Here is a 112,103-nt window from a genome sequence, read left to right as displayed (position 1 = left end):
GGAAGTATTCGAGGACCAGCTCGCTTGCGCCGACCTGATCATCCTCTCGAAGAGCGACCTGATGGACGCAGCCGGCTCGGCCCGTGCCAATGCCGTCATCGGCAAGCATGTTGCGCGGGCGGTGAAGATCGTGCCGACTTCGCAAGGCAAGGTCGATCCGTCGGTGCTGCTCGGCCTCGGCCTCGCCGTCGAGGACGACATAGAGAACCGCAAAACCCATCACGACGACGAGCTCGACCACGAACATGACGATTTTGACTCGTTCGTCATCGACATCGCGTCCGTGTCTAACCCGGACGAGCTCGCACAACGCGTCGCCACGGCGGCGGAGGAAGAAAACGTGTTGCGCGTCAAGGGCTTCGTCGAGGTTGGCGGCAAGCCGATGCGGCTCCTGCTGCAGGCCGTCGGCCCGCGCGTCAACCATTATTACGACCGGGCCTGGACCGCTGAAGACGATCGCCGCTCGCGCCTTGTCGTCATCGGTCTGAAAGGGCTGAACCGCCCGGCGATAGAGCGTATCCTCGCCGGCTGACCCCAGGTACAAGCCGCGATGCACATCCTCACCACCACATCCGCCTCGCTCGACGATCTCGCCGAGCCTGTCGATCTCAGGCAAACGCCTGCGGATGTCGTGGCCCTGTCCTTCACCGACAGCGACCTGGCCGGGCTGGCGGCGGCGTGGAAGGCGGATGCGGACCGCCTGCCCTCGATGCGGCTCGCCGCCTTGCGCGACCTGCGCCATCCGATGTCCGTCGACCTCTGGACCGAGAGCGTCGCCCGCCACGCCAAGGTCATTCTGGTCCGCATTCTCGGCGGCTACGAGTGGTGGCGCTATGGCTGCGACCAGCTCGCCGTTATCGCGCGAAATCGCGGTATCAAGCTGGCGCTCCTACCGGGCGAGAGCCACGACGAGGATTTGCGACTGATCGAAGGCTCGACGCTGCCGCGCGAGGATTTGGACGCCCTGCTTGGCTATTTTCGCGAGGGCGGGCCGGCAAATATGACGGCGCTGGTGCAGAGGCTGGCAAGTCTCGCTGGATCTGGTGCGGCGGTAGCCGAACCCGTTAGCGTGCCAAAGGCTGGATTTTACGAGCCGGGACTGGGGGTCGTAGAACGCGGCGTCCCCCTCCCCCTCGAGGGGAGGGTCCGGCCGCAGGCCGGGGATGGGGTCCTCTCCGAAGCGCGCCAACTCAAAGAGGCGTCGAGCACTGCCGCAATGACCCCACCCGGCCCTTCGGGCCACCCTCCCCTCGAGAGGGAGGGGGACGTCGTGCCAATCCTCTTCTACCGTTCGATGCTGCTCGCGGCCGACGTCGCGCCCATCGACGCGCTTTTCGAAGCGCTGAGCGCGCGCGGCATGGCTCCCGTGCCTATCTTCGTCTCCAGCCTCAAGGACCCGGCCTCACTCGCCTTTGTTGAAACCGCGCTTGCAACGCTGAAGCCTGCCGCCATCATCACCGCCACAGCTTTCGCCTCTGGGGCCGAGCCGGGCGTTGAAACCCTGTTCGACCGCGCCGGCGTGCCGGTGTTCCAGGTCATCGTCGCAACCACCCGCCGCGACATCTGGCAAACCAATCAGCGCGGCCTGGCGCCCGCCGACCTTGCCATGCATGTCGTCCTGCCCGAGCTCGACGGCCGCATCCTGGCCGGCGCCATTTCCTTCAAGGGCGAAAGCGAAACCGATCCCGCATTGGCCTTCCGCGCCTTCGCCAACCGGCCAGAGCCCGACCGCGTCGCGCAAGTGGCGAACCGTATCGAGGCATTCGTGCGCCTGCGGCGGACGCCGCGCGCGGAACGCAAGCTCGCCATCCTGATCCCCGACTATCCGAGCGCCCCCGGTCGCACCGGCTACGCCGTCGGCCTCGACGTGCCGTCCAGCGTGCTGGCAATGCTGCACGACCTGAGCGAACAGGGCTACGCCGTTGAAAGGATTCCGCAAACGCCAAGGGAGTTGTTGGATTTGCTGGAACGGGGCAATGGTGGGCTGAGACTGGACGATTATCTCGCTCTTTCTGCAGAGTTACCGACTGCGGCACTCGCTGCCGTGGAGGCGGCATGGGGTAAGGCGGAAGATGAGACAGGTTCGCGCGAGGCGCCCCCCTCTGTCCTACCGGACATCTCCCCCTCAAGTGGGGAGATTGGCCGTTTCGCCGACGGTTCTACCTTAATACCGTCGGTAGTTGGCGAAAGCAGAAGTCACGGAGCAATCTCCTCCCTTGAGGGGGAGATGTCCGGCAGGACAGAGGGGGGTGTTCAAGCGCCTGCTGTCGCCAAATTCCGCTTCCGCACGGCCACGTTCGGCAACATCACCGTGGCGCTCGCCCCCGATCGCGGGCGCTCGGTCGACCGCCGCGCCGACTATCACGACCCGACATTGCCGCCGCGCCATGCGCTGGTCGCCTTTGGCCTCTGGCTGCACCAGTCGCTCGGCATCCATGCAATTGTCCATGTCGGCGCCCACGGCACGCTGGAATGGCTGCCCGGCAAGACCGTTGCGCTCAGCGAAAACTGCTTTCCCGAAATCGTCACCGGCGCCCTGCCCGTCATTTATCCGTTCATCGTCTCCAACCCCGGCGAGGCAGCGCAGGCCAAGCGGCGCGTTGCCGCCGTCACGCTTGGCCATCTGCCGCCGCCGCTGACCGGCGCCGGGCTGGACGAAAACCAGCACAGGCTCGAACGACTGGTCGACGAATATGCCCAGGCCGACGGGCTCGACCGCCGCCGCCGCGACCGCCTGGCGAAGCTGATAGTCGAAACGGCGGAAAAGACCGGCCTCGCCTCAGAGGCTGGTGTCGCCAGGACCGACGCAGCCGACGAGGCTTTGCGCCGCATCGACGCCTGGCTCTGCGATCTCAAGGATTTCGCCATCAAGGACGGCCTGCACATTTACGGCCGCTCGCCGGAAGGCGAAGCTGATCCGGTACGGCGGCAAAGTGCGGCAGCTGAAAAAACCGCGCTGCTTGCCGCCCTCGACGGCCGCCACGTCGCTGCCGGTCCGGCCGGCGCGCCGGCGCGTGGCCGGAGCGATGTGCTGCCCACCGGCCGCAATTTGTTTACCGCCGACCCGCGCACCATGCCGACGCCGACCGCCTATGATCTGGGTAAGGCGGCAGCGGAAGAAGTCGTCCGCAACTACATGCAATCGCATGGCGACTGGCCGCGCTCGCTGGTCATCGACCTCTGGGGGTCGGCCTCGCTGCGCACCGGCGGCGAGGAGATCGCGCAAGGCCTGGCGCTGATGGGCTGCCGGCCGCAATGGGATTCAGCCACCGGCCGCATCACCGGCATCGAGGTGCTGCCGCCGGCAACGCTCGGCCGCCCGCGCGTCGACGTCACCTGGCGCATATCGGGCCTGTTCCGCGATATGTTCCCGACCCAGATCGCGCTGATCGACGCCGCGGCCAACGCCGTGGCGACCCGCGACGAGCACGATTCGGAAAACCCGCTGGCGGCCAGGACCCGCATCGACGGCAAGATCAGCCCGCGCATTTTCGGCACTTCGCCGGGCACTTACGGCGCCGGCGTCGAGGACATGTTGTCGAGCGGCGACTGGTCGGCGCGCGAAGAGATCGGCCGCGCCTATCTCGACGCCACTTCGCATGCCTATGGCGGCGCCGAGGGCGAAGGCATTTCGGCGCCTGGCGCGTTTGAGGGTCGCATCGCTGAGGCCGACCTTCTGGTTCATACCGGCGACGACCCCGGCCGCGACATCCTCGAAGGCTCGGCCGACGTCGCCTTTATCGGCGGCTTTTCGGCAGCGCTTGCCGCGCTCGGCAAGAACGCCGACGTGATCGTGCTCGACACCACGGACCCGCAAAAGCCCAAGCCGCGCTCGGTTGGTGAGGCCGTATCCCGGGTAGTTCGCGCCCGCGCGGTCAACCCGCGCTTCATCGCCGGCCAGATGCGGCACGGGCCGCGCGGCGCCTCGGAATTCGCCGAGACGGTCGACCGGCTGGTCGGCTTTGCCGAGACTACCCATGCCATATCAGGCACGCTGATCGAGGCCGTGCACGACGCCTATCTCGGCGACCCCGTGGTGCGCGCCTTCATCCTGCGCGAGAACCCGGCGGCGGCGAAGGTGATTGCCGAGCGTTTGCTGTCAGCACGGCGGCGCGGGCTCTGGCATCCGCTGCGCAACTCGATCGATAACGATCTCGCCGCACTGATTGCCGAAGCGCAAGCTCTGGGAGTGGCGGCATGAACGCTTTCTCGCGCCGTGGCGCCTGCCCTGCCTTGTCCGCGCCGATGCAAACCGGCGACGGGCTGCTGGTGCGGCTCAATCCGGTCGCTGGAGGACTGTTGCCGAAGTCGTTGATCGGACTCTGCGAATCCGCCTTGCGCCATGGCAACGGCATCATGGAAGTGACCGCCCGCGGCGGCCTGCAGATACGCGGCCTGACGCACGAAAGCGCCCGGCTACTGGCGATGGAGGTCGATGCGCTCGGCATCGCCGTGCGCACCGGCGTGCCGGTCGAGACCGGCCCACTGGCCGGGCTCGACCCGGAGGAGATAGCCGACCCGCGCCCGATGGCGGAGCGGATTCGGGTGGCGATTGAAGAGGCTGGTCTGACGGCAAGGCTCGGTCCGAAGGTTTCAGTCGTCATCGACGGCGGCGGGCAACTGACGATGGATGCGGTAGTGGCCGATGTACGACTGGCTGCGATCAGAACCGACGCGGGCGTCGGCTGGCGGATAGCTGTTGCTGGTGACGGGCAGAATGTCAGGCCTCTCGCCATGATCGAGAAAGATGCTGCCCGTGATATCGCCGTCGCGATTCTCAGGATGGTCGCCGAAAAAGGCCGCGAAGCTCATGCAAGGGATTTGACGGAACGGCAGCGTAGATCACTCGCAAGCTGGCATTCCTTCGCGCCCCCCTCTGTCCTGCCGGACATCTCCCCCTCTAGGGGGGAGATCGGCAGTTCCGCCGACGGCCGTACTTCTGCTGCCTCGGTATTCGGCGCGACTTCGGCGATTAGCGAAGGCGGAGACCAAGGCGCAATCTCCCCCCTAGAGGGGGAGATGTCCGGCAGGACAGAGGGGGGCGCCGCCGAACGCTTTCGCCCGCCCATTGGTATCTTCAACCTGAGCAACGGCCGTGCCCTCGGCATCGGCCTGCCCTTCGGCAGCATGCCCGCGCAAAAACTCATCGGCCTCACGCAAGAAGCCATCGCCCTGGGCGTCACCGAAATCCGCCTCGCTCCAAGCCGCGCGCTGCTTTTCATCGGCCTGCCACCGGCCGCCTGCCCCCAGCTGCACCAAGCCGCCGCAACCCTCGGCTTTGTCACCGACGCAGCCGATCCGCGCACGAAAATCGCCGCCTGCCCTGGCGCACCCGCCTGTGCCTCCGGCCGCATCGCTACCCGCGACATCGCCGAGATCATCGCTACAGAAAACCGCGACATCCTCGATTCCTCGCTGACGCTGCACATCTCCGGCTGCGCCAAGGGCTGCGCCCATCCCGGTCCGGCGAAGCTGACCCTGGTCGGTGGCGAAAACGGAGCCGGGCTTGTCGTGGACGGGACGGCAAAGGCATTGCCCGCCGGATACAGGCCGGGCTACGACGCCGCGCACGGCATCGGCCGCGTTGCAGCGGCGATCCGCAGCGCAAGACATCCCGGCGAAACCGCTGCCGCCTGCCTAGCGAGGCTCGGCACGGCGGGCGTCGTCAAAGCTTACCGACAGGAATGAACATGACCGCCTACGACTACATCCATGACGGCACGGCGATCTATGAGCGCTCCTTCGCCATCATCCGCGCCGAGGCCGACCTGTCGCGCTTTTCCGAAGCCGAGGCCGACGTCGCTATCCGCATGATCCATGCATGCGGCCAGGTCGAGGCCGCGCGGCACTTCGTTTTCTCGACCGATTTCGTCGCCGCCGCGCGCACAGCGTTGGGCGCCGGCGCGCCGATCTTCTGCGACGCGCAGATGGTCTCGCACGGCGTCACGCGCGCCCGGCTGCCTGCCGGCAACGAGGTAATCTGCACGCTGCGCGATCCGCGGACCGCCGACATCGCGAAAAAGATCGGCAACACCCGCTCGGCCGCGGCGATCGACCTGTGGGGCGAGCGCATGGCCGGTTCGGTCGTCGCCATCGGCAATGCGCCGACCGCCCTGTTTTATCTGCTGGAAAAGCTGCGCGACGGCGCGCCGAAGCCGGCGGCGATTATCGGCATGCCGGTCGGGTTTGTCGGTGCCGCCGAATCGAAAGATGCGCTGGCCGAAAATTGCTATGGCGTGCCTTACGCCATCGTGCGCGGCCGGCTGGGCGGCAGCGCCATGACCGCCGCCGCCCTCAATGCATTGGCGAGGCCGGGCCTATGAACGTGATCGCAAAAGGTCGACTGGTCGGCGTCGGCACCGGTCCCGGCGACCCCGACCTGCTGACGCTGAAGGCGGTGCGTGCGCTGGCCGAGGCCGATGTCGTTGCGCATTTCGCCAAGCGCGGCAACAACAGCAATGCGCGCGCCATCGTCGGTGCCCATTTTCGCCCCGATTTGATTGAACTGCCGCTGCTCTATCCGGTGACAACCGAAATCGACAAGGATCACAGCGATTACCGCTCGCAGATCACCGATTTCTATGAGCAATCGGCCGAAAAGGTCGCCGAGCACCTCAGCGCCGGCAGGATGGTCGCGGTGCTCTCGGAGGGCGACCCGCTTTTCTACGGCTCCTACATGCATCTTCATGTCCGGCTGGCGCACCGCTTTCCGACCGAAGTCATCCCGGGCGTCACCGCCATGTCCGGCTGCTGGTCGGCGACCGGCCTGCCGATCGTCCAGGGCGACGACGTGCTGACGGTGCTGCCGGGCACGATGAGCGAATTCGAGCTGACGCGTCGCCTCGCCGACACCGACGCTGCGGTGATCATGAAGGTCGGCCGCAACCTGCCCAAGATCAGGCGCGCGCTGGAGGCAACCGACAAACTGGCGCGGGCCGTCTACGTCGAGCGCGGCACCATGCCGGGCGGCGTCTCGATGCGGCTGGCCGATAAAAAGGACGACCAGGCGCCCTATTTCGCCATCGTTCTGGTGGCCGGCTGGTCGGGCCGGCCAAGCGCATTGAGAGCCGAAGCATGAGCGGCCGCCTCACCGTCATCGGCCTCGGGCCCGGCAACGCCGACCAGGTGACGCCGGAAGCCAGCCGCGCCGTTGGCGAGGCAAAATTCTTCTATGGCTACAAGCCTTATCTCGACCGGCTAGATCTGCGCCCCGAGCAGACCCGCGTCGCTTCCGATAATCGCGAGGAACTCGCGCGCGCCAGGGACGCGCTGCTGAAGGCTGCGGAAGGCCACGATGTCGCCGTCGTGTCGGGCGGCGATCCCGGCGTCTTCGCCATGGCGGCGGCCGTCTGCGAGGCGATCGAGGCGGGCCCACCCGAATGGCGCACGGTCGACATCGCTATCGTGCCCGGCATTACCGCCATGCTCGCCGTCGCCGCCCGCATCGGCGCGCCGCTCGGCCATGATTTCTGTGCCATCTCGTTGTCCGACAATCTGAAGCCGTGGGATTTGATCGAGCTGCGCCTACTTGCGGCGGCGGGCGCCGGCTTCGTCATCGCGCTCTACAATCCGATCAGCAAGGCACGCCCCTGGCAGCTTGGCCGCGCGTTCGAATGCCTGACGGCGATCCTGCCCGGCACCACGCCGGTGATCTTTGGCCGTGCCGCCGGCCGTCCCGACGAGCGCATCGAGGTTTTTCTGCTGGCCGACGCCGATGCCGCGAAGGCTGACATGGCGACCTGCATCATCATCGGCTCGCCGGAAACCAGGATCATCAAGCGGCGTGACAAGGCCGCGCTGGTCTACACGCCGCGTTCGGCAGCGGGCCCAAGAACATGACCGACCAGAAAATGATCGACCATAGCGGCAAGCGATTCGATGGTTTCGGCCGACGTAACGTCCGGCAACGCCGGCCTACGGATCATGATCACCTCGACACCGAGCGCCCGCGCCGCCGCGATCTTGCCGTAGGTCGCCTCGCCGCCGCTGTTTTTGGAAACAACGACTTCGATGCCACGGCTTTCGAGCAGCGCGCGCTCATCGACCTCATGAAACGGCCCGCGCGCCAAGAGATAGGCCGCGTCGGGCACAGCGAGCCTGGGCTCGACCGGGTCGACACTGCGAATGAGATAATGATGCCGGGGAGCTGCCTCGAAGGCAGCGACCTCCTGCCGCCCGAGCGCCAGGAACACACGGCGCGGCACCGATCCCAAAGCCGTCACCGCGCTGGCAACGGTGTCGACCAACGTCCAGCGATCACCTTCGACCGCCTCCCATCCGGGACGCCTGAGCGCAACGATAGGCACGCCGGTCATGCGCGCTGCTTCCGCCGCATTGGCGGAGATTTGCGCCGCATAGGGATGCGTGGCGTCAATCAGCAGGTCGATCTTGTTCTGGCGGAGATACGCCGCCAGCCCGCCGGCACCGCCGAAGCCGCCGACCCGCACCGGCACCCCCTGCGCGGCCGGGTTTTCGGTACGACCGGCCAGCGACAGCATGACCGAAATATCCGCGCGCGCGGCAAGCTTGCCGGCCAGTTGCCGTGCTTCGGTGGTTCCGCCGAGGATCAGAATGCGGTGGGTCATTATGCCTGCTGAAGCTCCGCGCGGCGCCAAGCTCACCTCAAAGTGGCTTACGATCGTCGGCATCGGCGAGGACGGTGTAGCGGGTCTCGGCGACGAGGCCAAGCGGTTGATCGCTGAGGCCGAGTTCGTCTTCGGCGGCAAGCGCCACCTCGCCCTTGTCGCATCACTGATCAAAGGTGAAGCGCGCGCCTGGCCGACGCCCTTCGATGCCGAGATGCGCGACGTGCTGGCGCTCTCCGGCAGACGCGTCTGCGTGCTGGCCTCCGGCGATCCCTTCTACCACGGTGTCGGCGTCACCCTCGCCCGCAAGGTCGCGGCAGAGGATATGCGGGTGATCCCCGCGCCCTCGGCCTTTTCGCTGGCCGCCTCACGCCTGGGCTGGGCGCTGCAGGACGTCGAGACCATTTCGCTGCATGGCCGCTCGCTCGACCTGATCCGGCCGTTGCTGCATCCTTGCACCCGCATTCTCGCGCTGACCTCGGACAGCGATGCACCGGGAGCGATTGCCCGTCTCATTATCGAACTTGGCTTCGGCGCTTCGCGGTTGACGGTGCTGGAGGCGCTGGGTGGGCCGAACGAAAGGCTGCGCTCGGCGAGCGCCGGCACCTTCGACCTCGCAAAGATCAATCCGCTCAACGTGCTCGCGATCGAAGTTGAATCGACTCCGCAAGCACCCATCCTGCCGCTGACAGCGGGACTTGCCGATCGTTTGTTCGAGCATGACGGCCAGATCACCAAGCGCGAAGTGCGCGCCGTCACCCTGTCCGCTCTCGCGCCAAGGCGCGGCGAACTGCTGTGGGACATCGGCGCCGGATCGGGCTCCATCGGCATCGAATGGATGCTGGCCCATCCTTCCATGCGTGCCATCGCCGTTGAGGCCGATCCGGCCCGCGCCGTCCGCATCCGACGTAACGCCGCGGCCTGCGGCGTTCCCGGTCTCGCCGTCGTTGAAGGTTCCGCACCGCAAGCTCTTGCTGGGCTGGAAACGCCGGCAGCGATCTTCATCGGCGGCGGCGGCAGCGATGCCGGCGTGCTGGAAAGAGCCATCGATGCCTTACCTGCCGGCGGCCGCCTAGTCGCCAACGCAGTGACCCTGGAGATGGAGGCACTGCTGCTTTCCCGTCACGCTGCGCTCGGAGGCGAGCTTACCCGGATCGCTATATCCCGTGCTTCGCCGGTTGGTTCGATGCAGGCCTGGCGGCCGGCTATGCCGGTCACCCAATGGAGTTGGGCCAAGCCATGATGGTCGCGGGCATCGGCAGCCGCAAAGGTGTCAGCGCACGCGACGTGCTTGCTGCGGTAGAAACCGCACTGGAGGCGCACGGGCTTGCCCTGCCCGCGCTTTCAGCCCTCGCGACCGCGTCTCTCAAGCAGGATGAAGCGGCAATCTTCGCCGCCGGACGTGAACTCCGCCTCCCGGTGATCGTTGTCGAGCAGGACGAACTCAAAGCTGCATCTACGACCAGCCACTCCGACCTATCACAGGAGCATGCCGGCACGCCGTCTGTTTCCGAAGCCTCGGCGCTTGCCGCCGCCGGCAAAGGCGCAAAGCTGCTCGGGCCGCGCACGGTGCTCGGTGCTGTCACCTGCGCCATCGCCATCAGCGGAGATGCGGCATGACCGTTCACTTCATCGGTGCCGGCCCGGGTGCTGCCGATCTCATCACCTTGCGCGGCAGCCGCCTGCTCGGCAGTTGTCCCGTCTGCCTCTATGCCGGATCGATCGTCGCGCCGGAGCTGTTGCAGCACTGCGCGCCCGGAACGAGGTTGATCGACACCGCGCCGATGTCACTCGACGAGATCGAGGCCGAATATTTGGCCGCCCACGCGGCCGGCCATGATGTCGCCCGCCTGCATTCCGGTGATCTGTCGGTCTGGAGCGCAGTTGCCGAGCAGATCCGCCGGCTGGAGAAGCATGGTATCCCTTATACGCTGACGCCCGGTGTGCCGTCCTTCGCCGCTGCGGCGGCAGCGCTGCGCCGCGAGCTGACCATTCCAGAAGTCGCGCAAAGCCTGGTGTTGACCCGAATCTCCGGCCGCGCCTCGAAAATGCCGCCCGGCGAAACGCTGGCCGGCTTCGGCCGCACCGGCGCCACGCTGGCCATCCACCTTGCCATCCACGCCATCGACCGCGTCGTCGCCGAGCTGACGCCGCATTACGGCGCCGACTGCCCGGTCGCGGTCGTCTTCCGTGCCTCCTGGCCGGACGAGCGCGTGCTGACCGGCACGCTGGCCACCATCGAGGCGCAATTGGCCGCCAATCCGATGGAGCGCACGGCAATCATCTTCGTCGGCCGCTCGCTGGCGGCGGAAGGCTTTGGCGAAAGTTCACTGTATGACGCGCACTACCAGCGGCGCTTTCGCGGACGGGACGGATTGTGAGCGGCAGCAATAGAAACACTACGGTCGAGCAGGCGCTCACCCGGCTGAACTTCAAGCCGCGCCAGCTGGAGCCCGGTCATGTCTGGCTGGCCGGTGCCGGCCCTGGCGATCCCGGCTGCCTGACGCTGGAAGTGCTGGCCGCCCTCGGACAGTGCGACGCGCTGGTTTATGACGCGCTGGTCTCGCCCGCGGTCGTCGCCGTCGCCGAGGGCGCGGAACTGTTCTATGCCGGCAAGCGCGGTGGCAAACCATCGATGAAGCAGGACGACATTACCGCTCTGCTGGTTCGGCTGGCGCGCGCGGGCCGGCGCGTCGTCAGGCTGAAGGGGGGCGACCCCTATATTTTCGGGCGTGGCGGCGAAGAGGCGCTGGCGCTGGCCGGGAAAACCATCCCGTTCCGCATCCTGCCTGGCCTGACGTCCGGCCTCAGCGCGCTGGCCGCCACCGGCATTCCCGGCACCATGCGCGGCATCAACAAGGCGCTGATCCTGGCGACCGGTCACGCCGCCGGCACCGATGACGATCTCGACTGGGCGGCCATCGCCCGTACCGGCCAGCCGGTGGTCATCTATATGGGCATGGCCAATCTGCCGCTGATCGCCGCCTCGCTGCTCGAGGGCGGGCTGGCGCCTTCGACGCCCACCGCGGTGATTGTCGCTGCGACGACACCGCAGGAACGGATCGTCGTCGCCACGCTCGCCACCATTGCGGAAGAGACAGCGGCCGCCGGTCTAACCTCGCCGGCGCTGATCGTCGTCGGCGGTATTGTCGCTATGCGTGCGGCACTGGCGGGCGAGCCATGACCCGCGCCATCATCATCGGCGCGCCGCGCTCGGGCTCGGGCAAGACCAGCGTCACCATCGGCATTCTGCGCGCGCTCGCCCGGCGCGGCCTGAAGGTGCGCGGCGCCAAGTCCGGCCCGGACTATATCGATCCCGGCTTCCACACCGCCGCCACAGGCTTGTCCGGCATCAACCTCGACAGCTGGGCAATGCCGCCCGCCCTGCTTAACGCACTGGCCGGCGAAGCGACCGAAGATGCCGATTTTATCTTCCTCGAAAGCGCCATGGGCCTGTTCGACGGAATTCCCGCTGCTCCGGGCCGCACCGGCTCGGCCGCCGACCTTGCCCGGCTTTATGGCCTGCCGGTGCTGCTGGTGCTCGACGTTTCCGGCCAGTCGACCACGGCGGCGGCCGTTGCCAAGGGCTTTGCTACTTATGACTCCGATGTGCGCATGGCCGGTGTCGTGCTCAACCGATTGGGCAGTGAACGCCACCGCCAACTGTGCGGCGACGCCATCGAAGCGCTCGGCTTGCCTGTCGTCGGCGCTATCCTGCGCGATCCCTCGCTCAACCTGCCCGAGCGTCATCTCGGCCTCGTTCAGGCCGGCGAATATGAGAACCTGATGGCGCATCTCGACCGGCTGGCCGATATGGTCGAGCGCTCGCTCGACCTCGTCGCCATCATGGCTCTGGCGGCGCCATTCACGCCCGCGCCTGGCAATTTCGGCGACGCGCTGCCGCCCCCCGGCCAGCGCATTGCACTCGCCGAGGACGCCGCCTTTACCTTCCTCTATCCGCACGTTGCCGCGCATTGGCGCAAGGCCGGCGCCGAGATCGTCCCATTCTCGCCGCTCGCCGATGAAGCGCCCGGCGACAATTGCCATGTCTGCTGGCTGCCCGGCGGCTATCCCGAGCTCCACGCCGGCCGCCTCGCCGCCGCTGCGAATTTCAGGGCCGGCATGGCGAGGTTCGCCGCCACGCGGCCGGTGCATGGTGAGTGCGGCGGCTTCATGGTGCTGGGCGAAGCGCTCGAGGATGCATCGGGCGAGACGCATCGGATGCTTGGCCTGCTCGGCCATTCGACCAGCTTCGCCAAGCGCAAGATGAATCTCGGCTACCGCGAGGCGCGGCTGCGGTCCGGCTGTCCGCTCGGCAGACAAGGCACGCTGATCCGCGGCCATGAGTTCCACTACGCGCAGATGGTTGCGACCGGCAATGACGGGCCGCTGGCCGATCTCGCCGACGGGCAAGGCAACCCGCTCGGCGCCTCCGGCTACCGGCGCGGCAATGTCAGCGGCACGTTCTTCCATGCCATTGCGAGGGCCGGATGAAGGCCTCGCAACAGCAAATTCTCGATGATATCGCGCTTTGCCTCGTCTTCTTTACCCGGCTGCCGCTGCCGCGAGCCGACTTCCGTGGCCGAAGCCTTGCCGCTGCGATCTGGGCTGCACCGGTCGCCGGTCTCGCCGTCGCTATGGCCGGTGCGCTGGCCTGCGCCGTCGGCACGACGCTGGGCCTAGCCGGAGGTCCTGCTGCAGCGTTCGCCCTTGCCGCGATCTTGCTTGTCACCGGCTGCCTGCATGAGGACGCGCTGTCGGATGTTGCTGATGGTTTTGGCGGCGGCAAGACCCGCGACAGGAAACTGGAGATCATGCGTGACAGCCGCATCGGTGCCTACGGCGCCTGCGCGCTCGGCATCTCGCTGTTGATCCGCTGGAGCGCGCTCTCAGAACTCGCCGGCCCGGCTCATGTCTTCTGGGCCCTCATTGCCGCGCATGCCGCCTCGCGCGGCCTGCTCGGCGCCTTCATGCACCTGCTGCAGCCGGCCCGCAGCGACGGCCTTTCGGCCGAAGCGGGGACCGTCTCGGCTAAAACAGCTGGCATCGGTGCCGTACTCGGTGCGGTCGCACTGCTGACGCTTGGGTTCGGCGCTGCCGTTTTCGCGATCATCCTGCTCGGTCTGTCATTCGCCGCCTTCCGCGCGCTTTGCCTCAACCAGATCGGCGGCCAGACCGGCGACACCGTCGGCGCCCTTCAGCAGCTGGGCGAGATCGCAATCCTGCTCGTCGCTTCCATTTCCCTTTCCTGACTCTGTTTCGGAGATTTTGCCCCCATGCCTTTCAAATCGCTCGATGAACTGCGCGCCGCCTGCCTCGGCCTGCCCATTGGCAGCGACGCCGCGGCCAATGCCGTCGCCCGCCGCCAGGACACGCTGACCAAGCCGCAAGGCAGCCTTGGCCGGCTGGAGACAATAGTCGCCTGGCTGGCGCGCTGGCAGGGCCGCGACATGCCAAAGCTCGACCGTGTCAAGGTCTTCGTCTTCGCCGGCAATCACGGCGTCACCGCGCAAGGCGTGTCGGCCTTCCCGTCGGAGGTCACCGTGCAGATGGTGGCGAATTTCGCCGGCGGCGGCGCCGCCATCAACCAGCTTGCCCGCATCGCCGGCGCGGAGCTAGACGTCATCCCGCTTGATCTGGATCATCCGACCGGCGATATCACGCAAGAGCCGGCGATGGACGACGAGGCCTTCCTCGCCGCTGTCTCGGCCGGCTACGACGCGGTCAGCAAGGACCTCGACCTCGTCTGCTTCGGCGAAATGGGCATCGGCAACACCACGCCGGCGGCGGCCATCTCAACCGCGCTGTTCGGCGGCGGCGCCGAACGATGGACTGGGCGCGGCACCGGCGTCGACGATGCCGGCCTCGTGCGCAAGATCGTCGCCATCGAGGCCGGCCTGAAGCGCCACGCCCCGGCGCTGGCCGATCCGCTGAAGGTAGCGGCGGCCCTCGGCGGCCGCGAGCTTGCGGCGATCTTGGGCGCAACGCTGGCTGCGCGTCATCTCGGCGTGCCGGTATTGCTCGACGGCTTCGTCTGCACCGCCGCAGCGGCACCTTTGGCAGCGCTGCACCCTGCTGGCCTCGCCCACACGCTGGCAGCCCATGTCTCGGCCGAATCCGGCCACCGTCGTCTATTGGAGGCGCTCGGCCTGCCGCCCTTGCTCGACCTCGGCATGCGGCTCGGCGAAGGCTCCGGCGCCTGCCTCGCCGTCAACGTCGTCCGCTCGGCACTCGAATGCCATGCCAGGATGGCAAGTTTTGCGGAGGCTGGTGTTTCGGAGAAGTAATCGGATACGGCCTATGAACTCGATCCACTAAGTATGAACTCGATCCACTAAGGCAGCAGCTTCCGTTCGCGATGATTCTCAGATAATCTGGTGGGATGAAAAAGTTTCACCCCGCCTACTCTGCTGCGTTTCTCATTGTCGGTAGCGGTGCGCTGATTTCGCGCGGCAGATATTCCAGCTACGGTCCGATCGACACCGCGATTCTCGTCCTTTTCTTGATCTTCTTCTGGTGCTTATCAGCGACTTTTCAGGGGGAAAAGCCGATGTTGATGCTGACAGACGTCAGAGTGCTGACAATGGCATCGCTTTTCGGTTCGGCAAGTTTCTGAGCCGCGTTTTCGGGCGCGGCAATCGCAGCGTTTGATCCAGTCGGCTGCGAGCGCTGCGAGCTAAGAGCACGCCTCGCCAAAGACTATCGGACTCCAAAGGCAGCCCAAAGTTGATGAAACGAGCGCGGTGAATGAAACCGGCTCGTTCTAAGGTCTTTCCACCAAATCCTGGAGATTTTTGGTGGGTGCGCACAGGATTGAACTGTGGACCCGCTGATTAAGAGTCAGCTGCTCTACCAACTGAGCTACGCACCCACTCGGCCGGTAAAAAACCGGCGTTGGCGGGCATATAGCCGCCGCCATCCGCCATGTCCAGCCCCGTGGGATTCATTTCCCGACAAATCGCCGAAGTGCCGAGGTCGTCAAACAAAAAGCCTGCCTTCAGCCACCTTCACCGCATGGCCGCCGATGCGGGCGGCGGCCAGTTTGCCGCCGTCGACATTCAGTTCGAGGCGAATGCGCGAAGGCCGGCCCATCTCCAGCCCCTGCTCGATCCACAGTTGTGAAACGCCGTCTGTCGGGCCGTCGAAATGCATGATCGCGCCGGCGAACGCGGCCGCCGCTGATCCGGTCGCCGGGTCTTCGTAGGACGGATTGCCGGGCACCATCATGCGGACGTGGAAGGCACTGTCATGGTGCACCGTCTCGCGGCAATAGACATAGGGGCTGGCGAAGGCCCATTCGCTCTTGCGTGGTGCCAACTCCGACCACGCCTGGTTGTCCAGCCTGATCCGGGCGGCCGCCTCCAGATTGGCGACGGGGATGGTCACGTAGGGCACTCCAGCCGACCAGAACGAAACGCGGTGGTTCTCGAAGCCGATCTCGTGCGGCCCAAGGCCAAGGGCCGCGCCGATCGCCTCGGGAGCGGCCGACAATTCCAGCTGCGCCGGCAGTTTCGCCAGGTCGAACTCGGCAAAGGTCGAACCATCGTGCTTGCTGACAGCGCAGCGCACCGGGCCGATATTCTCCTCGAGCACGAAGATGCCGGCGGCCTCTCCCGCCATTTCGGCGAGCGCTATCGCCGAGCCGACGGTCGGGTGGCCGGCGAACGGCATTTCATAGTCGGGTGTGAAGATACGGATGCGGGCCCGATGCTTGGGATTATCAGGCGGCAGCACGAAGACGGTTTCGGACAGGTTGAACTCGCGCGCCACCGCCTGCATCGCAGCAAGGTCCAGCCCGTCGCTGTCGAGCACCACGGCCAGCGGATTGCCCGCCAGCCGGTTGGTGGTGAATACGTCGTAAAGTAAGTAATTCCGCGGCTGCATCTCAGTAAGTCCTCTGCCTCATTCCCAACATGGGCGAAATTTAATTTGAATTTCGAACCATAAGGCCTGATTTGTGCACTGATGGGAAATCACTGAACATAGGGGGCCGGCGTGGACCAGATTGTCAATCTGCCAAAGACGGAATCCGCTTCCGCCATCGAGACGGCGCTCGGGCTCGACCACCAGGGCCTGAAGACAAAACGCCGTCGCGGTTGGTTTTACGCGCTGCTTGCGCTACTCGCAGTGGCCGCGGGTGTCGTCGGCTACCCCTGGTATGCGGGCTCGCCCGCCAAGATCGAGTATACCACGACACTGGCCGCCATGACCGACCTTACCGTCGCGGTTTCGGCTACCGGCACGCTGCAGCCCCTCACCCAGGTCGATATTTCCAGCGAACTCTCCGGCGTCGTCCGCTCGGTTTCGGTCAACGAGAACCAGCTGGTGAAGAAGGGCGATGTGCTGGCTGCGCTCGACACCGCAAAGCTGGAGGTGCAGATCGAGCGCGCCCAGGCCTCCGCCAAGGCAGCGGCGGCGAGCGTCGAGGACGCCACTGTGACCCTGGCCGAAAACGAAAAGGCGCTGGTGCGCGCGGCACAACTGACCAAGCGCGGCATGGCGACGGACCAGTCGCTCGAAGCGGCAACCGCCACGCGCGACCGCTCGAAGGCGGCGCTCGATATTGCCAAAGCCAACCTCGCCATGGCCAGTGCCGATCTCAAGGCGCAGCAGACGGATCTTGCCAAGAGCACCATCTACGCTCCGATCGACGGCATCATACTGACGCGCTCGGTCGATCCCGGCCAGACGGTCGCCTCTTCGCTGCAGGCGCCAGTCCTGTTCGTCATCGCCGCCGATCTGAAGAACATGGAGTTGAAGGCGGCGGTCGACGAGGCCGATATCGGCGCCGTCAAACCCGGCCAGCATGCGCGCTTCACCGTCGATGCCTTTCCGGAACGGCCGTTCGACGCCGAAATCCGCGACATCTCCTATGCCTCGGTCACCACCGACGGCGTCGTCACTTACGATGCAAGGCTGGATGTCGACAACAGCGAACTTCTGTTGCGGCCCGGCATGACAGCCACCGTCTCGGTCGTCACCAAGCAGGCCAGGAACGTGCTCACCGTGCCGTCGATCGCCTTCCGCTACCGGCCGGCCCAGACGGCGGAGCGCGGCTGGAGCCTCACCGACCTGTTCACCGGCCGCATGGGACGTCCCGGCGGCAACCGCCAGCACCCGGCGGCGACGAAGCCCACCGACGGCTCGCGCACGCTCTACGTGCTGGAGAATGGGCGGCCGCATCCGGTCAACGTCAGGGTCGGCTCGACAGACGGCGAACTGACCGAGATCGTCTCCGGCCTGGAGGAAGGCGCACAAGTCATTACCGCCTCGCAGCAGCGGAGTTGATCGTGGCATCGGTCGCGACCACGCTCATAGGCTTCGACAAGGTCTGGAAAAGCTATGGCCAGGGCGAAGCCCGGGTGCATGCGCTGGCCGGCGTCGACCTCGCAATCAGACGCGGCGAATTCGTCGCCATCATGGGCCCATCCGGTTCCGGCAAATCGACGGCCATGAACATCATTGGCTGCCTCGACACGCCGACCGCTGGGACTTACAGCTTCGAAGGCATCGACGCCGGCCGTCTCGACCGCAACCGCCGTGCTCAGCTGCGCAATCTCTATGTGGGCTTCGTCTTCCAGGGCTATAATCTCTTGCCGCGCACTACGGCGGCGGAGAATGTCGAACTGCCGCTGATCTACCGCGGCGTAGGTGCCCGCGAGCGCCGCGGCCTTGCCATGCAGGCACTTGCCGAGGTCGGCCTTGTCGGCCGCGAGCATCATACGCCAGCCGAGCTGTCCGGCGGCCAGCAGCAGCGCGTGGCGATCGCCCGCGCCATCGTCACCAGGCCGACGCTGCTCGTTGCCGACGAGCCGACCGGCAATCTCGACACCGCCCGCACGCACGAGATCATGGAGCTCCTGACGCAGCTGAACAGCGAGCTCGGCCTGACCATCGCCATGGTCACGCACGAAGCCGATGTTGCCGGCTATGCCCAGCGCACGATCCGTTTCCTCGATGGCCATGTCGCCTCGGATACCGCCAATCTCGAGATGGCCTAGCCATGATCTGGGAAACCGTCCGCCTCTCGCTCCGCTCCATCCGCCGCAACGTGCTGCGCTCGTTCTTGACGCTGCTCGGCATCGTCATCGGCGTTGCCGCCGTCATCGCCATGCTGACCATCGGCTCGGGCACCACCGAGAAGGTCAAGTCCGATATTTCCAAGCTTGGTAGCAACCTGCTCGTCATTCGTTCCGGCCGTCCGGCGGGGCCTGGCGGACCTGGAGGGCTCGATCAGGTCGTCCGACCGCTGAGCGACAGAGATCTTGCAGCGCTTGTCGCGCACCTGGACGGCGCGCGCGCCATCTCACCGGCGTCGCAAAAGCAGGTGCGCGTCATTTTCGGCACCGAAAGCCTGACCTCGGGCGTTACCGGCACCGACAGCGCCTATCTCGAGGCTCGCGACTGGAAGCTGGTTTCGGGCCGCCCGTTCAGCGATTCGGAAACCCGCTCGGGGACCGGCGTCTGCCTCATCGGCGAGACGGTGCGCCAGCAGTTCTTCGGCGCCGGTGACCCCGAAGGCGAGATCATCCGCGTCAACCGCACCTCCTGCAAGATCATCGGCTTGCTCGAACCGAAGGGCTATACCGGCTTCGGCCAGGACCAGGACAATGTCGTGCTGATGCCGCTCGCCGCCTATCAGCGTCGCATTGCCGGCAATCGCGACATCGAATCGGTCTATGTCGCCGCCGACGACCGTACGCCAACCACGGTGCTGCAGCAGAGGTCGAGGACATCTTGCGCGACACACGCCGCATCACGCCCGACCGAGACGATGATTTCTCGATCCGCGACATGACCCAGATCGCCGATGCCATGGCCAGCGCCACCACCACCATGACTGGCATGCTCGGCGCCGTCGCCGGCGTCAGCCTGCTCGTCGGCGGCATCGGCATTATGAATATCATGCTGGTGTCGGTAACCGAGCGCACGCGCGAGATCGGCATCAGGCTCGCCATCGGCGCCCACGAAAAGCACATCCTCATCCAGTTCCTGGTCGAGGCGACGGTGCTGTCGCTGCTTGGCGGCATCATCGGCATCCTGATCGGCCTGGCATTGGCCGGCCTCGCCTCGCTGACGCTGACGATCCCGTTTGCGCCAAGCCCGGCGGTCATCCTGCTTGCGGTCGGCTTTTCCGCGCTGATCGGCATGGTGTTCGGCTTCTTCCCGGCGCTGCGCGGCGCACGGCTCAACCCCATCGACGCGCTGAGGCATGAATAGAGCGTTGCAGCAAATGTCGCCTCGCGACGCTGCCAATTTTATAAGCAACCTGCCCTTGTCGCAGCACAATCTGCAATGATAACAATGCTGTTGGGGACTAAGGGGGAACAATGGATGAGCAAGAGAGGGCGACTGGCTCTGGCGATGGTGATCGTCGAAGCCGCATTGGCAGGGCTTTGGTGGAATTTGATCCGTTATGGAATGGATAATCCCGATCGCGTCACAGCTGACTTCCAGCAGGTAATTGGGCAGACGATGGGAACGGCCATGGGGGCACTCCTGGGTCTCGGCGTGCTGCTGTATTTTGTCGCTGCCCGCAGCGACCGCAAGGCTATTGAAGGCAGGTCGCGACGTTAGAGTCGGAATCCTTGCGCGAAGTGCCATTCGATCAGCGGTCTCATATGCGGCATCAATCCGTCCGGCAGGTCGGCTGCATTGCGGATGATCACAGGACCTTCGATTTCAGGCTCTGACTCGGCCGCGACGAAAGCGCGGATCCGCTGTGCCAGGTCGTCGGCGGAGGCCGTCTCGCGGTAGCGGCGAAAGATCACCGTGCCGCTTGCCGTCGACAGGGCGTAGTGGCGCCTGCCGCGTGTCGCGCCTGATAGGTCGAGGCCGGTTTCCTCCCGTACCTCGCGGATCATGTTGAATTCGACGTCGACAAGGCCGTCGCGGAAATCGGTTGGCTCGAACGAGCCGGCGGCGAAGTAGATGCGCCCGGCATTGACCGTATGCGGCGCCATGCGGATCGCCACCAGCGCATTGTCGCCAGCGACCAGCAAGGCGTGCGCGTAGGCATGTTCAGCGCCAGGCACCTGTCTATTGCTGCGCCAAAGCATGAAGGTCGAATACCGCACCGCATGGCAGCGGCCGACGAGGCGATTGTCGCGGTAGCTGAGTGCGGAAAGCAGCACAACAGTGCCGTCGAAAAGCGCCGGCTTGGATGCGGTCTCACGCCGCCAGTTCGCCGCGATCGCCTCGGCATTATCGCGCTCGAACGGATGCAGGCCAGGATCGAGCCTGACGTCGATGGCATCGACCGGCAGGATGATATTGCGCGGCAGGTCGAAACTCACGCCTGTCTCACGCCATGTCGAGGGCAATTGCTACCGGGCAATGGTCGGATGCCTTCGGCCGGTCCCACCCGGCGCGTGGGAAGCGCTCGACCTCCTGGCCTGCCGGAAATATGGTGCGCCAAGGCTGCCCGTTACGGATGATATCGGGAACGGCGGTGGCGTTCTGCCTGGCTAGCGCCCTCGACAAAAGGATGTAGTCGAGTTGGCAGAGATGCCGCTCTTCCGGTCCGCGCGTGTGATAGAAAGTCCAGCGGTCCATTTCCGGCCGCCGCTCGACCGCGTTTTCGCAAAAACCGCCGGCAGTGAGCACGTCGATGCAGGACCGGGTCTCGTCGATCACCTCGAAGCGATAGCCGTCGAAAACATCGCCAGTGATCTTCACGCGCTGCCGGTAGTCGTTCATGTCGCCGCAGATTGCCCAGCGCTTGTCGGCGGCATGGTCCTTGCCGAAGCGCTCCTCGATGATCCGGCGCACCGCCTGCGCCTCGGCGATGCGCAGCGGCATTGTCGCCTCGCGGCCGTCGAGGCCGTTACGGGGCGAGCCCATCGACTTGAAATGCACGAGATAGAGCGTCAACGGCGCGCCAGCCACGGTCAGATCGATTTCCAGGCAGTCGCGCCGGAAGATGCGCTCATTGGCCTGATGTCCAAGTGCTGCCAATTCCGCCGTGTGCAGCCCGAATTGCTCGAACGTGACATAGGCGTAGCTGGTCATGCGCACGAATTCGATCGGCTGGCCCTGCGCGGTCTCGTTGCGCATCATCACGGCGACGTCGATGCCGCGCGAATCATTGCCGGCGGTGGTGTATTTCTGCCGGTAGCCTTGCCCCACCATCTTGAACAGATAGCCATATTCGAATGCCCTCAGCGCCTCGATATTGTCGACCTCCTGCATGCAGATGATGTCGGCGCGGGTGGCCGCGATCGCCAGCGCCGTCAACTGCCGCGTGTCGTCGGACTGCGCGATGGCCCGCGCCTGCTCGAGCATCTTGTATTCGGCCTCGCTCTGAATGTCGAAAAGCGCCAGCGTGCGATCTTCGTTGAGCTGATTGCGGTATCCGGAATAATCAAACCTGTTCATCAGGTTTTCGACGTTGAAAGTGGCAAGGCGCAGCGACATGGCTTTGACCTTTGCCCGCAAGCGCGCCCGAAAACAAGGGCGCAGAAATCAGGCGGCTCTGCTTGATCGCGCGCTCGCTATGGCTGACGGAACCTTTTTGTTCATCTTCCGTTCAGATGGAAAGTTCCATCAATAGGCCCTTCCCCGGGGTATTCTGGGCGTGGGGCCTGAATCTTCGGAGAGTGCGATGAAACCGCTCTTTTTATCTTCTGTCAGATCCGGGCTGATGGCCCTCGGTCTGATCACCGGCCTCTCGTCCCCCTCGCTTGCCGGGCCAATACCCAAACCTCTGCTGCCGGTGGCGGGCAATGCTGCCGACATCGTGCAAATTCGTGAAGATTGGGCAGGCGGCAATGACAGGCAGATCTGGCGTTGGCGCAATCGCGGCTTTCGGCAATGGCACGGCGGCGACGATTGGAGATGGCGGTCCCACAATTTCCGCGGCCGTCATTTTTCGAGACACTGGGATAATGGCGGCTGGGACGACAGCTGGCGCTGGCGCCACCATCGCCGCCATTACCGCGGCGGCTACTATGATGATGGTGCGGGTGCCGCGATTCTTGGCTTGGGCCTGGGGCTCGGCCTTGGCAGCCTGTACAACAGCTACAACTACTACGACGCGCCGCCACCGCGCCGCTATTATCGCGCAGGGCGGCTTTCCAGTGCACATGTCCAATGGTGTTACAATCGCTACCGGTCGTACCGCGCCTGGGACAATACCTTCCAGCCCTATTACGGGCCGCGCCAGCAATGCTACTCGCCCTATAGGTAAGCAGGCCGACAACAAGCATCGTTCGGCGCCGTGCTTCGCGGCGCCTTTTTCTTCCAGCCAGGAACCGCGAACATCTCCCAGTCCCGACTGCTGATAACGCTATTTTTATCAGGCAGGTCTAATAATCCTCCCGATCAGAACGCCCGAGACGCGAAAAATGGCTGGATTGCGTGCGATGGCCGAGGACGAACAGAGGGACAAACGCCGGCAGCGCGTCTTGAAGGGCGCAACGATCCTGACCGGCATGACCAATTCCGAGGTCACATGCACGCTGCGCAACATGCATGCCGGCGGCGCCGAATTGAAGGTCTCGATCGACGCGCGCGTGCCCGATGAGTTCCTGCTCTATGTTCCGACCGACGGCATCGCCTACAAGGCCGTGGTCCGCTGGCGCCGCGAGGACCGCATCGGCGTGATGTTCACCGGCACCCAGCCAAAGCCCAGTTGGCATTACGGCTGATATCTACCGGCGCTATCCGGGTGGCAGGACTTGCAGTGTCTGCTCGTCAAACAGCGGCTCATCCTGGCCGACGCGAACGAATAGCAGCTTTCGCAGTTCGGGTGATTGCACCTCGAAATACTGAATGCCGTCCGGGGCTTCGCCCCATTCGCCGCAAGGCGGTTCGCCGACCTCGTCAGGGTTGGCGACGGTCTTCAATTCCTCACGATAGGCGGCATCGGGACTGAAAACATACCGGAGGATGCGCGCGGGCGTCGCCCCTTCGGTGTAAGGCATGAGCACGCAACGTGTGCTGATGGCTTTCTCGGTCTTCTGCGTAAAAATGCGCCGCAACGCAGCATCGGCGGCCTCGCCAGGCAGCATATCGAAGACTTCGACGACGGGATCGGCCGAACCGCCATCGCTGTATTTGATGGCAAGAGCATTGCCGCCAAGCTCGAAATGAATCCGGCGAAAACCGAAATCGCAGCGCTGTACCCAGGCAGCCAGCCCGACATCCCTGTCCGCCAACCGTTCCCAACTGCATTTGTCGACGGGCGGACGCGACGGCGTGCTTTGGTCGGCACGAGCCCCCGGGGCCATGGCCACAAGGACCGACAGGGTGCAGATGCAGGCCGGCAGTCTCTTGTTATTCATCGCTGCAACCCGTCAAGCTAAAGGCGTCCCAGGCCGAACCGTCGGGATTGGCTTTGGCGAAATCGGACCATTCGGTAAAAATCGCGCCGAAGTCAGGCAACAGCAACCCTGCCGGTGCCGGCGAAGTTTCGCGGGAACTCAGCTGCTCGGCACCGCCTGCACTGAACGCATAGACCTGCCCGTCCCACACTCTGCACAGTCCGGTGCCGTCCTCAAGACCCGCCTCGCGATCGTTGTCGGTGCAGGTGTGCCGGATCGTACCCACAGGAAACGAGTACTTGCCATTGGTCCAGGTGATGTCCGACGGCAGACGAAGGTCGGTGTTGGGCACGATCAGCGAAAAGACCTCGGTCGTCAGCGCAGCCGGCTCGTTGTCTGTGGGCCGGAACTGTATCGTCGCTCCCGAACGCGGCTCGCGATAGGTCGCATGGCTGAGCGAACATTCTGTTGCGTTCGCTGTTTGCGACAGGCTCAGCATGCTCAGAAAAACAGCTGCTGCCTTGCGGATGATCATTTAAGTCCCTGGAGCAGCATCATTGTGAAGTCTAAGCATCAATGCTTTAGCATGGCCCGATGTCATGGTCGAAAGAAAGAATCGATGATCCGAAATCTCTTGATGCTCATTTCGATCTCAACATTTTCGTGCGGCAGCGCCTTTGCCACGGAACCCTATGTCGGCACATGGTCCCGGGACAGATCGAACTGCACCGCCGTTGCGGATGTTCAACGCCAGACTGTCTACACATTGTACCGCGACGCGCTGTCGGTCCCTGCTCTCGGCTGTGAACACGCAATGTTTCTCAAGACACCCACGGGTTGGGTGGCGCGGGCCAGCCAATGCTACGGATCCGACCCGTCGGCGGAAGAGCCGTTCTCCCGTGTCATCCATATTGTGGTCGACGGGGCGACGGTGAGATTGACATGGCCTGGCTTCGACAGCGGAGTTCTTGTCAGGTGCTGAAGGCAAGTGCCCTTCCTCTGGATCTACAGCGTCGAGGACGGCAGCTTCAGCCTTAGATCACCCCCACAAGCAGCGCGGCTCCACCTATGAAGCCAACTGCGCAGACCCACAGAAGCCAAAGCCCACTCACCCTGCATTCGAGAACCGCGGCAGCCGGATTGGCGGGATCGTAGTGGACCTTGACCTTGTCGCCCTCGAGGTAGCGCCGTGATTGACCGCTGACGAGGCTCGGCAGCGAAGCCGTCACGTTTGCGCCGAAAGCGATGCGATCGGCGGCGTAGCGCTGGCCGGCGACGCTATAGCTGTAGACGATGCGGGATTTGAAGACTGTTCGCCAGGGCCGATAGCCGCCTCCGGACCTGTCGCGGGTCTCAAATTTCTGCAGGCCCGAGGCGTCGATGCGTCCTGCCGTGATGGGCCATTTCGCCGCCTGTTCCGCTAGTGACTTCTGGGCGAAGCCCATGCGCAGGACAAACAATCCCATGAACAGCAGCAGGGCCGCGGCGCCGAGGTTCTGCGGCTTGGGCAAAAACGGCCGGATCGCTTCCAGGGCGCCGCCGACGGAGAAGACCAATACCAGCGCGCCAACCACCAGCCCAGCCGAAAGCTGGACCATGAATTTGAAGGAACCTTCGGGCATGGTGCGTTCGATCACGGCCTTGGCTGGATCGGCCGGGTTGTAGAAGACGGTTACGCCAGCCCCGTTTGGAAATTTCGCAAGGGTTTCCGTCACGGCAAAGTTTCCAAGGTTCTCCTGCACGCTGTAGTGCGAACTGCGAAACTTCTTGCCGTTCACCTTGTATTCGAAGGTGATCGCCGGGAAGTTGCGCATCTCGGTCGACCCTCTGCTGTCCGAACCGGATCCCGAACTGGTCACCTCGCGAGCCTCGACACGCGACGAGACGATCTTTCCCGGCGTCGGAGACCAGCGGCTGACCGCCCTCACCTCCCACCACTTCAGGAACGTGACGAGGGAGAGCATGCCGGCAACCGCGCAGGCAAACCCGACCAACAGAAATTTGAGTTCCAAGTCTCAGCCCCCTTTGGCACTTCTGTGCCATGCCCCGCACAGGCATACCACGGTGATGAGGATAATGCGCCTGTCCACAAGCGTGGGAACCACACAATCTTTATGCGAAAAAGGCCGGCGGATCGCTCCGCCGGCCTTTCTTGATCGGCAATGAAATTGCGATAGTTCTTGGCCTTGTCGACCAGCTCGTTCTTGGAAATCCCCCGCGCGCCCGCAGGGCGAAGCCTGAGGACGCGCAACGAAACGAATGTGGATTTCCTTCAGTTCTTGGCCTTGTCGACCAGCTTGTTCTTGGAAATCCACGGCATCATCGCGCGCAGCTTGGCGCCGACTTCCTCGATCTGGTGGCTGTCATTGTTGCGGCGGATGCCCTTGAAGCGCGACATGCCGGCGCGGTATTCCTGCATCCATTCCGAGGTGAACTTGCCGGTCTGGATATCCTTCAGAACGCGCTTCATCTCGGCCTTGGTCTCGGCGGTGATGATGCGCGGGCCCGAGACGTATTCGCCCCATTCGGCGGTGTTCGAGATCGAGTAGTTCATGTTGGCGATGCCGCCTTCGTAGATCAGGTCGACGATCAATTTGACCTCGTGCAGGCACTCGAAATAGGCCATTTCCGGCGCGTAGCCGGCTTCCACCAGTGTCTCGAAGCCGGCGCGGATCAATTCGACCAGACCGCCGCACAGCACAACCTGCTCGCCGAACAGGTCGGTCTCGCACTCCTCGCGGAAATTGGTCTCGATAATGCCCGAACGGCCGCCGCCAACGCCGCAGGCGTAGGAGAGCGCCAGGTCGAGCGCATTGCCCGAAGCATCCTGGTTGACCGCGACCAGGCACGGCACGCCGCCGCCCTTCTGGTATTCGCCGCGCACCGTATGGCCGGGCCCCTTCGGCGCGATCATCACGACGTCGACCGAGGCTTTAGGCTCGATCAGGCCAAAATGAACGTTGAGGCCGTGGGCAAAGGCGATCGCTGCGCCATCGCGGATGTTCGGCGCGATCTCGGATTTGTAGATGTCGGCCTGCAGCTCGTCGGGCGTGGCCATCATCATCAGGTCGGCCCACTTGGCGGCATCGGCCACGCTCATCACCTTGAGCCCGTCGGCCTCGACCTTCTTGGCGGTCGCCGAGCCGGCCTTGAGGCCGATGGCGATGTCCTTGACGCCGGAATCCTTGAGGTTGAGCGCATGCGCCCTGCCCTGGCTGCCATAGCCGATGATGGCGACCTTCTTGCCCTTGATCAGGTTGAGATCGGCATCGCGATCGTAATAGACACGCATTTTTCTTCCTTCCCGTTTTGAATTCAGAGGCCTCGCGGCCCGGTTTTTGCCCTGTAAAGAGCGAGAAACTGCTGCGTCGCTCGGACGGCATCGCCGCCGATCGCCGCATCAGTCAATTCCAGCCGGTCGCCAAGCAGCAGGCGGATCTGCACGTCACGGGCGACCAGCCCGAAAAAGGTGCGGAACGCCGTCTCAGCATCGGAAAACTCGAGGAAACCAGCTTCCTTGCCTGCCTCGAGCACCGGCTTAAGGCGCCTGGCCAGTGCGAAGCGGCCGTTCTCCAGCACGATGGCGCCGAGATCGTCTTTCCCCGAACTAGCCTGGCCGACCGCCACCCGGTTCAGCGCGATCGAGGTGTCGCTCGAAATTACCTTGAGCCAGTCCGAAGCGAAGCGTTCGAGGCTCGCCGTCAGCGAAGCAAGGTCGAGCCCCTTGCGATCAACCGGCACTACCCGCACCTTGGACGCCTGCCATTGCACCGTTGCCGTCAACAGCCCGTCGCGATCGCCGAACCATTTGTAGAGCGTCTCCTTAGAGCAGCTCGCCCGCCGCGCCACGGCGGTCATGGTCAACTGATCGCCCTCTTCGACCAGCAGGCGAAGGGCAGCGTCGAGCACGGCTTTCTGCCGCTCCGTCAGCGTCTCGCTGGCGTCGATGTCGGTCACAGCGTGCAACACGGTCTTTCTCTCAGGAGGCGAACTCGCCCGCAGTTCACATAGGAGCTCGATAGCGTACCGTACGTTACGGTTCGGCTTTATGGCGTATTGCCCGACCCGGCGCAAGTCTTTATTTCTGTAGCTTGCTCCATGCTGGGCATCACGGGAGACGCGGATCATGCTCGCCGGATTGCTTGCCTTGACCGTTACCGCAGTGTTCGCAGGCGCGGCTATCTACGTCAGCGTCGCCGAACAGCCGGCGCGGCTTCGCCTCGAGGACAAAGCATTGCTGCAGGAATGGCAGCCTTCCTACAAGCGCGGCGCCGCCATGCAGGCCTCGATCGCCGTCATCGCCTGTATTCTAGGCCTCGTCGCGTGGTGGCTGACAGACAATTTCGCTTATCTGGCCGGCGCCGTGCTGATCATCCTGCCTTGGCCATGGACGCTGCTGGTGATGATGCCGGCAAATAGGTTGCTGGAGGCGATGGACGCGAACACCATCAATCCTGAAGCTCGGACATTGATCGTCAAATGGGGCAATCTGCATATGGTCCGCGTCGGGCTTGGCGTTCTGGCGACATTGGCATTCCTCTGGGGCAGTGCCTGACCTCGCAAATCGGCGCATCTTCGCCATGAAGGCGTGTCACTCCAGGGCGGGCGGAACTCGCAGGCGCCCAAGCAGAGCTGACAGCGCATCGAGCTCATCATTGGAAAGCCGGGAGCCGACCAACTCCGCGATCGAGCGGCCGTAGACAGCCCACATGCGGCGACGCGTCTCGCGCCCCTTGTCGGTGACACGGACGGTTTGCCCGCGGCCGTCATCGGCAACGGGAAGCTTCTCGACCAGCCCGTCGGCTTCCAGCCGCGCCAGCAGCCGGGAGATGTTATACTGCGCAAACAGGGTGCGCTCGGTGAGTTGGAACGGCCGCAATCCGCCCTCGCCCGCCTCGGCAAGCTCATGCAGGACGTCGTACCACGCAAGCGGCGGCAGGCCACTGTCCTTCAGCGCGTCCTCGGCTCGTTCCAACAACTGGCGCGAAACCCGCATCAGGCGGGCCCAGGCTTTGATTGCTGGAGGTGTAGGAATCCCGGTCATGATTGCATCATAGGGGATAGATGCAATTGCATCAAGCTTGACGATCGATGCAAATGCATCTATATAGATGCAGTCGCATCAATCGTGAGAGGCAAATTCCGATGAAGTATGAAATCTGCAGGATCGCCGACGTTCCGGAAACAGGCAGCCTGATCGCTCCGTTCTTCGGCCGCGAGGTCCATGTCTACCGCAGCGGCGAGCGTATCCGCGCTGCCGCCAACGTCTGCCTGCATTTCGGTGGCCCGCTCGACTGCAAGGACGGCAAGCTCATCTGCCAGTGGCACGGCGCCTCGTTCGACATGGCGAACGGTGATCGCCTCGAAGGCCCGGCGCCGAAGGGCTCCCGCCTGATGTTCCTCTCCACCCGCGTCCAGGACGGCGCCTTGAACTATGTCTGGGGAGAGTGAGATGACCGGTAAGCTCATCCTCGTCAGCCACCATCTTTGTCCCTATGTGCAGCGCGCGGCGATTTCACTTCGCGAAAAGGGCGTGCCGTTCGAACGCATCACGGTCGATCTCGCCAACAAGCCTGCCTGGTTCAAGGCGATATCACCGCTCGGCAAGGTGCCGCTGCTTCGCGTTGAGCATGACGGCCAGGAAACGGTGATCTTCGAATCGGCGGTCATCCTCGAATTCCTCGAGGAAACCCAGCCCAATCCACTGCATCCCACCGACCCCTATGCCCGTGCCCGGCATCGCGCCTGGATCGAGTTCGGCTCGGCAATCCTCAATGCCATCGGCCGCTTCTATTCAGCGCCTACGGAAGCCGCGCTGCTCGCTGAAAGCGAGACGCTATCGGCAATGTTCGATCGCCTGGAAGTGGAACGGGCCAATGGCGCGGCTGGGCCATGCTTCGACGGCGAGCGCTTTTCACTGGTCGACGCGGTCTACGGCCCGATTTTCCGCTATTTCGACGTCTTCGACCGGATCGGCGATTTCGGCATCCTGGACGGAAAGCCGCATGTCCAGGTATGGCGCGAGGCGTTGCGCATACGCCCATCCGTGAAGGGCGCGGTCGCTCCCGACTATCCGCAACGCCTCCATGCATTCTTGCAGGCTAAGGGTTCGCACCTTTCCGAAATCACCCGCCAAGGCGATCCGGCCATAGCGCTTCCGCAAGCCCTATCGGCTTGAATGGATTGATCACCGTTCCTGTAACCATGGAAGCAAGAAACTGCGGCGCCGGCGGGACTTTTGCCAGCGTCGCCACCAGCCTGTCGCGGACGAACGGCATCACAATCGAATCCGACTGATAAAACGGCGTCAGCACCAGCGACAGCGCCTGGAAGACCCGCACATGCCATCACCGCGTCCGGACATAGGCCTCCAGTGCAGTATCGACACGGTCCGTTCCTATGAGTGCGTAGTTGAGCGCGGCTGCATCGAGCAGCGCCATGTTCGCGCCCTGGCCGAGCTGCGGGCTCGTTGAATGGGCCGCATCGCCGATAACAGCCAATCGCCGTCCGGCTGGCGTCTTCATCGTGTGATGGCCATAGCGCGCCAGCGAAAGCTGCTCGAAACTGTCGATCTGGTCGATGAAGGCCGCGCATTCAGGCCACAGCCCGACCAATCTCGCCTTCCATGCCTCGAGACCTGCCGCCCAGACGTACTCGGCATCCGCCGGCTTGAGGCTCCAGAAGAATGCCGCCATCTTCTGGGCATCCGGCTCGGGCCGGCCGATTGGCAGCACGCCGATCATCACGCTTGCCCTGTCGTAGCGCTGCAGCAGCGCGTGCTCGTCGAAACCCTCGCCGCGCCAGCCAAGCGATGCCCAGAAAGCGCCATAGGCGAGCGATCGCGGTTCGCCCGGATTGTTCACGCACCGCCGCAGTTTGGAGCGTGAACCGCTGGCATCCACTACCAGGTCGAACGACCCCATCCGTCGTCCGTTGCCGCAGATCAATGTTGCCCGTTCGCCGGTTTCCAGCGTCTCAAGCTCGATACCTGTCTCGATGTGGATCGCTTGGCGCCGGGCGGCGCGGAAAAGCACGCCGAACAGAGCCGCGCGATGTACCGCCAGCCCGAAACGGCCGCCACGCCAGGCATCGTAGCGGACGTCGAGCACTGTGCGGCCGGTCTTGGCATCTGCACCATGCAGGCGGTCTATGCGGCAGCCCAGCGCCAGAATGTCTTCGAGCAGGCCGAGATCGGCAAGCACCGTCAGCCCGGTCGGCTGCAGGATCAGCCCGGACCCGACCGGTTTTGGCTGGTCGAAGCGCTCGAAGATCGTGACCCTATGTCCGGCGCGCTTGAGATAGAGCGCGGCGGCAAGTCCAGCCGGCCCGGCGCCGGCAATCGCGATGTCCAGAGAATTGCCCATCTGCCCGCCCAACCCAGGCCGGACAATCCTTCAGCGCTGTCGCTAAATCAAGCCGCCGTCTCGGCCTGGAGGCTCAGCCTTCGGCAGCATCGAAAACCTTCCGCGCCTCGCGTACAGCGCTGTGATTGAGCTCGGCCCATTGGATCAGCTGATGCAAGGGTCCAAACATCGAGCGCCCGAGATCGGTGAGGCTGTATTCGACGCTCGGCGGTTTGGTCGGAAACACTTGGCGATGGACATAGCCGTCGCGCTGAAGATCGTGCAACGTCTGGGTGAGCATGCGCTGCGAAATATCGGGCACGAGGCGCCGCAACTCGCCGAAGCGGTACGGCTTCTCGGCCAAGGCTTCCATCAGCAGCGAACTCCATTTGTTGCTGATCCCCTGGATCACGTCGCGAACCGGACAATCCGCAAGGTTTCCGCCACCGCTGCCTGCTTTGTAGATCTCGAGCTTCGATCTCAGATTGACGATCTTGCCGTCCATGGCTGGTTCCCTGGGTGTGCCTACCTCCCGCAAAACTGCCTTCTTTACGAGGATGGGTCAATTCCTATTTTAGTGCTGGTCTCTTTTTGAGACTAACATATGCACCCGCCGCTCCGGCGCAACGTCAGGACCCTTCATGACCGACACCCTTCTTGTCACCGGCGCCTCCGGCCAGCTTGGCCGCGGCGTCATCAATCATCTGCTTGACACGCTCAAGATCTCCCCTCAGCGCATCATCGCCGCCACCCGCAATCCGGAAAATCTGGCCGATCTGGCAGCGCGCGGCGTCACTCTCAGGGCGGCCGACTTCGACGACACCGCATCGTTGGCCAGTGCATTTACCGGCGCCGACAGAGTTCTGATCATTTCGACAAACGAGCTTGCCCTTCCGGGCAAGCGCCTGAAGCAACATGAGACCGCGGTCGTGGCCGCAAAAAGCGCCGGCGTTTCGCATCTGCTCTACACATCGATGCCCAATCCGGAGCCAGGATCGCCGGTGCTGTTTGCGCCCGATCACCACGGCACCGAGCAGGCGATCAAGGCGAGCGGCATTCCCTACACCATCTTCCGCAACGGCTGGTACCAGGAGAACCTGTTCATGGCGCTGCCGCACGCCATCGCCTCGGGGCAGTGGTACACATCCGCCGGAGACGGCCGTATTGCCCATGGCGCGCGCGACGATATGGCCGCGGCAATCGCCGCCGGTCTCGCATCGGGGGCAACCGAAAGCACGACATACACGCTGACGGGTCCGCAGGCCTATACGGTCGCTGAAATCGCGGCCCTCGTCACCGAAGTTACCGGCAAGCCGATCGAGGTCGTCCAGCTTTCGGACGAAGCGCTCACCGGGGGATTGAAGGCAGCCGGCGTTCCCGAAGGTTTCGCCCCGGTCATCGTTTCCTTCGACACCAACACCCGCTCCGGCCGCATCAGCATGGTGACCGACGCGGTCGAGACGCTGTCCGGCAGGAAGCCGCGGCCGCTGAAGCAATTTCTTGAGGCAAACAAGGCGGCTCTGGTGAGCTGAGCCTGACAAATGGTCGTGCCCTTCGAAGGGCACGACCATTTGTTCAAATAGCCACCTGCGTCCCGATCTCGACGACGCGTCCGGTCGGTATCTGGAAATATTCCGTTGCATCGGCCGCCGAGCGCGCCAGCCCGATGAACAGCTTGTCCTGCCAGACCGGCATGCCGGAATTGGGCGATGCCTTGAGCGAGCGCCGCGACAGGAAGAAGGATGTCGTCATGATGTCGAACTTCCAGCCCTGCTTGCGGCAGATCGCCAGCGCACGCGGGATGTTGGGCTGCTCCATGTAGCCGAAGGTCAGCGTCACCCGCATGAACAGCTCGTTGACCGTTTCCATCTTCACCCGCTCGCTGTCGGGCACGACCGGCTGCGGCGCCGTCACCACCGAAAGGATGACGTTCTGCTCGTGCAGCACCTTGTAGTGCTTCAGGCTGTGCATCAGTGCCGTCGGCGCGCTCAGCGGATCGCTGGTCAGGAACACCGCGGTCCCCGACACCAGATGCGGCTTCTTCTTCAGCAGATTGCCGGCAAGGAAATCCAGCGGGATCTCGTTTCGCCGCGTCTTGTCGAACAAATAGCGGCTGCCGCGGATCCATGTCCACATAGTCATCACGATAACTGCGGCGATGGCAAGCGATGCCCAGCCACCTTCAAACACCTTGACTATGTTGGCAGCAAAGAAGCCGGTATCGACGAAGGCGAACACGGCCATCAAGGCGATCGCGACGCCAAGCGGCCATTTCCAGATGCGCGTCATCACAACAAAAAGCAGCACATTCGTCACCAGCATGTTGCCGGTCACCGAAATACCGTAGGCCGAGGCCAGGCGGCTGGATTCGCCGAAGCCGACCACCAGCAACATCACGACCAGCGCCAGCATCAGGTTGATGCGCGGCAGATAGATCTGGCCCGACTGTTTTTCCGACGTGTGCTGGATGACGAAACGCGGCAGCATGTTGAGCTGCACCGCCTGCCTGGTCAGCGAGAAAGCGCCGGAGATCACCGCCTGGCTGGCGATGACGGTCGCCGCCGTCGCCAGCACGACCATCGGAATAAGCGTCCAGCCCTGGTTCATCTCAAAGAAGGGATGGCCGACAACGCCGCCATTTGCCAGCACGAAGGCGCCTTGCCCGACATAGTTGAGCAATAGACAAGGGAACACGATTGCCAGCCAGGCGAGGACGATCGGCTTGCGGCCGAAATGGCCGAGATCGGCATAGAGCGCCTCGGCGCCGGTGACGGCGAGGAAGACCGCACCAACCGTGACGAAGGCGACGTCGGGCGAGTTGACCAGGAACGACACGATGTAATGCGGGCTGATCGCCAGCAGGATTTCCGGATCGGCGATGATGTGGTTAATGCCGGAAAGGCCGATGGCCAGGAACCATAGCGCCGTGACTGGCCCGAACACCAATCCTACGCCGCCGGTGCCGAACCGCTGTACCGCAAACAGGATCGCCAGGATGGCCAGTGTCAGCGGCACCACATAGGGCTGAAATGTCGGCGTGACGACATTCATGCCTTCGACCGCTGATAGGACCGAGATCGCCGGCGTAATGACCGCGTCGCCGAAAAAAAGCGCCGCGCCGACGATGCCGATGCCGAGGATCACCGCCGAGCGCGTCGGAAAACTGTTGCGCGCCAGCGCCATCAGCGACAGCACCCCGCCTTCGCCTCGATTGTCGGCACGGAGCACGAACATGATGTATTTGATGGTGACGGTGATCGTCAGCGACCAGATGATCAGCGAGAGTACGCCCAGGATGTCGCCACGGTTGGCGACATTGCCACCGGCTGATGCATGCAACGCCTCTCGGAATGCATAGATCGGGCTGGTCCCGATGTCGCCGTAAACCACGCCGAGCGCGCCCAGCATCAGCACCTTGGTGCTGTGCTGCTCGACCGCAGAATGGCTGGATTGTTCGACAGGTTCTGCCTCGTTACCAGCATTGGTAAGGGCCATGGACGACACTCCGATAAGCGCGCGGTGCTCTACGCTTGCTGCGCTGCAATATCAAGTGCCGTCACGTAATGGCTCCGTCCCGATATTGCGAGTCCTCCACGACTTGGCAGACCCAGTCCCATCGGCAGACTACCTGGAATGTCGCAACGGACACGTTTTAAATAGCCACCTGCGTCCCGATCTCGACGACGCGTCCGGTCGGGATCTGGAAATATTCCGTTGCATCGGCCGCCGAGCGCGCCAGCCCGATGAACAGCTTGTCCTGCCAGACCGGCATGCCGGAATTGGGCGATGCCTTGAGCGAGCGCCGCGACAGGAAGAAGGATGTCGTCATGATGTCGAACTTCCAGCCCTGCTTGCGGCAGATCGCCAGCGCACGCGGGATGTTGGGCTGCTCCATGTAGCCGAAGGTCAGCGTCACCCGCATGAACAGCTCGTTGACGGTCTCCATCTTCACCCGCTCGCTGTCGGGCACGACCGGCTGCGGCGCCGTCACCACCGAAAGGATGACGTTCTGCTCGTGCAGCACCTTGTAGTGCTTGAGGCTGTGCATCAGTGCCGTCGGCGCGCTCAGCGGATCGCTGGTCAGGAACACCGCGGTGCCCGACACCAGATGCGGCTTCTTCTTCAGCAGATTGCCGGCGAGGAAATCCAGCGGGATCTCGTTCCGGCGGGTCTTGTCGAACAAATAGCGGGTGCCGCGGATCCATGTGGACATGATCAGCCCCATGCCGCAGGCGACCGTGATCGACACCCACCCGCCTTCGAGGATCTTGACGACGTTTGCGAGGAAAAATCCGGTATCGATCGTGCCGAACAGCAGTGTGAGCGCGGCTGCCAGTGCAAGCTGCCATTTCCACCGGAACCGCATCACCACGAACAGCAGGATGGTTGTCATCAGCATTTCGCCAGTCACCGAAATGCCATAGGCGGAAGCTAGCGAACTCGAACTGCCAAAGCCGACCACCAGCAACATCACGCCCAGCGCGACCACGAGATTGACCCGCGGCATGTAGATCTGGCCGGACTGCATCTCGGAAGTGTGCTGCACCTCGATACGTGGCAGCAGATTGAGCTGCACCGCCTGACGGGTCAGTGAGAAAGCGCCGGAGATCACCGCCTGACTGGCGATCACCGTCGCTGCCGTGGCCAGCCCAACCATGGGCATTAGCGCCCAATCCGGCAGCATCTGGAAGAATGGATTGGTGGGTTTGCCGCCGTTGGCAAGAACGAACGCGCCTTGTCCGAAATAGTTGAGGAGCAAACAAGGAAACACGACAGCAAACCATGCCAACACGATCGGCCTGCGCCCGAAATGGCCGAGATCGACATAGAGGGCTTCGGCCCCGGTGACCGCCAGGAACACCGCCCCGACCGTGACGAAAGCGCCGGTGGGCGTATTGGCCAGATAAGCGACTGCGTAATAGGGATTGACCGCCAGCAGGACCGACGGATCGTCAAGCAGATGGTAGACCCCGGCGGCGCCGATGGCCAGGAACCACGCTGCCGTCACCGGCCCGAACACGGCCGCCACCCTGCCGGTGCCGAACCGTTGCACGGCAAAGAGCATTGCCAGGATGACAAGAGTGATCGGAACGACAAAGGTTTCGAGCGTCGGAGCCATCACTTCCAGGCCCTCGACAGCCGAAAGCACGGAGATGGCGGGCGTTATTATCGCGTCGCCGAAAAAAAGCGCCGCGCCGCAGAGTCCGATCCCCAGAATGAACGGGGCTCCCTTTGGATAAGCACTACGCGCAAGCGACATCAGCGACAGCGTGCCGCCCTCGCCCTTGTTGTCGGCTCTGAGGACGAAAGCGACGTACTTTATCGTGACGATGATCGTCAGCGCCCAGACGATAAGCGACAGTACGCCGAGGACGTCGTTGCGCGCGACCGGTCCCGACGACGCGTGCAGTGCTTCCCGAAATGCGTAAATTGGGCTGGTGCCGATATCGCCGTAAACCACGCCCAACGCGCCCAGCATCAGCACCTTGGTGCTGTGCTGCTCGACGGTGGAGTGGCTGGATTGCTCGATGGGTTCTGCCTCGCTACCAGCGTTGGCAAGGGCCATGGACGACACTCCCATAGACGTTCGGTGCTCTATGCCGCGGGGATGGAAAGGGCGCGCTGCCATGCCGGGGACGCAGGGCTATCGGCTCGCCTCTCTCTACCAGCCACAAGCCTTCAGAAACCGCCTGACCGTTCCAGCCATGCCATACTCCAACGCATCGGCTGTCAACCCATGCCCGATCGACACTTCGGCCAATGCCGGGATGCGCCTGGCCAGTGCCGGCAAATTGCTCACCACAAGGTCGTGCCCGGCATTGACCTGGAGCCCTGCGGCCAGTGCGGCATCCGCCGTCTTTCCCAATTTCTCCAATTCCTTCGCCGCTTTTGCCGAATCGGAATGATAGCTGCCGTACGGACCCGTATAGAGTTCGATCCGGTCGGCGCCGGTGTCGCGAGCGGCTTTCACGCCATCGGGGTCAGGATCGGAAAACAGCGACACGCGAAAGCCTCCCTTCTTCAGGCGCTTGACAACCGGTGTCAGGAACGCAGCCTCGGCGGCGAAGTTCCAGCCATGATCGGAAGTCGCTTGCGCCGGGTCGTCGGGCACCAGCGTCACCTGCTCGGGCTGATGCTTTTCCACAAGCGCCAGGAACTCCGCGGTCGGATAGCCCTCGATGTTGAATTCCGCATTCGGGAACTCGTCGTCGATCAGCGCCCTGATCTCAGGCAGGTCGGAATGCCTGGTGTGCCGCTCGTCGGGTCGCGGGTGCACCGTCAGCCCGTGCGCGCCGGCGGCAAGGGCAATGCGTCCAAGCCCGGTCACGCTTGGCCACGGCAGGTCCCGCCGGTTGCGCAGCATGGCGATGGCGTTGAGGTTGACGGAAAGCTTTGCAGGCATTTGCACGGTTCCAGGCTGATCTCGGCGCGCATCTATACCGCCTTTAAGCGGAACAGACAGAGGGTTTCAGGTGTTCCAAGGTGAACGAAGAAAATCGAGCGCAAGGAGTTCCCTGTTGAATTTTCTCGATGCCGTGCCGGCGATCCGCCGCATCGATACCGATCGCGAAGACCTCCTCGCCATCGATGTCGTCGGCCATGTCGCAGCGGCCGACGCCGAAAACCTGTTCGGATTGCTGGAAGCGGCCTACGCGCTGCACTCGAAAATCGACGTGCTGGTGCACCTGATCGATCATGAGGGTGTCGACTGGACCGACGTATCGGACGAGACGATCGAACAGGGCATAGCTCATGCAGTGGAGCATATCGGCCGCTGCGCCGCGGTCGGTGAGCCGAACTGGATAGCCGAGGCAAGAGCCTTTCTGCCTGCCTCTGTGCCTATCGAACTCCGGCATTTCGAGGCCAAGGACGAGGCCGCCGCTTGGGAATGGCTTGGCGCCAACCCGATCACCCAGCGCTGATGCGGCCTATCGGACGATCGTCAGCCGTTCGGCCGCGCGCGTGATAGCAGTGTAGAGCCAACGCTGCCGGGTTTCCTTGAACGCCCAGCTTTCGTCGAAAAGCACGATCTCGTTCCACTGCGACCCTTGCGCCTTGTGCACGGTCAGCGCGTAGCCATAGTCGAAATCGTCGAAACGCTTCTTCTGCTGCCAGGGAATGTCGGCGTCCGGATCTTCGAACGCCGCCTTGAGCAGCTTGATCTTGGCGACGCCGCGATCCGGGTCGTCTTCCTCCGGCGAAACCAGCAGATTGATGCCGGGCTTGACCGTCTCGCGCGACGAGGTCATCACCTTCCACAGCGAGCCGTTGAGCAGTCCCTTGGCCGGATCGTTGCGCAGGCAGACCAGCTTGTCGCCGGCTTGCGGATAATCGGCGTTGAACCCCTTCAGCTCGCGCAGCCGCTGGTTATAGCGGCGGCGCGTGCGGTTGGTACCGACCAGCACCTGGTCCGACTTCAGCACCAGTTCCTGGGTGACGTCTTCCTTGCCGATCACTTGCGCCGCGCCATAGTCGCCGCGCATGAACTCGCGGCCCTCGCGCACGTCGAGCGCCAGCCTGATGATCGGGTTGTCGCGCGCCTGGCGGTGGATTTCGGTGAGCAGAATGTCCGGCTCGTGGTCGGTGAAGAAGCCGCCGCCGGAGATCGGCGGCAACTGGCCGGGATCGCCAAGCACCAGGATCGGCGTGCCGAAGCTCATCAGGTCACGGCCAAGCTGCTCGTCGACCATCGAGCATTCGTCGATGACGACGAGCTTGGCTCGCGAGATCGGGCTTTGCCGGTTAAGCGAAAAGGTCGGCGACATCGAGGTTTTGCCGGTCACCTCGTCAGCTACCGATTCCTCGCCTTTCGGCCGGTAGATCAGCGAATGGATGGTACGGGCATTGACCGCGCCCTTGGAACGCAGCACCTGCGCCGCCTTGCCGGTAAACGCGGCGAACTGCACCTGGCCGTCGACATGCTCGGCGAAATAGCGCGCCAGCGTCGTCTTGCCGGTGCCGGCATAGCCGAACAGCCGGAACAACTGCGGCTTGCCGGCTTTCAGCCAGCCGGCCACCGCCTTCAGCGCCTCGTCCTGTTGAGGTGAGAATTCCATCAGCGCGACAGACCGGATTCGCGAGGGAAAGACAAGGTGAGCGCCATCACCATCAATTTCATCGCCGGCAACTGCGCCGCTGCGACAGGATTATCAGTGACGAACAGGAACGTAAAGAGAACAAACCAGGCGACCGCAGCTTACCGAACCCGCTGTGGATCGTTCTCCAGCAGGATCGGCTTGCCATGCGGCGTTGCGTGCGCGGCGCGTTCCCAAGCAGCGGCAATGGTGTCGACGTCTTTCTTGCCGGCAATGCCTTTGGCCGACAGCAGCTTTTCCAGCGCCGCCAGCCAGTGCTCGTAGTAATCGCGACCGTCGCGCGCGGCGCCCGGCCGCTTCACCTCTGCCGACAAAGCATCCGCCCATTCGCTCCACGAAAACAACCCGTTATCGTGCAGTGCTACCGTCATGGCAAAGGCCTCTGCTTGCCACGGCTCGGCAAACACAGGCGCCTCGACACCGGCTGGCGGCATAGCGGCGATTGAGCTCGTCTCACGCCGGCTCAAGGTAGTCCTCCCAGGCATCGATCGAAACGACAAGTGTCGGGTCGGCGCCCTCGCCCCAGATTTCGCTGCCGGTGAAGGCCACCGTATAGACCCATTGCGGGTTTTCACCCTGGCCGTGCGCGTTTGTGTCGGGAAAAACAAAGCCGCCGCGCACAGCCTCGACGACACCTTGCTTGCCGCGTGCATAGCGCGGGAGCCTGGTGTGGCCCGTCGGATGGAAATTCTTCGTACGCACAGTGTCGCCCGCCTTGAACCGCGCCGGCGTAGCGACCGGCCGGTCGCAAGGCCCGCCCTTGGCCAGCACCGCCGGAACATCTTTAGCCTTCAGCACCCGTTTGGGTGTCGCTGCCGGGTCGACTGCGTCGCCCGTGGTCAGGTCGCGGTCGCTGACGAAACCATGGCGTTTGAGCAGCACCTCCAGCGCCTTGATCCATATCTGGTAGTAGCTGGAGGCATAATAATCCGCTGGATGCAGCGATTCCCGCGCGTGCCGGCTCTCGTCGATGTTCCAAGCGCCCATGGCGCCGGCGCACAACGTCACACCCAGCGCCCGCCTTTCCCAATCGGCATGGAAATAGGGTTCGTCCGGTTCGGGCGCGACCGGCCCGAAACCCATCTGGCCGCCGAGATCCTGCGGCCCGTTCATGCCGACTCCCGCGCCAACGCGGTGCCGATCATGGCATCGCGCGTCACAAGATCGGCGAGCCGTGCCTCATCCCAGCCCTCAGTGCCCCTTGGCTGCATAGGCACCACCAGATAGCGAAGCTCGGCGGTCGAATCCCACACCCGGATTGTTGTCGTCGCCGGCAAGATCAGCCCGAATTCCTCGAGCACGCCGCGCGGATCGATCACTGCGCGCGAACGGTAGGGCGGCGCCTTGTACCAGACCGGCGGCAGGCCGAGCACCGACCACGGATAGCAGGAACATAGCGTGCAGACGACGAGGTTGTGTGTGTCGGCCGTGTTGAAGACCGCCTGCATGTGCTCGCCTTGCCGGCCGGTGTAGCCTAGCGATTCGATTGCCGCCGTCGCATCACGCTTCAGCCATGCGGCAAACGCGGGATCAACCCAGGCTTTCGCCACCACCTTTGCGCCGTTGCGCGGCCCGATCTTGGTCTCGTAGGTGTCGACAATGACATCGATCGCCGCCGGATCGATCAGGCCTTTGCGGGTGAGAATCGTTTCCAGTGCGCGCACGCGAACCGCAAAAGGATCAAGCTCGTTGTCATGGTGGTGATTATGCGGCATGCGTCAAATTACGATCGCGGACCCCCGGCCGCAAGCACCACGGCTTGGGCCAGCGCTATTCGGCTGCCGCCTTTTGCGGCACTGGTTCTTCCTCCTCGTCGAACAGTGACGGCTGGTCGACCGCTTCGACCGGCATCGGCTCGCCCAGGCGCCGCGCCCACAGGCTGACCAGCCAGCCGGAAAAATGCTCCATATAGACGTAGATGACGGGCGTGACGAACAGCGTCAGTGCCTGCGAGGCGACCAGACCGCCGACCACCGCCACGCCGAGAGGCTGGCGCAGTTCCGCACTGGCACCGGTGCCGAGCGCGATCGGGATGGTACCCATCAGCGCCGCAAGCGTGGTCATCATGATCGGTCGGAAGCGCATCAGGCAGGCCTTGTGGATGGATTCGACAGGCGACATCCCCTCGCGCCTGAGCTCGAGCGCCACGTCGATCATCATGATGCCGTTCTTCTTGACGATGCCGATCAGCATCAGGATGCCGATCACCGCGATCACCGACAGGTCCATCCCCGCCAGCCGCAGTGCCACCAGCGCGCCAAGCACCGCCGACGGAAGCCCGGTCAGGATGGTAAGCGGATGAATGAAGCTCTCATAGAGCATGCCGAGAACGATATAGATGGTGAGGATCGCGCCGCCGATCAGCAGTCCCTGGTTGGAAAGCGAATCCTGGAAGGTCTTCGCCGTGCCCGAGAAAGTGGTCGAGATCGTCGGCGGCATGCCGATCTTTTCCTTCAGCGCATTGATGTGGCTCACGCTGTCACCGAGGGCTACGCCCTGCGGCAGATTGTAGGAGATGGTCACAGCCGGAAGCTGGCCGAGCTGGTTGACGGTCAAAGCACCGGCGGTCCGATCGACACGGGCGAACGCGCCGAGCGGCACCAGGCTGCCGCTCGCCGTTCTCACCTTGATGGCCAGCATCCGCTCGGGCGACCACTCGATCTTCGGATCGAGTTCCATGATCACGTCGTAGCTGTCGGCCGAGCCGAAGATGGTCGACACCTGCTGGGTGCCGAAACCGCCATAGAGACTGGAGCGCAACGTATCGGTATCGACACCGAGGTTCGCCGCCTTGTCGCGGTCGATCACCAGCGTCGCCTGAAGCGCATTGTTCTGCAGGTCATTGGTAACGTCGGTGAAGGCGGCATGGTCGGCAGCCATCGCGTCCGTCAGCTTCTGCGCCCAGACGTTCGTCAGGCGGGTATCGAGGCCCTGCACGGCAAGCTGGTAGGCACTCGCCGAAGAACGCGCGCCGAGCCGCAGGTTCTGCACCGGCTGCATGTAGGTTTCGATGCCGGGCACGTTGGCAAGTTGGCGCCGCAGGTCCGAAAGCACCTTGTCGATGTTCGGTCGCTGGTCCTTGTCTTTCAGCTGCACAAACAGCTGGCCCTGGTTGAGCGCATTGCTTCCACTGCCCGCCGACCAGCCGACATGCGCGACGTAGGGCGAATGGGTGAAGACATCCGCCACTTGCCCCTGCAGCTTCACCATGGCGTCAAACGAAATATCCTGGCGCGCAATGGTCGTCACTGAGACCTGGCCGATATCCTCCTGCGGGAAAAAGCCCTTCGGCGAGATCTGGATCAGCCATACCGACAGCCCGGCGGTCACGAGGAAGACAAGGAAGACAAGGAAATTGTGGTGCAGGCAGAATGTCAGCAGCCTATCGTAGCCCCGTATGAAGACGTTTTGTCTGTGGTCCCCGCCATGCGCTGCTTTCTGCTCGGCTTTCGATAATGACAACAGCCGCGAGCACAGCATCGGCGTCAGCGTCAGCGAGACGAACATCGACGCCAGGATGGCGACCGTCACCACTACCGCGAATTCGTTGAAGATGCGCCCGATCACGCCGCCCATCAAAAGCACCGGAATGAACACGGCGACCAGCGAGATCGAGATCGAGATGATGGTGAAGCCGATCTCGCGCGCGCCCTTGAGCGACGCCTCGAGGGCCGAGAGCCCGTCCTCCTCCATATGGCGGAAAATATTTTCCAGCATGACGATGGCATCGTCGACGACAAGGCCGACCGCCAGCGTCAGCCCCATCAATGAGACGTTGTCGATGGAAAAGCCGAACAGGTACATCACACCCAGCGTGGCGATGAGCGAAATCGGCACCGCCACTGCCGGGATGACCGTCGCCGTCACCCGGCGCAGGAACAGGAAGATCACCATCACCACCAGCGCGATGGTGAGCAGCAGCGTGAACTGCACGTCGTCCACCGCCTCGCGGATCGACGTCGAGCGGTCGTTGAGCAACTGGATGCTCGCCGCCGCCGGCATCTGACCCTCGAAGGAAGGCAGCATCGCCTTGACGCGGTCGACGACGTCGACGGTATTGGCATCCGGCTGACGCTGCACCGCCATGATGATGGCGCGGGTGCCGTCGTACCAGCTTGCCGTCGTTGTGGTCTCGACCGAATCGATGACGCGGGTCACCTCGCCGAGCCGCACCGGATGTCCGTTCTTGGTTGCGATGATGATGTTGGAGAATCCCGCCGCGTTGGTCAGCTGCGTGTTCGCGGTGATCGTCAGTTGCTGTTTGTTGTTCTTGAGCACGCCGAGCGGCGTGTTGCTGTTGGCCGAGGCAATGGCCGTCTGCAGCTGGTCGATCGAGATGCCGCGCGCGGCGAGCGCCGTCGGATCGATCTGGACGCGTACGGCATATTTTTGCTGGCCGTAGATCGAAACCTGCGCAACGCCATCGATTGTCGACAGCGATGGCGAAATCACATTCTCGGCAAAGGCATCGAGATCGGTCAGCGGAATGGTGTCGCTGACCAGCGACATCAGCAGGATCGGCGCGTCGGCTGGATTGACCTTGCGATAGCTCGGCGGGCTGGTCATCTCCGGCGGCAATTGTCGTTGCGTGCGTGCGATCGCCGCCTGCACGTCGGCGGCGGCGTCGTCTATGTCGCGGTTGAGCACGAACTGAATGGCGATCGAGGTCGAGCCGAGCGAGTTGGTCGTCGAAATCGACTCGATGCCGGCGATGGTGGCAAATTGCTTGATCAGCGGCGTTGCCACCGAGGTCGCCATGGTTTCCGGCGAGGCCCCGGGCAGCGAGGCCGAGACGTTGACCACCGGAAATTCCGCGCTTGGCAGTGCCGCCACCGGCAGGAATTTGTAAGCAAATAGTCCGCCCAGAACCAGAGCGAACGACATGAGCAGCGTGGCGACGGGCCTGCGGATGCAGAATTCGGAAATCATGGCTGTGTTCCGCCCGTCCGGTCAGCCTCGGCAACCTTCGGAGCCGCCTGGTCGCCGGTGCCGGTCGAAGCCTTGCCTTCGCGCACCGCCGCGCCGTTCTTCAGCTTGGTCTGGCCTTCGACGACGACACGCTCGCCGCTTTTCAATCCTTGGCTGATCGCGGTGTTGGCGCCTTCTGTCAGCGCGACCTGCACCGGCCGCATTTCAACGGTGTTGTCCGGCTTGATCACATAGACGAACGGCCCCTTCTGGCTAGGCTGGACGGCAACCGTCGGAACCGACGTCATTTGCGGCATGATGCCGGCATCGAGAACGACATTGACATATTGGCCCGGCCACAGCGAAAGATCGGCGTTGGGCACGCTGGCCCGTGTTGCGATGGTGCCGGACGCCGTGTCCACGCTGGAATCCACGAAATCCAGCGTTCCCTTGCCGATCGGCTTCGGGTCGCCATCCTTGGTCAGCGTCACCGCGCCTTGCTGCGGCGCCGCCAGCGCTTTGTGCAGTAACGCAAGATCGCTTTCGGGGAGATTGAAATTCACCTGCAACGGGTCGACCTGCGTGATCGTCACCAGCGGGGTCGACGTGCTGCTGCCGTTGCTGGTGGTGACGAGATCACCGACGGCGACGCTGGCCGCGCCAAGCCTGCCGGAGATCGGCGCCCTGATCGTGGCGAAGCCAAGCTGGATTTGGTCCGCATCGATCGTTGCCTTGTCGGCGTCGACGGTGGCCGCTGCGGATTTCTGCGCGGCGACAGCCTGATCGTAGGTCTGCTGTGTGCCGGCCTGCCTGGCGACAAGATTTTTGGCCCGCTGAAGGTCGGCCGTGGCGCTGGCAAGCAGCGCCTGATCTTTTGCGAGCGTCGCCTGATCACGTGCCAATTGCGCCTTCAACGAGCGATCGTCCAGCGAGAACAGAAGGTCGCCTGCCTTCACCATCTGTCCGTCCTTGACCGCGATTGCGATGATCTGGCTCGACACCCGTGCGTTGATGCTGACCACGGCAGGAGAGGACACGAAGCCGATGGCATAGCGCCGGACCGGAAAATCGGCCGTCGAGGCGGTGGCGGCAACCACCGAAGTCGAACGCGCGGCACTTGCCGCTGCAGCGGGTTTGTCCGCCGCCGTCTGCTTCGCCGACAGCAGATGCTGAAGATCGCTCATTGCGCTGGGCGAAAGATAGAGCCACGCCGCCGCAACGCAGGCTGCAGCGATCACCGCAAGTACGATCTTTCCGCGCATCGACAAAGGCCTCTCAATCCGACACGCCGCTATCCGGTGGCCGTAGTCTAGCTCAACTCGCAGCCTCTTGCCGCGCTTTTGCCAGATAATAGAGGATGCCGAAGGCGAAAAAGGGCCAAAACCCGTCATTACGAAGATTTAATGTGCAGTGCACAATAGAACGGCAGCTAACGCAGCATCGGCCACAGCGTCGCCGCAAGCATCGCGCCCATGGCGATGTTGAACCATCTGAGCCGCACCGCATCCGCCAGAAAACCGCGCAGCGCCATGCCGAAACCGGCCCAGGTCGAAATGCTCGGCAGCATGACGACGGCGAACGCAGCCGCGATCAGCACCACGGACACAAACGGGCGCTCCGGGTTCGTATAGACGGCCATGGCCGTAATCGCCATCACCCAGGCCTTGGGATTGACCCACTGGAAAGCCGCAGCCTCGATGAAGCGCATCGGCTGGCCCTTCGCCTCGCCTTCGCCGCCGAGCGACCGCGACATGGCGATCTTCCAGGCGAGATAAAGCAGGTAAAGGCCGCCGGCGATCTTCAACCCGGTATGCAGCACCGGAAAGGCCGTCAACACGGCGCCAAGCCCGAAGCCTACGGCAAGCAACAGCACGAGGAAGCCGAAGCCGATGCCGAGCATGTGTGGCACAGTCTTGACCAAGCCGAAATTCACACCCGAGGCCAGAAGCATGAAATTGTTCGGACCCGGCGTGACCGAGGTCACGAAGGCATAAACCAGCAGAGCAAGGAATGCATCGAAGGTCATGCCGTTTCCCTAAATCAATGCGATCGGTGGCAAAGCGATGAGACAGAGCCAAGCTGGATGACTACATCCCTTGCGGGCCGCGGTTCATCGCCGCCACCCCGGTGCGGCAGATCTCGACGAGCCCGAGCGGTTTCATGATGGCGATGAACTGATCGAGCTTGGACCCCTTGCCGGTGATCTCGAAGATGAAATGCTCGGTGTTGGCATCGATGACGCTGGCGCGGAATGCATCGGCGAGCCGGAGCGCCTCGACGCGGGCTTCGCCGGTGCCGGCGACCTTGACCAGCGCGAGTTCCCGCTCCAGTGGCCGCTCCTGTCCAAATTCCTGCGACCGCACGGTGAGATCGACGACGCGGTGCACCGGCACGATGCGCTCGAGCTGGTGCTTGATCTGCTCCAGCACGTGCGGCGTGCCGCGCGTCACGATGGTGATGCGCGACAGGTGCTTTTCGTGCTCGGTTTCCGAGACCGTCAGGCTCTCGATGTTGTAGCCACGTCCGGAAAACAGGCCGATGACCCGGGCAAGCACGCCCGGCTCATTGTCGACCAGGACCGAAAGCGTGTGGTTCTCTGGTTTTTCCGTCTCCTTGGCGATGAAATAGGCCGAGCCGGTCGGTTGCAACTGTGCGTTCATGACATGAATCTCGATTTAAAACTTTTGCGCTAATCCGCTGTTTCCGCACAGCTTCCTCGAACCAGGCTACACCAGTTCCCTGCCCTTGGCGTCGATCGCGTTGGCCACAGCTTCGTCGGTCGCCTCGTCAGGCAACAGCATCTCGTTATGCGCCTTGCCGGACGGAATCATCGGGAAGCAGTTGGCGAGCGTCGCCACGCGACAGTCGAAGAGGACGGGCTTCTTGACCGCGATCATCTCCTTGATGGCGTCATCGAGCTCGTCCGGCTTGTCGCAGCGAATGCCGTGGCCGCCATAGGCTTCGGCGAGCTTGACGAAATCCGGCATCGCCTCGGTGTAGGAATGCGACAGCCGGTTGCCATGCAGCAGCTGCTGCCATTGCCGCACCATGCCCATATACTGGTTGTTGAGGATGAAGATCTTGATCGGCGCCTCGTGCTGCACCGCCGCGCTCATCTCCTGCATCGTCATCTGCACCGAAGCGTCGCCGGCGATATCGATGACCAGCGCATCCGGATGCGCGATCTGCACACCGAGCGCCGCCGGCAGGCCGTAGCCCATCGTGCCCAATCCGCCGGAGGTCATCCAGCGGTTCGGTTTCTCGAAATGATAGTGCTGCGCCGCCCACATCTGGTGCTGGCCGACCTCGGTGGTGATGTAGGTGTCGAGGTCCTTGGTCAGCGCATAGAGCCGCTGGACGGCATATTGCGGCATGATCACCTCGTGGTTCATCTTGTAGGCGAGCGAATCGCGGGCGCGCCATTTGGCAATCTGCTCCCACCACGGGTGAAGCGCTTTCTTGTCGGCCTTGGCGGTTGCCCGCCACAGCCGCACCAGATCCTCCAGCACACGCCCGACATCGCCGATGATCGGCACGTCGGTGTGGACGTTCTTGTTGATCGAGGACGGGTCGATGTCGATGTGGATCTTCTTCGAATTCGGCGAAAACGCCGTCAGCCGCCCGGTGATGCGGTCGTCGAAGCGCGCGCCGATGCAGAGCATGACGTCGCAATCGTGCATCGCCATGTTTGCCTCATACGTGCCGTGCATGCCGAGCATGCCCATCCAGTTCTTGCCCGACGCCGGATAGGCGCCGAGGCCCATCAGCGTCGAGGTGATGGGAAAGCCGGTCAGGTCGACCAGCTCGCGCAGCAGATGGCTCGCCTCCGGGCCGGAATTGATGACGCCGCCGCCCGAATAGATGATCGGCTTCCTGGCGCCGGCCATCAGCTCGACCGCCGCCTTGATCTTTTCCAGGTCGCCCTGGACCTTCGGCTGGTAGCTGGTGCGCGGCGCCGTCTGCGGCGGGACATAGATACCCTTGGCGAACTGAACGTCCTTCGGAATGTCGACGACGACCGGACCAGGGCGTCCTGTCGTTGCCACATGGAAGGCCTCGTGGATCGTTGCCGCGAGCTCGTTGACGTCCTTCACCAGCCAGTTGTGCTTGGTGCAGGGTCGCGTGATGCCGACCGTGTCGCACTCCTGGAACGCATCCGAGCCGATCAGCGAAGTGGGCACCTGGCCGGTCAGGCAGACCAGCGGGATCGAGTCCATCAGCGCGTCCTGCAATGGCGTCACCGCATTGGTGGCGCCCGGCCCTGAGGTCACCAGCATCACGCCGGCCTGGCCGGTCGAGCGCGCATAGCCTTCCGCCGCATGGCCCGCGCCCTGCTCGTGGCGGACGAGGATGTGCTCGACCTCGTCCTGCTGGAAGATTTCATCGTAGATTGGCAGAACCGCGCCGCCCGGATAGCCGAAAACATGCTTGACGCCATTGTCCTTCAGCGCCTGCACCACCATTTCGGCGCCGGTCATTTCAGTTCTTGGCATTTCAGTTCTTGGCATGTCGCGCCGCTCATTCTGTCCACTGCTCATCGGTCTGGTCCCGTACTGTTCGCCATCAGGCGATTGCTCGTCGTTTAGTCGTGTTTCGGGCAATAAAAAAGGCCCCCGAGGGAGCCTGTGTCTTGCGCATGGGAGGTCATCGCCCGGCGGTTACACCGCCTCGCCCACGCGCTTTCCTACGAGAATGAGTGCCTTTTTCATGGTGGCGGACAATAGAATTGGTTTGACGCCGCTGTCAACGGCGAATGTGCACGGGCCGGATCAGGCTGAACCAATGCGTTTCCAGTAGATGAGGGTGGCTGTGAGCCCGCCATGCGGCTTCAGCGCATAATCCGGTATTTCGCCGGCCAGCGTGAAGCCGAGCTTTTCATAGAGGCCGGAAGCCCCCTCCTCTTTTGCCGTGTCGAGGACCAACAGCGTGCGGCCTTTCTCCACGGCAACGACTTCCGCCGCCTCCATCAGGCGGGTTGCTATGCCCTTGCCGCGGCAATCGAGGCGGGTCATCAGCTTGGCGATCTCGGCCCGGTGCGGCTGGTTGGGAGGGCAGTCGAGCAGCAAGGTGACTGTACCGACCAGAGCCTCGCCGTTCCAAGCCCCAAGCACCGCCCTTTTGCCTTTGGCGGCCGCCTGAAGCGACTTGCTCCAGAAGGCCGCGGCCATCTCCGGCGCTAGCGGATGCATGAAGCTGACCGAGCCGCCGGCAGCGACTGTCCCGATCAGCAGATCCGCCAGCATTTTTTGCGTTCCGTCAGTATTGCTGAGTGGCCTGATTTCGATCGAACTCATGTGGTTTCCCCTTCGCCGCCCGTCAGTCGAAATGACTGGTCCGCTTCCGCTTCCTGGCCCGGCGGATTTCCGCGATGCGATCGGCGTCTTCCTCTTGCAGATGTCGCCCGCGTTCCAGCAGTTCGAGCGTGTATTCCTCATAGGTCAGGCCCAGCCGCTCGGCCTTGTCCAGCCGCATGAGCATGATCTCGCGGCTCGGCGCTTTCCATGCCTGGGCATGGGCGGTCCGCCAGGCAAGAAAGACATAGGGATCGCCCTTGCCCCAGGGCGGACCGTCATAGTCGTCGAGCGGCGGCCCACCATTGTCGGAGCGTTTCGGACGGCGTGCCTTCACCTCAGCGCCTGGCCAACGCAACCAGATAGTCGGCGGCGTCCGGCCCCGGAGCGTGGAAGACGCAATCTGATGGCGCGCCGAGCGCCAGGCAGTCGCCGGTTTCGAGCTTGTGAACGATGTCGCCCTCGGTGAATTCGATGCGCCCGGAGATCAGCCATATCTGTTGCCTGATGAAGGCATAGGACGCCGCCGGGAAACTTACCTTGGCGCCGGCCGGCAACTGGACCCGGATCAGTTCGAGCGGCATGTCGGAGACCGGCGAAAGATGCCGCCGCACATAACCCGTAGCCGGATCGCGCCACAGCGGCTGGTCACCTTCGCGAAGCAGGCCACCGCCCTGCAATTCCGCCCTTGCGATCAATGTGGACAGCGTCATGCCGAAGGCGGCCGCAATGCGCACGAGGAGTGCCGCCGTCGGGCTGGTCATGCCGCGCTCGATCGTGCTCAGCATGGCTTTCGAGACATCGGACCGCTCCGCCAATTCAGCCAGGGACCAGCTGCGAGCCACCCTTTCGGTGTGTATCCTTCTGCCGATAGTCGAGGATATATCGTTCGCTATATCATCCATTAATCCAATATATCGAAATTTTTTTGCGAGGCAACGACCGTTTCGTCCAGTTTTCGCAAACTCCTTAATGTCCGCTACACCATCCGGCCTCATCCCAACTTAACCCCGTTCGCCTAGGCTCATCGCTTGGGAAAAAGGGACCGGCCTGTCCATGCTCGTTGAACGCGAAGCCTCCATTGGGGAACCGACTTTGCTGGAGCGGCGCAGGGCGGAGCAGAACGACAAGCGCATTCTGGGCAATGTCGTGCAATGCGACGGCGCGCGCGCCACCATCAGCGCCTATGCCGACGACATCGAAGGCACGGTCACCGGCCTGTGGAGCGTCGGCAAGATGATCTCGATCAATCTCGGCACATCACGAACCGTCGGCCTTGTCTATGAAATCGGCAAGTCGGATCGTGCCTGGAGCAGCGAGGGCCAGAATCCGATCGAGGTCAGCATCGAATTGATCGGCGAGGTGCGCGACGGTGCCGAACCCGGCGCGAAGCCGATCTTCGACCGTGGTATCACAACCTACCCGCATATCGGCGCCATTGCCCATCGTATCCGCAGCCGCGACCTGCAGGCCGTCTACGATCTCGCCGGTCGTCATTCGATCACCATCGGCACGCTGTCGCAGGACGAGGCCATCGACGCCAATATCGCCATCGACGATACGCTGGCGCGCCATTTCGCCATTGTCGGCACCACCGGGGTCGGCAAATCGACCGCCGTGTCGCTGCTCTTGCGCAAGTCGATCGCCGCCCGGCCCGATCTACGCGTGCTCATCCTCGATCCACACAACGAGTTCGCCGCGTCGTTGCCCGAACATTGCGTCAGGGTCGATTCGACGACGCTCGACCTGCCCTTCTGGATGTTCAAGCTCGAGGAATTTGCCGAGGTGCTGTTTCGCGGCCGCGAGACGGTCCCGGAAGAGGTCGACGCCTTGCGCGATCTCATCCCCGCGGCCAAGAACCTCTACCGCAATCCGAACTCCGGCAACTACCTACGGCGCAGCACCGACGCGCTGACCGCCGACGCGCCGGTGCCCTATCGCATTGCCGACCTCATCAAGCTGGTCGATGAGCGCATGGGATTGCTGGAAAGCAAGAACGATCGCCCGACCCTCAAGTCACTGAAGGCACGTATCGAATTGGCGGCATCCGATCCGCGCTACCGTTTCATGTTCAACTCGCGCCTGATCGAGGACACCATCCACGAGACGATCGGCAACATTTTCCGCGTGCCGCATCACGGCCGCCCGGTAACCTGCTTCGAAATGGCCGGCATGCCGTCCGAGGTGGTCAATTCCGTTTGCTCGGTGCTGGCGCGGCTGGCCTTCGACCTGGCATTGTGGAGCGAAGGCCGCTTGCGGCTGCTCTTCCTGTGCGAGGAAGCGCATCGCTATATGCCGGCCGATCCGCGCCTCGGTTTCGCGCCTACGCGGCACGCGCTGTCGCGCATCGCCAAGGAAGGCCGCAAATATGGCTGTTATCTCGGCGTCGTCACCCAGCGCCCGGGCGAACTCGACCCGACCATCCTGTCGCAGTGCTCGACGTTCTTTGCCATGCGGCTCGCCAACGAGCAGGACCAGGCGATCATCCGCTCGGCGATCGCCGATTCCTCGGCCTCGACGCTGGCGTTCCTGTCTTCCATGGGCCAGCGCGAGGCCATCGCCTTCGGAGAAGGCGTGGCGACGACGATGCGGATGAAGTTCGAAAAACTCTCCGAGGATTTGATCCCAGGCACCGCCAAACGCGAGAATGCCTTGCCGTCCGAAACCGGCGACGAGGTCGACCTAGTGGCGATCGTCGAACGGCTGCGCAACATGCCGAAATCACAGCAGGCAATGCCTTTCGCGGAAGTCGTCGATCCGGGCCGGCAGGCCGGCGATTCGGACTATCGCAAGCCGTCGGCCGCACGCACCCAGCGGAACGACGATTTCGACTTGCGATACGGCCTCAAGCCGGCGACCTTCGGGCTGCGTCCGCCAGAATGATCGAGCCGAGCGACTTTTAGGCAGCGCTCGCAGATATTACAGCTGAGCTTCGATGGCTGTCTTGTCTATAATTGACCACACCTCGCGAATTTTCCCTCTCTGAAACTCATAGAATACGTTCTCGGCAAACGAAATTCTCTTCCCGCTCACATCGAGCCCAAGGAACATTCCCCTTGGCGTGCAGTCGAAGCTTAGCCGGCTCGCTACATAAGGCGGATCGGCAACCAATAGCTGAATGTCGAAGTAAAGGTCCGGAATTTGGTCGAAGTCTCTCACCAACATTTCGAGATAGCCGGACAATCCGAGCTTGCGACCGTTGTGGGTCACTTCATCATGGACAAACCGCCCCAGGTTTGGCCAATCCTGCTTGTTTAGACATGCAATATAGCCCCGATAACGATCTGAGAGGTCGGATTTAGTCACGGCAACACCTCTATTTCCGACAAGCCCCACAAAGGCAGCATCTCAGCTTGACTGGGTGACGTCGGTCTGCGTGCACCGGAAACGCAAAAAAGGATACCAGACGGCCAGCATCACGAATTTCCACATCACGAATTTGACGACGGAATTTCAGGCGCAGACGCGGTTGCGCCCTTGCCTCTTCGCCTCATAGAGCTGGCGATCGGCGCGGCGATAGAACTCCTCGGCGGTTTCCTTGCGATCCCAGACAGCAAGCCCGACGCTGGTGGTGATTTTCAGTCGGACATTACCTGTCAGCACCGACATGTTGGCGATCGCCTTGCGGATGCGCTCGGCGAATTTGGATAGCAGCTCGGCATCCATATTGGGCGTGACCACCGCGAACTCCTCGCCGCCGAGGCGCGCCACCACGTCGTGATAGCGTGTCATGTCCTTGAGACAGTTGGCGACCGCCCGCAACACCTCGTCGCCGACATCGTGGCCGTGGCTGTCGTTGACCTGCTTGAAATGGTCGAGGTCGAGGATCATCAGCCCGACTGGTTTCTCGATGCGGCGGAACTCTTCGAGATATTCCTTCAGCGCATCGTCGAAGTAGCGCCGGTTCTGCATGCCGGTAAGGCTGTCGGTGAGCGCCGCATGCTCCAGCGTCTCTGAACGCGCGCTGAGCGAAACGGTCATGGCACGCAGCTTGCCTTCTTCCGTCGCCTGCTTTCGGATCAGCGGGTAGATGAAGAAAATGCCGAAGAACAGCGCAGTCGCCAGCAGCACGCCGGTCACAAACAGCAGCTTGTTGAGATAGATGATTTCATCGAGTTCCGAAGGCGTATTGCTAATGTCGGCGGCCAAGGTTTGCAGGAGCCCATAGGCGTAAAGCGTCACCAGGCCGGCGGCCAGGATCACAAAAATAAAGACGAAAAAGGCTGATTCCGCCTTGTGGAAACGCATCTGCTCCCCGTTGGAAAGTTCCTATCGATCTTATGGCATGCGGGAACTTACGGACAGTTAACCTGGACAACTTCAACGCGAAATGGCCCCTCGGTGTCGACTTTTCAGGTTGCGCTCGAAGGAGGGGGTGAGGGCATCGAGTCGATCCCCTCACCCGGACGCAATCTCCGCCATTCCGGGCCCAATTGGTGCCTGAACCAGGTCGTCTGCCGTTTGGCATATTGCCGCGTCGCGATCTTCGCGCGCTCGATGGCCTCGGGAAAACTGATGGCGCCGGCCAGCGCGGCCTGGAGCTCGCGAACACCGATCGCCTTCATCGCCGGCAGGTCGGGATCGAGGCCGAGCGCCGAAAGCTGCTTCACCTCGTCCAGTGCCCCCTTGTCCAGCATGCTGTCGAAGCGGGCATCGATCCGCTCCACCAGCGCCGCTCGCTCCGGCTCGATGACGAAAAAGCGCGCGCTGCTCCTGTCGATCAACGGCCGGCCACGCGCGGCCTGCCATTCCAGGATGGAACGGCCCGATGCGTCGAGCACCTCCAGCGCCCGCACGATGCGCTGGCCATCCGTCGGCCTCAGCATCATGCCGGCCGCAGAATCCTCGCGCAACAGGATGCGGTGCAATCTCACTGCGCCCTGTTCCTGGAGTTCGTAGCGCCAGCGATCGCGGATCGACTTCGGAATGTCGGGCATCTCCGAGATACCTTCCGTGAGCGCCCGGAAATAAAGCCCGGTACCGCCGACGAAAATCACTGGCCGCTCCGAGAGCGTGCCGTCGTCCATCAGCTTCGTGACATCACGCAACCAGGCGCCGGTGGAATAGGCGGTGGACGGATCGACGTGTCCATAAAGAAAGTGAGGGACGCGGGCGAGTTCGGCAGGACCTGGCCGCGCCGTCAGCACGTCGAGCACCGAATAGCCTTGCATGGAATCGGTGTTGACGATGACACCGCCATTGCGCTCGGCGAGGTCGAGTGCGATCGCCGACTTGCCGCTGGCGGTCGGCCCGGCTATCAGGATCGCGTTCTTCAGGCGGCCTTCGCCCGCCTGTCCGCTGGAATTTTCGATGCCGCTGATCGCCACGCTTCTATCCCATCCCGCTGGCCGCGCATTGACGCCGACGCTAGCGAATATGGCCTCGCGGTCGGTCGGCGCAAGCGCTGTTCGCTGGCTGGCCGAAGACATCGCCTGCGAGCTCGACTTGCCGGAGACCGCCGACGCTTCCGAAATAACGGCGCGCCTGCATGCCGCGCTTGCTTCCGAACCGATCGACGTGGCCGTCCAGCCGGCTGAGAACAGGCGCAAGAAGATCCTGATCGCCGACATGGATTCGACGATGATCGACCAGGAATGCATCGACGAGCTTGCCGACGAGATCGGCGTCAAGGATCGTGTCGCCGCCATCACCGCGCGATCGATGAACGGCGAGATCGCATTCGAGCCGGCCTTGCGCGAGCGCGTAGCGCTGCTCAAGGGTCTCGATGCCGCAATCATCGACCGCATCATCGACAATCGCCTGACGCTTGCCTCCGGCGGCCGCACGCTCGTCCAGACGATGGCGGCCCGCGGCGCCTGGACGGCGCTGATCTCCGGTGGTTTCGACATCTTCACCAGCCGCATCGCGGCATTGCTCGGCTTTCACGAAAATCGCGCCAACCGCCTGATCGAGCAGGATCGCCGCTTCACCGGCTTGGTCGCCGAACCGATCCTCGGCCGCGCCGCCAAGGCCGAAGCCCTTATCGAGATTTCCGGCCGCCTCGGCCTGACACCTGCCGATGCCATTGCCGTCGGCGATGGCGCCAACGATCTCGACATGATCCGTCTTGCCGGCATCGGCGTCGCCTTGCATGCCAAGCCGGCCGTGGCAGCCGCGGCAAAGATCCGCATCGACTACGGCGACCTCACCGCCTTGCTTTATCTGCAGGGTTATCGCCGGGAGGAATTTGTCGAATGACGCCGATCTGCACCGAGCGCCTGATCCTGCGCAACTGGGAAGATCGTGACCGCGAGCTCTTCCATCGCATCAATTCCGACGAGTTGGTCATGGAATTCTTTCCGTTTCGCCGCGACCGCGCCCAGGCTGACGCCAAGATGGAGGAGTTGCGCGTGGCTATCGATCGCGACGGCTTCGGCTTCGCGGCCGCTGAGATCGCAGCCACAGGTGAATGCATCGGCTTCGTCGGCATAACCCGAACGGATCATTTGCCATTCCTGCCGCCCGGCACGATCGAGATCGGCTGGCGGCTGGCACCCGAATTCTGGGGCCGCTTCTATGTCACCGAAGCAGCCGAAGCCTGGCTCACCTATGGCTTTGAAAGACTTGGCCTCTACGAAATCGTGTCCTTCGCAGTCAAGGATAACAGCCGGTCCACTGCCGTCATGGAGCGCCTGGGCATGATCGCCGACCCCGCCTCCGACTTCAACTATCCAGGTGTTCCGGACAACCACACCGCACTCAGGCGACATGTCTTCTACAGGCTGTCACGCACAGACTGGCAGGCAAGAAAAAGAGCGGCCCGCTAGCCGCCCTTTTCCTTTCAACATCAGAGTGTTGCAGGCTCTTCCGGACTCAATCCATCCGGATTGTCACAAACCTCAGCTCGCCGGTCTTCGACGCCAGCATCAAAAGCGCGTTCTTGCGCCCCTGCTCCTTCAGCGCGCCGATCCGGTCCATGACGTCCTTGGGCGTTGCGACCGATTCCTGCGCGATCTCGGTGATCACCTCGCCCGGCTGGATGCCGCGTTCGGCCGCCGCCGAATCCTTTGAGACGTCGGTCACGACGACGCCGGAGATGTCGGCGGCGATGCCGAATTTCGTGCGCGTCTCGTCGTTGAGCTCGCCGATCGTCATGCCGAGCACGGAAGCCGTCGAAACCGCAGGCGCCTTGTCGGCGTCGTCCTGGTCGGTGTTGCCGTTTTCACCGCCGCTGGCGAGCTTTTCGCCGTCTTCGAGCCGGCCGAGCGTCACCTTGACGGTCTGCTCGACACCCTTGCGCACGATGATCACGTCGACCGCCTTGCCGACTGGGCTCTCCGCCACGACGCGCGGCAGGTCGCGCATTTCATGGATGTCCTTGCCGTCGAACTTGATGATGACGTCGCCGGCCTGGATGGTGCCGTTGTCGACCGGCCCGCCCTTGATGACGCCGGCGACCAGCGCGCCCTTGGCGGTCGCCATGCCCAAGCTCTCGGCAATGTCGTCGGTCACCGGCTGGATGCGCACGCCAAGCCAGCCGCGCCGCGTCTCGCCGAACTGGCGAAGCTGGTCGACGACGCCCGTGGCAAGCTGCGACGGGATCGAGAAGCCGATGCCGATCGAGCCGCCCGACGGCGAGATGATTGCCGTGTTGATGCCGATGACCTCGCCGCTGCTGTTGAACAGCGGTCCACCTGAATTGCCGCGGTTGATCGCGGCATCGGTCTGGATGAAATCATCATAGGGACCGGAATTAATGTCGCGATTGCGCGCCGAGACGATGCCGACCGTCACCGTGCCGCCGAGACCGAACGGATTGCCGATCGCCATTACCCAGTCGCCGACACGCATCTTGTTGGAATCGCCAAACTTCACAGCCGTCAGCTTGTGCCCTTTCGGATCGACCTTCAGCACCGCGACGTCGGTCTTGGTGTCGGTGCCGACCAGCGTCGCCTTGAGCGTCACCCCATCGGAGAAATTCACCTCGATGTCGTCGGCATCGGCAATGACGTGGTTGTTGGTCACCACGATGCCCTGCTCGGCGTCGACCACGAAGCCGGAGCCCAGCGATTGCACCTTTTGCCCGCCGCCGCCCTTGTCGCCGCCACGGTTCTTGAAGAAATCGTCGAAGAAGTCCTGGAAAGGCGAGCCTTCCGGCAGCTGCGGCATCGGCACTGCGCCCGGCCCCTCAGTGCCTTTAACAGTCTGCGACGTCGAGATGTTGACCACGGCGCCAAGCAGGCCGGCGGCGAGATCGGCAACCGAGGGCGGCCCGTCGGCTGCCATCGTCGGCGCCACGAACGAGGGAACGGCAACGGCGCCGACCAGAAGCGCAGCGGCCCCGGCGATGAACGTCCGCCTCGCTGCACGCAGAAGGGTGGTGGATGTCATCGAAAGGCCTCCGGGTGTTCTGAAAAAACCGCTTCGGCAAAAATGCCGGTCCGCGTCATGTTGGCAAGAAATAAGGCACGTTTGCGGCTATGGCTACGGCCAGAGGATAAATCCTCCGTTACGCCGGCGCCCCTGCACCGGCCCTACTGGCCGGTGCCTGGCTGTGCCGCCGGTGCGGCGGGAGCGGCAGGCGGTGGTGCCGCCGGTGCCGCAGGCGTTTCCTTGCTGTTCGGGTCGCGGAAAAAGCGGAAGAACTCGGAATTCGGCGACAGCACCATCGTCGTTCCGGTACTGTTCAGCGCCGTGCCATAGGCATTCATCGACCGATAGAAATCGAAGAAGGCCGGATCGCGCTGATAGGCACCGGCAAACGTGGCACTGCGCTGGGCTTCACCTTCACCACGCAGGATTTCAGACTCTTTTTGCGCTTCGGCGACGATTTCCACCACTTCGCGGTCGGCGCGAGCCCTGATCCGCTGCGCTGCCTCGTTGCCGCGCGCTCTCAGCCGCTCGGCTTCAGCGAGACGTTCGGCCTTCATGCGGTCGAAGGTCTGCTGCGAAACTTCGGCCGTGAGATCGGTGCGGCGGATGCGGACATCCTCGATCTGCAGGCCAAGCGAGGTGGCATCGGGCCTCAGCTGATCGCGCACCTCGCGCATCATCACGGCGCGCTCTTCCGAGAGCGCCGCCTCGAAGTCTCGCAGGCCATAGACGCGGCGCAAGGCGGCGTCGAGACGCGTCCTCAGCCGGGCCTCGGCCAGTTCGATCTGGCCGGAGACCGCGGCGCGGAACACACGCGGGTCCGAGATACGATAGGCGATAAAGGCATCGACCTCATAGAACTTGCCGCCCGAAACCTGGACACGGATGTTGTCGAGGTCGAAGCGCAGCACCCTGTTTTCGATCAGCTGCACGGTGTCGGCATCGAAGAAGGAGAATGGCGCCTTGAAATAGATGCCCGGCTGGTTCTTGACGTCGACGATTTCGCCGAACCTGAGCACCAGCGCCTGCTGGCGCGCATTGACGACGAAGACCGACGAATAGAGCAGGAACAGGATGACCGCGGCGATGACCGCAATGACGGGAAGACGGTTGGCCATCACTGGTTTCCTCCGGTGGCCGGTGCCGGCGCCTTCTGCTGCAATGCCGGCAGCGGCAGGTAGGGAACCACCCCTTGCCCATTGCCCTGCTCGACGATGACCTTGCTCGAATCCTTCAGCACCCTCTCCATCGTCTCCAGGTAGAGCCGCTTGCGCGTCACTTCCGGCGCCTTTGCATATTCGTCATAGACCGAGATGAAGCGCTGCGCCTCGCCTTCGGCCTCCTGCACGACCCGGTTCTTGTAGGCGGCCGCGTCTTCCCGGATCTGCGCGGCCGCACCGCGCGCCTGCCCGAGCTTCTGATTGGAATACTGATTGGCCTGCTCGACGAACTTGTCCTCGTCCTGTTCGGCCCGCTGCACCTCGTCGAACGCGTCTGCCACCTCGCGCGGCGGCGCGGCGTCCTCGATCGAAATTGCGTTGACGTTGAGGCCGGCCTTGTAGCCGTCCAGCGTCGTCTGGATGATCTCACGCACCGACGCCGCAATGCCTTGCCGGTCGTCGCGGAAAATGTCCTGCGCCGGGCGCCGGCCGACCGCTTCGCGCATCGCGCTTTCGGCGACCTGCTGCAGCATGCCGTCCGGGTCGGACACGTCGAACAGATAGGCCTTAGGGTCGGAGACCTGATAGGCCACAGAGAACTGCACATTGACGATGTTCTGGTCGCCGGAAAGCATCAGGCCATTGCCGCTGGAACTGCCGCCGCCGATGCTGACAAGCTGCTCGGCGATGTTGGCGGTCTCGACCGTTTCAATGGGCCACCAATGGAAATGCAGGCCAGGCTGCGAGAGCTCCGCCTTCGGCTTGCCGAACCTGAGCTCGACCGCAACTTCGTCGGGCTGCACGGTGTAGACCGCCTTGAACGCCCATAGCACCACCAGCGCCGCGGCAATCAGCCCGAACACGGCCGGGCTCGCGCCACCGCCGCCCGGCAGCGCGCGCCGCAACCTGTCCTGCCCGCGCCGAATGATATCCTCGAGATCGGGAGGCGAGCCCTGCGGGCCGCTGGGTCCCTTGGGTCCCTGACCCCAAGGCCCCTGATTGTTGCCGCCGCCCCACGGGCCGCCGCCGCCGCTCTTGTCGTTCCAGGGCATGAATGTCCTTTCGCTTGGAATTCCCTCAAGCGCCGGCTCACCGGCGCAAAATCCAATATTATTCTTCTATAGGGATGCGACGGCACGCTTTCAACGCGATCGGCTGCCGCCACTGTCCGCCTTTTGGGTCCATTTAAACCTGTCGCGACGCTTTGTCGTCTTCAATGCACGTCGCGGCGCCGCTCGTAAACCGAATAGCGTGTCGCATGGCTGTCCTTTTCGCCAGCCGCCACGTCTTGCGAGCGGACGATCCGCCACAGCGCCGGATCGATCGGCGGGAAATGGGCATCGCCGTCGACCGCGGCTAGAACATGGGTCACGTGCAGCCGATCAGCCAACGGCAGCGCCTGAGCGTAGATCTCCCCGCCGCCGATGACGCAGATCTCGTCGGCGCCGGCCATGCAGCGCCCGCGCACCGTCGCCAGCGCGATCGCGTCCTCGATCGAATGCGCGACTTCGACGCCCTCGGCGCGCCATGCCCTGTCCCGTGTCACCACGATGTTGAGCCTGCCCGGCAATGGCCGGCCGATGCCTTCATAGGTCTTGCGACCCATGATGATGGGCTTGCCCATCGTATCGGCCTTGAACCGCTTGAGATCGGTGGAAAGCCGCCACGGCAACCCACCCTCGCGCCCGATCACGCCGTTCTCGGCGATGGCGACATAAATCGCGAGATCCATCAGCCGCCGTTCCCGCCATCGGATGGCTCCAGCAGCAATATGTCGATGTCGTGCTCGGGGTAGAAGTTCTGCGCCTTCATCTCGAACGTCGTCGGTCCGATCTTCCTGACGTTTTCGCCGCAAAACGAGACCAGGTTCTTCGGATCGCCCTTGTCGACGGTCAGCTTGAACGTACCGATGTTTCCCGAGGCCCAGTTGCCGCCCGTGGTCAGGATATAGGCGATGCGGTTCTCGAAATATTTGGGATAGCCGTCGGGATCGTCCTTGGCTGCCTTGCGCACGGCATTCTCGAAGGCATCGTCCATGCAGTAGCGTGTCTTGTAGGCGGCATACTGGCCCTGGAACTGGCCGTCATAGAAGAAGCTGACCGAGGAGGTGCCGCCGACGCTCGGCTTGTAGCGATGCGAGACATGGACCGCCCTGTTGGCCGGAAAGGTCGAGCGCCACCAATAGGTCGAGCGCAATTGCCAGAACGGCGTATAGACGGTCTTCATGCCCGAACCGTCGTCGGCGGTGTCCTCGATGATGATGCCGCGATTGACCCAGTCGTCGGTGACCGCTTGCGGCAGCTTTGCCAGCGCTGCCTTGGCCGCATCGCCGAACGGATAGAACGGCACGCCCTGCGCCTTCAGGTCAGCGCCGATGTCGATGCCGAGCGCGAACACCTTCTGCTCGAGCTGCGGCTTTGCCGGCACCCCGTCGATCGTCACTTCGAAGCCGAGGAAATTGTCGCTCTGCGCCTCCGGAATTGCCGGTATTTCTTCGGGGTCGCCTTCGATGTCGGGCATCGGAAAGGCGACGATCGCATTGACATCCTTGTCGGTGTTGTTGCGGAAGACGTAGTCGACCGTCACCTTTTCCGGCGAGATGTAGAGATCCTCGCTTTCCATCGCCACCGCATCGCTGCGCGAAAGGATCAGCCCACCAGTGCCGAGTTCGGCGACCGAATCATTGGCGAGCGCAGGCGTAGCCGAGAGCGCCAAGGCTGCGGTCAAGACGTAACGGAACATGGAAACTCCCCCGGCGAGAATGCCAACAGGACTCTAGCTGTTCAATGTGGCGTTTCAAAGCCTTTCGGCAAATGCGCCGGCGCCTGCCGGCATGTCGTGTCGGTCTAGACACGCCGGTTCCGATCGGGCAGGAGTTCGCCCATGCGCAAGCTTCTCGTCATCGGCATCGGCGCCGGCAATCCGGAGCACATGACGGTCCAGGCCATCAACGGCCTCAATCGGGCCGACGTGCTGTTCATTCCCGACAAGGGCGCCAAGAAGAGCGACCTCGCCGAATTGCGCCACCAGATCTGCGACCGCTTCGTCACTAATCCGAACTCCCGCCGTGTCGAATTCGAGTTGCCGGTGCGCGCCGAACCGGCGCCTTCCTACCGCTCGACCGTCGACGACTGGCACGAAGCGATCGCCGTGATCTACGAAGGCCTGATCCGCGACGAACTCCCCGAAGATGGCTGCGGCGCCTTCCTGATCTGGGGCGATCCATCGCTCTACGACAGCGCGCTGCGCATCCTGGATCGCGTGCGCCTCAGAGGCAATATCGCGTTCGAGCTGGAGGTCATCCCTGGCATCACCGCCATCCAGGCACTCGCCGCCAGTCACAAAATGGCATTGAACCGAATCGGCGACGCCATTTTGATCACCACCGGCCGCCGGCTCACCGAGGAAGGTCTGCCCGAAAACGCCGGCAGCACCATCGTCATGCTGGACGGCAAATGCGCCTTCAACACGCTGGACGACAAGGACGTCACCGTCCACTGGGGCGCCTACCTCGGCACCCCCGACGAGATCGTCATCTCGGGCCGGATTGGCGACGTCGGCGACAAGATCGTGAGCACCTGTGAGGAGGCCCGCCGGAAAAAAGGCTGGATCATGGACACCTATCTGCTGCGCAAGCCGGGCGAGCCGGAGGAGTAGCAGGGATCGAGCGCGGCATGAATTCCGCCGAGTTCACGCTGCGTCGATCTCGGCCTGCAGCGCCTCCATATGCGCCGCCGCTGCTGAAGACGCAGCCCGCTCGATGGCGCGGAAGCGGCTGATCACAGCAAGCCCGACCGACGTCAACTGGGCGCCACCGCCTTTTTTGCCGCCCGTCTGTGCCGCAACCAGCGGCTTACCGAACACCCGGTTCATGTCTTCGACCAGATCCCATGCGTGCTTGTAGGACATCTCCATGCCGCGCGCCGCGGCGGAAATCGAGCCGAAGGCGGCGATCTGTTCCAGAAGCTCGATCTTGCCCGGCCCGATGCGGCCATCCGGATCGAGATTTATCCGCAAACTCAGCGACGGCATTTGCTCCTCCGCGGTCACGCTATTCTACAAGTTCTGCGGCGATACCGCTATTCCCAAACGATATAGCGAATCATCGGCCGTTCACCCATCCGCCTCGGCCGGCAAGCCGGCGCCGGTATTCGCCCGGTCGAAGCTCACCGTCTTGACCACGGCGAAGACCTGTCGACCAAGCCGAAGCCCCAGCGTCTGCCGCGACTGTTCGGTGATGCGGGCAAGCACAGTTGCGCCATTGCAGTCGAGGCCAATCTCGACCGTAGGCCCTTCGCCCGGCTCTATCGCCACGATCGTGCCCGGCAGTATGTTGAGCGCGCTGAGGCCAACCGGCTGCTCGGTGGCGATCATCACGTCGCGGGCTCGGATGCGGACGCGCACCGGCGCACCGACTGGCGTTGCCAGAAGCGGCACCCGGATCTCGCCCGCCAATGAGCCTAGCACCGTCATGCCAAAGGCTTCGTCGTGGCGCAGAACCGCGGTATCCAGCACGGCACCGCCCTCGCCGCGCTCTTCGGCCGGCAATAGATCCAGACGCTGCATGATCGCTCCGGTCGGACCGGAAGCAGCGACCTTGCCTTGCATCAGCACCACGACGTCACTCGCCAACCGCGCCACTTCGGCGATCGAGTGGCTGACATAGACGATCGGAATTTTCGTCTCGTCGCGTAGCCGCTCGATATAAGGCAAGATCTCGGCCTTGCGCGCCTCGTCGAGCGACGCCAGCGGCTCGTCCATCAGCAGCAATTTCGGACTGGCAAGCAGCGCCCGGCCGATTGCCACGCGCTGCTTCTCGCCACCGGAGAGTTTTGCCGGCCGCCGGTCGAGCAGATGACCGATGCCGAGCAGTTCGACCACGCCATCGATATCCGCGTAGCGCTCGGCAGCCGGCGTGAACCAACGGCCATAGCGCAGATTGCTCCCCACGCTCATATGCGGAAACAGCCGCGCATCCTGGAACACCATGCCGATCCGCCGTTTGTGTTTCGGCACGAACAGGCCGGCGTCGCTATCGACCAGCACGCGGCCCTCGGCCGCGATACGGCCTTTGTCGGGGCGGATCAGCCCGGCAATCAAATTGATGAGCGTCGTCTTTCCGGAGCCGGAAGGCCCGAACAGCGCAGTCAGCCGCCCGGCGCTCTCGAAGCGGGCATTGACGGCGAAACCGCCAAGCCGGTGGCTGATGTCGACCTGAACCGTCATTCGATGTCCATCCGCCGGCCGACACGCCGCGCCAGCACTTCCGAGGCCACGAGTGCCGCCATCGATATGACGATCGAGATCAGCGTCAGCCTGAGCGCGCCGGCGTCGCCGCCGGGAACCTGCGTGAAAGTATAGATCGCCGACGGCAGCGTCTGCGTCTCGTTCGGGATGTTGGAGACGAAGGTGATCGTCGCGCCGAATTCGCCCATCGCCTTGGCGAAGGAGAGGATCGCACCGGCGATCAGGCCGGGCAGGATAAGCGGCAGGGTGATCGTGCCGAATACCCATAGCGGATTGGCGCCAAGCGTGCCGGCGGCCGCCTCGATTTTGCGGTCGACGGCCTCGATAGACAGCCGGATCGCCCGCACCATCAGCGGAAAACCCATTACCCCGCAGGCGAGCGCGGCGCCCGTCCAGCGAAAGGAAAAAACGATGCCGAAATGCTCGGCCAGGAAAGCCCCGGCCGGACCGCGCTTGCCGAAAGTCAAAAGCAGCAAATAGCCGGTCACCACCGGCGGCAGGATCAGCGGCAGATGCACCAGACCATTGAGCAGCGTCTTGCCCCAGAACTGGCCGCGGGCGAGCACAAGGGCGATTGCTACGCCCGGCGGCAGGCTGGCGATCATCGCCACGGTCGCCACCTTGATCGACAGCCGGACCGCGTTCCATTCGTCGGGAGTAAGATCCAGCAGCCAGTTCATACGTCAGCGCGTTGCCCTAATTGCTCGGCGCGAGCACGGTAAAACCTTGCCCCTTGAAGAGTTCGCCAGCCTTGGCGGATTGCAGGCATTTTAGGAATGCCGGGATATCCTTGCCCTTCGAATCCGCAAGCTGGGCGACTGGATAGATGATCGGCGGATGGGTACCCGCGGGGAAAGTGCCGACCACCTTCACGCCAGGCTCCGCATGCGCATCCGTGGCGTAGACGATGCCGAGTGCTGCCTCGCCGGTCGATACCAGTTTTAGAGCGGCTCGGACATTCTCGGCCTGCGCCACCTTGCCTTCGACGGAAGACCAGACACCGAGCGATTCGAGGGCTGCCTTGCCGTATTTGCCGGCCGGCACCGCCTTGACATCGCCCATGGCAAGTTTGCCGTCACCGACGAGGCCGGCAAGATCGAACCCCTTTTCAATCCGGGTCTCGACCTTGGAATCCCGCGGCGCGACCAGCACAATCTGGTTACCGAGCAGTTTCATTTCGGTTTCGGGCTTGGTCAGCTTCCTGTCGGAAAGATATTTCATCCAGTCGAGATCGGCCGAGATGAACACGTCTGCCGGCGCGCCGCTTTCGATCTGCCTGGCCAGCGCCGAGCTCGCCGCGTAGGAAATGGTTGCCACCTCGCCGACGTCGGCCTCGCAGGCCTTGTTGACGGCGTCGAGCCCTTCCTTGAGGCTCGCCGCAGCAAACACGACCACCTTGTCATCGGCATAGGCCGCCGGCACCACGACCATCAGCATGGCGGCGAGACCGACTTTGGCAATCGTCGTCGAACCCTTGCGCGTCAGCATGAAACTCTCCTCGTCCCGGATCGCCCGAAGCCGCTATCGATATATCCATGTGAACATAACAATGAAAGGCTCTTTACCGGCGACGGTCTTCTGGGCTGAGGTTTTCCTGGCCTGCGATAATCTTCGTTGGATACAGCGGTATCGAGGCCGAAGGAAATATTGCATAAAAACAGCGACCAGGGATTGCGTCAGGTCGACGTCGGCCGATCAAGTTGAATGCTGACAACGCCCAAGAGCGGAGCCGCAGTAGGCAATTTCGATATGGACGGTCAGCTATGGTGCTAGACCGCGATCGGTGCCTTGATCGTCGCGTCGGCGAAATAGTTGTCGAGCCGGAAATCCTCGAAGCGGAAGGAAAAGAGATCCTTCACCTCGGGGTTTATCCATAGCGTCGGCAACGCCTTGGGCGTGCGCCGCAATTGCTCGCGCGCCTGCTCGAAATGGTTCGAGTAAAGATGCGCGTCGCCGAGCGTGTGGATGAAATCGCCGGGTTTCAATCCGGTCACCTGCGCCACCATCAGCGTCAGCAAAGCATAGGAAGCGATGTTGAACGGCACACCGAGAAAAATATCGCCCGAACGCTGGTAGAGCTGGCAGGAAAGCTTGCCTTCCGAAACATAGAACTGGAACAGGCAGTGGCAGGGCGGCAACGCCATGGCCTCCACCTCGGCCGGGTTCCACGCCGAAACGATCAGCCGCCGCGAATTAGGATTTTTGCGTATCTCCTTCAGAAGATTCGCAATCTGGTCGATGACGCCGCCATGGCCGTCCGGCCACGACCGCCACTGCTTGCCATAGACCGGGCCAAGATCGCCGTTCTCGTCGGCCCACTCATCCCAGATCGAGACGCCGTGATCGTTGAGATATTTGATGTTGGTGTCGCCGGCCAGGAACCACAAAAGCTCGTGGACAATCGACTTCAGGTGCAGCTTCTTGGTGGTGGTGACCGGAAAGCCGCGGGCCAGGTCGAAGCGCATCTGGTAGCCGAATACCGAGCGCGTTCCGGTGCCGGTACGGTCGCCGCGATCAGCGCCGTTTTCCAGCACATGCTTCAGAAGATCGAGATACTGGCGCATCGGCTCCGGTCCGATTCGGGTTGTCAGCCATCATAGCCGAATGACCGTCGGCCGAACACAGCAAAGCGAGACGATTCCAGCAGAAGCCTCACCAGCATCAGCGGCGAGGTTGCTCAGAGCGAGCCGAGCATGCCCAGATCCCTGGCGACAAGGTAGTAGAACGTCACCCGGCTCTTGCTGTTGTCGGCCGCCATCGCCTTGCAGGCCTTTTCGATAGCCGTATCTGCCTTGGCGCCGTCGGTGACGCCGAGCTTGCCGGCGACCCAGCTGTTCCTGACGCGCTTCAGTTCCTCCGGGTCGGTGCAGGACACCAGCGAGGAATCGCGGTTCCTGAGCGCGATGCCCAGATGTTTGACGATCTTGGCGACCGCGTCGGCATCCGCCGCCGCATCATATTTCTTTACGTCTGCAAGATAATCGGCCATCGAATTTCCCCTCGTCGGCGCCACGGGATCCGGTTGATGAGGATTGTGGCGCGCTGCCGCAAGTATGCGCTAGGTCTCCTCACCGCCACAAAGCTTCGGTTGAGACCGGCTGCAAGTCAACCCTTCATGATCCACTTTGGTACGGACGAAAGTGGCATTCCGGCCTTTCATTTTCCACCGCCAGTCCCTATATTCGCTTCGTCGGCTCGACCGACTATGGCGATAAACAGGCGATGAAATAAGCCGTTCGGACCCGGGGGCGGTACCCGGCGCCTCCACCAAAAACCGCTGCTCAGGAGCGGCTTTTGCTGGGGGCGAAATAGGATCGACGAAGGTGTAAAGATCGTACTTTTGCCCGGCATTGTACCACCGTTATCGGGCTAAACTTATAGTTGCCAACGACAACTATGCGGAAGCACGTCTCGCCGCGTAAGCGGTGCGATAGCTTCAATTCAAGCCCTAGTGGTTCGCACTTCTAGGCGGGGTTCGGAGGTACCTGGCAACAGAAACCTCCATTCTACCTTTTTGATATGTGCAGCTGCAGGCTCGTCGGCGGCTTTTTTATGCGCCCTGACAGACCCAAGGCGCCGCAGCGTTTATACCAATCCCTGGCTGACCGCATCGATCGCACCGGCGAATGTTTCATCAACGTCTCAGGCTGAGGCGTCTCAGGCTGAGGCGAAAGCCCAAGGCCTTGCCATTATCGGAATCTCCGATGGCAGCATTCGTATCTTCCCGTTTCCCTTCTCTCATGCCTTTGCGGGACAAGGCCTCAGGTTCTCGCCGCGTGTGGTCATGCCCGGCGAGCTACCTGATGGAGACAAGATGAACCAGGAAACCACACCAAAACACGAACGCATCCTGATCGTTGGCGGCAGTTCCGGCATGGGGCTTTCGCTGGCCGAACAGCGGCTTGCCGCCGGCGCTGAGGTTACGATCGTCGGCCGCTCCCAGGACCGGTTGTCGGCCGCACGGCAGCGCTTGCCTCACCCGGAAAGGCTGAGGACGATCGCAGCCGACGTCACAAGCGAGGACGAGGTCCGACGCCTGTTCCAGGATGTCGGTACGCTCGACCACATCGTCTCGACCGCCGCCGACGTCACCGGCGTCTATGTATTGCTTCCCGAGATGGACATCTCGTTGGCGCGGAAAGTGATGGATTCCAAGGTCGTCGGACCGCTTCTTCTTGCCAAACATGGCGCGCCTCGTCTGACGCCCAGGGGATCGATCACGCTGACCTCGGGCATCGCAGCCTATCGTCCGGCGGCGAAAGGTTCGGTGGTGGCAGCCGTTAATGGGGCCCTTGGCTCACTCGCCTACGCGCTTGCCGTCGAACTGGCGCCGATCCGCGTCAACGTCGTCTCGCCGGGCTGGGTCGACACGCCGATTTGGGATGCCGTCGCCGGCAGCGGAAAGACGGCTGCGCTGGACGGCATGGCAAAGCGCCTGCTCGTCGGCCGGATCGGGCAGGCAGCCGACATTGCCCACGCCATCACGTCCCTGATGCATAACGGCTTCATCACCGCAACGGTGCTTCATGTCGATGGTGGCCAGCGGCTGGTCTAGCAATGGCCAAATTTCGCGAACCATTGCGAGGAACAGCCGCAACACCGGCGCTTGAATGCGCCGGTGGCGCCATACCATGGTGACCGGCGTCACCGGGCTGCTTCCGACCCAAGGCAACACGACGATATTGGCATCGGCCGCGGAAGCCACGAGACGAGGAACCAGCGCGCATCCAAGGCCGGCTGCAACAAGGCCCCGTATCGCACCCATGCTGGCGAACTCGCCGACGAGTTTTGGACGGTCAGGCAATATTGCCGCAAACGTTTCGTCGAACATCCGCCTATAGACGCAACCGGGCTGGGTGACGAGGAAGGCTTCGTCAGCCAGGTCGTCGGACCTTATGGCAGTATATCCGGCCAACCGGTGATTTGCCGGCATTATGACGACGAGCTCTTCCTCGGCTATCTGCTCGCTTCGCAGCTCCGGCGCCGCCGCCGGGACGGCTCCGAAATGGAACGATACGTTCAGCGCCCCGCTTGTCACGCCGGCACGCAACCCACTGCTATCGTTCGCCCTGAGGTCCAGTTCCACATCGGGATGGCGCCGATGGAATTCCCCCAGCAAAGCCGGCAAGCGTGTCGAGCAAAGCGTCTCCAGGCCGCCGACCGTCAGGCGACCGGCAACCGTACCGCTCGCGTCGGCGACAGCGGAACGGGCTTCGTCCGCAAGGTCGAGGAGATCGTTTGCGTAGTCCAGCAGGCGCTGTCCTGCCGCCGTCAGCTTCAAGCCACGCCGTGACCTGTCGAACAGCGACGTGCCCAGATCGGCTTCCAGCGCCTGGATCTGTTCGGTCACGCTCGATTGGGCAAGATGAACCCGCTCGGAGGCGCGCGTGATGTTCAAGGTGGTGGCGACCGCCACGAAGGTCTTGAGATGTCTAAGCTGCATGTCTTGAACCCGTCGTATAGGCATAGGCTGCTTTGAACCGGGACCGCAAACGTGAAAAGGCCGGGAACATCGCCCGGCCTTTTTGTCTCGATAGGTGAAGCTTACTCCGCCGGCGCTTCCGCAACGTCCCGGCTGCGGCCGAGCGTTATCTTGGCCAGTGTGAAGGAGATCGCCGCGCACAGCGTGATGCCCGCCACCATCGGCAGCGGCGTGCCGTCGAAAAACACGCCGGCGACGCCCATGGCGACAGCGCCGATGGCGAAGTGCAGCGTGCCCATCAGCGCCGAAGCGGTGCCGGCGATCTCGCCATGCTCTTCCATGGCCAGCACCGACGTTGTCGGGATGACCAGGCCGAGAAAGCCGTAGCCGATGAACAGCAGCGCCGCCATTACGTCGAGCCGGTCGACACCCGATGCCATCACCGCAAACAGCACCACCATCGTCGTCGCATAGCCCGTCACCGCGACGCGCACCACGCGCTGCAGCCCAAACCGCTCCGATAGCAACCCGGTCAGCTGCGACATGCCGATGAAGGCAACCGCATTGATCGAGAAGAACACGCTGTAAACCGAAGGCGACAGGCCATAATGGTCGATCAGGATGAAGGACGAGCTCGACAGATAGACGAAGAAGCTCGCAATGCCGAAGCCGGCGATGGCTGTCAGGCCAAGGAAGTTGCGGTCGCCCATCAGGAAGCGGTAGCCGGAAAGTGCCGTCCCGAAGGACGAACCGGCGCGCTCTTCCACCGGCCGCGTCTCCTTGAGAGAGGTCGCCAGCAGGATGGTGGCGAGCACGGCCGCGCCCGTCACCGTCCAGAACACGGCGCGCCAGCCGAAATTCTCGATGATCTGGCTACCGGTCAGCGGCGCCAGGATCGGCGACACCGAAAACACCAGCATCAGCAGCGACATCAACTTGGCGGCCTCGGTGCCGGTATGCAGGTCGCGCACGATCGCGCGCGGCACGGCCATGCCGGCGCTGGCGCCGAGCCCTTGCAGGAAACGGAAGGCGATCAGCCATTCGATCGAGGGAGCCAGCGCCGAGCCGACGCCGCCGACCATGAACAGCGCCAGGCCGCCGTAGAGCGGCAGCTTGCGGCCGACCATGTCGGAGATCGGTCCGACGACGATCTGGCCGAAGCCCATGGAAAGAAAGAAGATCAGCAGGCTCATCTGCACCGCGGCAGTGCCGGCATGCAGATCCTCGCCTATTGACGGCAGGGCCGGAAGATACATGTCGATGGCAAACGGGCCGATCGCGGACAATAGGCCGAGCACGACCGCAATGCGGAGGAATTTGGCGTTCATGATAGCAGGCTCTTTCGAATTCTGGTTGCCGCCGAGGACCGGCGCGTAACCCTAGGACGTTCCATCCCGTGGAGTTCCGACTCTTCTGCGGAACGAAACTCCCTTCGTGCAGTCCACAAATTTAGACAGGCTTGTCTAATTCGTCAACCACCTCTATATAGTTTTGCATGAAGGCCAACGTTTCTCCTGACATTTTCCCGCCACGGGGCCATGAGGCCAAGCGGATGTCGATTGTCGACGCCGCCACCTCGGTCTTCTGCCGCGAAAGCTTCGCCGGTGCCAATATCGACATGATTGCCGCCGAGGCCGGCGTCTCCCGCCAGACCATCTACAACCATCACGGCGACAAGGAAAAACTCTTCGTTGCCATCGTCCGCGACCTCACCGAACGTTGCAACGCCGGCATCTTTGCCACGATTTCCACTTTTCCCGATCAGCCGAAGGATCTCGAGGCCGACCTCATCGCCTTTGCTGTGCGGATGACCCACAACTGCATTTGCAACCGCGACGGCAAATTCCTGCGCAAGCTGATCCAGACCGAGGGCGGGCGCTATCCCGAGTTGTTCGCCGAATGGCGCGAAGAAGGACCGGGCAGGACATGGCCGGCGATCGCCGCCCGCTTCGCCCGCCTCGCTCATGCCGGCTTCCTTGATATCGACGATCCCGACGTCGCAGCGCGCCAGTTCATGGCGCTTGCCAATGCCGAGTTGCAGACGACGTTCATGCTCGGCGGCACACCGACCGAGGACGAGGTGGTGCAGTCGGCGACAAATGGCGTGCGCACCTTCCTGCGCGCCTTCGGCAAGCGGCAGCCTGTGGCTGGTAAACACGGCGCGCTCGCCAGCGCTTGACGATCAAAGCCGTTTGACGATCAAATCGTCGCCGATGGGCTTCGCTTCCGCACGCAGGCGATCTATATCCGGTTTACGCCGCGCTCAAGCTTGATTACAGCTATCAGGACGATTCAACGGAACCCGACAGCCACATGGCCGACGACCACATCCGCTACGACATTCTGGCCCAGGAGGCGTTGCGCGGCGTCATGCGCAAAGTCCTGGCCGAGGTCGCGCGCACCGGTCTCCCGGGCAACCATCACTTCTTCATCACCTTTCTCACCGGCGCGCCGGGTGTGCGCGTATCGTCGCGGCTGCGCGAGCGCTATCCCGAACAGATGACCATCGTCATCCAGTTCCAGTATTGGGACCTGAAGGTGAGCGACACCGGCTTCGAAGTCGGGTTGTCGTTTTCCGACGTGCCGGAGAAACTGGAAATCCCGTTCTCGGCAGTGCGCGGCTTTTACGATCCATCCGTCAACTTCGAGCTCGAATTCGACGTCAAGACCGATACCCCGGCGGAACAGGAGACAAAGGCCAAGCCTGCTCCCGAGCCGCTGGCCATCGTCGCCGAGAAAAAGCCTGAGACGAAGAAGAAAAACGCTGAGGTGGAAAAGAAGCCTGCCGCGGCCGACGCCGGTGCCAAGGGCGCCGACGTGGTGTCGCTCGACGCCTTCCGCAAGAAATGAGCCGACGGGCGGCGTGACATGGCCGAGATCGTCAATCTCCGTCAGGCACGCAAGCAGAAGGCGCGAACCGAGAAGGAGCGCCTGGCCGAGCAGAACCGGGCGCTGCATGGCCGTTCCAAAACCAGCCGGGATCGCGACCGCCTGATCGCCGGCAAGGCCGATAAATTCGTCGCCGGCCATCGCCGCGAAAAATCGGGCGATTCGGACAAATCCGATGCTTGAAGGTGAATAGGATCGTTGCGTGAGCCCGGTCGAAAAGCGCTCGGTCACGATTCGCGGCCACCGCACCAGCTATTCGCTCGAAAAGCCTTTTTACGACGACCTGATCGCTATTGCGGCCATGCGAAAACTGACGCTCGCCGCGCTTGTCGCCGAAATCGACGAGAGCCGCCCGCGCGATGCGAACCTCTCCTCGGCGCTCAGGCTCTATGTGCTGGATTGGGCCAAGCGCGGCAAGTTTTAGCCTTCAGGCAACGCTATCCTGTTTCCTGCGCCGGATACGGAAGCCCAGCAAAGCCGAGCGGTCGCGTTCTTCGGCCTGTTTCTTCGATCTGACGCGCATCAGGTCCTTCCAGCCGACATAGCCCACCAGCCGGGCATTTTCTCGTGTGACGACCGGCAAATGGGACACGTTCGCCATCAGCAGCTTGTCGGAGAGACCCTCGAGATACTCATCCGGATAGGCCAGCGTGACCTTGCTGCCGGCCAGCAGTTCGCCAAGCGTCGTCGTGCGGTGCTTGCCGGTGCGTCTCCAGCGCAGGATCGCCGGCGGGTCGATGACGCCAAGCACGTGGCGCTCTTCATCGACGACCGGAAAGCTCGGATGTCGTGTCTCCGGCGCAGTCAGGAACGCTGCCGCGCCGTGCAGCGTCATTGTCGCCGGCACACTCTCGACGTCGCTGGTCATCACCTCGCGCACCCTGGTCAGGGCGAACGGATCGACACGGTATTCGCGAACCATGTGATGCCCTCGCCGTGCGATTTTTTCGGTGAGGATCGAACGCTTCATCAACAGCACGGTCACCGCGTGCGCAGTGGCAGTTGCCGCGATCAGCGGCACCAGGACATGGGTGTTGCCGGTCAGTTCGACCGCAAAGAAGGTGGCGGTCAGCGGCGCACGCATGGTGCCGCCCATCGTCGCCGCCATCGCCAGCAGCGCCCAGAAGCCCGGATCGGCGGCCGGTAGGAAGCCGGCGAGGACCGCGCCCATCGCCCCGCCCATGATCAGCAGCGGCGCCAGCACACCTCCCGACGTTCCCGAGCCGAGTGCGACCGACCAGATGATCGCCTTCACCACCAACAGGGTGAGCGCAGCGGTCGCTATGGTGCGGCCATCCAGCATGTCGGCGATATTGTCATAGCCGACGCCGAGCGCCTGCGGCTCGATCAGCCCGCCAATGCCGACCACCAGGCCGCCGAGCATCGGCCACCACATCCAGTGGATGGGCAGCTTCTGGAAACCGTCCTCGCAGGCATAGACCATCTGGGTCAGCAACCCCGATAGCAGCCCGGCTGCCATGCCGACCAGCACCCAGCCGGCAAGGGCTGGAAATGAAACCTCCATGCCGCCCTGAAACGGGAAGATCGGCCCCGGCAGGTGCAGCATGGTGCGCTCGACCTCGGCAATAACCGCGGCGACCGCTACGGGAATGAAGCTGCGCGGCGTCCATTCGAAGAGCAGCAATTCCACCGCAAGCATGATGGCAGCGATCGGTGTTCCGAACACGGTGGTCATGCCGGCCGCCGCACCCGCCACCAGCAGCGTCTTGCGTTCATTGTCGCTGACCGGCAGCATCTGCGCGATTAGCGAGCCGATGGCGCCGCCGGTCATGATGATAGGCCCTTCCGCGCCGAATGGCCCACCGGTGCCGATCGAGACTGCCGACGACAACGGCTTCAGGATTGCCACCTTGGCGTCGAGCCGCGAGCGTCCGAGCAGGATCGCCTCGATGGCTTCGGGAATGCCATGGCCGCGAATCTTGTCGCTTCCGAAGCGAGCCATCACACCGATGATCAATGCCCCGATGACCGGAACAAATACCGAGGCATAGCCAAACGGCGTATCCTGCAGTTTCAGGTCGGCGAGCGTGAACTGGCCAAAATAGGCGATGTTCGTGGCAAGCCGGATCAGCTTCAAAAGGGCAATGCCGGCAAACAGCCCCACCGTCGCCACCACCACCGCTATGCCGGCAATGAGCAGCACCCGGGCATCGGTGGTAAAATCCCGCAGATGGCCCGGGTTGGCGTGATCGGACTTCATTTGCAAACCTTGCTTTCTGACGGCGTGCCGACTTGCGGATGGGTCGCCGGCCGTGCCACCGATGATGGCGGGCACGAGCCATGTTGGTGCGTTCTGTATCGTAACACGATATAAATGTTCAAGGCCCGTTTGCGGCTTTGTCGGAAAGGATTCGATGGCAGACACTTCGAAGCCACAAAAGCGCGGCGCAACGATCGGGCCGGCCGATTACCAGAGGCTGTCCGAATTTCGTTACCTGATCCGCCGCTTTCTCGAATTCAGCCAAATCCAGGCGCAGGAAGCCGGCCTGACACCACGCCAGCATCAGGCCCTGCTTGCGATCAAAGGGTTTCCCGGCGGAGGGCCGGTGACCATTGGCGACCTCGCGGAGCGCCTGCGCATCCGCCATCACAGCGCAGTGGAATTGGTCAACCGTCTTTGCGAAGCCGGGCTCGTCGCGAGGGAGCACGACGAGGAGGACCACCGCCGCGTGCTGCTGCGGCTGACCGAGCGCGCCGACGACAGTCTCGCCGATCTGTCAGCCGCTCATCTCGACGAACTCGGGCGGATCGAGCCGATGCTGAAGCGCTTGCTTGCTGGACCCGATATATAAAGGATACGCCGTCACCCGCCATTCAGCGATTTTAGCAGATCGTCGATCGACGAGGGATCGAACTTGAGCTTTGGCGGGGGCTGCACTGGCGGTGGCACGTTATTTGTGGCCGGTGGCGCCCGTTCCGCTCGCTCCGCCGCGGCCTTGCGTTCGGCGTCGAGCCTTGCCTTCTCTTCCGAGGCGATCCGCAACGCCTCTTCCGCCCTTTGGCGTTGCTGTTCTTCGGCCTGCGCGGCTTCCTCGGCAGCCTGTTGCGCCGCCTTGGCTTCGGCTTCAGCATCCGCTTTGGCCTTTGCAGCCGCCTCGGCTTTCGCCCTCGCCTCGGCTTCGGCCTTCGCTGCTGCATCCGCCTTCGCCTTGGCTTCGGCCTGCGCCCTGGCCTCCGCTTCGGCTTGGGCCTGCGCCTCGGCTTCGGCCTTTGCCCTGGCGTCCGCTTCAGCCTTCGCCTTGGCTTCAGCCTGCGCCCTCGCCTCCGCTTCGGCTTGGGCCTGAGCCTCGGCTTCGGCCTTTGCCCTGGCGTCGGCCTCAGCCTTCAGCCGCGCCGCTTCCTCCTCCTGCTTGCGCCGTTCCGCCGCCGCTCTTTCACGCTCGGTTTGCAAGGCAGCGTAGTAGCGCACCTCACGCCGCAGCCTTTGTTTCTCGAGCAGTGCGGCTTGCATGGCTTCGACTCGCTGCTGCTCCTTTTCCAGCGCACGCTGGGTCAGGAACTGGGCCAGCGGCTCGCTGTCGAACTGCCGTTTGGTGGCGCCGAACGGACCGTCGACGCTGAAATTCAAAATCGGTTCGGAGCCGACCAGCGCCTCATCGCCGGGTCGATAGGCGATCTCGCCCTTGGCATCGACGGTGCTGGTGTTCAGATCGGCGGTGATGTCGGCGGACAGCGTCGCGCCCGGGCTTTCCAATTTGACCGGCGGTGCTCTCAGCGTGCCGCCGGCGATGGTGAAGGCAATATCGGTGTCCTGCGCCGGAAAACTGCCCGCCGCGGCGATCTGCGGCACAAAACCGGCAGTCTTCGATGCGTCGATATCGCGCCCGATCGGGTCGGCCTTGGCAATAAGTGCGCCAAAGGCATCGGGATTAAAGCCGGCAATAGTCATACCCTTCAGCGTCGCCGTGCCGGAACCGGACAGCGCCGCGACCATCGCGTCGACCGATTTGCCGCTGGTCGAAAGCGCCGTCGAGAAATCGCCGCTTCCGCTGATGCCGGCCTCCGGCAGCACAGCTGTCAAATCGGAGCCGGCGAGTTTCATCTGACCGGAGAAAAGCCCGGTGCCGTCATTGTTCTTGAGCTCGAACAGGCCACTCAACTCGCCCCCGAGGAATTTTGCCTTGAGGTCGGAAACACGGATGCCCTCCTGGTCGAGCTGCAGCGAAAGCGCAGCGTCATAGGCGGTGGCAAGCGGGCCGGCGGCAAGCGACGCCGCCGTCAGATCGAGATCGGCGGTAAATGGCAGACTGGATTTCTGGCTGAACGGTGCCGTCGGCCAGGTCCTGTCATTGACAAGGAAAGCCTGGTCGCCGAACAGCATCACCGCCATCGGATCGAGGTCCAGCTCGTCCAGCGACAGCGCGCCGGCAAGATGCGGCAGCCCCTCTTTGATGTCGATATTTACGTCACCGGAAACCGCCGCTTCGTTGACGGCGCCGCTGAGCCCGCTCAGCACCAGGAGACCATTGCCGTAGTCGGCATCGGCAGCAAGCGACGTCGACATGCCGGTCTCCATGCCGGGCAGGCCGACGCCGGTCGTCATCAGCCATGGCGAGATGTCGGCCGTTTCAAGGCTGACCTTGCCCTTGGCGGCCGCGCCCTGAGGCGTGTCGGCAATTGTCCCGTCGAAACCAGCTTTGAAGTCATTGCCGGCCAGGCTGAATCGTGTCGCCAGGCCGCCGCCAAGCGTGCCTTTGGCCGAGACGTCGGTGGTCGCCTCGCCGAGCATGCCGAGCGGCAGTGCCGGCAGACCGTAAAGCGCCAGAAGCGCGGTGGCGTCGGCGTTCCTTGCGTTGAAGGTCAGCGTCACCGGCGCTTCGAGAGGCCGGTCGAGCGCCCCTTTGCCGGACAACGACGCCGAAAAGGCCGAGCCACCGGCCTTGCCCTGTGCGCTCATGGCCAGTCCGGTCGTACCATCGCCATTGTCTGCGGCACTCGTGACCGCGTCGATACGCGCATCCTGGAACAGCTCGGGATAGGCAGCCGCGCGCTCCGCCAGCCACTTCAGCACCGCGTTGTCTGGATAATGCTGGACGGCGACGTCGATCAGCGGCTTGAGGTCGACGGCGACCACCGAGGCGTCGAGCTTGCCGGTCGGGCTCGCCGGGAAATCCTTGATCCGGCCGGTGGCACTGATCGAGGCGCCGGCAAGTCCGCCGACCGACAGGCGGTCGATCTCAAGCAGCCCCTCACGCAATCTAAGTGAAGTATCGACGCTATCGGCGGTCAAGCCGCCGGCGCTGACCGGCCCGGCCTTGATCTGGAAATCGAGGTCGCGATCGGAAAAGCGGTTGGCGCCCTTGTCGCTGACGAAGATCGAGGCGAAGGCAGCGAGCCCGTCGACGTCGAGTTCGCCACCTTCGAGTTGCATCAGCACCGATGGACGGGTTTCGTCGGGCTGGTTGGAATCGATGCGGCCGGAGAACTTCGCCTTGCCGAGGATGAGTTCGAGATCGCTGAAGGCCTGGTGTTTTTCGCTCAAATCCACCTTGGCCTTGAAGCCGGCGGCCGGCAAACGGCGGATCGCCTCGTCGACGTCCTTCGACAGCCAGGCGGCAAAGCCGGAGGGCTGCGCCACCGCCAGAAGCAGCGATCCGGTGAAACCGAAATGGTCCTCGACGCTGACCATGCCATTGGCTTCCAGCTTGGCGCGGCCGGGCAGCGTGGCGGCCAGCGATTTTACCGCCCAGCCGCCTTCGGCCGGCTCGGCGGACAGATGCACGTCGCGAACCGTGGTGTCGCCTGCGACCACCGCCGGCAGTTTCACCTCGACCGTGCCCGGTATGGTCGGCTTCGGCAGATCGAGCAGCGCCTGCTCGAGCGCCACCACCCGTTCGGACAGCGTCAATCCGGCCCCGGCCGCCGCCCCGACGGCCTCGTCGAACTGCACCTGCGCGCCATTGGCCTCGATAGAGAAATGCGGCTTCAGCCCAAGGTCGACCGCAGCCTTGCCGTCGGCGGTGTAGGGATTGTCGAGCGGCCCGGTCTCGAAGCGGAATTCGTCGACGCCGAGCTTCTGGTGGTCGAGCGAAAACTTGCCGTTCAGCCTGAAGCCCGGGTCCGGTTTGCCGGCGCTGACCTTCAGCGCCTCGCCGCCGGTGCCGCGCGGCCGCGCCGCGGTTCGGTCTGCGCCCGATATCTTGAACTGGCCCGAATAGACGGCGGCGCCCTCAACGAGGCCCACATTGCCGTCGGTCTCGATGACCAGCGGATAGGCATCCGGATCGGCCTTGAGCCTGAGCCGCATTTGCCCGTCCGGTTCGGCCTTGCCGGTGGAAGCGGCGATCGTGGTCCGCAACCCGTCCAGCAACAGTGAGCCGTCCAGCCTCCAGGGGCCGGCCAGCGACTTGGCCGAGATCGTTGAGTTGATCTCGGAAATAAGATGGCTGCGCCCGCCGGCGGCGTGGCTGAGCGCGATCTGTCCTTCCGTCACCGTCAGCTTCTCGATGGAAATCTGACCGGGATCGAAGGGCGAGGATGGCCGTATAGTCCAGTCGACCGTGCCGTCGGCGGCGATGTCGATCGTCGCCTTCGGCCGCACCAGCCGCATGTCGAAGATTAGCACTTCACCGCGCAGGAATGGCGCGAGTTCTGCATCCATCGAAAAGGTTTCGACGGTCATCGCCGGCTGGCCGTTGGGGCCACCGGCAACGGCGACATTCGAGAACGTCACCGAGGGGAACGGCAGCAGCCTCGCCGTCGCATCGCCTTGCACGGTCACCTTGCGACCGAGGACGGCACTGGCCTCGCGCTCGAAATCGGCACGGTAACCCGTCCAGTCGACAAAGTACGGCACCACCAGCGCCGCACACAGCACCAGCACAAGAAGCCCACCGAAGATCACGAACAGGCGTGCGAGCATCAGCTCCTGGATAGTTTTGGTTGAAAGTCAGTGGCACTCTACCCGCATCAGCGTGTCGATAAAGAGGCAAATGGGGGCACGGCAGCGGCCTGAAGGTCAGTCCTTTCCAGGCAATATCTTGCCGGGGTTCATTATATTCAGCGGGTCGAGCGCCTTCTTGATCGTGCGCATGATGTCGACGCCATGGCCAAGCTCGTGCCGCAGGAAGCCGATCTTGCCTTGCCCTATGCCATGCTCGCCGGTGCAGGTGCCGTCCATGGCGATGGCGCGCATGTTGAGCCGCGCCACGAATTTTTCCGCCAGCGCGATCTCCTTCGGATCGTTCACGTCCATCAGCACCAGCACATGGAAATTGCCGTCGCCGGCATGGCCGACGATCGGCGCGATCAGGCCCATCTCGGCGATATCCACCTCGGTCTCGGTGACACATTCGGCAAAGCGCGAGATCGGCACGCAGACATCGGTCGACAGGCCCTTGGCACCCGGCCGCAGCGTCAGCGACGACCAGTAGGCATCGTGCCTGGCCTTCCACAATTTCGTCCGCTCTTCGGCGACGCTGGTCCACAGGAACGGACCGCCGCCATTTTCCTCGGCGATCACGCCGAAGGTTTCGGCCTGCTCGGCGACGCCGGCATCGCTGCCGTGGAACTCGACGAACAGGCACGGGCTCTCCGGATAATCAAGCTTCGAATAGGTCTTCATCGCCCGCATCTGCAGCGCGTTGACCAATTCGATGCGCGCCACCGGAATGCCCATCTGGATGGTCGCGATCACCGCATTGCACGCCGCCTCGACACTGGCGAACGGGCAGACGCCGCCCGAAATCGCCTGCGGAATGCCCTGCAGCTTCAACGTCAGCTGGGTGATGATGCCGAGCGTGCCTTCCGAGCCGATCAGCAGCCGTGTCAGATCGTAGCCGGCCGAGCTTTTCTTGGCGCGCTTGCCGGTCGTCACTGCTTCACCGTCGGCCATCACCGCGGTCAGCGACAGGACGTTTTCGCGCATCGTGCCGTAGCGCACGGCGTTGGTGCCCGAGGCCCGCGTCGCCGCCATGCCGCCGAGCGAGGCGTTGGCGCCCGGATCGATCGGAAAGAACAGGCCGGTGTCGCGCAGGTGCCGGTTGAGGTCCTCGCGCGTCACGCCGGGCTCGACGGTGCAATCGAGGTCCTGGGGATTGACTGCAATGATGCGGCTCATGCGTGACGTATCGAGCGAGATGCCGCCGCCCGGCGCGTTGGTGTGACCTTCCAGCGAAGAGCCGACGCCGAAGGCGATCACCGGCACGCGATGCGCCGCGCATGCGCGCACGATCTCCTGCACCTCCTGCGTGGTCTCGGCAAAGGCGACGCCGTCCGGCGCCTGCGTCGGAATATAGGTCGTGGTGTGCGCGTGCTGGGCGCGGATCGCCTGGCCGGTCTGGAATCGCTCGCCGAGCCGCTGCTTGAGGATGCCGAGCACGGCGGCAATGCCTTCTTCGTTGCGCTCGACCGGATTGAGGTCGCTTAGAGCCATCGATTCCTCCGCGAATGGACCAGCGTCCACCCTTGTTCTGCTTCTACCGATGCGTAGTCTCACCAAGCACGCTCTGTCCAGTCCACGCTCACCCCGGCATGACGAGAAGGAAGTTTCCGATGCCCATCCCCGCCCCTTTCGTCTCTCGCGCCATGGACATCGAGGAGGCCTGGATCGACTACAACGGCCATCTCAACATGGCCTATTACAACGTGCTGTTCGATCGTTGCTCCGACGAAGCATTCGAGATGATGGGGATGGGGCCGGATTATGTGAAAGAACGACGGCTGACCATCTACACCGCGGAAGTGCATGTCTGCTACGTCCAGGAGTTGCATCTCGACCACAAGGTCACGGTCTCGTTCCAACTCCTCGACCATGACGAGAAGCGGCTGAGGGCCTATCAGGAAATCCGGCATCGCGACGGCTGGCTTGCCGCCACATCCGAAACGCTGTCGCTGCATGTCGACATGGCTGGCCCGAAGGTAGCGCCCTTCCCCGCCGACGTCCTGGCCAGGGTGGAAGCGATGCGCGCCGCCCATGCCGCCCTGCCGATGCCGGAGCGCGCCGGCCGCTCGATCGGTATTCGTCGTAAGCCGGCTTGAACCAAGAGAGCGCTTGAACCACTGGCCAACCGCCGTTAACCTTACCGAGGTTTTAACGTGAACAAGCCGAATTGAGACGTTGAACGACTCAGCGCGGCGTTGGAAAACCATCCGCATCGAATTGCGATACGGGCGGCGGAGCAGCAGCGGTTCGGGGAACGTGCATGAAAACCGATATCAAGGTCGAAGCGGACAGGCTGGCGGCTGACCCACGCATCACCGACTATGATTTCTGGCGCTCGCTGAAGAACCTCAACAACGAGATCTTCCACATCGCCAACAACAACGAGCCGATCCCCTTCGCCATGATCCGCTGGCGCGCCATCCTGAAGCAGGCGCGGATGAAACGCGGCCACGCCTGAACGGTGCGGGAAGAAACAGACCGGTCGTCCGGTTTGCATTTCTGATGATGTGCTGACGAACGATCCCAAGCGTCAAGGCTGGCGCTTCACGCCCCCAGCGGCGATCGCGGCACCACCGGCGACGACTGGATGATCGCCGTGTTGGTCATCGCAAATGGGATGATGCGGTCGATCACCCGTTCGAGCTCGGCCACCGAGCCGACATGCGCCAAAGCGATGAAACAGTCCTCGCCGGTCACCCTGTCGCATTGGGCGATTTCCGGCAGCTCGCGGATGATCTCGGCCACGACGGCCAATTGGCCCGGCACCGGCCTGATGCGCAGCCATGCCGACAGCTTCATGCCGAGCGCGGCCGGATTGATACGCACCGTATAGGCCTCGATCACACCGCTTTCCTGCAGCCGCTTGATGCGCTCGGCAACGCTCGGCGCCGACAGGCCGACCGACCGCGCCAGTTCGGCGGTGCTGGTGCGCGCGTCCTTTTCCAGCAGGCGCAGGATTTTCAGGTCCGCCGGATCCAGATCGCTATTTTCATTTCGAAGGCGTTTCAGCGGAATACTCCTTGATTTCGGAAAGCAAATAGCCGCAATGACCGGCCATCATCCATATCAATGGCAAAAATCGCCTGCGATACTGATCCCATGCAAGATCGGACGCAAGCCCCAGCAGCAAGTCCGGCACTCGCCGGCCCCGCCTTTACCTTGGCAAACGCGGTCCCGCCGCATCTCTGGTTCGGCGTCAGCGCCGTGTTCCACTATCTCGGACCGGCCTTCGCGGTGCTGCTGTTCCCGCATGTCGGCGTGCTCGGCATGGCTTGGCTGCGCATCGCCACCGCGGCACTCGTCTTTGCCCCGTTGACCCGGCCATGGGCGGTCTTCGCCCGCGCCGATCGCTCGACGCGGTTGTTGCTTCTGGCCTTCGGCGTCTGCCTTGGGGTGATGAATTGCTCGTTTTACCTGGCGCTCGACCGGCTGCCGATCTCGCTGGTGGCGGCGATCGAATTCGTCGGCACCATCGCCGTTGCGCTTGTTGGCCTCAGAAGCCCGCGCAATCTCGCCGCCCTCGCGATCGCTGTCGCCGGCACCCTGTTGCTGATAGACGTCAAATGGTCGAGCGATCCCGTCGGCCTGTTCTGGGCCTTCCTCAACGGCACGCTGTTCGTTGGCTACATCGTGCTCGGCCACCGCGTCGCGCGCGGCGGCGCCGGCGATGGCATCGTCGGGCTGGGTGCCGCCATGGCGGTCGCCCTTCTCGTCGTTCTGCCGATCGGTTTCGCCGATGCTCTGCCGGCTTTCTCGGCGCCGCCGCTGCTGCTTGCGGCGGTCGGCGTCGGCATCTGCTCGTCGGTCATTCCCTATATATGCGACCAGCTTGCCATGTCGCGGCTGCCGCGCTCCAGCTTCGCGCTGATGCTGTCTTTGCTGCCGGTCACCGCGACGTTGATCGGCGTCATCGTGCTGCGGCAGGTGCCGAGCCTCACCGACTGCGTTGGCATCGCGCTGGTGGTGGCCGGCGTCGCCCTTCACAAACCGGCGCCGGCGCCCACCTGATCAGTTCAGCTTCTCCTTGAGGAAAGCGATCGTCCGGCCCCAGGCGAGGTCAGCCGCCTTCTTGTCGTAGCGGGCCGCCGACGTATCGTTGTTGAAGGCATGGTTGGCGCCTTCATAGACATAGACCGAGTATTCGACATGAGCCGCGTCGAGTGACTTCTTGAAGGCATCGATGCCGGCATTGGTGCGGGTGTCGAGGCCGGCATAATGCAGCATGAGCGCGGCCTTGATCTTCGGCACGTCCTCGGCCTTTGGCTGCATGCCGTAATAGGCGACGGCGGCGGCGAGGTCCGGCGCGTTGACGGCCAGCATGTTCACCGTGCCGCCGCCCCAGCAGAAGCCGACGGCGCCGACCTTGCCGTTGCCGTCCTTGTAGCCTTTGAGGTAGGCGACCGTTGCGACGGCATTGGCGGCGACCTGTGCTGGATCGAGCTGGGAAAACAGGTCACGTGCCCTGTTTTCATCGTCCGGCGTGCCGCCGAGCGGTGTCATGAAGTCCGGCGCGAGCGCCACGAACCCTTCCAGCGCAACGCGCCGCGCCACGTCGCGAATATGCGGGTTGAGACCCCTGTTCTCATGCACCACGATGACGGTACCAAGCTTGCCGGTCTGGTCCGCCGGCCTGACCAGATAGCCCTTCATCTCGCCGCCGCTGCCGGGATAGCTGATGTCCTCGCCTTTCACACGCGGATCGTCTTCCGCCACGATTGCCGCCTGGGCCGAGTTCGCCGCCAGCAGCGGCGCGATCGCGGCAGCTGCCGCACCCGATCCGGCAAGTCTGGTCAATTGCTCCATGAAGCGCCGCCGGTCGAGCGTCAGATGCGTGTATTCGTCATAGGCATCGATCATCGCCTGGGTAATGACAGGCTCGGCGGCGGTGGGTCCGGCAGGTGTTGTCATGGCGCGCTTCTCGTCGGCGCCCCCCGCGGCAACATAGAGCCGAAGCTTGCCTGGTCCAGTCACGGCTGAGTGAGGCTGCCATAAGTCCCTGCACGAGGGCCGTGATGCCGCTAGCCCCACTGTCGTTAAATTTTGGTCCTTTGTGGCAATGCTAAATGCACGCACCACAATGTAAAAAGAAGTTACCGGGCTATGCCTCACTCGGGCCATTTGGCGAACGACAATGGCCATTTGGCGGGAAAAGAATGCATGATTGACGACGAAGGAATACGCCCATGACCTTTCCCTCCCCGCTTCTGGCAAGTGGGTTCGCCCTCGCCGCCATGGCTTTGCTGGCGCTGCGGTTCACTGCCTTCCCCGCCTTCAAACGATCGTTGATCAAGATCCGCGTCACCCGGCACCCGCCCGCAAACACCAAGGCCTGAGGAAAGATCATGGACGTTCAGGACATCATCAACACCGTCTCCCAGAAATCCGGTCTCAACCAGGCTTTGACGGAAAAGATCGCCGGCACGATTTTCTCGGTGCTTGAACACGAGGCGGAAGGCACGACTCTGTCCAGCTTCTTTGCCAAAATCCCGGGAGCCGACGCGCTGGCCAAGCAATATGATGTCATGGCTCCCGGCGCGGCTTCCGGTGGTGGCCTCCTGTCCTCGCTGGAGGGCGCGCTCGGCGGCGCTCTCGGCGAAAAGACCGGCGCGCTGATCAACGGCGTCGCCATACTCAAGGCATCAGGCCTTACCCTGGCACAAATCAGTCAGGCCGGCACGATGCTGGTCCAGCAGGCCGAGGCAGCAGCCGGCCCGCAGCTAACCAATGAGGTCCTTGCATCGGTACCCGACCTGAAAGGGCATCTCGGGCTCTGAAGGAACTTCTCTATTTCGGCAGCGTATAGGCCATTACATAATCGCCCGGCTTGGTGCCGACCGAGCCGTGGCCGCCGGCAACGATGACGACGAACTGGCGTCCGTCGGCTACCGTGTAGGTCATGGGTGTCGACTGCCCGCCGGCAGGCAGCCGCGCCTGCCAGAGCTGTTTGCCGGTCGTCAGGTCATAGGCGCGCACATAGTCGTCGACCGCCGCACCGAGGAAGGCGACGCCGCCGGCAGTGATCATCGGCCCGCCAATGCCGGGCACGCCGACCTTGAACGGCAGCGGCAGCGGCGTCATGTCGTAGACGGTGCCGTTGCGATGCTTGTAGACGATCTTGCCGGTCCGAAGGTCGGCACCCGCCACATAGCCCCAGGGCGGCGCCTGGCAGGGAATGCCGAGCGGCGACAGGAACGGCTTCAATATCACTGCGTAAGGCGCACCCTCATTGCGGTTCAGGCCTTGTTCGCTGCCCTTGGTGTCACCGGGCGGCGGCACGTCGGCGCGCGGCACCAGTTTGGAGATGAACGCCAGGTATGTCGGCATGCCGAACATCACCTGCCGGACCGGATCGACTGCCACACCGCCCCAGTTGAAGGTGCCGAAATTTCCGGGGTAGATCAGCGAGCCCTGCAGCGATGGCGGGGTATAGCGGCCCTCATAGCGCAACTTCCGAAGCTCGATCCGGCAGGCCAGCTGGTCGAACATGGTAATGCCCCACATGTCGGCGCCGGTCAGCGGTTTCGGACTGAAGCTCAGGTCCGAGAACGGCTGCGTCGGCGAGGTATGGTCGCCCTCGATCGCGCCGCCGGGTGCTGGCACTTCCTTGACCGGAACGATCGGCTCGCCGCTGCGCCGGTCGAGCACATAGAGGTCGCCCTGCTTGGTCGGCCCGACCAGCGCCGGCACCACGCCATTTTCCGTGGTGATGTCGACCAGCGTCGGCTGCGCCGGCACGTCCATGTCCCAGAGGTCGTGATGCACGGTCTGCCGTACCCAGCGCAACTGTCCGCTGTTGAGATCGAGCGCGGTGATCGACGAGGAGAATTTCTCGTCATTGGCGCTGCGCCCGGCGCCGAGCTGGTCCGGCGTCTTGTTGCCGAGCGGCAAATAAAGCAGGCCGAGCTTTTCGTCGGCGCTTGCCGTCGACCACATGTTGGGCGAGTTGTTGGTGTAGGTCTGGCCCGGCGGCAGCGGCGTCGTCTGGTCCGGATTGCCGGAATCCCAGTTCCACAACAGCGCGCCTGTGTCGGCATCGTAGGCACGGATGACACCGGACGGCTCCTGCGTCGAATAATTGTCGTTGACCGCGCCACCGACGATGATCTTGTTGGCGGCGATCAGCGGCGCCGAGGTCGAATAATAATAGCCCGGCTTCGGATATGGCATGTTGGCGAGCAGGTTCAGCGTGCCACCCTCGGCAAATGTGGGGCAGACCTGGCCATTCACCGCATCGAGGGCGATCAGCCGAGCGTCGGACGTCGGCAGGTAGATGCGTGTGGCGCAGGGCTGGCCGGCGGCGATCTTGGCGTCGGCATAATAGGACACGCCGCGGCAGGTCTGGTGCTGGCGGTCCTTGTTGAGCTTGATCTGTGGATCGAAGCGCCATTTCTCCTTGCCGCTTGCGGCATCGATGGCGATGGCGAAATTATGCGGCGTGCAGATGTAGAGCGTGTCGGCAATCTTCAGCGGCGTCACCTGATAGGTCGTCTCGCCGATGTCGTCGGGCCCTTTCACGTCGCCGGTTTGATAGGTCCAGGCCGGCTGCAGATTGGCGACGTTTTCCGGGGTGATCTGGTCGAGCGGCGAATAGCGCTGGCCATAGGGCGTACGGCCATAATAGTGCCATTCGCCGGGCGGCACATTGCCGCCGAGATCGGCCGTCGGCGTCACCTTGTCAGTGTTGAGTTCACCCGCAATATCCTTTGGATCGACCGTCATCGAATAACCGGCGACGGCAAGCGATGCCAGCACGGCGAGGATAAGCGGTGCGCGTCCGTCGGGACCAGTAAGCCCGCGCCGCGCCCATGGCGTCAACAGCCATAGCGCGACAAGCACGATGATGCCGCCGCGCGGACCGAGTTCCCACCAGTCGAAGCCGATCTCCCAGACCGCCCAGGCGAGCGTGCCGAGCACGATCGCCGCGTAGAGCCACAGCGCGGTGGATCTGCGCCTGTAGAGCAGCCAGGCCGCGACAAGGAAAGCTAGACCAACGATGACGTAATACCAGCTGCCGCCCAGCGTCACGAGCCAGATACCGCCGCCGCCAAGCGCCAGGCCGATGAGGAAAAGGATCAGGGAGGTGATGACCACAGCCAAGACGGTGCTCCTTCGACTGGTGCGCTCCGCGACGCGTCCATGGGCAACCCGGCATTGCGCTCCTGCCCCGAGCACAACTTTCTCCGGCCCGCCTCGCCTGTCAAGCAAGCTCGGCGTTTTGCAGCGCCGGCTCATCGCAAGCCCGGCGTTTTGGTTAGCAGACCCATTCAGATTGTGAGTCTACCGACTGGACAGAGAACAAAACGGAGACGCTTCTGGCCTTTCGCGGCCGAATCACTACATTCGGGGAGAGATGTCCGGCTTTTCGGAAGACATGCCCTTTTTTGACGAACCGAACGCGCGGCCTGTGGCCCCGTCGGGCATTGCCGCGCGCGCCATGGCTGCCCGCAGCAACCAGAACAACGCGCCCGATTATCTCAACGGCCTCAACCCCGAGCAGCGGCTGGCGGTGGAAACCACCGAAGGCCCGGTGCTGGTGCTTGCCGGCGCCGGCACCGGCAAGACGCGGGTGCTCACCACCCGCATCGCCCACATCCTTGCCACCGGCAAAGCCTTCCCTTCGCAGATCCTCGCCGTCACCTTCACCAACAAGGCGGCGCGCGAGATGAAGCAGCGCATCGGCCTGTTGATCGGCGAAGGCAATGTCGAGGGCATGCCATGGCTCGGCACTTTCCACTCGATCGGAGTGAAACTGCTGCGCCGGCACGCCGAGCTGGCCGGGCTCAAATCCGACTTCACCATTCTCGACACCGACGACGTGGTGCGCCTGATCAAGCAGCTCATCCAGGCCGAAGGACTGGACGACAAGCGCTGGCCGGCCAAGCAGTTCGCTCAGATGATCGACGGCTGGAAGAACAAGGGCCTCGGTCCCGCCGACATCCCCGAGGGCGATGCCCGTGCCTTCGCCAACGGCAAGGGCCGCGAGCTCTACACGGCCTATCAGGAGCGGCTGAAAACGCTGAACGCTTGCGACTTCGGTGATCTCCTATGCCACCCGATCCGCATCTTCCGCGCCAATCCGGACGTGCTGAAGGAATACCACAAGCGCTTCCGCTACATCCTCGTCGACGAATATCAGGACACCAACACCGCCCAGTACATGTGGCTGCGGCTGCTGGCACAACGGCCGCAATCCTCCCCCCTTGAGGGGGAGGTGCCCGCGAAGGGGGCGGAGGGGGTTGCCGCAGAAGGCACCGCTAGAGCGTCGAGCACTGCCGCCGGTAGGTCGAGCACTGCCGCACGGACCCCACCCGACCGGGCTTCGCCCGGCCACCCTCCCCTCGAGGGGGAGGGAAGCCCGCGCCTGTCCACCGTAAATATCTGCTGCGTCGGCGACGACGACCAGTCGATCTATGGCTGGCGCGGCGCCGAGGTCGACAACATACTGCGCTTCGACAAGGATTTTCCCGGCGCCACCATCATCAGGCTGGAGCGCAACTACCGCTCGACCGCGCACATCCTCGGCACCGCCTCCCACCTCATCGCCCACAATGAGGGCCGTTTCGGCAAGACGCTGTTCACCGAAAAGATCGCCGAGGACGACGAGAAGGTGCATGTCCACGCCGCCTGGGATTCCGAGGAGGAGGCCCGCGCCGTCGGCGAGACGATCGAGGCCTACCAGCGCCAGAGGCACAACTTGAACGACATGGCGATTCTCGTCCGCGCCTCCTTCCAGATGCGCGAATTCGAGGACCGTTTCGTCACGCTCGGCCTCAATTACCGCGTCATCGGCGGCCCGCGCTTTTATGAGCGGCTCGAGATCCGCGATGCGCTGGCCTTCTTCCGCGTCGTCGCGCAAGGCGCCGACGACCTCGCTTTCGAGCGCATCGTCAACGTGCCGAAACGCGGCTTGGGCGAGGCCACCATCCGCCAGATCCACGACACCGCACGCGCGCTGCGCATCCCGATGCTGGAGGCGGCGGCAAAACTTGCCGAGAGCGACGAGCTGAAGCCGAAGCCGCGCGCCGCACTGCGCGAGGTATCGGCCAATTTCGAGCGCTGGCAGAAGGCGTTGGAAACCACGCCGCACACCGAGCTCGCCGAGACCATACTGGAGGAGAGCGGCTACACCGACATGTGGAAGAACGACCGCTCGGTTGAAGCGCCCGGTCGGCTCGAGAACTTAAAAGAACTGATCCGCTCCATGGAGGAGTATGAATCGCTGCGCTCCTTCCTCGAACATGTCGCCTTGGTGATGGACGCCGAGCAGAACGCCGAGCTCGACGCCGTCAACATCATGACGCTGCATTCGGCCAAGGGCCTCGAATTCGAAACCGTGTTCCTGCCCGGCTGGGAGGAAGGCCTGTTCCCGCACCAGCGTTCCCTCGACGAGGGTGGCCGCTCCGGCCTGGAGGAGGAACGCCGCCTCGCCTATGTCGGCCTGACCCGCGCCAAGAAGAACCTGCATCTCTGGTTCGTCTCCAACCGCCGCATCCACGGCCTCTGGCAATCGACCATTCCCTCGCGCTTCCTCGAAGAACTGCCGGAAGCCCATATCGAAGTTTCCGAGGGCGGCAACTCCTATGGCGGCTACGGCAATGCCTATGGCGGCGGCTCGTTCGCCTCCGGTCGCGGTGGCCAAGGGGCAGGCAGGCAGAACCCCTATGGAGCATCGCGCTTCGATAACATCGGCGGCAACAACGGCGCCGAGAAATCCGGCGCTTTCTCCAGCACCTATGCGACGCCGGGCTGGCAGCGTGCTCAGGCCAACCGCACCGAGGCGACCGACCGCAATTGGGGCACGCGTTCCGGCCACCAGGTCGAGCGCATCGGCTATGGCGAAACCGACTCCGGCTACGGCGCCGGCCGCACCTCGATCAAGGGCCGCACCATCGACGGCGAGCTGGTCGCCAAATCCGTCGCCGACACGCCGTCCCCCTTCAATGTCGGCGACCGCGTCTTCCACCAGAAATTCGGCAACGGCAACATCTCGGCCATCGAAGGCAACAAGCTGACCATCGACTTCGACAAAGCCGGCCAGAAACGCGTGCTGGACGGGTTTGTCACGGGGGTGTGAGGCCGCCGGTCACCGATACCGCGCCTGGTTCCATTTGTGGCCGAGCAGCGAAAGGATGATGATCAGGCCGTTGAAGAACTGGACGTAGAAGCCGCTCAGGCCCGCCGCCACGACGCCGGTCTGGATGAACGAGACCGTGACCGCACCGATGGCGCCGCCGACGACCGTGCCGATGCCGCCCCAGGTCGGCGTGCCGCCGACGAACACCGATGCCAGCACCGGCAGCAGGTAGCCGTCGCCAGCCGTCGGCCACCAGGTGAAGTTGATCATCACCGAGAACGTGCCGGCGATCGCAGCGCCGATGCCGACGAAGACGAACACTTTTACCCGCACGCGCTTGACGTCGATCCCCATCTGCTGGGCGCTGTCGGGATTGTCGCCGACCACCTTGACCTGCGCGCCGAAGCGATGGCGGTTGTAGAGCAGCGCCGACAGCACGACGAAGGCGATGGCCCAGAAGATCTGCACCGGAATGCCATAAAGCTGGCTGGAGAAGATCTTGTAGGCCCAGCTGTCGGCAAGGCCGGTCAGTGCCGTCGACCTGCCCTCGTTGATGATCTGGATCAGGCCGCGCAGCAGGAAATTCATGCCGAGCGTGGCGATCAGCGACGACAACCCGCCATAGACGACCAGGGAGCCGACCAGGAAGCCGAGCAGCATGCCGGTGACGATTGCGGCGGCGATGCCGAGGAACGGGTCGTAGCCGGCCTGCACGACCAGCGCAAACACCCATGAGGCGAAGCCCATCGTCGCCGGAAACGACAGGTCGATCTCGCCGCAGGTGACGACGAAGACCAGCGGCACCACCACGAACAGCGCCACCGGCAGCGTGGTCAGCACGGAGCTGTAAAGATACCAGGTGGTGAACACGATCGGATTGGCGATCATGAACACCGCCATCATGACGATGAACACGGCAAGCGTGCCGAGCGCGGCGCGGTTGTCGAGGATGAACCCGCGCAGCCAATTGTCGGACGGGTGTCTCCACTCTTTCCCGGCGGTTTCGCCATGCGTGCCGCCGAGGGGGCTCTGCAGATCGGGTTCCATGGTCTTGTTCATCGTGCCGCCCTCCCCGCATCGCCCGCGTCGTGCAACCCCGGCAATCCGCTGGGGTGGGCGACGTCCTCCATGAAATTGATCAGGTCTTCGGCCGATTTGACCTCGCTGCGGTCGGCGGTGAGCGCGACCTTGCCGCGGTCCAACACCACGAAGCGATCGGCGATATCGAAGACGTGGTGGATGTTGTGGCCGATGAACAGGATCGAGCGCCCGCTCGCCCGCACCTGGCGCACGAAGTGGAAGACCTTGGCGGTCTCGGTCAGCGATAGCGCGGTCGTCGGTTCGTCGAGGACTATCAGCTCCGCCTTCTTATAGATGGCCCGCGCGATCGCCACGCCCTGGCGTTCGCCGCCCGAGAGCTGACCGACGATCGACTGTGGCGTGAATACTTTCGAGGTGAAGCCGATCTCGCGCATCAGCCGGCTCGCCTCCGCGATCTCCTTGTTGACCTTCAGCCAGCCAAGCCAGCCGGTGAGCTCGCGGCCCATGAAGATGTTGCGCACGATCGTCTGCTGCACGGCGAGCGCCCGGTCCTGGAACACCGTCTCGATGCCGGCGTCGCGCGAGCGCGCAGGGCTCCATCCGGTCACCGGCTTGCCGCGGACGAGAATCTCGCCGCTGGTCGGTTTGACCACGCCGGACAGGATCTTGATCAGCGTCGACTTGCCGGCGCCATTATCGCCGATCAGGCCGACCACCTCGCCGCGGTCGACGCTGAGATTGACTCCGCCCAGCGCATACACCTGGCCGTAGGACTTGCTGATGTCGCGCAGTTCGATGATGCGTTCCGCCATGGCGATCCTCGCTTGATTGTCGCGTGCCGGCCTTTTCGCCGGCGGTCCCGCCGGCCGGGCTCGATCCCGGCCGGCGGCTTGGGAGGTCAGCGCAGCGCCTGCTTGGCGAGCTCGGCGACGATCTCGTAATTCTGCGGCGTGACGAAGCCGGCGCCGGTGTCGACATTCATCGGTGCGAGACCCAGCACAACCTGCTGGCAGAGGCTGAGGATCGGCAGATAGCCTTGCAGGAACGGCTGCTGGTCGGCCGTCAGCTGCACCCAGCCGCCCTTGAAGCCCTCGACGATCTGCGGGCTGGTGTCGAAGCCGAAGTTGAAGATATCGCCCGGCTTCCTGCCCGCCGCCTGCATATAGGTGGGCACATTGCCCAGCATCTGGCCGCCGGGATAGCCAACCGCCTTGACGTCGGGATTGTTGAGCAGTGCCGCGGTGATCACCGGAAGGGCCAGATTTGGGTCGGAAGCCCATTCGCCGCTCGGCGGCGAGGAGAGCTGTATGACCTCGACACCCGCTTCCTTAAGGGCAGCGACAGTGCCGCGTTCTCGCGCGCCGCGGCTCTCGTTCTCGAACGGGCCGATCATGATTGCCTTGTCGCCGGCCTTGAGCCCGGCCAGCTTGACCGCCTCGGCGCCGAGCGCGCGGCCCTGCTGCTCCTGCTGGGCGCCGACATAGCCGCCGCCGAACGCCGCCGTGACCGTCGGCACCGGCACGTTCTGGTACATCATCTTGATACCGTCCTTGTGTGCCTGTTCGGCCAGCGGCATGATCGCGGCGTCGCCGGGGTGGCCCATCATGGCGATGCCTTGGGGCTTGACCGCGACAGCCTCGCGCAATTGCTGCACCATCTTCTCGACATCCCACTGGGAAAAGATGTAGTCGACTTTCGGCCCGAGATCGGCCGCCGCCTGCTTGGCGCCATTATAGACGATCGTACCGAAGGCATCGCCTTCCGCCCCGCCGACGAAGAAGCGGATATGGACATCCTTGCACCACTGGGCGTCGAGCGCCTGCGCCGGCAAGGTCGAGAGTGCGGCGGCGAGCGCCATCGCGGCCGCCGCGACGGTCGAGCGCAGAACTGTCCTTCTCATCGTAATGCTCATGCACTTATCCTCCCTTTGTTCCCTCGCTAGCCGAGGGGTTTGACGATCGCTCGGCATTGCGCCGCAATCTTTCGCTGGCCGGCACCTCCCGCCGGCCGACTTCTCACACCGGGTTCGGCAGGTAGCTCGCGCCTCCCCGGCATTGTTGGAGGTAATCCAGCGCACGCGCCTGGCCGGTGATCTCGAGATCGCCGCGGTAGACCGGGTCGTGCCAGCCCTCGATGTCGATGGCGCCCTTGTAGCCGGCCAGCCGCAGCTCGCTGATCACCCGCGTCCAGTCGCTGTCGCCGAACCCCGGCGTGCGCATCTGCACGAACGGCAGGCGACCGAACACGCCATGTTCGCGGATCACGTCCCAGCGCACCGTCGCGTCCTTGCCATGGACGTGGAAGATGCGCGGCGCCCATTTGCGGATCTGCGGGATCGGGTCGATCAGATAGACCAGCTGATGGCAGGGCTCCCACTCCAGGCCGAGATTGTCGTCCGGCAACTCGTTGAACATCAACTCCCAGGCGTCCGGATTGTGGGCGATGTTCCAGTCGCCGCTGGTCCAGTTGCCGTCCATGGCGCAGTTCTCGAACGCGATGCGCACGCCCTTGTCGGCGGCACGCCTGGCCAACGGTCCCCAGACCTCGCGGAAACGCGGCAGGCTGTCGGGCAGCGGCTTGCCGCGAATGCGGCCGGTAAAGCCGCTGACCATATTGGTGCCGAACAGATGCGCGTTGTCGATGATCGTTTCCCACGCCTGGAGCACGCCGCGATCGATGTCGCCGCTCTCCAGCGGATTGCCGAAAACGCCGATCGATGAGACGATGACATCGGCATCGCCGATCGCCTCGCGGATCTCGCCCGCTAGCCGCGGAATGTCCTTGCCGCCCAGCGTCTGCCAGAAGAACGGCTGGATGCTCTCGAAGCCGAGCGGCAGGATCTGCCTGACATAGGCGGCCGGGTCGTCGAGATTGGCCCGCACCATTGTGCCGATCCTGATGTCGAGCAGCGGGTTTGGCATCATGATCCTTCCTGTGCAGCGATGGCGACCCGGCGCCCGGTCTCGGCGCTCTCGATCGCAGCGAAAACCATGGCCAGGCTCTTGATGTTGTCGGCGCCGCGCGTCTCCGGCTCGGTGCCGGTTTCGACGGCGCGGACGAAATCCTGGATGATGCCGAGATGGCCGCCGACGCGATCGGCCGGGTCGAGCGGCGGCACGGCTATCGGTTCGGTGCGGTCGAACAGGCCTTCACGGACCGGCTGCACGATTTCCGCCTTCAGCCCGTCCTCGCCGTCCCAGACAATGCTGCCGCGCTCTGCGACGATCCGCCATGTACTGTCCCAGCTGGTGCGGAAGCCGGCCGCGCACCAGCTGCCGGCATAGGTGAACAGCTTGCCGCCGCCGAGGTCGAAGCTTGCGGTCGCCGACGACCCTCGCTGATACCAGGAATTGGCCGGCTCCCACTCCTGGCAATAGACACCGGTCGGCTCGCCGGCCACCATGTAGCGGGCGGCATCGAATGTGTGGATCGCCATGTCGAGCAGCAGCACATGGCGCATCTCCTCGCGAAAGCCGCCGAAATGCGGCGCGACGAAGAACTCCGCGTGGATGCTGGTTGGCGCACCAATGGCGCCGGAATCGAGAAAGCGCCGGATGCGCCTGACATTGGCGACATAGCGGCGGTTCTGGACGACGGCATGGATACGCGCGGCGCGGCGGGCGGCCTCGACGATGGCACGCGCATTGTCCGGGCTGTCGGCGAGTGGCTTTTCGGTCAGCAGGTGGCAATTATGGGCAAAGGCGTAAAGCGCGACCTCGCGGCGGGCGGCGGGAACCACCACGTCGAATACCGCGTCGGGCCTAGTCTGGTCGAGCACGGCGTCGAGGTCGGTTCCAATGATGGCGCTCGAAAGCTCGTATTCGCGCGCCCTCGCCCGCGCCCTTTCGACATCGATATCGACCAGGCCGACGATGGCGAGCCCGTCGATCTGCCTGGCTGCATCGAGCCAGGCCTTGCTCATCGCGCCGCAGCCGACCAGGACGACATTGATCATCCAGTGCTCCTCCCTCTCGGCCCCTCCAGACCGATCGTCACGGCGTTCACGGCAGGGCCGTGAATGTTTTTCCGTAAACGTTTACGAGAACACACCCGATGGCGTAGAATGTCAATCGGCCGGCCGTGAAAAATCGTGGCGTCGGCTTGGCCCGGAGAGCAGCCGGTGCTAGCCAAGCAAGGGGAGAACTGTCCTTTGGCGTCCAGCATTCACGACCTTGCGCGTCACCTGAACATTTCGATCGGCACGGTGTCGCGCGCGCTCAACGGCCGCGCCGACGTCAACGCCGATACACGCCAGCGCGTGCTCGATGCGGCCAAGAAGCTGAATTATTCGCCGAACCAGTCCGGCCGCAGTTTGCGGCGCGGCGCCACCCATTCGATCGCCTTCATGCTGCAGCCGCATCCGGGCGATCAGGAATATGGCGAGCCGTTCTTCATTCCGTTCCTGACCGGGTTGCAGGCCAAGCTCGCCGAAAGCGGACTCGACCTGATCGTGGTGATGGGCGCGCCGGGCGACTATCAGCAGGAGCGCCTGCGCCGTGTCGTCGAGACCCGGCGGGCCGATGCGGTGGTGCTGGCCTGGACGCGGCGCGAGGACGAGCGCATCGACTATCTGACCCAGGCCGGTTTCCCTTTCGCAACGCTCGGCCGCAGCCGCTCCGGCGGCGATGCCTACCCCTCGCTCGACCTCGACTTCGAAAAAGCCGGTGCTGACGCGGTCGATCGTCTTGTCGCGCGCGGTCACCGCCGCATCGCGGCCATCCGCCCGTCGCTCGATCTCAATTTCGGCTATCTGTTCCTCGCCGGCTATCGCAAGGCGTTGCGGCGGCACGGCATCGAATTCGACCCCGAGTTGATCGCCGACGGCTTCATCAACGAGGCCGGCGGCTACGCGGTGACGCCGAAGGTCATGCGCTCCAAGGACCCGCCGACCGCCATCATCTTCAACAATGACGCGATGGCGCTTGGCGGCTGCAAGGCTTTGGCCGAGGCGGGCATCAAGCCCGGCCACGACATCGCGGTGATCGTCATCGTCGACACCCCGCTCTGCCGCTATTTTTCGCCGGCGCTGACCGGCTTCCGCCCGGCGCTTGAGCCGATGGGCGAGCGGCTGGCCGAAATGCTGCTGGCATCGATCCCGGCTTACGCCGGCGCCGCAGGCGCACGCATCATCCGTGAAGTCTGGCCGCTGCAGCTGATCGCGCGCGACAGCGATTGAGCGCGGCACTTCCCTTCTCCCCTTGGGGAGAAGGTGGCCGAGCCCAGGGGTCTTGCCTTCGGCAAGCCAGAGGACAGGCTCAGCTCGGTCGGATGAGGGTGCTCCAGCTCGGCACCGAGGCACTCCGTCCAGCACCCCTCTTCCGTCTCGGCGCTGCGCGCCGATCCACCTTCTCCCACAAGGGACGAAGGAACAAGCGCCCTCTGTCACGCAAGTATCATGTTCGCGTCCTAGACATTTTTCGGAAAGCGCTGGCGGCATGTCGATGCGACGCCCGCTTCGGCTGTTTTGTCACAAAGAGGATTTCCATGAAAAACCTGCACCGAAACGCGTCCCTCGCGGTCGCGCTGGCGATGTTCACCGCCTTGACTCCGGCCTTGGCTGAAAACGCAGCGACCGTCGGCGGCGTCAGCTTTGTCAACAAGGGCCTGGTCGGTGTCGGTCGCATCCCGGCCAGCCAAAGGGACAAGTTCGGCGAGACGTTTGGCTCCGGCTCGGGCATGGCGATCGACGCTGCCGGCTGGACGCATGGCGCCGATGGCTATAAGGGCTCGCTGTGGCTGCTGCCGGATCGTGGCTACAATGTCGTCGGCACCACCGATTACCGTCCGCGCATCAACACGATTGCCATCGAATTCGCCCCGATCGCACCGGGTGCGGCACCAGCCGCCGGCCAGGAACAGTCGGGCCTCAAGGCAACCCTTGCCGACACCATGCTTTTGACCGACGACAAGGGCGCCGACGCAACCGGCCTCGATCCGCTCAACGGCGTGCGCGCCGCGACCGACGACATGCCGATCCTGCCCGAAGCCAACGGCAAGCTCGCGCTCGATAACGAGGCGATCGTGCGGCTGCCCGACGGCACCATGTTCATCTCGGACGAATATGGTCCGAACATCTACCACTTCTCCGCCGATGGGCGTCTGATGTCGGCAACGCAGTCGCCGGCGGCGCTTGTCCCGATGCGTCATGGAACGCCGAACTTCGCGTCCAACAATCCGGGACCGGGCGCGGCAGACCCAGATCCGACGGATCCCGAAACCGGCCGTCAGAACAACCAGGGCCTCGAAGGCATGGCACTGACGCCGGACGGGAAGTTCCTGATCGCTGTGCTGCAATCGGCCCCCAGACAGGATGGCGGCGATTCCGCTTCGACGCGCCAGAACACGCGCGCGCTGGTCTACGATGCCTCGGATCCGGCCCAACTCAAGCTTGCGCATGAATATGTTGTGCCGCTGCCGGTGTTCACCGATGCCAAGGGCAAGACCAAGATTGCCGCGCAGAGCGAAATCGTGGCTCTGTCGGACAAGACCTTCCTGATGCTGGCGCGCGACAGCGGCAACGGCCAGGGGGTGAAGGGCGACACCTCGCTCTATCGCGAGATCAGCGTCGTCGATGTGTCGGCGGCAACCGACATCGCCGGCACCGAGTTCGACAAGGACAAGCCGGTTGCGCCCAAAGGTGAGCTCGATCCCTCGGTGACGCCGGCCAAGCTGACGCCGTTCATCGACATCAACGACAAGACCGAGCTCGGCCGCTTCGGGCTGCACAATGGCGCGCCCAATGACCGCAACAACCTTTCGGAGAAGTGGGAGGCGATGTCGGTGGTGAGCGTCCTCGATCCAACACGGCCCGACGACTATTTCCTGTTCGTCGCCAACGACAATGACTTTCTCACCCAGGACGGCTTCCAGGTCGGCGCGGCCTACAAGGCCGAAGATGGCGCCGATGTCGACACGATGTTCCTGGTCTATCAGGTCACGCTTCCAGGCCTCGCCGGGAAGTAGCGACACCCCCTGGCTGGCGGACGCGCCGAACGCGTCCGCCTGCCTGGCACGATCGAACGGTCGGGCCCTTCAGTTGCGGCTCGCCGGCACAAGGATTGTGTTCTAGTGGGTTTGCAAAACCTAAGACTGATGATCCGTCGAAGGCACTTACCTCAACATCTCCGCGTCCTTTGGCACGCCCGCATCGATCGGCTCGGCCGTCCTGTCCGACACGGCGGCGATCTTCCCGGCGGCCGACAGGTTCGGGCGCACGAAGACCGGCGCGACGCCGTCGACGCGGCTGTAGAGGTCGATAATATCCTGATTCATGAAGCGCACACAGCCGGAGGAAGCGTTCTTCCCGATGGAATCCCACTCCGGCGTGCCGTGCAGCCGGTACATCGTGTCCTTGCCGTCGCGGAAGAGATATAGCGCGCGTGCGCCCAGCGGGCTGTGCGGGCCGGGCGGCATGCCGTCCTTGTATTTCGCCAGTTCCGGCCGGCGCTGGATCATCTCCGGCGGCGGCGTCCAGACCGGCCACTTCTTCCTCGCCTGAACCACGGCGCTGCCGGTCCATCCGAAACCGGCCTTGCCGAGGCTGACGCCATAGCGAATTGCCTTGCCGCCGTCGCGCACCAGATAGAGGAAGTGCTCGGAGGTATCGACGACGATCGTGCCGGGTTTTTCTCCGGTCGGATCGGACACGATTTGGCGCACGAATTTCGGATCGACCTTGGCTACCGGGATTGCCGGCAGTTGATAGCCCTCGTCGACGCGCGCCGCATACATACTTGCGGCATCGCCGAAAGCCGGATCGCTTGGCGCCGCGGTCACTGGCGGCGCCGCTACGTCCGTCGTGGTGCACGCCGAAAGAGCCACGGAGGCCGCGCCCAAAGCGGATGCACCAAGAAACGCACGCCGTTCAGGCGCTCAAAAAACAGCGGAATATCGGACATGAACCCCCGGCTTGCCCATGAGATCTAGGAAAGATGCGGCCCCACGCGTGCAGGATCAATATACGATTCCGGAAGCTTTGAGAACATGATTGGATCAAGGCACGCCAGGCGGAATTCGCAACGCTGCGTCGACCTGTCTCGTTAAATCGGCAATCATTGCGGACCGGACTCAAGATAAGCCTTCGCCGAGTTGCCTGCCATGGACGACAAGATGCCCGCACGCCGGCGGACCAGCGACCTCACCAGTGGACCTATCCCGCGTACATTGCTGCTGTTCGCCCTGCCGGTGCTCGGCTCCAATGTTCTGCAGTCGCTCAACGGCTCAATCAATGCCGTCTGGGTCGGTCGTTTCCTCGGCGAAGCGGCGCTGACCGCCACGTCCAATGCCAACCTCGTGCTGTTTCTCATCCTCGGCACCGTCTTCGGCATCGGCATGGCGGCGACCATCCTGGTCGCGCAATCGGTCGGCGCCCGCGATCTGCCCGAAGCCCGCCGCATCGTCGGCACCAGTGCCACCTTCTTCTTCCTTGTCTCGGTGGTGTTCGCGGTCTGCGGCTGGATCTGGGTCGATACAATCCTCAATGCGCTCGGCACGCCGGCCGATGCGTTGCCGCTGGCGCGTTCCTATCTGCGTATCATTTTTCTCGCCGTACCGATGATGAACCTGCTGTCCTTCGTCATGACGGTGCTGCGCGGCGCCGGCGATTCGCGCACGCCTTTCCTATTCATGGCGCTGGCCGTCGTGCTCGACGTCATTTTGAACCCGTTGCTTATTCTCGGCATCGGCCCGTTCCCCGAACTCGGCATCGCCGGCTCGGCCACCTCGACGCTGATCGGCCAGACGGTAAGCGTGCTTGCCATCCTGATCGTGCTTTATGCGCGCAAGCACCCGCTGCGGCTGGCCGGCGCCAATCTTGCTCTGCTGCGGCCGGACCCGGCGCTGCTGCGCATTGTCGTCTTCAAGGGCGTGCCGATGGGCCTGCAGATGATCGTCGTCTCGTCCGCGGCGCTGACTGTGATGGGCATGGTCAATGCCTACGGCTCGCAGGTCGCGGCTGCCTACGGCATAGCCGCCCAGCTCTGGACCTATATCCAGATGCCGGCGCTCGCCATCGGCGCGGCGGTCTCGTCCATGGCGGCGCAAAATGTCGGCGCCGGACGCTGGGACCGGATCGGCCGCATCGCCGCGTCCGGCGTCGGCTTCAACCTTGTGCTTACCGGCGTGCTTGTCGCGCTGCTGTTCGTATTCGATCGCGCGGTGCTCAGCCTCTTCCTCAGCAGCGACAGTGCAGCGATCGACATCGCCACTCACATCAACAAGGTCGCATCCTGGTCCTTCATCCTGTTCGGCATCACCATCGTGCTCTTCGCCACTGTGCGTGCCACGGGCGCGGTGATGCCGCCGCTGATCATCCTGGTGATCTCGGTACTTCTGGTGCGCACCAGCTTCGCCTATTTCTTTCGAAGTGCGATCGGTGAGGAAGCGTTGTGGTGGAGCTTTCCGGCCGGCTCGATAACCTCGCTCGTGCTGGCCACGGCCTATTATCGCTTCGGCCGTTGGCGCAGCGTGCACATGATCGAGAGCCGGCCGGCTGCCGGCGAACCGCCGGATACCGGCCTCGGCGTGCCGCGCCAGCGCGCGCATCTTTCGCCCGAGACGCCGAACGGCTGAAAGGCCGGCTCAGCGCGCATATTTCGCGCCGAACCCGAGCGCCACCAGGGAAAAGATAACCATCATGCCGGCAAAGGCCCCGCTTGCCACGGTCGCGCTTGTCATGGTCGACAGGACGCCGATGCCGATCACCGGCAGCGCGTTGCCGCAAAAACAGCAGATGAAGAAGGCCGAGACGACTTCGGCGCGCCGGTCCGCTGGCGCGATCTCGTTCACCACTTGCAAGCCGCCGCGATAACCGAGCGCTGCCGCCACGCCGCACAAGGCGGTCCCGGCAATCATTGTGGCCATCGATGCGAAGACCTGCGCCGCAACAATCAGCGCGACGGTTGGAATCATCAGCGCAAGCGCCGCGAACATCGCGGCTCGGCTCGAAAGACGTGCCGTCACTACAATGGTGGCGGCCGTCACGATCGCCAATTCAAAGAACAGAGCGCCCGCTTCGGCATGGTTGGTTACCTGCAGCTGCTGCGCCAAAATGCTCGGTGCGAGTGCTGCATAAAAGCCGACCAGTGCCATTGCGCCAAAGCCGGTCACCGCCGGCGCAACGAAATTTGGGCGGATGGCATCGGGCACGGAAAGGCGCGGCCGCGTCGAAACGTCAGCCAGTTTCCCCGGCCGCGAAACGGTTTCCGGCGTGCGCCAGACCAGCAGGGTTACAGTCGCGAGCATCGCCAGGTAGACGACGAATGTCAGCCTGAGCGGCCAAGGCGCGTATTCGGCGAGCAACCCGGCCCCCAGCGCACCAAGGCCGAGACCGAGGAAATTGGTGCTGGTGGCAATCGTCGCCGCCTGTGACTTGTCGTCGGTCGGGAGCAATTCGGCAAGCCAGGCGGTGCCGGTACCCGCGCCGACGCCGATTCCCAATCCGCTCAGAATTCGGGCGACGTCGAGCCAGGCGACATTTTCGGCGAACAGGAAAACCACCGCGCTGACGACGGCCACCGCCATTCCGGCCAACGCCATCGGACGGCGCCCGATGACATCTGACACACGCCCCAACATCAGCAGCGCCGCCAGATTGCCGATGACATAGACGGCGTAGACCAGCGTCAAAGTGATCTGCGAGAAGCCGAAGACCTGCTTGTAGATGATGTAAAGCGGCGTCAGCGCGGTGCTGCCGGCGAAAAGAGCCGCGATCATGGCGGCCACGGCGGCCGCTGCAGCGCGCCCGCCGAGTTCGTAATCGCGCGTCATGACTTGAGCGTGAGCAGTCATTTTTCGGACCTTCTTGCTGTTCGGGATCTGACACCCTAACGCCTTTTTTTCGTCAGCCGTTCCCCCCTCCCCGACTTGCTCCTGACAATTTTGGCAGCTTTGCGATGGCGCTGAGCGAGATCCTCTTTTAACTTCAGCGGATTGTCAGGGGAGATTGATGGGCAAGGGACGAGTCGAGGCATTCACCGATGGCGTGGTCGCCATCATCATCACCATCATGGTGCTGGAATTGAAGGTGCCGCATGGCGAGGATTTTTCCGCGCTGGCGCCACTCTGGCCGGTATTCCTCAGCTATGTGCTGTCCTTCATCAATGTCGGCATCTACTGGAACAATTTGCACAACATGTTCCATACCGTGCAGCGGGTCGACGGCCGCGTGCTGTGGGCGAATCTCAACCTGCTGTTCTGGCTATCGCTGATGCCGGCGACGACAGCCTTCATGGGTGAGAACCATTTCGCGCCGGTGCCGGTCGCCGTTTATGGCGTCGACCTGGCGCTCTGCGCCATCGGCTTCAACATCCTCACCATAGCCCTGCATCGGCTGCACGGCAGCGAAACCCTCTTCGCCAGGGCTTTGGGCAATGACCTCAAGGGAAAAATCTCGCTGGCCCTCTATATCGCCGCCGTCGCGCTGACCTTCGTCAATCACTGGATCGGTGTCTCGATCTATGTCCTGGTGGCGATGGTCTGGCTAGTGCCGGACAGGCGCTTCGAGCGGCTAATCGAGAAATAGGCAGACCAAGATCCCGAACCGAAGGACCGCGTCAACGAAAAGTGGATGCCGGTTTTCGGAAAAGATCATGAGAAGATAGAGCCCATACCGAATCTTATCGAATGGAACAGGCTCTAGCCTCGCATTTCTTTCAGCTTTTCCGCTACCGAAGCGGCAAGGTCGGCGTAGCGCTCCTCCAGCCGCTCGGCCGCTTTGATCACTGAAAAATCATGGCCGAATTTTTCCAGCGCCATGCGCAGCTTTTCGACGAATTCGGCCTGTTTTTCGAGCGCCGAAAACAGCGTTTTCACTTGCGCTTCGCTGATGTCGGGGTTGGCAAGCATTTGCGGCACTTCGCGGCTCATCTGGTCGCCGGTTGCGGTCTGTTCTTTCAGGATCTCGATCCAGTCGGTCAATCGTCAGTCTCCTTTTCGATATCAGCATGCGCAGCGCCCGCCGACGCGGTCAACCCGAAGATGTCGCACCGGCTTGCGCGAGCCTCTTTCCGCGCTAAGTTCGCCGCGGCCAGAACAGGAGAAAATCATGACCACCGACGCCGAGATCCAGACCGCCCTGCCCGCACTTGCCTCCGGTAATGTCGCCGTCATCACCGGCGCGGCCAGCGGCATCGGCCTCGCCGCGGCCAAACGGCTGGCGGCGATGGGCATGAAGATCGTGCTGGCCGATATCGGCGGCGCACGCCTCGATGAGGCCCGACATGCCGTCGCTACCTTCGCCGGCGAGAGCGCCGTGCTTGCTGTCGCCACTGACGTCTCGAAAGCCGACGACCTCGAACGGCTGGCCGAAAGGACATTCGGCACCTTCGGCGACGTCTCGCTTCTGATGAACAATGCCGGCGTCGGCAACAACCCCGGCAAGCCGTGGGAGAACCGTGACGCCTGGAAGCGACTGCTGGACATCAATTTCTGGGGTGTCGTGCATGGCGTCGAGGCCTTCGCGCCGCGCATGCTGGCGGCTGGAAAGCCCGGCCTGATCGTCAATACCGGCTCCAAGCAAGGCATTACCACGCCGCCCGGAAACCTCGCCTACAACGTCTCCAAGGCCGGCGTGAAGACCTATACCGAGGGCCTTGCACACGCGCTGCGCAATGAGCCCGGCGCAAACGTCGCGGCGCATCTGCTCATTCCGGGGTTCACTTTTACCGGCCTGACCGAAGGCGCCACCGAAAAGCCGGCCGGCGCCTGGACCGGCGAGCAGGTCATCGACTTCATGCTGGCCTCGCTGCTGCGTGGCGACTTCTACATCCTGTGTCCCGATAACGAGGCGACCCGGTCGATGGACGAAAAACGCATGGCGTGGGCGATTGGCGACATCATCGAGAATCGTCCTGCTCTGTCGCGCTGGCACCCGGAATACAAGGAAGCCTTTGCAGCATTCATGGAATGATCCCGCGACCGTTCGGGCAGGAACCCGGACAACAAGCTCGCTCACGCCGCCGCGTGCTTCTTCGCGTTGCGCTTTTTAGCCACCGCCTTGGATGCGGCCATGTCGGCGATCTGTTCGTCGTGCCGCTTCGCCGCGCGTTCACATTTGGCGCGGATTTCCTCGAGCTCGGATTCGGTCAGGTGCTCGATGCCGATAAAGGTATTTTTGGCTTTGCTGACGCGGATCAGCTCGTCAAGCTTGGCCTGGATCGCCGCGCTGTCGCGGTTCTGGGTGTTCTGGATGAGAAACACCATCAGGAAGGTGACGATCGTGGTGCCGGTATTGATGACGAGTTGCCAGGTATCGGAAAAGCCGAAGACCGGACCGCTTACCGCCCAGACCACAATGATCAGGAAACAGACGGCAAACGTCGGCGGCAGACCGGCAAGATGGGCGATATAGTTGGCGATCCTGGTGAACAGCTTTTCGATCATGGCAGGGAGAAACAATCGGCAACTGCTTCGAGTTCCCTGCGAGGAGGAATTCACTGTCAAACCGTGCACGCGCCGCGCTCGCAACGATCAGGTAGCGTCGTTTTCCCAGCGGTCGAGGAAAGCCTCGATGGGCAAGGCCTGCATGTCGGGGACTGCCCTGGCCAGTTTCTCGACCGGCCAGTCCCACCAGCCAAGACGTTCGATCCGGGCCGCAGTTCCCGCGCTGAAGCGCTGCCGCAATGGCCTGGCCGGAACGCCGGCGACGATTGCATAGGCCGGCACGTCTCGCGTCACAACCGCATTGGCACCGACGATCGCGCCGTTGCCGATCACCATGCCAGGCATGATCACGGCGCCATGGCCAATCCAGACATCATGGCCGATGCTGACGGGTCTCGCCCGCCGCCGGTCGCGGAATGCCTGATCGACACCCAGCCAGCGGAAGTACTCGTTGGGCCGATAGCTGACTTTGTGCTGCGTCAGCCGCTCGACCGGATGCTCCAGCGCATTGATGCGGCTGTTGGCGGCAATCGAGCAGAATTTGCCGATCGTCGTATAGATCGCCTCGGCATGCCGCTCGAAGTAGGAAAAGTCGCCGACCATCACCTCGCGCAGGATGACCCGCTCGCCGATCGATGCGTAGCGTCCAAGCTTGCAGGCCTTCAGTTCCGCCGTCGGATGGATGCGCGGCTCGGGATCTTTCAGGACAAGGTGTTCGGGACGGTCCATGCGGGCGCTTTACGCCCGCGCGCATAGTCTCGCAAGCCGAGTGCAGCGCCGCGCATCCGTTTGGACGCGCCAAGGACCCCGGAGCACCTTCAGTCTCTATTTCGGCTTGCCGCTGGTCCACACCACATTCTGGCCGTAGAGCGGCACGGTGGTGACCGACATTTTTGCCGAGCCATCCTGCACCTGGCGCGAATGCGAGAGGTAGATCAGCGTCTCGTTGGCCTTGTCGTAGATGCGGTTCACCACCTGCTTTTTCCAGATCAGGCTGATGCCTTGCTTGAACACCTCCTCGCCGGCCTCGCTCATGTCGATGTCCCCAATGGTGATCGGCCCGGTCTGGCGGCAGGAGATCGAGGAATCGGACGGGTCCTCGAACCAGTTGCCTTTCTGCAGGCGGTCGATCATGCCACGGTCGAAATAGGAGACGTGGCAGGTTACCCCCTCGACCTTCGGATCCTTGATCGCCTCGACGATGATGTCGTTGCCGAGCCAATCGACGCCGACCTTGCCGACTTCCTCGGCGGCGGCGGCGCCAGCGCCAATGACAAGGCATGCGGCCAACGCGCCGCCAATCAGTTTTCGCAAAGAGGCCTCCTGCGGTTCGAATTTTGCCGACCTCAGGTGGGACGAACGGCCGCGCTTTGCAAGCAGATCTCCTCCCACAGCATTGCCGGTTGCGGCAACGCGACATCTTTGCGTCGGCGCGACCGAACCGCTAAGAGTGTTCGCCAAGCCAGGGCTTCATGGCGCCAATCCGGCGCCCGATGGAAATGACGACGGACTTCACTGATGATGCGTTCAATTCTGGTCGGTATTCTCGTCCTGATGGCCGCTGGCATCGGCTGGCTAACGTTCGACTGGTACCGCGGACATTATGGCGGCGAGCCGTTCGGCGCGCCGTTCACGCTGGTCGACCAGAAGGGCGCACCGGTCACCGAAGCCGCCTTTCGTGGCCACCCCAGTGTCGTCTTTTTTGGCTTCACGCATTGCCCGGAAGTCTGCCCGACCACGCTTTTCGAGTTGGCCGGCTGGCTGAAGACGATGGGCGACGACGGCAAGAACCTGCATGCATATTTCGTTTCGGTCGACCCGGAGCGCGATACGCCCGAAATCATGAACACGTATGTCAGCAATTTCTCCGATCGCATCCTCGGCATCACCGGCGATCCCGATAAGGTCCACGCCATGGCCAAGTCCTTCGGCATCTACTGGAAGAAAGTCGACACGAACGACGGCGACTACACGATGGACCACACCGCTTCGGTGCTGCTGCTCAACGGCAAGGGCGATTTCGCCGGCACCATTGCCTATGGCGAAAGCCCGGACGCCGCCATCGCCAAGCTCAAGCGGCTGGCGGCGGAAGGTTGACGTATCCGGGAATGACGCAGACGCGTTTGTATTTCACCGCGGGCAAGATCGAGGCTGATCGCATCTTCGCGGCGCTCGGTGCGGCGTTCGACGAAGAGGGCCTGCCGGTTGCGGTGCTCGAGGTCGACGAGGACCGCGATATCCACGAAGTATCGCTCTATGCCGACGACGACGTCGATGCGGTCGAGGCGCGGCTTAGGGACATCCTGGCCGGACTGTCGCTGTCGAAACCGATAGAGCGAGAAGCGCTGCCCGACATCGACTGGGTGGCGCGCTCGCTGGAGGGATTGAAGCCGGTACGGGCCGGGCGCTTCTTCGTCCACGGCGCGCATGACCGCAGGAAGCGCCACAGCGGCGAACTCGCCATCGAGATCGAGGCCGGCCTTGCCTTCGGCACCGGCCATCACGGCACCACCGCCGGCTGCCTCGAAATGCTGGAGCAGGTCATACAGCGCGAGCATCCGCGCAACGCGCTCGACCTTGGCACTGGCAGCGCGGTGCTCGCCATCGCGGTGGCCAAGCTCGCGCATGTTCCGGTGCTGGCAACGGACATCGACCCGGTCGCCGTCAAGGTGGCCGCTGCCAATGCGCGGCTGAACCACGTCAAGGGGCTCATTGAAGCGGTAGCGGCGCCCGGTTTTCATCATCCGATCTTTGCCGCGCGTGCGCCCTTCGACCTGATTGTCGCCAACATATTGGCGCGGCCGCTGATGCGTCTGGCGCCGCAAATGGCTGGGCGTATCGCGCTCGGTGGCTCGATTGTTTTGTCGGGCATCCTCGAGCGCCAGCGCGATGCGGTAATCGCGGCCTATGTCGGCCAGAAATTCCGGCACGTCCGCACCTTGCACCGCGAGGGCTGGGTGACGATTCACCTCAAGCGCTGAGGCGCGACGCTTTCAACGCAAGCCGGAACCTGCTCGGACCTAGCGCGAGTTCGCCGCTTTCTTCAGCTGTTCGCGATGGTAGCCGTGAGCTTTCAGCGTTTCGTCATCAAAGCCAAGCAGAACGCCGCTCACATACCGGCTCGCTTCGCGCTGGCGAGCTTCGATCAGCGCTTTCACAGCGTTTCTGAAAAATCCACGTCTGGCTGAAATCGAGGACATGACGGTCTCCTTTGCAGGGCAACAGGACTTTTCCTCCACGTTAAGAAGGTAAGCTCTGCTGACGCTTTTTGAAATCGCCGATTCTGCATGGCCTCCATGCACAAAAAGACACTGCGGCGACCGCGGATGATCGTTCCGAAAATCGATTCCGATTTTCGAAGTCATGCGCTACGGTCGCGCCAGCATTCGAGGAGAGCCGACATGTTCCAGACCTTCGATTCCGCCGGCGATCCGGCCGTTGGCAAGCCGCGCGTGGCAATGCTGCGCCAATGGTTGGCGTCGAACGGGCTGGATGGCTTCATCGTGCCCCGTGCCGACGAGCACCAGGGCGAATATGTCGCCGACCGCTCGGCACGGCTGAAATGGCTGACCGGCTTCAGCGGCTCGGCCGGTGTCGCCATTGTACTTGGCGAGCGCGCCGTCATGTTTGTCGACGGGCGCTACACGCTGCAGGTGCGCCAGGAGGTCGATCTCGACATCTTTTCGATCGAGAGCCTTGTCGACAACCCGCCGGCCAACTGGATCAAGGACAATCTCGGCAAGGGCGTGCGATTGGGCTTCGATCCGTGGCTGCATACGATCAGCGACGTCAAGGCGCTGAAAGCCTCGGCCGAGAAATCCGGCGCGACACTGGTGCCGCTCGAAGAGAATCCGATCGACGCGATCTGGCAGGACCAGCCCGGGCCGCCACTGGCGCCGGTCGAGATCCACCCGATCGGCTTTGCCGGCGAACTGGCTAAGGACAAGCTGGTGCGGCTGGCAGCGGCCATCGAGAAGGACGGCGCCACCCATGCGGTGCTGACCGACCCCTCCTCCATTGCCTGGGCCTTCGACATCCGTGGCGGCGACGTACCGCACACACCGCTGGCGCTCGGCTTTGCCGTGCTGGCCGCCGACGGCTCGCATCTGCTTTTCATGGACCAGCGCAAGTTTTCGCGCACCGTTGCGGCCTGCCTGACGCAGCTCGCCGAATTGCACGAACCAGGTGAATTCGAATCGGCAATCGTCACCCGGGCCAAGGGCGGCGCAAAAATCGCGCTGGACCCGGTTCTCGCGGCGGACAAGCTCAGAATGCTGGTCGAGGATAATGGCGGCACCGTCATTGCCACGGCCGATCCGGCCCGCATTCCACGCGCAACAAAGAACAAAGCCGAGATCGCCGGCGCCCGCGCCGCACATCGCCGCGACGGCGCCGCGGTCGCCAAGCTGCTGTGCTGGCTCGACCGCCAGAAGCCCGGCACGCTCGACGAAATCGCCGTTGTCACCAGGCTTGAGGAGATGCGCCGTCAGACCGGCGAAGAAACGCAGATGCCGCTGCGCGACGTATCGTTCGACACCATCTCCGGCGCCGGCCCTAACGGCGCCATCATGCACTACCGCGTCTCCCGCGCCACCAATCGCAAGCTGGGGGATGGCGAGCTGTTCCTGCTCGATTCCGGCGGGCAGTACCAGGACGGCACCACCGACATCACCCGCACGGTGCCGATCGGCGCGCCGACCGAAGAGATGCGCGAACGCTTCACGCTGGTGCTGAAAGGCATGATCGGCATCTCCATGCTGCGCTTTCCCCAAGGCACGCGCGGTTCCGAAATCGATGCGGTGGCGCGCCTGGCGCTATGGAGACACGGCTGCGATTTCGCCCATGGCACCGGGCACGGTGTCGGGTCCTATCTTGCCGTGCATGAGGGCCCGCAGCGTATCGCCAAGACCGGCACCGAAAAGCTGCTAGCCGGCATGATCGTCTCCAACGAGCCCGGCTATTACAAGGAAGGTTCCTACGGCATCCGCATCGAGAACTTGATTCTGGTGACACCGGCCGAGGCAATCGAGGGCGGCGACATCGCCATGCACGGCTTCGAGACACTGACGCTGGCGCCGATCGACAAGCGGCTGGTCCGGTCGGACCTTTTAACCCGCGACGAGTTGCATTGGCTTGACGAATACCATGCGCGCGTACTGGCCGAGATTGGACCGATGCTCGACGGCGAAACGCTGGCCTGGCTGGAAAAAGCAACCGCCCCTCTGCCGCACGACTTCAAGCAATAGTCGCGGCAGCAACGCCGAGTGACAGACTTTGCTCCGCAAGCAGTCCCTGCAAAGCCGTGACGTTGGGAGAACCGGCTCCCTTGCGCCAAAACAACACCGTGACGGCGTTGTCTTCCTCAGCGGGCAGTTCGTGCAGCTTTAGCCAGCGGCTCTCTGGGAAACCCGAAAGCACACTTTTTGGCATCAGCGCTATGCCCATGCCAGCCACCACGCAACCGAGGATGGCATGGTATGAACCAAGCTCGATGGTCTTCTCGGCCATGAACCCTCTTCGCGCATACCATTGTTCCAGCCGCCGGCGGTGCGGGCAGCCGTGCTCGAAGGCTATCATTGTTTTGGGCATGTCCAGGCGGTCGTCGATCGAAACGCGCGATGCCGCCGAGACAATGACCAGCTGCTCGTTAAATGCGGGCAGCTTTTCGAACGGAGCGTCGGCGATCGGCTCGGCGGCGAACGCTGCATCGAGGTCGCCGGCAAGCATGGCGGTCGCGAGAACCTGCGGATTGCCGGTGCGCAACTGGATCTCCACGTCGGGATGACGTGCGTGATATTCGGCGAGCAGACTTGGAAGCCGTGCCGCGGCGGTGCTCTCCATGGCACCTAGGCGAAGCGTGCCGCGCGGGCGTGGATCAAGCATCGCCGTTCGCGCCTCCTCTGCAAGCGCCAGCAACCGATCCGCATACCCGACCAATTTGTGACCGGCGGGCGATACGTGCAGGCGCTTGCCCTCCCGGATAAACAGCTGCACGCCGAGATCCTCTTCGAGCTGCCGGATGCGTGTGGTCACGTTCGATTGCACGCGAAACAGTTTTTCCGCCGCCCTGGTGATTCCGCCCTCGCGCACCACCGTGCGGAAGATGCGCAGATCAGCCAAGTCCATACATCTCTCCTGGAGAACATAACGATCTTAATTATTCATTTTAACTGATTATGCCCTTCCCGTAAATCGCCGGTGTAGCTGCCGATCAACACGGCAAACCAGGGGAGATGGAAATGTCGCGTGAGCCCTTCCGCATCCAGCCGATCGATCTAAGCGCATTGACGCCGAAGCAGCGCGAAGCACTCTATAGCGACGCCGTGCGTTGCGCCCACCAGGAGAGAGCGGAGACCATCCGCCTGAGCCTGTCGCGGGTCGGCGCGGCAATAGTCGCTGCGGTAAAGCGCATGTGTGCTCTCGCCGCCAAGATAAAAATCGATCAGCCGACGACCTGCCGCGCGAGGATCAGCACAGCAGCACCCGCCAGGAACATCGCCATAAGGCCGCCGCGCAGCGAGACCAGGCCGGCGACGACCAAGGCCCCCCATTCCGCCGGTCCGGCGCCCAGCGCTGCCGGCGCCACCAGCGTGGTCAGCACCGCCGCCGGCACGGCGTTCAGCCCGGCCTCAACACGCGGATGGATATGGTCGAAGCGTGAGATCACCAGATGACCGCCAATGCGTGTCAAATAGGTCGCGATCGAAGCGGCGACGATGATCCACAAGGTCGTGCTCATGGCCGTGCCTCCACGCCGCTGTGGCGGGGCGGCAGGATGACGGCGAGCAGCACGCCGGCCAGCGCGCCGATGGAGACATGCCAGGGCGAGCCGACCGTCTTGTAGGCAATGATGGAGGCGGCAGCGCTGGCGACGACCACCGGCAGCCACAGCGGCCGCTTGCGGAAGCTCATGACCAGGCCGAGAAAATAGATCGGCAGCAGGAAGTCGATGCCCAGCGTGTGGGTGTCGGGAATAAGTTTGCCGAACACCGCCCCGAGCGCGCTTTCGATGACCCAGAACACGTAGACCGGCAGCCCGAGCCCCATATACCAGGCAAAGCCGACGGTCTCGCCGGCCTCCGCCTTGCGCTCGGCCACCGCGAACTGCGGATCGGTCAGCACGAAGTAGCCTATCGCCTGCTGCACCAGCGGCCAATGCGCGATTCGCCGGCCGATACCGGCCGAAT

The 112,103-nt window shown here is 63.4% G+C and carries 111 protein-coding genes, 1 tRNA gene, 1 other RNA gene and 3 pseudogenes (2 of these 116 running past the window's edge); 51 read left to right on the top strand and 65 right to left on the bottom strand.

Going from position 1 to position 112,103, the window contains the following annotated elements; all coding sequences use genetic code 11:
* The 6 genes in view from cobW to NKJ12_RS15505 are tightly spaced (at most 18 nt apart) and all read left to right on the top strand, a layout consistent with a single transcriptional unit that may run on beyond the window.
* On the top strand, positions 1–532 hold the 3' portion of the coding sequence (gene cobW, locus NKJ12_RS15530) for a cobalamin biosynthesis protein CobW (protein ID WP_352688103.1). Its footprint begins 509 nt before the window's first position; the window shows 532 of its 1,041 coding nt (coding positions 510–1,041); its start codon lies off the left edge, out of view; its stop codon occupies positions 530–532.
* Between the two features lie 18 nt (positions 533–550).
* Entirely contained in the window at positions 551–4,201 is a 3,651-nt protein-coding gene (locus tag NKJ12_RS15525) for a cobaltochelatase subunit CobN (protein ID WP_352703629.1), read from the top strand.
* Entirely contained in the window at positions 4,198–5,688 is a 1,491-nt protein-coding gene (cobG, locus tag NKJ12_RS15520) for a precorrin-3B synthase (protein WP_352703627.1), read from the top strand. The genes NKJ12_RS15525 and cobG overlap by 4 nt, the downstream gene beginning before the upstream one ends.
* A gap of 2 nt (positions 5,689–5,690) precedes the next feature.
* Positions 5,691–6,323 carry a precorrin-8X methylmutase gene (locus tag NKJ12_RS15515; RefSeq protein ID WP_352703625.1) on the top strand — a complete coding sequence of 211 codons (633 nt, stop codon included), beginning with the start codon at positions 5,691–5,693 and terminating at the stop codon, positions 6,321–6,323.
* Complete coding sequence (locus NKJ12_RS15510; protein WP_352691658.1) at positions 6,320–7,078, top strand: precorrin-2 C(20)-methyltransferase; 759 nt, start codon at positions 6,320–6,322, stop codon at positions 7,076–7,078. The genes NKJ12_RS15515 and NKJ12_RS15510 overlap by 4 nt, the downstream gene beginning before the upstream one ends.
* Positions 7,075–7,839 (top strand): precorrin-3B C(17)-methyltransferase, encoded by a 765-nt coding sequence (locus tag NKJ12_RS15505; RefSeq protein ID WP_352691656.1) that lies wholly within the window; start codon positions 7,075–7,077, stop codon positions 7,837–7,839. The genes NKJ12_RS15510 and NKJ12_RS15505 overlap by 4 nt, the downstream gene beginning before the upstream one ends.
* Here NKJ12_RS15505 and NKJ12_RS15500 read toward each other — a convergent pair.
* Positions 7,803–8,585: a cobalt-precorrin-6A reductase gene (locus NKJ12_RS15500; RefSeq protein WP_352703623.1), complete on the bottom strand. Its 783-nt coding sequence runs from the start codon at positions 8,583–8,585 to the stop codon at positions 7,803–7,805. The two genes, NKJ12_RS15505 and NKJ12_RS15500, sit on opposite strands and share 37 nt — an antisense overlap.
* Before the next feature lies 1 nt (position 8,586).
* Between NKJ12_RS15500 and cbiE the strand changes: the two genes are divergently transcribed.
* From cbiE to NKJ12_RS15460, 8 genes are all read left to right on the top strand, one after another.
* Complete coding sequence (cbiE, locus tag NKJ12_RS15495; RefSeq protein ID WP_352703621.1) at positions 8,587–9,828, top strand: precorrin-6y C5,15-methyltransferase (decarboxylating) subunit CbiE; 1,242 nt, start codon at positions 8,587–8,589, stop codon at positions 9,826–9,828.
* The gene (locus tag NKJ12_RS15490) at positions 9,825–10,205 is read left to right on the top strand and encodes a cobalamin biosynthesis protein (RefSeq protein ID WP_254818091.1); all 381 of its coding nucleotides are present in this window, start codon (positions 9,825–9,827) and stop codon (positions 10,203–10,205) included. The genes cbiE and NKJ12_RS15490 overlap by 4 nt, the downstream gene beginning before the upstream one ends.
* Positions 10,202–10,966 (top strand): precorrin-4 C(11)-methyltransferase, encoded by a 765-nt coding sequence (gene cobM / locus NKJ12_RS15485; RefSeq protein ID WP_352703619.1) that lies wholly within the window; start codon positions 10,202–10,204, stop codon positions 10,964–10,966. The genes NKJ12_RS15490 and cobM overlap by 4 nt, the downstream gene beginning before the upstream one ends.
* A complete protein-coding gene (cobA, locus tag NKJ12_RS15480) occupies positions 10,963–11,769 on the top strand; it encodes a uroporphyrinogen-III C-methyltransferase (protein ID WP_352703617.1) in 807 nt (268 codons plus the stop codon). Before cobM ends, cobA begins: the two co-directional genes overlap by 4 nt.
* Positions 11,766–13,079: a cobyrinic acid a,c-diamide synthase CobB gene (locus tag NKJ12_RS15475; protein ID WP_352703615.1), complete on the top strand. Its 1,314-nt coding sequence runs from the start codon at positions 11,766–11,768 to the stop codon at positions 13,077–13,079. Before cobA ends, NKJ12_RS15475 begins: the two co-directional genes overlap by 4 nt.
* Complete coding sequence (gene cobS / locus NKJ12_RS15470; protein ID WP_254818087.1) at positions 13,076–13,837, top strand: adenosylcobinamide-GDP ribazoletransferase; 762 nt, start codon at positions 13,076–13,078, stop codon at positions 13,835–13,837. The genes NKJ12_RS15475 and cobS overlap by 4 nt, the downstream gene beginning before the upstream one ends.
* Positions 13,838–13,861: 24 nt before the next feature.
* Positions 13,862–14,872 carry a nicotinate-nucleotide--dimethylbenzimidazole phosphoribosyltransferase gene (cobT, locus tag NKJ12_RS15465; protein WP_254818086.1) on the top strand — a complete coding sequence of 337 codons (1,011 nt, stop codon included), beginning with the start codon at positions 13,862–13,864 and terminating at the stop codon, positions 14,870–14,872.
* A gap of 95 nt (positions 14,873–14,967) precedes the next feature.
* Complete coding sequence (locus NKJ12_RS15460; protein WP_352703612.1) at positions 14,968–15,201, top strand: hypothetical protein; 234 nt, start codon at positions 14,968–14,970, stop codon at positions 15,199–15,201.
* A gap of 179 nt (positions 15,202–15,380) precedes the next feature.
* Here the strand turns inward: NKJ12_RS15460 and NKJ12_RS15455 are convergent.
* Positions 15,381–15,456, bottom strand: a tRNA-Lys gene (locus NKJ12_RS15455).
* 107 nt (positions 15,457–15,563) lie between these two features.
* The gene (locus tag NKJ12_RS15450; protein ID WP_352703610.1) at positions 15,564–16,469 is read right to left on the bottom strand and encodes a PhzF family phenazine biosynthesis protein; all 906 of its coding nucleotides are present in this window, start codon (positions 16,467–16,469) and stop codon (positions 15,564–15,566) included.
* A gap of 111 nt (positions 16,470–16,580) precedes the next feature.
* Here NKJ12_RS15450 and NKJ12_RS15445 point away from each other — a divergent pair, with 111 nt between their 5' ends.
* The 4 genes and pseudogenes from NKJ12_RS15445 to NKJ12_RS15430 all read left to right on the top strand — a co-directional run bounded on the left by NKJ12_RS15445 (position 16,581) and on the right by NKJ12_RS15430 (position 20,162).
* Positions 16,581–17,873, top strand: coding sequence for an efflux RND transporter periplasmic adaptor subunit (locus NKJ12_RS15445; RefSeq protein ID WP_352703608.1), 1,293 nt, complete (start codon positions 16,581–16,583; stop codon positions 17,871–17,873).
* Between the two features lie 2 nt (positions 17,874–17,875).
* The gene (locus NKJ12_RS15440; protein ID WP_352509647.1) at positions 17,876–18,586 is read left to right on the top strand and encodes an ABC transporter ATP-binding protein; all 711 of its coding nucleotides are present in this window, start codon (positions 17,876–17,878) and stop codon (positions 18,584–18,586) included.
* A 2-nt stretch (positions 18,587–18,588) separates the two neighbouring features.
* A pseudogene (locus tag NKJ12_RS15435) lies at positions 18,589–19,805 on the top strand (ABC transporter permease).
* Between the two features lie 114 nt (positions 19,806–19,919).
* Positions 19,920–20,162: a hypothetical protein gene (locus NKJ12_RS15430; RefSeq protein WP_352477528.1), complete on the top strand. Its 243-nt coding sequence runs from the start codon at positions 19,920–19,922 to the stop codon at positions 20,160–20,162.
* On the opposite strand, the gene NKJ12_RS15425 is transcribed toward NKJ12_RS15430, so the two are convergent.
* Entirely contained in the window at positions 20,159–20,881 is a 723-nt protein-coding gene (locus NKJ12_RS15425; RefSeq protein WP_352703606.1) for a hypothetical protein, read from the bottom strand. The genes NKJ12_RS15430 and NKJ12_RS15425 overlap by 4 nt on opposite strands.
* Positions 20,882–20,888: 7 nt before the next feature.
* Complete coding sequence (locus tag NKJ12_RS15420; RefSeq protein WP_352509641.1) at positions 20,889–22,001, bottom strand: endonuclease/exonuclease/phosphatase family protein; 1,113 nt, start codon at positions 21,999–22,001, stop codon at positions 20,889–20,891.
* On the opposite strand from NKJ12_RS15420, the gene NKJ12_RS15415 reads away from it, so the two are divergent.
* The 3 genes from NKJ12_RS15415 (at position 22,000) to NKJ12_RS15405 (ending at position 23,233) form a co-directional block, all read left to right on the top strand.
* Positions 22,000–22,137, top strand: a complete 138-nt coding sequence (locus NKJ12_RS15415; protein ID WP_254820699.1) for a hypothetical protein — start codon at positions 22,000–22,002, stop codon at positions 22,135–22,137. The genes NKJ12_RS15420 and NKJ12_RS15415 overlap by 2 nt on opposite strands.
* A gap of 51 nt (positions 22,138–22,188) precedes the next feature.
* A complete protein-coding gene (locus tag NKJ12_RS15410) occupies positions 22,189–22,773 on the top strand; it encodes a BA14K family protein (RefSeq protein ID WP_352509639.1) in 585 nt (194 codons plus the stop codon).
* 175 nt (positions 22,774–22,948) lie between these two features.
* Entirely contained in the window at positions 22,949–23,233 is a 285-nt protein-coding gene (locus NKJ12_RS15405) for a PilZ domain-containing protein (protein WP_352691662.1), read from the top strand.
* A gap of 12 nt (positions 23,234–23,245) precedes the next feature.
* Here NKJ12_RS15405 and NKJ12_RS15400 read toward each other — a convergent pair whose 3' ends face one another.
* The 5 genes from NKJ12_RS15400 to NKJ12_RS15380 all read right to left on the bottom strand — a co-directional run bounded on the left by NKJ12_RS15400 (position 23,246) and on the right by NKJ12_RS15380 (position 27,817).
* Entirely contained in the window at positions 23,246–23,869 is a 624-nt protein-coding gene (locus tag NKJ12_RS15400; protein ID WP_352703605.1) for a hypothetical protein, read from the bottom strand.
* Positions 23,862–24,383 carry a hypothetical protein gene (locus NKJ12_RS15395; protein ID WP_352691643.1) on the bottom strand — a complete coding sequence of 174 codons (522 nt, stop codon included), beginning with the start codon at positions 24,381–24,383 and terminating at the stop codon, positions 23,862–23,864. Before NKJ12_RS15395 ends, NKJ12_RS15400 begins: the two co-directional genes overlap by 8 nt.
* Positions 24,384–24,882: 499 nt before the next feature.
* A complete protein-coding gene (locus NKJ12_RS15390; RefSeq protein WP_352703603.1) occupies positions 24,883–25,860 on the bottom strand; it encodes a DUF3592 domain-containing protein in 978 nt (325 codons plus the stop codon).
* Between the two features lie 260 nt (positions 25,861–26,120).
* Positions 26,121–27,140: a ketol-acid reductoisomerase gene (gene ilvC / locus NKJ12_RS15385; protein ID WP_023676662.1), complete on the bottom strand. Its 1,020-nt coding sequence runs from the start codon at positions 27,138–27,140 to the stop codon at positions 26,121–26,123.
* Between the two features lie 23 nt (positions 27,141–27,163).
* The gene (locus NKJ12_RS15380; protein WP_352509631.1) at positions 27,164–27,817 is read right to left on the bottom strand and encodes a TetR/AcrR family transcriptional regulator; all 654 of its coding nucleotides are present in this window, start codon (positions 27,815–27,817) and stop codon (positions 27,164–27,166) included.
* Between the two features lie 157 nt (positions 27,818–27,974).
* Between NKJ12_RS15380 and NKJ12_RS15375 the strand changes: the two genes are divergently transcribed.
* Positions 27,975–28,403 carry an anthrone oxygenase family protein gene (locus tag NKJ12_RS15375; RefSeq protein WP_352703601.1) on the top strand — a complete coding sequence of 143 codons (429 nt, stop codon included), beginning with the start codon at positions 27,975–27,977 and terminating at the stop codon, positions 28,401–28,403.
* Positions 28,404–28,439: 36 nt separating this feature from the next.
* Here NKJ12_RS15375 and NKJ12_RS15370 read toward each other — a convergent pair whose 3' ends face one another.
* The gene (locus tag NKJ12_RS15370) at positions 28,440–28,892 is read right to left on the bottom strand and encodes a MarR family winged helix-turn-helix transcriptional regulator (protein WP_352509627.1); all 453 of its coding nucleotides are present in this window, start codon (positions 28,890–28,892) and stop codon (positions 28,440–28,442) included.
* 101 nt (positions 28,893–28,993) lie between these two features.
* Here NKJ12_RS15370 and NKJ12_RS15365 point away from each other — a divergent pair, with 101 nt between their 5' ends.
* Positions 28,994–29,299: a Rieske (2Fe-2S) protein gene (locus NKJ12_RS15365; protein ID WP_352703599.1), complete on the top strand. Its 306-nt coding sequence runs from the start codon at positions 28,994–28,996 to the stop codon at positions 29,297–29,299.
* A gap of 1 nt (position 29,300) precedes the next feature.
* Complete coding sequence (locus tag NKJ12_RS15360) at positions 29,301–30,026, top strand: glutathione S-transferase family protein (RefSeq protein WP_352703597.1); 726 nt, start codon at positions 29,301–29,303, stop codon at positions 30,024–30,026.
* On the opposite strand, the pseudogene NKJ12_RS15355 reads toward NKJ12_RS15360, so the two are convergent.
* Positions 29,974–31,212: pseudogene (locus NKJ12_RS15355) on the bottom strand (FAD-dependent oxidoreductase). The gene NKJ12_RS15360 and the pseudogene NKJ12_RS15355 sit on opposite strands and share 53 nt — an antisense overlap.
* A gap of 73 nt (positions 31,213–31,285) precedes the next feature.
* A complete protein-coding gene (locus tag NKJ12_RS15350) occupies positions 31,286–31,696 on the bottom strand; it encodes a winged helix-turn-helix transcriptional regulator (protein ID WP_254820710.1) in 411 nt (136 codons plus the stop codon).
* 136 nt (positions 31,697–31,832) lie between these two features.
* Between NKJ12_RS15350 and NKJ12_RS15345 the strand changes: the two genes are divergently transcribed.
* Positions 31,833–32,723, top strand: a complete 891-nt coding sequence (locus NKJ12_RS15345) for an SDR family oxidoreductase (RefSeq protein ID WP_352644603.1) — start codon at positions 31,833–31,835, stop codon at positions 32,721–32,723.
* A gap of 43 nt (positions 32,724–32,766) precedes the next feature.
* On the opposite strand, the gene NKJ12_RS15340 is transcribed toward NKJ12_RS15345, so the two are convergent.
* The 3 genes from NKJ12_RS15340 to NKJ12_RS15330 form a co-directional block, all read right to left on the bottom strand.
* Positions 32,767–34,686, bottom strand: coding sequence for a potassium transporter Kup (locus NKJ12_RS15340; RefSeq protein ID WP_352703595.1), 1,920 nt, complete (start codon positions 34,684–34,686; stop codon positions 32,767–32,769).
* A gap of 157 nt (positions 34,687–34,843) precedes the next feature.
* Entirely contained in the window at positions 34,844–36,757 is a 1,914-nt protein-coding gene (locus NKJ12_RS15335) for a potassium transporter Kup (RefSeq protein WP_352505658.1), read from the bottom strand.
* 96 nt (positions 36,758–36,853) lie between these two features.
* Entirely contained in the window at positions 36,854–37,594 is a 741-nt protein-coding gene (locus NKJ12_RS15330) for a pyridoxine 5'-phosphate synthase (protein WP_254818915.1), read from the bottom strand.
* A 115-nt stretch (positions 37,595–37,709) separates the two neighbouring features.
* Here NKJ12_RS15330 and NKJ12_RS15325 point away from each other — a divergent pair, with 115 nt between their 5' ends.
* Positions 37,710–38,114, top strand: a complete 405-nt coding sequence (locus NKJ12_RS15325; protein ID WP_352703593.1) for a SpoIIAA family protein — start codon at positions 37,710–37,712, stop codon at positions 38,112–38,114.
* A 6-nt stretch (positions 38,115–38,120) separates the two neighbouring features.
* On the opposite strand, the gene NKJ12_RS15320 is transcribed toward NKJ12_RS15325, so the two are convergent.
* The 12 genes from NKJ12_RS15320 to NKJ12_RS15265 form a co-directional block, all read right to left on the bottom strand.
* Positions 38,121–39,248, bottom strand: a complete 1,128-nt coding sequence (locus NKJ12_RS15320) for an ATP-dependent DNA helicase (RefSeq protein WP_352703591.1) — start codon at positions 39,246–39,248, stop codon at positions 38,121–38,123.
* Positions 39,249–39,388: 140 nt separating this feature from the next.
* Positions 39,389–39,721 carry a nitrile hydratase accessory protein gene (locus NKJ12_RS15315; RefSeq protein WP_352645027.1) on the bottom strand — a complete coding sequence of 111 codons (333 nt, stop codon included), beginning with the start codon at positions 39,719–39,721 and terminating at the stop codon, positions 39,389–39,391.
* 19 nt (positions 39,722–39,740) lie between these two features.
* Positions 39,741–40,400 (bottom strand): nitrile hydratase subunit beta, encoded by a 660-nt coding sequence (nthB, locus tag NKJ12_RS15310; protein ID WP_352703589.1) that lies wholly within the window; start codon positions 40,398–40,400, stop codon positions 39,741–39,743.
* Positions 40,397–41,002 carry a nitrile hydratase subunit alpha gene (gene nthA / locus NKJ12_RS15305; protein WP_352703587.1) on the bottom strand — a complete coding sequence of 202 codons (606 nt, stop codon included), beginning with the start codon at positions 41,000–41,002 and terminating at the stop codon, positions 40,397–40,399. The genes nthB and nthA overlap by 4 nt, the downstream gene beginning before the upstream one ends.
* A 55-nt stretch (positions 41,003–41,057) precedes the next feature.
* The gene (locus tag NKJ12_RS15300) at positions 41,058–44,216 is read right to left on the bottom strand and encodes an efflux RND transporter permease subunit (protein ID WP_352703584.1); all 3,159 of its coding nucleotides are present in this window, start codon (positions 44,214–44,216) and stop codon (positions 41,058–41,060) included.
* Entirely contained in the window at positions 44,213–45,457 is a 1,245-nt protein-coding gene (locus NKJ12_RS15295) for an efflux RND transporter periplasmic adaptor subunit (protein WP_352703582.1), read from the bottom strand. Before NKJ12_RS15295 ends, NKJ12_RS15300 begins: the two co-directional genes overlap by 4 nt.
* Positions 45,458–45,624: 167 nt before the next feature.
* Positions 45,625–46,221 (bottom strand): LysE family translocator, encoded by a 597-nt coding sequence (locus NKJ12_RS15290; RefSeq protein ID WP_352703580.1) that lies wholly within the window; start codon positions 46,219–46,221, stop codon positions 45,625–45,627.
* 61 nt (positions 46,222–46,282) lie between these two features.
* Positions 46,283–46,855 carry an acetolactate synthase small subunit gene (ilvN, locus tag NKJ12_RS15285; RefSeq protein ID WP_023676680.1) on the bottom strand — a complete coding sequence of 191 codons (573 nt, stop codon included), beginning with the start codon at positions 46,853–46,855 and terminating at the stop codon, positions 46,283–46,285.
* A 66-nt stretch (positions 46,856–46,921) separates the two neighbouring features.
* Positions 46,922–48,673: an acetolactate synthase 3 large subunit gene (locus tag NKJ12_RS15280; protein ID WP_352703681.1), complete on the bottom strand. Its 1,752-nt coding sequence runs from the start codon at positions 48,671–48,673 to the stop codon at positions 46,922–46,924.
* A 291-nt stretch (positions 48,674–48,964) separates the two neighbouring features.
* Positions 48,965–49,489: a GNAT family N-acetyltransferase gene (locus NKJ12_RS15275; RefSeq protein WP_352703577.1), complete on the bottom strand. Its 525-nt coding sequence runs from the start codon at positions 49,487–49,489 to the stop codon at positions 48,965–48,967.
* 22 nt (positions 49,490–49,511) lie between these two features.
* Complete coding sequence (locus NKJ12_RS15270) at positions 49,512–49,823, bottom strand: hypothetical protein (protein WP_254818924.1); 312 nt, start codon at positions 49,821–49,823, stop codon at positions 49,512–49,514.
* 1 nt (position 49,824) lies between these two features.
* Entirely contained in the window at positions 49,825–50,391 is a 567-nt protein-coding gene (locus NKJ12_RS15265; RefSeq protein ID WP_352703575.1) for a helix-turn-helix domain-containing protein, read from the bottom strand.
* A gap of 151 nt (positions 50,392–50,542) precedes the next feature.
* Here NKJ12_RS15265 and NKJ12_RS15260 point away from each other — a divergent pair, with 151 nt between their 5' ends.
* A complete protein-coding gene (locus tag NKJ12_RS15260) occupies positions 50,543–52,369 on the top strand; it encodes an ATP-binding protein (protein ID WP_352703573.1) in 1,827 nt (608 codons plus the stop codon).
* A gap of 36 nt (positions 52,370–52,405) precedes the next feature.
* On the opposite strand, the gene NKJ12_RS15255 is transcribed toward NKJ12_RS15260, so the two are convergent.
* The 3 genes from NKJ12_RS15255 to miaA form a co-directional block, all read right to left on the bottom strand.
* On the bottom strand, positions 52,406–52,792 hold the full coding sequence (locus NKJ12_RS15255) for an ester cyclase (RefSeq protein ID WP_352703571.1): 387 nt from the start codon (positions 52,790–52,792) through the stop codon (positions 52,406–52,408).
* A 147-nt stretch (positions 52,793–52,939) separates the two neighbouring features.
* On the bottom strand, positions 52,940–53,734 hold the full coding sequence (locus NKJ12_RS15250) for a GGDEF domain-containing protein (protein WP_352505646.1): 795 nt from the start codon (positions 53,732–53,734) through the stop codon (positions 52,940–52,942).
* 104 nt (positions 53,735–53,838) lie between these two features.
* The gene (gene miaA / locus NKJ12_RS15245) at positions 53,839–54,807 is read right to left on the bottom strand and encodes a tRNA (adenosine(37)-N6)-dimethylallyltransferase MiaA (RefSeq protein WP_352505673.1); all 969 of its coding nucleotides are present in this window, start codon (positions 54,805–54,807) and stop codon (positions 53,839–53,841) included.
* Between miaA and serB the strand changes: the two genes are divergently transcribed.
* Together serB and NKJ12_RS15235 are read left to right on the top strand one after the other, a co-directional pair.
* Positions 54,797–55,684: a phosphoserine phosphatase SerB gene (gene serB, locus NKJ12_RS15240; protein ID WP_352505645.1), complete on the top strand. Its 888-nt coding sequence runs from the start codon at positions 54,797–54,799 to the stop codon at positions 55,682–55,684. The genes miaA and serB overlap by 11 nt on opposite strands.
* Positions 55,681–56,253 (top strand): GNAT family N-acetyltransferase, encoded by a 573-nt coding sequence (locus NKJ12_RS15235; protein WP_352703567.1) that lies wholly within the window; start codon positions 55,681–55,683, stop codon positions 56,251–56,253. Before serB ends, NKJ12_RS15235 begins: the two co-directional genes overlap by 4 nt.
* A 46-nt stretch (positions 56,254–56,299) precedes the next feature.
* Here NKJ12_RS15235 and NKJ12_RS15230 read toward each other — a convergent pair whose 3' ends face one another.
* From NKJ12_RS15230 to NKJ12_RS15210, 5 genes are all read right to left on the bottom strand, one after another.
* Positions 56,300–57,817, bottom strand: a complete 1,518-nt coding sequence (locus tag NKJ12_RS15230; protein WP_352703565.1) for a DegQ family serine endoprotease — start codon at positions 57,815–57,817, stop codon at positions 56,300–56,302.
* A gap of 143 nt (positions 57,818–57,960) precedes the next feature.
* Positions 57,961–58,917 (bottom strand): protease modulator HflC, encoded by a 957-nt coding sequence (hflC, locus tag NKJ12_RS15225; protein WP_352475325.1) that lies wholly within the window; start codon positions 58,915–58,917, stop codon positions 57,961–57,963.
* Positions 58,917–60,011, bottom strand: coding sequence for an FtsH protease activity modulator HflK (gene hflK / locus NKJ12_RS15220; RefSeq protein ID WP_023676693.1), 1,095 nt, complete (start codon positions 60,009–60,011; stop codon positions 58,917–58,919). Before hflK ends, hflC begins: the two co-directional genes overlap by 1 nt.
* Before the next feature lie 161 nt (positions 60,012–60,172).
* A complete protein-coding gene (locus NKJ12_RS15215; protein ID WP_352703563.1) occupies positions 60,173–60,691 on the bottom strand; it encodes a dihydrofolate reductase in 519 nt (172 codons plus the stop codon).
* Positions 60,691–61,701 (bottom strand): DUF4424 domain-containing protein, encoded by a 1,011-nt coding sequence (locus NKJ12_RS15210; RefSeq protein ID WP_352703561.1) that lies wholly within the window; start codon positions 61,699–61,701, stop codon positions 60,691–60,693. Before NKJ12_RS15210 ends, NKJ12_RS15215 begins: the two co-directional genes overlap by 1 nt.
* Before the next feature lie 141 nt (positions 61,702–61,842).
* Between NKJ12_RS15210 and cobF the strand changes: the two genes are divergently transcribed.
* Positions 61,843–62,616, top strand: coding sequence for a precorrin-6A synthase (deacetylating) (cobF, locus tag NKJ12_RS15205; protein ID WP_352703559.1), 774 nt, complete (start codon positions 61,843–61,845; stop codon positions 62,614–62,616).
* A gap of 33 nt (positions 62,617–62,649) precedes the next feature.
* On the opposite strand, the gene NKJ12_RS15200 is transcribed toward cobF, so the two are convergent.
* The 6 genes from NKJ12_RS15200 to NKJ12_RS15175 all read right to left on the bottom strand — a co-directional run bounded on the left by NKJ12_RS15200 (position 62,650) and on the right by NKJ12_RS15175 (position 67,195).
* Positions 62,650–62,991 (bottom strand): winged helix-turn-helix domain-containing protein, encoded by a 342-nt coding sequence (locus NKJ12_RS15200; RefSeq protein ID WP_352703556.1) that lies wholly within the window; start codon positions 62,989–62,991, stop codon positions 62,650–62,652.
* A gap of 81 nt (positions 62,992–63,072) precedes the next feature.
* The gene (gene modC / locus NKJ12_RS15195) at positions 63,073–64,185 is read right to left on the bottom strand and encodes a molybdenum ABC transporter ATP-binding protein (RefSeq protein ID WP_352703553.1); all 1,113 of its coding nucleotides are present in this window, start codon (positions 64,183–64,185) and stop codon (positions 63,073–63,075) included.
* On the bottom strand, positions 64,182–64,886 hold the full coding sequence (gene modB, locus NKJ12_RS15190) for a molybdate ABC transporter permease subunit (protein ID WP_254818937.1): 705 nt from the start codon (positions 64,884–64,886) through the stop codon (positions 64,182–64,184). Before modB ends, modC begins: the two co-directional genes overlap by 4 nt.
* Positions 64,887–64,902: 16 nt before the next feature.
* A complete protein-coding gene (gene modA, locus NKJ12_RS15185; protein WP_502905708.1) occupies positions 64,903–65,694 on the bottom strand; it encodes a molybdate ABC transporter substrate-binding protein in 792 nt (263 codons plus the stop codon).
* A gap of 281 nt (positions 65,695–65,975) precedes the next feature.
* Positions 65,976–66,770, bottom strand: a complete 795-nt coding sequence (locus tag NKJ12_RS15180; protein ID WP_352703551.1) for a thymidylate synthase — start codon at positions 66,768–66,770, stop codon at positions 65,976–65,978.
* A gap of 113 nt (positions 66,771–66,883) precedes the next feature.
* Positions 66,884–67,195, bottom strand: a complete 312-nt coding sequence (locus NKJ12_RS15175) for a DUF2853 family protein (RefSeq protein WP_352703549.1) — start codon at positions 67,193–67,195, stop codon at positions 66,884–66,886.
* 161 nt (positions 67,196–67,356) lie between these two features.
* On the opposite strand from NKJ12_RS15175, the gene ssrA reads away from it, so the two are divergent.
* Positions 67,357–67,712, top strand: a transfer-messenger RNA (tmRNA) gene (gene ssrA, locus NKJ12_RS15170).
* A 308-nt stretch (positions 67,713–68,020) separates the two neighbouring features.
* Positions 68,021–68,761 carry an SDR family oxidoreductase gene (locus tag NKJ12_RS15165; RefSeq protein ID WP_352703547.1) on the top strand — a complete coding sequence of 247 codons (741 nt, stop codon included), beginning with the start codon at positions 68,021–68,023 and terminating at the stop codon, positions 68,759–68,761.
* Between the two features lie 72 nt (positions 68,762–68,833).
* Here NKJ12_RS15165 and NKJ12_RS15160 read toward each other — a convergent pair.
* Both NKJ12_RS15160 and NKJ12_RS15155 read right to left on the bottom strand, forming a co-directional pair.
* Positions 68,834–69,649: pseudogene (locus NKJ12_RS15160) on the bottom strand (LysR family transcriptional regulator); the annotation flags it as partial.
* A gap of 101 nt (positions 69,650–69,750) precedes the next feature.
* Positions 69,751–70,956, bottom strand: a complete 1,206-nt coding sequence (locus NKJ12_RS15155) for a multidrug effflux MFS transporter (protein WP_023676705.1) — start codon at positions 70,954–70,956, stop codon at positions 69,751–69,753.
* Between the two features lie 167 nt (positions 70,957–71,123).
* Here NKJ12_RS15155 and NKJ12_RS15150 point away from each other — a divergent pair, with 167 nt between their 5' ends.
* The 4 genes from NKJ12_RS15150 to NKJ12_RS15135 all read left to right on the top strand — a co-directional run bounded on the left by NKJ12_RS15150 (position 71,124) and on the right by NKJ12_RS15135 (position 72,941).
* A complete protein-coding gene (locus tag NKJ12_RS15150; RefSeq protein WP_352505636.1) occupies positions 71,124–71,807 on the top strand; it encodes a TetR/AcrR family transcriptional regulator in 684 nt (227 codons plus the stop codon).
* A 134-nt stretch (positions 71,808–71,941) separates the two neighbouring features.
* Positions 71,942–72,478 carry an SspB family protein gene (locus NKJ12_RS15145; protein ID WP_254818944.1) on the top strand — a complete coding sequence of 179 codons (537 nt, stop codon included), beginning with the start codon at positions 71,942–71,944 and terminating at the stop codon, positions 72,476–72,478.
* 18 nt (positions 72,479–72,496) lie between these two features.
* On the top strand, positions 72,497–72,700 hold the full coding sequence (locus NKJ12_RS15140; RefSeq protein WP_352505635.1) for a DUF4169 family protein: 204 nt from the start codon (positions 72,497–72,499) through the stop codon (positions 72,698–72,700).
* 19 nt (positions 72,701–72,719) lie between these two features.
* Complete coding sequence (locus NKJ12_RS15135; RefSeq protein WP_352703545.1) at positions 72,720–72,941, top strand: ribbon-helix-helix domain-containing protein; 222 nt, start codon at positions 72,720–72,722, stop codon at positions 72,939–72,941.
* 3 nt (positions 72,942–72,944) lie between these two features.
* Here NKJ12_RS15135 and NKJ12_RS15130 read toward each other — a convergent pair whose 3' ends face one another.
* The gene (locus NKJ12_RS15130; protein ID WP_352703543.1) at positions 72,945–74,738 is read right to left on the bottom strand and encodes a chloride channel protein; all 1,794 of its coding nucleotides are present in this window, start codon (positions 74,736–74,738) and stop codon (positions 72,945–72,947) included.
* Between the two features lie 154 nt (positions 74,739–74,892).
* Here NKJ12_RS15130 and NKJ12_RS15125 point away from each other — a divergent pair, with 154 nt between their 5' ends.
* Positions 74,893–75,330, top strand: a complete 438-nt coding sequence (locus NKJ12_RS15125; RefSeq protein WP_352687624.1) for a MarR family winged helix-turn-helix transcriptional regulator — start codon at positions 74,893–74,895, stop codon at positions 75,328–75,330.
* Positions 75,331–75,341: 11 nt separating this feature from the next.
* Here the strand turns inward: NKJ12_RS15125 and NKJ12_RS15120 are convergent, their stop codons facing one another.
* Together NKJ12_RS15120 and NKJ12_RS15115 are read right to left on the bottom strand one after the other, a co-directional pair.
* Positions 75,342–79,400, bottom strand: a complete 4,059-nt coding sequence (locus tag NKJ12_RS15120; RefSeq protein WP_352703540.1) for an AsmA family protein — start codon at positions 79,398–79,400, stop codon at positions 75,342–75,344.
* 96 nt (positions 79,401–79,496) lie between these two features.
* Positions 79,497–80,912, bottom strand: a complete 1,416-nt coding sequence (locus NKJ12_RS15115) for an FAD-binding oxidoreductase (protein WP_352505631.1) — start codon at positions 80,910–80,912, stop codon at positions 79,497–79,499.
* Positions 80,913–81,031: 119 nt separating this feature from the next.
* Here NKJ12_RS15115 and NKJ12_RS15110 point away from each other — a divergent pair, with 119 nt between their 5' ends.
* Together NKJ12_RS15110 and NKJ12_RS15105 are read left to right on the top strand one after the other, a co-directional pair.
* The gene (locus tag NKJ12_RS15110) at positions 81,032–81,517 is read left to right on the top strand and encodes a thioesterase family protein (protein WP_352505630.1); all 486 of its coding nucleotides are present in this window, start codon (positions 81,032–81,034) and stop codon (positions 81,515–81,517) included.
* Between the two features lie 164 nt (positions 81,518–81,681).
* Positions 81,682–81,879: a hypothetical protein gene (locus NKJ12_RS15105; protein ID WP_023676715.1), complete on the top strand. Its 198-nt coding sequence runs from the start codon at positions 81,682–81,684 to the stop codon at positions 81,877–81,879.
* Between the two features lie 86 nt (positions 81,880–81,965).
* On the opposite strand, the gene NKJ12_RS15100 is transcribed toward NKJ12_RS15105, so the two are convergent.
* Complete coding sequence (locus tag NKJ12_RS15100; RefSeq protein WP_352505671.1) at positions 81,966–82,430, bottom strand: Lrp/AsnC family transcriptional regulator; 465 nt, start codon at positions 82,428–82,430, stop codon at positions 81,966–81,968.
* Positions 82,431–82,520: 90 nt separating this feature from the next.
* On the opposite strand from NKJ12_RS15100, the gene NKJ12_RS15095 reads away from it, so the two are divergent.
* Complete coding sequence (locus NKJ12_RS15095) at positions 82,521–83,429, top strand: EamA family transporter (RefSeq protein WP_352505629.1); 909 nt, start codon at positions 82,521–82,523, stop codon at positions 83,427–83,429.
* Here NKJ12_RS15095 and NKJ12_RS15090 read toward each other — a convergent pair whose 3' ends face one another.
* Positions 83,430–84,329: a dienelactone hydrolase family protein gene (locus tag NKJ12_RS15090; RefSeq protein ID WP_352703538.1), complete on the bottom strand. Its 900-nt coding sequence runs from the start codon at positions 84,327–84,329 to the stop codon at positions 83,430–83,432.
* 275 nt (positions 84,330–84,604) lie between these two features.
* Here NKJ12_RS15090 and NKJ12_RS15085 point away from each other — a divergent pair, with 275 nt between their 5' ends.
* Together NKJ12_RS15085 and NKJ12_RS15080 are read left to right on the top strand one after the other, a co-directional pair.
* Positions 84,605–84,754: a hypothetical protein gene (locus NKJ12_RS15085; RefSeq protein ID WP_352644664.1), complete on the top strand. Its 150-nt coding sequence runs from the start codon at positions 84,605–84,607 to the stop codon at positions 84,752–84,754.
* Positions 84,755–84,763: 9 nt separating this feature from the next.
* On the top strand, positions 84,764–85,195 hold the full coding sequence (locus NKJ12_RS15080) for a hypothetical protein (protein WP_254818955.1): 432 nt from the start codon (positions 84,764–84,766) through the stop codon (positions 85,193–85,195).
* Positions 85,196–85,205: 10 nt separating this feature from the next.
* Here NKJ12_RS15080 and NKJ12_RS15075 read toward each other — a convergent pair whose 3' ends face one another.
* Positions 85,206–87,518, bottom strand: coding sequence for a glucose/quinate/shikimate family membrane-bound PQQ-dependent dehydrogenase (locus NKJ12_RS15075; RefSeq protein ID WP_352703536.1), 2,313 nt, complete (start codon positions 87,516–87,518; stop codon positions 85,206–85,208).
* A gap of 253 nt (positions 87,519–87,771) precedes the next feature.
* Between NKJ12_RS15075 and NKJ12_RS15070 the strand changes: the two genes are divergently transcribed.
* On the top strand, positions 87,772–90,495 hold the full coding sequence (locus NKJ12_RS15070; protein ID WP_352703534.1) for an ATP-dependent helicase: 2,724 nt from the start codon (positions 87,772–87,774) through the stop codon (positions 90,493–90,495).
* A 9-nt stretch (positions 90,496–90,504) separates the two neighbouring features.
* Here the strand turns inward: NKJ12_RS15070 and NKJ12_RS15065 are convergent, their stop codons facing one another.
* From NKJ12_RS15065 to NKJ12_RS15045, 5 genes are all read right to left on the bottom strand, one after another.
* A complete protein-coding gene (locus NKJ12_RS15065) occupies positions 90,505–91,554 on the bottom strand; it encodes an ABC transporter permease (RefSeq protein ID WP_352703531.1) in 1,050 nt (349 codons plus the stop codon).
* Entirely contained in the window at positions 91,551–92,348 is a 798-nt protein-coding gene (locus NKJ12_RS15060; RefSeq protein WP_352450092.1) for an ATP-binding cassette domain-containing protein, read from the bottom strand. The genes NKJ12_RS15065 and NKJ12_RS15060 overlap by 4 nt, the downstream gene beginning before the upstream one ends.
* 86 nt (positions 92,349–92,434) lie before the next feature.
* Positions 92,435–93,448: a substrate-binding domain-containing protein gene (locus tag NKJ12_RS15055; protein ID WP_023676725.1), complete on the bottom strand. Its 1,014-nt coding sequence runs from the start codon at positions 93,446–93,448 to the stop codon at positions 92,435–92,437.
* A 103-nt stretch (positions 93,449–93,551) separates the two neighbouring features.
* A complete protein-coding gene (locus tag NKJ12_RS15050) occupies positions 93,552–94,460 on the bottom strand; it encodes a sugar phosphate isomerase/epimerase family protein (RefSeq protein WP_352703529.1) in 909 nt (302 codons plus the stop codon).
* Positions 94,457–95,491 carry a Gfo/Idh/MocA family protein gene (locus tag NKJ12_RS15045; protein ID WP_352703527.1) on the bottom strand — a complete coding sequence of 345 codons (1,035 nt, stop codon included), beginning with the start codon at positions 95,489–95,491 and terminating at the stop codon, positions 94,457–94,459. The genes NKJ12_RS15050 and NKJ12_RS15045 overlap by 4 nt, the downstream gene beginning before the upstream one ends.
* Positions 95,492–95,686: 195 nt before the next feature.
* Here NKJ12_RS15045 and NKJ12_RS15040 point away from each other — a divergent pair, with 195 nt between their 5' ends.
* Both NKJ12_RS15040 and NKJ12_RS15035 read left to right on the top strand, forming a co-directional pair.
* Positions 95,687–96,712, top strand: a complete 1,026-nt coding sequence (locus NKJ12_RS15040) for a LacI family DNA-binding transcriptional regulator (protein ID WP_352703525.1) — start codon at positions 95,687–95,689, stop codon at positions 96,710–96,712.
* A 308-nt stretch (positions 96,713–97,020) separates the two neighbouring features.
* On the top strand, positions 97,021–98,499 hold the full coding sequence (locus NKJ12_RS15035) for an esterase-like activity of phytase family protein (protein WP_352703523.1): 1,479 nt from the start codon (positions 97,021–97,023) through the stop codon (positions 98,497–98,499).
* 147 nt (positions 98,500–98,646) lie between these two features.
* On the opposite strand, the gene NKJ12_RS15030 is transcribed toward NKJ12_RS15035, so the two are convergent.
* Complete coding sequence (locus tag NKJ12_RS15030) at positions 98,647–99,312, bottom strand: L,D-transpeptidase (RefSeq protein ID WP_352703521.1); 666 nt, start codon at positions 99,310–99,312, stop codon at positions 98,647–98,649.
* Between the two features lie 321 nt (positions 99,313–99,633).
* Here NKJ12_RS15030 and NKJ12_RS15025 point away from each other — a divergent pair, with 321 nt between their 5' ends.
* On the top strand, positions 99,634–101,106 hold the full coding sequence (locus NKJ12_RS15025) for an MATE family efflux transporter (RefSeq protein ID WP_352639763.1): 1,473 nt from the start codon (positions 99,634–99,636) through the stop codon (positions 101,104–101,106).
* A gap of 9 nt (positions 101,107–101,115) precedes the next feature.
* On the opposite strand, the gene NKJ12_RS15020 is transcribed toward NKJ12_RS15025, so the two are convergent.
* Positions 101,116–102,324, bottom strand: coding sequence for an MFS transporter (locus tag NKJ12_RS15020; RefSeq protein ID WP_352703519.1), 1,209 nt, complete (start codon positions 102,322–102,324; stop codon positions 101,116–101,118).
* Positions 102,325–102,481: 157 nt separating this feature from the next.
* On the opposite strand from NKJ12_RS15020, the gene NKJ12_RS15015 reads away from it, so the two are divergent.
* Positions 102,482–103,057 (top strand): TMEM175 family protein, encoded by a 576-nt coding sequence (locus NKJ12_RS15015; RefSeq protein WP_352475354.1) that lies wholly within the window; start codon positions 102,482–102,484, stop codon positions 103,055–103,057.
* A 113-nt stretch (positions 103,058–103,170) separates the two neighbouring features.
* Here the strand turns inward: NKJ12_RS15015 and NKJ12_RS15010 are convergent, their stop codons facing one another.
* Positions 103,171–103,452, bottom strand: coding sequence for a hypothetical protein (locus NKJ12_RS15010; RefSeq protein WP_023721174.1), 282 nt, complete (start codon positions 103,450–103,452; stop codon positions 103,171–103,173).
* 127 nt (positions 103,453–103,579) lie between these two features.
* Between NKJ12_RS15010 and NKJ12_RS15005 the strand changes: the two genes are divergently transcribed.
* Positions 103,580–104,443 (top strand): SDR family NAD(P)-dependent oxidoreductase, encoded by an 864-nt coding sequence (locus tag NKJ12_RS15005; RefSeq protein WP_352703516.1) that lies wholly within the window; start codon positions 103,580–103,582, stop codon positions 104,441–104,443.
* A gap of 41 nt (positions 104,444–104,484) precedes the next feature.
* On the opposite strand, the gene NKJ12_RS15000 is transcribed toward NKJ12_RS15005, so the two are convergent.
* From NKJ12_RS15000 to NKJ12_RS14990, 3 genes are all read right to left on the bottom strand, one after another.
* On the bottom strand, positions 104,485–104,916 hold the full coding sequence (locus tag NKJ12_RS15000) for a low affinity iron permease family protein (RefSeq protein ID WP_352703676.1): 432 nt from the start codon (positions 104,914–104,916) through the stop codon (positions 104,485–104,487).
* An 87-nt stretch (positions 104,917–105,003) separates the two neighbouring features.
* Positions 105,004–105,645: a DapH/DapD/GlmU-related protein gene (locus NKJ12_RS14995; protein ID WP_352703514.1), complete on the bottom strand. Its 642-nt coding sequence runs from the start codon at positions 105,643–105,645 to the stop codon at positions 105,004–105,006.
* Positions 105,646–105,741: 96 nt separating this feature from the next.
* Positions 105,742–106,230 (bottom strand): CreA family protein, encoded by a 489-nt coding sequence (locus NKJ12_RS14990; protein WP_254818969.1) that lies wholly within the window; start codon positions 106,228–106,230, stop codon positions 105,742–105,744.
* A 204-nt stretch (positions 106,231–106,434) separates the two neighbouring features.
* On the opposite strand from NKJ12_RS14990, the gene NKJ12_RS14985 reads away from it, so the two are divergent.
* Positions 106,435–107,013: an SCO family protein gene (locus tag NKJ12_RS14985; protein WP_352703512.1), complete on the top strand. Its 579-nt coding sequence runs from the start codon at positions 106,435–106,437 to the stop codon at positions 107,011–107,013.
* A gap of 11 nt (positions 107,014–107,024) precedes the next feature.
* The gene (locus tag NKJ12_RS14980) at positions 107,025–107,897 is read left to right on the top strand and encodes a 50S ribosomal protein L11 methyltransferase (protein WP_352703510.1); all 873 of its coding nucleotides are present in this window, start codon (positions 107,025–107,027) and stop codon (positions 107,895–107,897) included.
* 39 nt (positions 107,898–107,936) lie between these two features.
* Here the strand turns inward: NKJ12_RS14980 and NKJ12_RS14975 are convergent, their stop codons facing one another.
* Entirely contained in the window at positions 107,937–108,281 is a 345-nt protein-coding gene (locus NKJ12_RS14975) for a hypothetical protein (RefSeq protein WP_352703508.1), read from the bottom strand.
* A 36-nt stretch (positions 108,282–108,317) separates the two neighbouring features.
* On the opposite strand from NKJ12_RS14975, the gene NKJ12_RS14970 reads away from it, so the two are divergent.
* A complete protein-coding gene (locus NKJ12_RS14970; RefSeq protein ID WP_352703506.1) occupies positions 108,318–110,162 on the top strand; it encodes an aminopeptidase P family protein in 1,845 nt (614 codons plus the stop codon).
* On the opposite strand, the gene NKJ12_RS14965 is transcribed toward NKJ12_RS14970, so the two are convergent.
* The 3 genes from NKJ12_RS14965 to NKJ12_RS14955 form a co-directional block, all read right to left on the bottom strand.
* Positions 110,152–111,036 (bottom strand): LysR family transcriptional regulator, encoded by an 885-nt coding sequence (locus tag NKJ12_RS14965; RefSeq protein WP_352703504.1) that lies wholly within the window; start codon positions 111,034–111,036, stop codon positions 110,152–110,154. The two genes, NKJ12_RS14970 and NKJ12_RS14965, sit on opposite strands and share 11 nt — an antisense overlap.
* Before the next feature lie 322 nt (positions 111,037–111,358).
* Complete coding sequence (locus NKJ12_RS14960; protein WP_352703501.1) at positions 111,359–111,655, bottom strand: AzlD family protein; 297 nt, start codon at positions 111,653–111,655, stop codon at positions 111,359–111,361.
* A protein-coding gene (locus NKJ12_RS14955; protein WP_352703499.1) for an AzlC family ABC transporter permease crosses the window boundary here: on the bottom strand, positions 111,652–112,103 show its 3' portion. Its footprint extends 277 nt past the window's final position; the window shows 452 of its 729 coding nt (coding positions 278–729); its start codon lies off the right edge, out of view; its stop codon occupies positions 111,652–111,654. Before NKJ12_RS14955 ends, NKJ12_RS14960 begins: the two co-directional genes overlap by 4 nt.

The sequence above is a fragment of the Mesorhizobium sp. M0195 genome (genome assembly GCF_040322115.1).
GTDB lineage: Bacteria > Pseudomonadota > Alphaproteobacteria > Rhizobiales > Rhizobiaceae > Mesorhizobium.
The sequence above is the reverse complement of the archived record's forward strand: the minus strand, read 5'-3'. Positions and strand labels throughout refer to the sequence as shown.

Coding starts and splice junctions, on each gene's coding strand:
- NKJ12_RS15450 (WP_352703610.1), bottom strand. CDS start 16,469: ATGCAGCCGCGGAATTACTTACTTTACGACGTATTCACCACCAACCGG.
- NKJ12_RS15085 (WP_352644664.1), top strand. CDS start 84,605: ATGACCTTTCCCTCCCCGCTTCTGGCAAGTGGGTTCGCCCTCGCCGCC.
- NKJ12_RS15215 (WP_352703563.1), bottom strand. CDS start 60,691: ATGGATCTCGCGATTTATGTCGCCATCGCCGAGAACGGCGTGATCGGG.
- NKJ12_RS15235 (WP_352703567.1), top strand. CDS start 55,681: ATGACGCCGATCTGCACCGAGCGCCTGATCCTGCGCAACTGGGAAGAT.
- NKJ12_RS15015 (WP_352475354.1), top strand. CDS start 102,482: ATGGGCAAGGGACGAGTCGAGGCATTCACCGATGGCGTGGTCGCCATC.
- NKJ12_RS15510 (WP_352691658.1), top strand. CDS start 6,320: ATGAACGTGATCGCAAAAGGTCGACTGGTCGGCGTCGGCACCGGTCCC.
- cobG (WP_352703627.1), top strand. CDS start 4,198: ATGAACGCTTTCTCGCGCCGTGGCGCCTGCCCTGCCTTGTCCGCGCCG.
- nthA (WP_352703587.1), bottom strand. CDS start 41,002: ATGCCGCATAATCACCACCATGACAACGAGCTTGATCCTTTTGCGGTT.
- NKJ12_RS15175 (WP_352703549.1), bottom strand. CDS start 67,195: ATGGCCGATTATCTTGCAGACGTAAAGAAATATGATGCGGCGGCGGAT.
- NKJ12_RS15345 (WP_352644603.1), top strand. CDS start 31,833: ATGACCGACACCCTTCTTGTCACCGGCGCCTCCGGCCAGCTTGGCCGC.
- NKJ12_RS15360 (WP_352703597.1), top strand. CDS start 29,301: ATGACCGGTAAGCTCATCCTCGTCAGCCACCATCTTTGTCCCTATGTG.
- NKJ12_RS15365 (WP_352703599.1), top strand. CDS start 28,994: ATGAAGTATGAAATCTGCAGGATCGCCGACGTTCCGGAAACAGGCAGC.
- hflC (WP_352475325.1), bottom strand. CDS start 58,917: ATGGCCAACCGTCTTCCCGTCATTGCGGTCATCGCCGCGGTCATCCTG.
- NKJ12_RS14995 (WP_352703514.1), bottom strand. CDS start 105,645: ATGGACCGTCCCGAACACCTTGTCCTGAAAGATCCCGAGCCGCGCATC.
- cobT (WP_254818086.1), top strand. CDS start 13,862: ATGCCTTTCAAATCGCTCGATGAACTGCGCGCCGCCTGCCTCGGCCTG.
- modA (WP_502905708.1), bottom strand. CDS start 65,694: ATGCTGACGCGCAAGGGTTCGACGACGATTGCCAAAGTCGGTCTCGCC.
- NKJ12_RS15045 (WP_352703527.1), bottom strand. CDS start 95,491: ATGATCAATGTCGTCCTGGTCGGCTGCGGCGCGATGAGCAAGGCCTGG.
- cobF (WP_352703559.1), top strand. CDS start 61,843: ATGCGCAAGCTTCTCGTCATCGGCATCGGCGCCGGCAATCCGGAGCAC.
- NKJ12_RS15200 (WP_352703556.1), bottom strand. CDS start 62,991: ATGCCGTCGCTGAGTTTGCGGATAAATCTCGATCCGGATGGCCGCATC.
- NKJ12_RS15250 (WP_352505646.1), bottom strand. CDS start 53,734: ATGCGTTTCCACAAGGCGGAATCAGCCTTTTTCGTCTTTATTTTTGTG.
- NKJ12_RS15500 (WP_352703623.1), bottom strand. CDS start 8,585: ATGACCCACCGCATTCTGATCCTCGGCGGAACCACCGAAGCACGGCAA.
- NKJ12_RS15405 (WP_352691662.1), top strand. CDS start 22,949: ATGGCCGAGGACGAACAGAGGGACAAACGCCGGCAGCGCGTCTTGAAG.
- cobS (WP_254818087.1), top strand. CDS start 13,076: ATGAAGGCCTCGCAACAGCAAATTCTCGATGATATCGCGCTTTGCCTC.
- NKJ12_RS15460 (WP_352703612.1), top strand. CDS start 14,968: ATGAAAAAGTTTCACCCCGCCTACTCTGCTGCGTTTCTCATTGTCGGT.
- NKJ12_RS15370 (WP_352509627.1), bottom strand. CDS start 28,892: ATGACCGGGATTCCTACACCTCCAGCAATCAAAGCCTGGGCCCGCCTG.
- NKJ12_RS15090 (WP_352703538.1), bottom strand. CDS start 84,329: ATGACAACACCTGCCGGACCCACCGCCGCCGAGCCTGTCATTACCCAG.
- NKJ12_RS15375 (WP_352703601.1), top strand. CDS start 27,975: ATGCTCGCCGGATTGCTTGCCTTGACCGTTACCGCAGTGTTCGCAGGC.
- NKJ12_RS14975 (WP_352703508.1), bottom strand. CDS start 108,281: ATGACTTCGAAAATCGGAATCGATTTTCGGAACGATCATCCGCGGTCG.
- NKJ12_RS15050 (WP_352703529.1), bottom strand. CDS start 94,460: ATGATGCCAAACCCGCTGCTCGACATCAGGATCGGCACAATGGTGCGG.
- NKJ12_RS15410 (WP_352509639.1), top strand. CDS start 22,189: ATGAAACCGCTCTTTTTATCTTCTGTCAGATCCGGGCTGATGGCCCTC.
- serB (WP_352505645.1), top strand. CDS start 54,797: ATGCCGCTGATCGCCACGCTTCTATCCCATCCCGCTGGCCGCGCATTG.
- NKJ12_RS15180 (WP_352703551.1), bottom strand. CDS start 66,770: ATGCGCCAGTATCTCGATCTTCTGAAGCATGTGCTGGAAAACGGCGCT.
- modB (WP_254818937.1), bottom strand. CDS start 64,886: ATGAACTGGCTGCTGGATCTTACTCCCGACGAATGGAACGCGGTCCGG.
- NKJ12_RS15150 (WP_352505636.1), top strand. CDS start 71,124: ATGAAGGCCAACGTTTCTCCTGACATTTTCCCGCCACGGGGCCATGAG.
- NKJ12_RS15165 (WP_352703547.1), top strand. CDS start 68,021: ATGAACCAGGAAACCACACCAAAACACGAACGCATCCTGATCGTTGGC.
- NKJ12_RS15525 (WP_352703629.1), top strand. CDS start 551: ATGCACATCCTCACCACCACATCCGCCTCGCTCGACGATCTCGCCGAG.
- NKJ12_RS15395 (WP_352691643.1), bottom strand. CDS start 24,383: ATGATCATCCGCAAGGCAGCAGCTGTTTTTCTGAGCATGCTGAGCCTG.
- NKJ12_RS15155 (WP_023676705.1), bottom strand. CDS start 70,956: ATGAACGCCAAATTCCTCCGCATTGCGGTCGTGCTCGGCCTATTGTCC.
- NKJ12_RS14970 (WP_352703506.1), top strand. CDS start 108,318: ATGTTCCAGACCTTCGATTCCGCCGGCGATCCGGCCGTTGGCAAGCCG.
- NKJ12_RS15140 (WP_352505635.1), top strand. CDS start 72,497: ATGGCCGAGATCGTCAATCTCCGTCAGGCACGCAAGCAGAAGGCGCGA.
- NKJ12_RS15110 (WP_352505630.1), top strand. CDS start 81,032: ATGCCCATCCCCGCCCCTTTCGTCTCTCGCGCCATGGACATCGAGGAG.
- NKJ12_RS15020 (WP_352703519.1), bottom strand. CDS start 102,324: ATGACTGCTCACGCTCAAGTCATGACGCGCGATTACGAACTCGGCGGG.
- ilvC (WP_023676662.1), bottom strand. CDS start 27,140: ATGCGTGTCTATTACGATCGCGATGCCGATCTCAACCTGATCAAGGGC.
- nthB (WP_352703589.1), bottom strand. CDS start 40,400: ATGAACGGGCCGCAGGATCTCGGCGGCCAGATGGGTTTCGGGCCGGTC.
- NKJ12_RS15055 (WP_023676725.1), bottom strand. CDS start 93,448: ATGAGCATTACGATGAGAAGGACAGTTCTGCGCTCGACCGTCGCGGCG.
- ilvN (WP_023676680.1), bottom strand. CDS start 46,855: ATGAACGCACAGTTGCAACCGACCGGCTCGGCCTATTTCATCGCCAAG.
- NKJ12_RS15415 (WP_254820699.1), top strand. CDS start 22,000: ATGGCTTTGACCTTTGCCCGCAAGCGCGCCCGAAAACAAGGGCGCAGA.
- NKJ12_RS15210 (WP_352703561.1), bottom strand. CDS start 61,701: ATGTTCCGTTACGTCTTGACCGCAGCCTTGGCGCTCTCGGCTACGCCT.
- cobM (WP_352703619.1), top strand. CDS start 10,202: ATGACCGTTCACTTCATCGGTGCCGGCCCGGGTGCTGCCGATCTCATC.
- NKJ12_RS15515 (WP_352703625.1), top strand. CDS start 5,691: ATGACCGCCTACGACTACATCCATGACGGCACGGCGATCTATGAGCGC.
- NKJ12_RS15400 (WP_352703605.1), bottom strand. CDS start 23,869: ATGAATAACAAGAGACTGCCGGCCTGCATCTGCACCCTGTCGGTCCTT.
- NKJ12_RS15065 (WP_352703531.1), bottom strand. CDS start 91,554: ATGAACAAGACCATGGAACCCGATCTGCAGAGCCCCCTCGGCGGCACG.
- NKJ12_RS15420 (WP_352509641.1), bottom strand. CDS start 22,001: ATGTCGCTGCGCCTTGCCACTTTCAACGTCGAAAACCTGATGAACAGG.
- NKJ12_RS15295 (WP_352703582.1), bottom strand. CDS start 45,457: ATGCGCGGAAAGATCGTACTTGCGGTGATCGCTGCAGCCTGCGTTGCG.
- NKJ12_RS15475 (WP_352703615.1), top strand. CDS start 11,766: ATGACCCGCGCCATCATCATCGGCGCGCCGCGCTCGGGCTCGGGCAAG.
- NKJ12_RS15130 (WP_352703543.1), bottom strand. CDS start 74,738: ATGAAGTCCGATCACGCCAACCCGGGCCATCTGCGGGATTTTACCACC.
- NKJ12_RS15080 (WP_254818955.1), top strand. CDS start 84,764: ATGGACGTTCAGGACATCATCAACACCGTCTCCCAGAAATCCGGTCTC.
- NKJ12_RS15145 (WP_254818944.1), top strand. CDS start 71,942: ATGGCCGACGACCACATCCGCTACGACATTCTGGCCCAGGAGGCGTTG.
- NKJ12_RS14960 (WP_352703501.1), bottom strand. CDS start 111,655: ATGAGCACGACCTTGTGGATCATCGTCGCCGCTTCGATCGCGACCTAT.
- NKJ12_RS14985 (WP_352703512.1), top strand. CDS start 106,435: ATGATGCGTTCAATTCTGGTCGGTATTCTCGTCCTGATGGCCGCTGGC.
- NKJ12_RS15320 (WP_352703591.1), bottom strand. CDS start 39,248: ATGGAATTCTCACCTCAACAGGACGAGGCGCTGAAGGCGGTGGCCGGC.
- NKJ12_RS15275 (WP_352703577.1), bottom strand. CDS start 49,489: ATGAGTTCGATCGAAATCAGGCCACTCAGCAATACTGACGGAACGCAA.
- NKJ12_RS15290 (WP_352703580.1), bottom strand. CDS start 46,221: ATGACCTTCGATGCATTCCTTGCTCTGCTGGTTTATGCCTTCGTGACC.
- NKJ12_RS15280 (WP_352703681.1), bottom strand. CDS start 48,673: ATGACCGGCGCCGAAATGGTGGTGCAGGCGCTGAAGGACAATGGCGTC.
- NKJ12_RS15060 (WP_352450092.1), bottom strand. CDS start 92,348: ATGGCGGAACGCATCATCGAACTGCGCGACATCAGCAAGTCCTACGGC.
- NKJ12_RS15095 (WP_352505629.1), top strand. CDS start 82,521: ATGCAAGATCGGACGCAAGCCCCAGCAGCAAGTCCGGCACTCGCCGGC.
- modC (WP_352703553.1), bottom strand. CDS start 64,185: ATGACGGTTCAGGTCGACATCAGCCACCGGCTTGGCGGTTTCGCCGTC.
- NKJ12_RS14980 (WP_352703510.1), top strand. CDS start 107,025: ATGACGCAGACGCGTTTGTATTTCACCGCGGGCAAGATCGAGGCTGAT.
- NKJ12_RS15125 (WP_352687624.1), top strand. CDS start 74,893: ATGGCAGACACTTCGAAGCCACAAAAGCGCGGCGCAACGATCGGGCCG.
- NKJ12_RS15120 (WP_352703540.1), bottom strand. CDS start 79,400: ATGCTCGCACGCCTGTTCGTGATCTTCGGTGGGCTTCTTGTGCTGGTG.
- NKJ12_RS15490 (WP_254818091.1), top strand. CDS start 9,825: ATGATGGTCGCGGGCATCGGCAGCCGCAAAGGTGTCAGCGCACGCGAC.
- cbiE (WP_352703621.1), top strand. CDS start 8,587: ATGCCTGCTGAAGCTCCGCGCGGCGCCAAGCTCACCTCAAAGTGGCTT.
- NKJ12_RS15260 (WP_352703573.1), top strand. CDS start 50,543: ATGCTCGTTGAACGCGAAGCCTCCATTGGGGAACCGACTTTGCTGGAG.
- NKJ12_RS15430 (WP_352477528.1), top strand. CDS start 19,920: ATGAGCAAGAGAGGGCGACTGGCTCTGGCGATGGTGATCGTCGAAGCC.
- NKJ12_RS15340 (WP_352703595.1), bottom strand. CDS start 34,686: ATGGCCCTTACCAATGCTGGTAACGAGGCAGAACCTGTCGAACAATCC.
- NKJ12_RS15330 (WP_254818915.1), bottom strand. CDS start 37,594: ATGCCTGCAAAGCTTTCCGTCAACCTCAACGCCATCGCCATGCTGCGC.
- NKJ12_RS15230 (WP_352703565.1), bottom strand. CDS start 57,817: ATGACATCCACCACCCTTCTGCGTGCAGCGAGGCGGACGTTCATCGCC.
- NKJ12_RS15070 (WP_352703534.1), top strand. CDS start 87,772: ATGTCCGGCTTTTCGGAAGACATGCCCTTTTTTGACGAACCGAACGCG.
- NKJ12_RS15265 (WP_352703575.1), bottom strand. CDS start 50,391: ATGGATGATATAGCGAACGATATATCCTCGACTATCGGCAGAAGGATA.
- NKJ12_RS15350 (WP_254820710.1), bottom strand. CDS start 31,696: ATGGACGGCAAGATCGTCAATCTGAGATCGAAGCTCGAGATCTACAAA.
- NKJ12_RS15035 (WP_352703523.1), top strand. CDS start 97,021: ATGAAAAACCTGCACCGAAACGCGTCCCTCGCGGTCGCGCTGGCGATG.
- NKJ12_RS15335 (WP_352505658.1), bottom strand. CDS start 36,757: ATGGCCCTTGCCAACGCTGGTAGCGAGGCAGAACCCATCGAGCAATCC.
- NKJ12_RS15315 (WP_352645027.1), bottom strand. CDS start 39,721: ATGCCGCCAGCCGGTGTCGAGGCGCCTGTGTTTGCCGAGCCGTGGCAA.
- NKJ12_RS15005 (WP_352703516.1), top strand. CDS start 103,580: ATGACCACCGACGCCGAGATCCAGACCGCCCTGCCCGCACTTGCCTCC.
- NKJ12_RS15025 (WP_352639763.1), top strand. CDS start 99,634: ATGGACGACAAGATGCCCGCACGCCGGCGGACCAGCGACCTCACCAGT.
- NKJ12_RS15300 (WP_352703584.1), bottom strand. CDS start 44,216: ATGATTTCCGAATTCTGCATCCGCAGGCCCGTCGCCACGCTGCTCATG.
- NKJ12_RS15105 (WP_023676715.1), top strand. CDS start 81,682: ATGAAAACCGATATCAAGGTCGAAGCGGACAGGCTGGCGGCTGACCCA.
- NKJ12_RS15000 (WP_352703676.1), bottom strand. CDS start 104,916: ATGATCGAAAAGCTGTTCACCAGGATCGCCAACTATATCGCCCATCTT.
- NKJ12_RS15505 (WP_352691656.1), top strand. CDS start 7,075: ATGAGCGGCCGCCTCACCGTCATCGGCCTCGGGCCCGGCAACGCCGAC.
- hflK (WP_023676693.1), bottom strand. CDS start 60,011: ATGCCCTGGAACGACAAGAGCGGCGGCGGCGGCCCGTGGGGCGGCGGC.
- NKJ12_RS15115 (WP_352505631.1), bottom strand. CDS start 80,912: ATGGCTCTAAGCGACCTCAATCCGGTCGAGCGCAACGAAGAAGGCATT.